Here is a 115343-nt window from a genome sequence, read left to right on the forward strand (position 1 = left end):
GATAGCTAGTGCAATATTTCCATAGAAAATCGCCACAATCAACCCAAGGACTGATCCTGCCCCCAAACCAAGTATCAGACCGACCAATAATTCTTGTCCAACTGTTTTCCAAAATGCTCCTTTGAGCAGATTCCTGCCCGAGGATAGTTTACGGATTGAAACTGCTAAAGATTGGGTTCCGACATTCCCGGCTGAGTTCATGATAATCGGGATAAAAGCTGCCAACAATACAACTTCATTGAGCGTTTCTTCAAAGGAATTGATCAAGGTCGCACTAAACATTCCCATAAATATCAGAATGATGATCCACGGCATCCTTACTCGGGCGATTTTCCATGCCTTTCCTTCGTTAAAATCTTTCTTTGATGATCTCGTGATGGCCGCAAATGTTTCAAAATCTTCAATGACCTCTTCCGTCATGACATCCATCACATCGTCGACCGTAATTATCCCCACCATTTTACCTGTGGCATCCAAGACAGGAACGGCAACTAAATCATATTCCTGCAGTAATTTACCAGCTGCCTCTTGTGCGGTGTCCGTGTGGACGGCCGCGACATTTTTCACCATAATTTCTGCCAATTGCCTCTCCTCAGGTTCAATGATCAAGTCGCGCAAAGAGACTACCCCACGCAAAATCCCATTCCCGTCCAAAACATAGACATAGTAAACCATCTCCACTTTTTGGGCAGATGACCGGAAGCGCTCTGCCACTTGCTTTACCGTTTCGTTCGGTGAAGCAACCACGTAACTCTTGTTCATGATGGAACCAGCCGTTTTTGGTCCGAACTCCAACATTTCTTCTATATGTTTACGTTCGGTTGCATCGACCAGGGAAAGTAGTTCATCGATTTGTCCCGGTTCTAAATAAGACAAAAATTTGATGATATTGTCACTTTCCATCTGCATAAGTAGGCCCGCAATTGCGCGCGTAGAAAAAGCCGCATACACTTCCTTTTGGTTGCGTGGAGTCATCCATTCAAGTATATCTGCAAATTCATCCGGATTCAGGAACGCCGCAATTTCTTGCTTGTTTGTGGGGAAAAGAAGATGGAAGAGTTCCTCTTGGTCTCGAATATGAAGCTTCAAAAAGTATTTCCGGAATGTTTTACGGTCTTTATTTTTAACAGCTTGAAAAATAATTTCGTGCGTTCTCATTATGCTCACTCTTCCCTTCGTACCTGTGTCCCATTAAGCCTTGAAGTTGTAGACAGGTTTCAAGATAGCCTTGACCATGACGGTGGCTGCCGTTTTCGCCAAAATTTCCGCCATCGGTTTGTAAGCATCTGGCATTTCATCCAAAGTAGCTTTACGAACAGAAGTCGTATAAATGCCTTTCATTGCTTGTTGGAAATCGTTCATTTTTAGCATTTTACGGGCTTGTGTGCGCGACAGTAAACGTCCTGCACCATGAGGAGCAGAATAGTTCCAATCTGGGTTTCCTTTTCCAATAGCTAAAATACTGCCATCGCGCATGTTGATTGGGATAATCACTTCTTCACCGTTTTGCGAGGAAATAGCTCCTTTGCGGATAATACGATTGGCGATATCAACGTAATTATGCACCACATCAAACGTCCGGACGGGCTCCCAATCCATGGCGGTGGTAATTTCCTGCATCATCGCTTTTCGGTTTAGGTGAGCGTAATGCTGTGCAATGGCCATATCATTCAAGTAGGTATTCATTTCATCCTTTTCGAGGTAAGCAAAATCCATGTCAAAATCTGGCTTTTTCTGATTCCAATAAGAAACGGCACGCTGCTGGTGGTAGTTGGCAACTTCTTGTCCCAGCGAACGTGATCCGGAATGAATGTCCAAATAATAGGAACCCTTTTCATCTTGGTTGACTTCTATAAAGTGATTCCCACCGCCCAATGTCCCAATGGAGCGTTGGACCCGATCTATGTCAGAGAGCTTAACTGTCAAGGCTTCTAGATTTGCTTCATTAAGAAAAAAATGGGGTTTCTGACGGATACCCGTTCCACTGGGAATAACCTTTCTAATGACGTCATCCAAGGCTTTAAAATCATTCTTTCCCAGTTCGATGTCACCTAATTCCGCAACAAGCATCCCACATCCGATATCCACACCTACTACATTGGGCACAATTTTGTCCGTGAACGTCATAGTGGTCCCAACGACTGCTCCCTTTCCAATATGGGTATCAGGCATAATCCGGATTTGACTGCCTTCGGAATAAGGGTGATCCACCAGTCGTTGAATTTGTCCAATCGTCTCGTCGTCAATGTTCTTGGTGAATACTTTCGCCTGTGAGTACTTCCCGCTTACAAGCATTTCTTCTGGTTGGTTCATGATTCGCCCTCCATTCAAAACTTAATCCAGTATTTTGTCGATGATGGAACGCAAGACCTTTTCCCGCAATTCCACGGTTTTGATTTGATTCTTAATTTCATAACCACGAACCAGCGTCTCGGAAATATACATTTGTGATATTTTTCCTGCCAATGCCCCACCGTCAAAAAATTCCTCATTTGCCGTTTGAAGGACAATATCGCCAAGTTCTGCAATTGGAGATGATTTAAAGTTGGTGATGGCAATAATCGGTGTTTGGTTTTCTTTGGCAATCAGTAGTGAATCATGGATATCTTTGGTCCTGCCACTCAATGAGAAACAAATAACCAAATCTTTTGGCCCCAATAGTGATAACGCTTGAGCCTGGAAATGGGGATCAGAAGTCTGATTTGCATGTACACCCACTCGCAAAAGCATTTGTTCCAGAGCGGCAGCCGCCAGCCCACTCGAACCTACGCCGATGATGTAGATATAGTTTGCTTTGGAAATAGCTTGAACCGCTTGAAGAAGTGTATCGGAATCAAGCAATTTCCGCGTTGATTCCAGGACTTTCACCTGATTTTCCAAAATGCGGTCATAGTACTTGTAATCGGTGTCATCGTCGTATTGGCTTGTGAATTCTTTTTTGGCGATGGCAATTTTCAAGTCGGAAAAACCGCTGTAGCCTAATTTTTGGCAAAATCTTATCAAGGTAGCGTCTCCGACTTTTACCTCTTCCGTTATATCTTTCATCGTTCGATAGACAGCCTGTCCCTTGATTGCAAGTAAATAATCCGCAATCCTTTTTTCGGATTTCGTCAATGTATGGTATTTTTCTTGGATTTGATGCGCGAGTCCCATAATGTCATTCCTTTTCATGTTTATGAATGTATTATACATGAACATTTGCGGTTTCAAATTAACTATTTACTTACTTGGAAGCGTGTGCTATATTGCATTCACGGAGATATACTCCGGAATAAATTAATTAACGGAGGAATAATCCATGGATAAACAAGCCTTCATTGATCACATTCGCGGTGGCATCATCGTATCTTGTCAAGCACAACCAGGAGAACCTTTATATACCGAAGAAGGAGGAATCATGCCTTACTTGGCGCTAGCGGCGGAACAAGCGGGAGCTGTGGGAATTCGCGCAGAATCAGTGAGAGACATCAAACAAATCAAGGAAAAAGTAAATCTCCCTATCATCGGAATCATTAAACGGGACTACCCGCCTCAAGCCCCATTCATCACAGCAACCATGAAAGAAGTGGATGAGCTTGTTGAAACAGGCGTCGAAGTGATTGCCTTGGATTGCACGCTAAGAGAACGTTTTGACGGTAAAACAATCAATGCATTTATTAAAGAAATAAAAGAAAAATATCCGAACCAATTATTCATGGCCGATATTTCTACCTTTGAAGAAGGAATGAATGCCTTTAATGAAGGAATCGACTTTATAGGAACGACTCTTAGTGGCTACACCGAAGAAAGTGTCAAACAAGACGGTCCAGACACTGCGTTGATGAAAAAATTAGTCGCAGCCGGAGCTGATGTAATTGCTGAAGGTAAAATCCATACACCCGAACAAGCCAAACAAATACAGGAAATTGGAGTTGTCGGAATCGTTGTGGGTGGAGCTATCACCAGGCCAAAAGAAATAGCCAAACGTTTTGTTGACAGCTTGAAATAAGGAGTGAAAAATATGTTCAAAAAATTCTCACAAATCGGGAGAGCTATGATGCTCCCCATCGCCATATTACCGGCTGCCGGACTCTTGCTTGGTCTCGGCGGTGCCTTGACCAACCCAAGCACCTTGGCTGCCTATCCATTCCTTGATATTGCTTGGCTACAAACCATTTTAAGTATCATGAGTTTTGCTGGGAATGCTGTCTTTGCGAACTTACCGCTCATCTTTACTATTGGTATCGCTGTTGGCCTTGCCAATGGGGATAAAGGGACTGCCGGTCTAGCTGGTGGTGTTGGTTATGTCGTATTTGCTGCAACCATCAGTGGCTTTTTACAATTATTCTCAGCTGAAGGTGCAACGATTGACACTGGGGTCGTTGGTTCAATAGCAGTCGGTAGTACAGTTGCCATTTTACATAACCGTTATCGGAAAATTCAATTACCGCAATTTTTGGGCTTCTTCGGTGGTTCACGTTTCATTCCAATCGTTGGTTCATTCGCAGCCATTATCCTTGCAACTATTTTTTATTTAATCTGGCCCCCTATCCAGGGAGCATTGACATCCGCTGGTGAAGCCATCGCACAAATGGGAAGTATCGGGACATTCTTGTACGGGTTCTTGTTGCGTTTGACCGGAGCTGTTGGACTACACCATACGATTTATCCATTGTTTTGGTATACATCTTTAGGTGGGACTGAAGTAGTAGCGGGTCAATCTATTGCCGGGGCACAAAATATTTTCTTTGCGCAGTTAGCTGATCCCAACCACACCGGACTATTTACTTACGGAACACGCTTCTTTGCAGGACGTTTCGCAACCATGATGTTTGGTTTGCCAGCTGCCACTATGGCAATGTATCACTCGATTCCAAAACAGAATCGTAAAGAAAATGGTGGTTTGTACTTCAGTAGTGCCCTTACATCATTCTTGACGGGTATTACAGAACCAATTGAATACATGTTCTTGTTTGTGGCACCTTGGTTATATGTCGTTCATGCTTTTCTTGACGGTGTTTCCTTCTTCGTGGCCGACCTACTCAGCATCCGGATCGGAAATACGTTCTCAGGTGGTTTCATCGACTTCTTCCTGTTCGGTCCACTGCAAGGTAACAACAAAACGAATTGGCTTTGGGTTATCCCGGTCGGCATTGTTTGGGCATTGATTTACTACTTCGTGTTCCGTTTCTTAATTACGAAATTCAAAGTGATGGTACCAGGTATGGAAGAAACTGACGTTGATCCAAGCGTCCCAGTTGCTACTACCGGAAAGGCCTCAACCTTGAATGACGAAGCACATATCATCATTGATGCTTTGGGAGACGAAGCTAACATCGAATCAGTTACGGCTTGCGCAACAAGGTTGCGGATTTCCGTTAAGGATGGTTCGATTGTGGACCAAGCTGCTATCAAAAATCTCGGGGCAACCGCTGTCTTCGAGGTACAAGGCGGTATCCAAGCCGTATTCGGCGGTAAAGCGGATTTATTATCACAAGAAATCAATCAGATTATGGGAAATGAAGACTAAAAAAATGACCAAAGGAACGGTAATCGTTCTTTTGGTCATTTTTATTTTGTGGGCTTTTGTGGATATTATTGCCACAAATCCGATAATATGTCTTGGAAGGTTCTAATTACAACGATTATAAGCGGTGCTCAATGTCTGGATCTTATGGACCGTCTTTCAATGTCGAAGCGTTAAAACTGATTTTCATTAGGGTTACTGATGATTACCAACCTTACAAAAATCCACTCATATCTGTTTTTTACTATTGCTTCTCATTCTCCAGCTCTTCAATTAAACGTTCCATTTCCGCGATTTCTTCTTCTTGTGCCTTGATGATTTCTTCTGCCAATTGCTTGACTCTTTTGTCTTCAATCGTTGCTCTTTCACTGGTCAATATGGCAGTGGAATGGTGAGGTATCATTGCCTGCATCCAATCAATCTGATCGACTGTTTTTTGACTGCGTACCAACCACAAGGAGACACCGAAAACCAGGACACTGACAGTGAGGATCGCCATATTCATTTTCTTATTGTCATACATTTTCCACATGAATCCCAGCATCACAATTGCCATGACAGACCCCATAATCAAGGCCATAAAAAGACGGGTTTCGCTGATCAAAACATGAGCCCATTCATAAACATTCAAATACATGAGGAAGTACATGATGATGGTGGATGTCAGGATCATTATTCCAAAACGAACATATTTTTTCATGAAAATTCCTCCTTCTGTTAACTTCATTTTAAGAAGAAAGGATACGAAGGTCAAAAATTTAGTCCTTATTTCAAAGAATCAAGGTTCTTCAATGCTACTAATAATCGTTCCAGATTTTCTGCCAGAGCCGTTGTCGGCAAAGCCAAGTTGATGCGTTCGAAACCATTGCCTTCTGCTCCAAAAATATAACCTTCATCCGTGAAGAACTGGGCCTCCTGGTGCAGGAATGTTTCCAACTCTTCAGTTGTCATCCCCAATCCACGAAAATCCAGCCACTGGACGTAGGTACCTTCCAATTTGGTCACGGTAACTTTAGGATAATGTTCAGCAAAAAATTGCTCAACAAGCTGGGCATTGTGGTGAATAACCTGAATCAATTCATCCAGCCACTCCCGAGATTTTGTATAAGCCAACTCGCAAGCTTTGTAACCCAGAATCCCCACCATGTCAATGCGCACTTCAGCCATCGCCTGGCGAAATTGTTCCCGTAACGCGGGGTCCGCGATAATGATATTGGAGAGCATCATCCCCGCTAGGTTGAATGTTTTTGATGGTGCGGTACAAGTGATCAACCGCTCTTTCAATCTGTCATCAACGGTTGCCAAAACGGTGTGTGTGTAACCAGGCATTACAAAATCGTACCAGATTTCATCACTGATGACATAAAGATTGTGTTCGATGGCAATTTCCGCTATCTTTTCGAGTTCTTCACGGCGCCATACGCGCCCCACTGGATTGTGCGGACTGCAAAAAAGCAGAATTTTATTTTTGGGGTCTGCGGCAGCTTCCTCAAAAGCTTCAAAATCGATCTCATAGGTACCATTTTTGTGAATGAGCGGGACATTGACCTCTGTCCGGTGGTTATCCGCAATTGCTTGGCCAAACGGGTGATAGACCGGTCTAAAGATTATGACGCCGTCATCTTCTTCACTAAAAGTCCGGATTGCCCCATAAAACGCCGTCACGACACCGGGCGTATTCACAAGCCATTCAGGTTGGATTTCCCAATCGTGGCGATCCTTTTGCCATTGTATAACCGCATCCAGGAAAGATGGATATGGAATTGTATACCCCAAAACCGCTTCATCCAGGTACCTCTTTAAGCCCTCCGTAATTTCTGGAGCAGTTTGAAATTCCATGTCCGCAACAGACATCGGTAAAACGCCCGTTTCTACGTTCGGATTCCACTTATACATTTCTTCCCATTTGGCCGAACCTGTACTTTTCCTGTCAACGCGTTTCGTAAAATCATATTTCATCACCTTCGCCTCCTTATTTTCTATTATAGTATATCAATGCCAATGACTAAAAACAGACTTTATGAATTTACTCATAGATTAAAGTGAAGCGAATAAACGAGATTGGGAATAATTCCCAATCTCGTTTACGGTTATGTCTTTGAACCAGACATAACATTTTTCTCTTTTTAAACGCCGGAAAGTTTTCCCGCAGTCACCATATCTTTGTATAACCCACGTCCCAATGTTCCTTCCCCTAAATCATAAGGGCTCGAGAATGGCAGTTTTTCTTCCATTAATTCCGGAATCTCTTCGAGGGTCCCATCCAAATAGGCAGACAAGCGGTCAATTGTTGTCGCAAAGCGCATGAAAATACCGCCATAACGGATATCCAACACTTCCCAGCCAAATGGTTTATTGTAGCGCATCCAGATTCTTTGATGTGTTAAACGCAAATCGTTTATGCTTTTTTTCAATTCTTTGGCTTTATCCAATTCTTTTTCCAAAGCCATTTTATCATCGGCATCGTAGGCCTGTTTCACCAACACACCAAAATCGGCTTTTGTACTCATCACTATCGCCAGTCGGTGATAGAAAGCAAAGATATCCGTAAACTCGCGGGAAACATCCGTAGCTAACGGTGCCAATTTTTCAGCCACTGTTTTATAGTGGGCGCTCAATCCCAATCCTTCCGTGTCCTTGTCGAACAAACCCAGTAAAGGATCGTTCCATAAAAGTACCTTCGAAGTTGCGGAAGTGTTCAAGTTATTTTTCATAACCCCCGGCGTTTCGTCCAGAGCGTTCAATGTGTAAAATTCTGTCATTGTATAGCCCGTGTTATGTAAAAATTCTTCCTCCAGGCGTGCTTCGTCGTAATGATCATGATAAGACATTTCCGCGTATAATTGCATTCCCGGCAAAGCAGAAAGAATAGGTGTTTCGCCACCGTCGTCCCCCCACATCGTGGCAAAGACTTCCTTTATGCCATTGCGTTTACAACTCGCCAAGCCGGATTTAGTTGTTTCAAACGTCTTGCCGTAATTCGGAGCAATCCCGTTCCAGGTCCAAATCCCACCAGCAAAGATGACTTTTTGTTTCATGGCGATATGTTTTTCTAGCAAGATGTCATACGTATTTTGATCTTCATGGTAATAATCCCATAAAACCATGTCCACTTGTGGGATTTCGTCAATCACTTCATTCGGTATTTCGCTATTCAAGTCATAGTAATCCCCTGTTTTAGACCCGAAACGATAATACATGTCGCTCCACATCATCGGTTCCAAGCCATGTTTTTCCGTAATAGCCACGACCTCCTTCAAATGATCGTTCATGATCGAGAAATTGTCGCGAATACCATGACGTGCTTTATACGCGCCTGAACCCAATCCAAACGCCTCGTCCATCCCGATATGAATGCGGTTGGAACGGAAAGGGGCCGAAGCGGTGCGAATCAAATTTTCTAAGAATTCGTATGTTTTTGGTTCCCCCACCAATACGACATCGGACGTATCCCGAATCGCGTTGGCATATTCATATTTCAAGGCCAAGTACAAATGCCCAAGAGTCTGGATACACGGCACCATTTCAATCCCCAAAGCGAACGCATAGTCATCCAATTCCTTCAATTCTTTCTGCGTATAACGACCACGTAGGTAACCGAAATAAGGGTATTCTTTCACTTCATATGTATCTTCCGTGTAAAGCATGGCCAAATTTAGACCCATTTTCGCCATGTGCAACAAGAATTCCTTCATCGTGGATACATTCATGACTGCATTCCGTGAAGCATCAATCATGACACCTGTTTTTTCGAATTGAACTTTTTCTTCTTTTTCAAAGGGTTTGGATTTTTTATATTCCATTATCCATAAATTCAGCAAGCGGAAAAAACTATTTGTACTGGTGTAAGTGATAGTACCTTTCTCACCGTCATAACCATATGTTTGATTTTGACAGGCTATATTTTTTTCTATCATAACTGGAATTCCTTCACTGCTAACCTCAATATCCAAAATAGAAGACACCAAATTTAAACCGCTTTCAATTTCGCTCTTATCGCCTAATATCCTAATTTTTAACATGTAGTTCCTCCTAAGTCTATTTATTGTTTCTAGCATAAAACACTTTGCAAGCATTTACAATCGTGCGTACTCCTATCTTTAAGAATATTGTAGAACATATTAACTTATTTCATTTGTAGAAAAATCGTCCGTTATATGCGCAATAAAAAGAACCCATTATGGGTTCTCCTAAACTTGAGTTAGACAATTCGCGTCCCATGCACCTCGTTAAATTCAAGTACTTTTTCAAGATCCGTCAGGTTGTCTTTCGTAATGCCACCGCCCGGCATAATAGTCATTTCCGGACTGATTTCCGTGAGTTCAGCGATGTGTGCGGCATTCTTGAAAATCGTGTTCTCAGTCGGGCCACCGTGAGTCAAGATTCGTGTAAAACCAATCTCTTGTAGCCAAAGCAGCGCCTCTCTTTGTTTTTCTTCCGGAATTACATCAAAGGCCATATGGAAAACCAGTTCCACATCATTTTTTCTTGCCGTTTCTGCAATTTCTTCCAAAAATGGTTTGTCCAATTCATTTTCCGCAGTTAGTGCACCTACAGCAATTCCATGACAACGCAAAGTACAGATTTCTTCCAAGTCACGCATCATCATCGTTTTTTCCATGAGGGAATAAACAAAGTCACCACCCCGGGGCCTAAGCATTACGATAACGGATACATTTTTTTCGTAGCAGTATTCTGTCGTGATTTTAATAACACCAACACTCGGTGTCGTCCCACCCACAGCCAAGTTATCACACAATTCTATGCGTTTGGCACCACGTTCGATAACTGCAGGAACATTGGTAAAATTTTCTACACAAGCTTCTTTTAACATAATCATCACCTCGCTTTAACTATACCCTTTTACATAATCCAGGTCCATTCTCTCATTGACTTTTAATTTTATTTTTGTTAGATTTTAATTAACTTGAAAAAACAACCTATAAAGACAATGAAAAGAAAAGTACAAATAATCGGAAATCACAGAAAGTCCCCATTGTTGAGAAGGGATATTAGCCATTGTTTGGAAGTGCATCTTGGAGTTGCGCAATTGAGCCGATGAGGTTAGGTTGCGTCGGCCGTCCCCGTTATACAGACACAGTATAGACCGTTTTTCCGGTGTACTGGATAAGAAAAAATTAAGGTGGAACCGTGAAAAGATATTTCGCCCTTAAATCTGTGGCAGTGTGCCCAGATTTAAGGGCTTTTTATTTAGGAGGTGATAACTAAGGTTGTTTAGGTTGGTAAATAAAATTATTAGGAGGTTACTTTAAAAATGAAAAAACGGATTTTAAGTTTGATGGTCTTACTGGCTGCAGGGATTTCTTTGACGGCATGTGGTAATAGCGATGCAGCTGGAAATGCTGAGGAAAAAACAACCATCAAAGTTGGAACCTCACCTGGCCCCTACAGTGAATTATTTTTAGAAGGGATCGCTCCTATACTTGAAGAAGAAGGCTATACAATTGAAGTCACCGATTTTACAGATTTACGATCTGCAGATATGGCTTTACATGAAGGAGCGGTTGATATCAATGTTGATCAACATTTAGCATATATGAACAATTTCAATGCCGAATCTGATGCCCACTTGACCCCTATTACGCCAATTCCGACTGTGCCGACAGGCATGTATTCAGAGAATAAAGATTCCGTTGACGAGGTTGCCAATGGTGACAAAATAGCCATCCCGGATGATGCTTCCAACGCTGCACGTGCCCTCTTGCTTTTGGAAAAAGCGGGTTGGATTAAGTTGGATGAAGAGGTTGAACCGATGCAATCAACACCAACTGATATTATTGATAATCCTCATAAACTAGAAATCATTGAGATGGGCTCTGCCCAAATTCCACGTTCATTAGCCGATGTTGCCTATGGAGTCATACCGGGTAGTATGTTGTATGCTGCAGGGATGAGTTCAAATGATAGCTTATTAAATGAGGATATTCTACCAGATTTAATTCTCCACGCTGTAGTTAATGAAGGACAAGAAGATACCGCTTGGACACAGGCCGTCGTGGATGCATACAAATCAGAGGATTTTAAAGATTATATGGCAGATGTAAATTTTGACAACTATTGGTTCATCCCGGAGGAATTGAAACAATAGGTAAGCCACTACGAAATTCAGAGTTTTTTTATAATATCCCCCAGTACTACCCGGATGAGGCGGAGAACTCAGCGAAATAGTTAAAATTACTTCATAAATGTGAGGAGTGATTTGATGAGTTCACCCCGTTGACAAAAAGTAAGCCAGGTGCTAAACTAAGTACAATATAAACATTTCGAATTAGAGATATTATAAATAGGAGGAATTTGAAATGGGTAAATTAGAAGGTAAAGTAGCAATCATCACTGGAGCAGCACAAGGTATGGGAGCGATGCATGCTCGAAAATTCGTTGAGGAAGGCGCAAAAGTTGCAATTACCGATTTGAACATCGAGGGTGCGCAACAATTAGCCAATGAACTGGGCGAAAATGCTATTGCTTTAAAATTGGATGTTTCCAGTGAAGAAAACTGGATTGAAGTGGTTGCAAAAACGGAGGAAGCTTTCGGAAATATCAATGTTCTGGTCAACAATGCCGGAATCGGAATTTTCAAAACGTTGGAAGAATTGACTGTCAAGGACTTTGAATTGACGTTTAAAGTTGACGAACTGGGTGTTTTCCTAGGCATGCAAAAAACAGTACCTTCCATGAAGAAAGCCGGCGTTGGATCCATCGTCAATATCTCCTCTGTTGACGGTTTGGTGAGTGCCCCTACTGCGATTGCGTACAGTGCTTCCAAACATGCTGTAACCGGCATGACTAAAGGAGCAGCAGCCGAACTGGGCCAATTCAACATTCGCGTCAACTCGGTTCATCCTGGCATTATCAAGACACCGATGGCTGCCCAATCAGATGTGGATGAATATCTAAAACAATTGGAAAAAGATATTCCTTTACGTAGAAGAGCCGAAGTTGAAGAAGTATCAAACTTGGTTATTTATCTGGCTTCCGATGATTCCAGCTATTCAACCGGTTCGCAATTCGTGGTCGATGGCGGGATGATTTCTGACCTATAATAGTGGCGTTTTAAAAAACTCATAAACGAGAAAGCAATCAGGGATGGTAATTTTCCCCTGATTGCTTTTTGTGTTACCGATAATTCATGTCCTCTAACGCTAAACAGACTCTAATAACACTTTCGTGGATGCCTACAAATGATGTAAATTTTGACAACTACTGGTTCGTCCCGGTGGAATTAAAATAATAGATAAGGCAGTGCGGGTTTTGAAGGGTTGTTTTCCTCCGGAACTCGCGCTCTTACTTTTTATGCCTTCATATATTAATATGTGGCTTGCGTTCATTTAGTTTACAGTAATACCAGTTTATGCTAGAATACGTATGAATATAAAATCATATGTATGAAGGAAGGAAGGTGCCTGATCTCATGAACGAATACCATGTACGTGGCTTCCATTGCCAGGAGTGTGCAGAAGATTTAGAAACACGGCTGAATAAAAAACCTGAATTCAGTGGCATAGTTATTGATTATAAACATCGGAATATAAGCATCCCCGAGAAAATCGATATGTCCAAAATGAAACGCGTACTAGCATTTGAAAAAATCGTACTTGAACCCGCAGAGCATGAACATGAACGTCATGAAAACCATCATCATCACGATCATGATCATAACCATGCACACGAAATCGACTTTTCATCCGGCGAGGTCGCTGCTCGAAATATGAAACTTGTTTTCATCATCAATATCATTTTCTCGTTGTTGGAATTTATTTTTGGCGCCCTCTTTAATAGTGCAGCGATTTTATCAGACGCTGTCCATGATTTGGGAGATGCTGTTTCTGTCGGTTTGGCTTGGCTTTTCCAAAAAATTTCCACCCGGGAAGCAAATACAAAATACAGTTTTGGCCATCAACGTTTTTCCTTGTTGGGCGCCCTGATTACGGGTGGTATCCTTTTATTCGGAGCAGCGATTTTAATTATTAATACGCTCCCGCGTCTGCTTAATCCCCAACCCATCAACTACAATGGCATGTTCTGGCTGGCTATTTTCGCGATTGCCGCAAATGGTTACTCAGCGTGGTTAATGAGTCGAGGCTCTTCCGCAAATGAATCCATGTTGAATTTACATCTCCTGGAAGATGTATTAGGCTGGGTAGCGGTATTGATTGTCAGTCTTATCGTAAGATTCACAGATTGGTATATCCTGGATCCAATTTTATCCCTCGCAATCGCTGGTTTTATTTTTTATAATGCATGGCCGATGTTCAAAAAAACAGTGGAAATCTTCCTGGAAGCTGTCCCTACTGGAGTGGAATTGAAAAAAATCGAAAATGAAATTCTAAATCTAGCGGGTGTCTACAGTATTTCCCACCTGCACATCTGGTCCATCGATGGAGAAGAACATGCAATGGCGGTTACTTTAAGCACGGAAATATTGAACCACGAAGAACAAGAAGAACTGAAAGAAGAAATTCGCCAAATTGTTGCACCGCAAAATATTACTCATTCAACGATTGAACTGATGGCAGACCCAGATAGTTTACTCAGATAAACAGTAAGGAAATGAAAATTCCAGTCCCACTAAAAAAGCCGACTCACTTTGCGCGAGTCGGCTTTATAACAACTAATAGCTCACTCAGCGAGATTTTTTCCCGTGAGTGAGCTATTTTTTTGAAAAAGGCTCACTCACTGGGAAATTTTAATCTGAGTGAGCTAAATCCTGGAAAAAAGCTCACTCGCAAAGCTGAGTGTGTACATTTCTTACTGCCTGGGCTAATTATTTCCCAAGTCTTTTTCATCTTTTGTCATCCAAACGCAAGAACATGGCATTAACCGCCACAATTACGGTAGACAACGACATCAAAATCGCCCCTACTGCTGGGGAAAGCGTGAATCCAATGGGTGCCAATAGCCCCGCCGCCAAGGGAATGGCGATAAAGTTGTATCCTGCTCCCCATAGCAAGTTCTCGTTCATTTTACGCGTTGTCTTTTTAGCTAGTTCGATAAATGACGCAATATCTCCTGGGTCAGATTGGGTCAAAACGACATCTGCTGAATCCAGGGCAACCTGTGTGCCAGCACCAACAGCAATGCCGACATCTGCCAGAGCTAACGATGGTGCATCATTGACACCATCCCCAACCATGATGACTGTCTTGCCCTCTTTTTTTAATTTTTCCACCAAATTGTACTTGTCTTGAGGCGATTGATTTGCCAGATAATCGATTCCCAATGCCTCTGCGGTACCTTGCGCTGCTTGTTCATTATCACCTGTTGCCATAATGGGTTGGATACCCTGCGATTTCAAAGTCATGATTAAGTCCTTGCTTGATTCCTTCAATGCATCGCCTAAAGCAACCAATCCAATAGCTTCACCATCCTCAATCAACACACTTATGGTAGCTCCTTTTGTAAACTCAATTGTGATATTTTTTCCATAGGATTTTTGACTGAACAACTGGTAATGATGACCGTTCACATGGCCTTCTACTCCAGCACCGGAAACGACTTCAATATGATCAAATTTGACAGCTTCAACCCCATTTTCATCAGCATACCTTACAATCGATTGGGCAATCGGATGACTAGAGCCACCTTCGATTCCTGCCATCAAAGCAATCACTTGATTTTTGTTATGACCATTTTCTAAAAGTTGGACATCCATTACCTTGAATTCTCCAGTCGTTAACGTCCCCGTCTTATCCAATACCATCACGTCCGCTTTGTTCGCCAGTTCCAGAGCTTCACGGTCCTTAACCAACAAACCGCGACTTGCGCCCAAACTCGTACTGCGAGCCACAACAAGAGGAATCGCTAACCCTAAAGCATGCGGACACGCAATAACCAAGGTCGTAACCGTAAATAAAACCGCGGCTTCAACATCAGCAACAAAAAGCCAAATTAAGAAAGCAATAGCTGCCACAACGACCGCAATATAAAATAACCAACCTGCAACTTTGTTAGCCATATTTTCCGCACGTGAAGGTTGATTCTGCGCTTGAGAGATTAATGTTTGAACTTGAGAAATGAAAGATTGGTCCCCTGTTTCAGTAACTTCGAGGAACAAAATTCCTTCTCCATTCGTCGAACCACCAATAACTTCATCACCAACATGCTTCGTTATCGGTTTCGATTCACCCGTCAGTAATGCTTCATTAACCCGTGACTCTCCACGAATTATTTTGCCATCAGCAGGAATATTTTCACCGGCTTGCACACGAACCAAATCACCTATTTTTATTTCCGCTACTGGCCGTGTTTCAATCGTATCGTCACCCTTTACAATATGCGCGTCTTTGGGTAAGAGTTCAGCTAATGCTTTTTGAGCATCCCCGGCCTCTCCGACTGCCTTCATTTCAATCCAATGCCCCAAAAGCATGATGAGAATTAGGGAGGCAAATTCGAAGAAGAAATCCATGATATGTTCTCCTGTCATGTAACTTGCAACGACCGCATACACACTATACAAATATGAGACTGTTATACCTAGAGTAATCAAAGCCATCATTCCTGGAGATTTCTGCCGAAATTCATGTTTGGCTCCCTGATAAAATGGTTTTCCCCCATAAATAAACAATATTGTCGAGAGGATTGTTACCAAGATATCCGAATAAGGGAAGGTAAATTGAAATGGCAATCTAACCCCCATCATCGGTGAAAGAATCAAAATGATAACTCCCAAAGGTAAAGACCTAAAGAATATCTCCTTAAAGTTCCCATGATGGTGATGACTATGGTCATCATGATTCATGGAATGGTGGTCGTGACTTTCGGTATGATCGTGACCGTGGTCTTCATGATGGTGTTCATGGTTGTGGTTTTGCTCGTCGTGATCGTGATGTTGGTGGTGGTTATGATTATCCATGTCTTTTCTCCTTCCGTTTACAGTTGTAAACAATCATTGGATTTATTTTAACACAAGGTTCTTCCTGATGGATATGAATTCTCCACACCTCCATTATATAAAAAAGAAATACCAACCGTGAGCGATTCACTCCGGCTGGTATCTTTTCTTGTTGTTAATCTTTCTTTTCTCCACTATAAAAATCTTCTGGGGCCATATCCTCATAAATGACACGCACTGATTCAGGTACTGCAAAATTTAATTCATCCATTTTTTCAATGATTGCTTTTGCAAGTTCTGCTTTTTGCTCAGGCGTGCGTCCTTCTTTTAGTTGGATCCGTACAAATGGCATATCGTTTGCCTCCATTCAAATTTAAGATACTCTTGACGTGATTATATCATAGAACCAAATTTCCAATCCATACAAATAGCAACCGTTTGACATCATTATAGTGCTCAGGCATAGTTAAGTAAATAACGTTGGTAGGAGAGTGATTATTGTGGGAAAAGCGTGGACAAATCCAAATCTCTTTCAAGGAAAGCGTAGAAAAAAGAATTACTTTGAGGGTTGGTATTATAAACAAGTTAGTACAGATGGCAAAACGGCCATTAGTTTCATCCCTGGTATTAGTTTGAATGAAAAAGACCCCCATTGTTTCGTGCAATACATTTTAGTCCAGGAAGGTGTAGAGAGTACTGCTACAGGTTACGTTCGCTTCCCTACGGCTTCTTTTATTTGGAATGACGATCCTTTCGCCGTTAAAATTGAAGATAATTTTTTCTCCGAGAGTTTACTTTCAGTGCATCTTGAAACGGAGTCAGACCATATAGAAGGAAATTTGAAAATCGGACCTTTCAGCCCGATTCATTCATCCATTTCGCAGCCTAGTATTATGGGGCCTTATGCTTATGTTCCAAAGATGGAATGCTACCACGGTATCACAAGTATGAATCACGTCTTGGAAGGTTCCCTCCTTATTAATGGTAAATCGGTGGATTTTACGGGTGGTAAAGGTTACATCGAAAAAGACTGGGGAACGAAATTCCCTAAAAATTACGTTTGGCTACAAAGCAATCATTTTGATGAAGATGAAACCAGTCTTTTCTTTTCTATGGCACATGTTCCTTTCTATTTCCGGGACTTGTTGGGTTTCATTTCAAATATCCAGGTAAATGGTAAAGAATACCGTTTTGCCACCTACAATAATAGTAAAATCAAACTATCTTTACCTTCATCTAAAGAGGTGTTGGTAACAATGGAAAACAATCAAGCGAAAGTAAAGATTTACGGAAAAACTGAACATCAAGGCGTTTTGTTAGCCCCTGTTTTAACGGGAATGGATAAAAGCATTAAAGAAGGTGTCTCAGGAACCATTGAGATGGAGCTTTGGGACAAAACGGATGGTTTTCATTATCAGGGAACGGGAACCATGGCGGGAATTGAGATGGTGGATGCTCATGAGTTGGAGACCAAGTGAAAAACGCCATAGCGGGACTTAACCTCCGCTATGGCGTTTTTATTCTTACCTAAAAATCATAATCATCATCTTCCATGGCTTCAACATTCCCCATCAAATAACCAGATCCGACTTGCGAGAAAAAATCATGGTTCGCCGTATCAGTCGAGAGGCCATTCATGACAATCGGATTGACATCTTCTGCATTTGCATCCGTGAAAAATGGTTCAAATCCCAGGTTTTGTAACGCTTTGTTCGCATTATACTTAACGAATGTCTTCACCTCGTTCGTCCAACCGATTTGATCATAAACTTCCTGCGTATAAGCCAATTCATTTTCCATTAAATCGTAAAGCAGTTCATACATCCAATCACGAATTTCAGCTTGTTCACTTTCATTTAACTGGTTGTATCCCAGTTGGAATTTGTAACCAAGATAAGTGCCATGAACAGATTCATCGCGGATAATCAGCTTGATTATTTCCGCTACGTTTGGAAGTAGGTTATTTCCCAGGTACCACAACGGTGTATAAAAACCACTGTAAAACAAGAATGATTCCAAAAACACACTCGCAATTTTTTTCTGCAAGGCTGAACCTGTTTGGTAAATCTCATTAATACGCTTCGCTTTGTATTGCAGAGTCTGATTTGAATTGGTCCATTCGAAAATTTCTTCGATTTTGCGGTTATTATTCAAAGAGATAAAAATTGTACTGTAACTTTTCGCATGGACGGACTCCATAAACAAGATATTATTCAAGACAGCTTCCTCATGCTGGGTTCGGACATCTTCCCGCATGACATTAGCTCCTTCTTCCGATTGCAAGGTATCCAGTAACGTTAGACCGCCAAAGGCTTTATTGACAACTTCGCGCTCTTCTTCCGTCAAACTTCTCCAATCATCCAAATCATTTGAGACCGGAATGCGGGTATCCAGCCAAAACTGGGAAGTCAGTTTTTCCCATGTATGTTTATCCAGTTCGTCTTCTAGTTTATTCCAGTCAATTGCTAAATAATTCATGCCTATTCCCCCTATACCATGCAGCTTTCACAAGAATTTGCACCAATAATATCTCCATCATCCGTATATGTTCGAACGTAGTATAACGATTTAATTCCCTTGCTAAACGCATAATTGCGAAGGCGATTTAAGTCTCGGGTGGTCATGGCAGTCGTTTTACCAACTTTCCATTCGTATAAGCCTTCCGGAATTTGCGAGCGCATGAATAATGTTAAACTCATACCTTGATCAATATGTGGCTGTGCAGCGGCATATACATCAATTATTTTACGTTGATCCATGTCAAAAGCTGATGTGTAATAAGGCATCTTTTCATTGGATAAATAAGGAGCTGGATAGAAAATGGCACCCACTGTTTTTTCTTGACGATGCTCGATTCGTTGCGTAATAGGATGTAAAGAAGCACTTGTTTCATTGATATATGAGATAGATCCATTCGGTGCGATTGCCAGGCGATTACGATGGTAAAGGCCATATTTCTGGACATTTTCTTTCAGCTTTTCCCAATCCGAAACAGTTGGAATTGCGACATTTTTGAAGATAGCCGCCACCTTATCTGATAGAAACTGGAATTCTCCTTTCAAATAAGGCTCAAAATAGCTACCATCTGCATATTTTGATTTTTCAAAATTATGAAAAGCCCTCTTTTTTTCCATGGCTATTTTGTTACTTGCTACCAATGAATAATAATTCAATGCTCGGAAATAGGCATCTGTAAACTCAAGGGACTCCGGTGAACCATATGTCATTTGGTTGAGTGCAAATGCAGTATGCAATCCCATCGCGCCTAAGCCGATAGTGTGATATAGCGCATTTCCTTTTTTAATTGTGGGTACTTCATTGATATCCGTTTGCTCAGTAACAGTTGTTAACGCACGTACGGCTACTTCGATAGATTTGCCAAAATCCGGTGATTCAAGGATATTCGGGATATTTGTCGAACCCAGATTACAGCTGATATCCGTCCCTGTGATTTGATAGGATAAGTCATCATTTAAGATTGAGGGTTCTTGCGGTTGGAAAATTTCACTGCACAAGTTACTCATTATTATTTTTCCATCAACGGGATTTGCCTTGTTGACAGTATCAATATTGATAATATATGGATAGCCCGATTCCTGTTGGAGACGGGAAATTTCTTGTTCCAAATCCCGTGCATTAATTTTGTACTTACGGATTTCATCATTAGCAATCATTTCATCGTATTTTTCAGTTATGTTGATATAAGAAAACGGCACACCATATTCTCTCTCCACATCATAAGGACTGAATAAATACATGGGACGATTTGTTTTTAATAATTCATAATATTTATCAGGAACCACTAAGCCTAGTGACAATGTTTTTACCCGAATTTTTTCGTCTGCGTTTTCTTTTTTGGTAGATAAGAAGGCATAGATATCGGGGTGGAAAACATTCAAATAAACGGCCCCAGCCCCATTCCTTTGCCCGAGCTGATTACTATAGCTGAAGCTGTCTTCCAATAATTTCATCACTGGGACAACACCAGAGGAGGCATTTTCTATTTTTTTGATCGGTGCCCCTGCTTCACGTAAATTTGATAAATTGACGCCCACACCGCCACCTTTTCTGGATAGCTGCAATGCTGAGTTTATGCCGCGACCAATCGAAAGCATCGAATCATCCAAATCAACCAAAAAACATGATACTAGTTCTCCACGACGTTTTTTCCCCGCATTCAAGAACGTCGGTGTTGCGGGTTGGTAACGTTGCGTGATCATTTCTTCTGCTAAACCCCAAGCCAACCTCTCATCACCGTTGGCCAAGAATAAAGCATTAAATGCAATACGGTCTTCATATCGTTCCAAGTATTTAGTACCATCATTCGTTTTCAGGGCATATTGGGTATAGAACTTATAGGCTCCCATGAAGCTCTTGAAACGGAATTTATGGGCATACAGTTTTTGAAAAAGCTCTTTTATGTAGGACATTTCATACTTGTTCAGGATTGTCTCGTCTATATAGTCTTCACGAACCAAATAGGCGAGCTTTTCTTCTAAAGTGTGAAAAAATACCGTATTCATATTTATTTCTTCCAGGAAATAAACGCGTGCGGCCTCTTTGTCTTTCTGTAATGGAATCATCCCATCAACCGGGATATTTACTTCATTATTTAAATTAAAATAACTAACACGTTTCGTTTGTTTACCCAACTCATCCAACTCTCTTTCCAATTTCTGAATGTCTAAATCGTTACCCTGAAATTCAAATTCATGTAACACGGGAATGCCGTATTCCGCTTCAATCTCATGGACAGTGAAGCAAAACAAGGATCCGAAATTCCGGTTTCCACCACCGAAAGTACCTATACACAAGCGTTTATTTTGTCCCGTTTCCAAAAAATCTTTTACTGGTTCAGTGACTTCAGAAACGTATGTGGGAACAATTAAAATAAACGGTTCATCCATTTCAACAAACGGATTCGTTACGGTTATCTCAAGCCCATTGAAATTTGGAATTTTTTCGACGAATCGCCGAGTTTGACCCGTAACGGTGAAATAAGCTATTTTTGCCATCTTAATTTACCAAGGCATCCAGTAGTTGCGGTTGGAAACCATTAAAAGGCGGCTCACCTTCTATTTGAATAACAGGGAGGCTTTGGAAGCCAAGCGCTTTTACCTCTTCCACCCATACAGGATTTTCAGATATATTTTTTTCGAAATAGGATACGTTGCGTTTATCTAAATATTTCTTGGTGAACATACATTGGCCACACCCGACCTTACTGTATATGGTTATTTTTTTTGACATGTCGCTCTCTCCTTTTTTGTTTTTTGGGTACAAAAAAACCGCCCATTTAGAATGAACGGTAAAAAACGATAGAAACCCCTATTGAGAGAGCCCACCGTTTCATCTTTTTCATCCCCGAAAAATAGAAACAACAATCATTGGCAGGTCTCCTGGCTCATGTTTCATCCTACTTTAGCCCTTCCCATATTTCTTATTCAAAAGAAGATACAGTGGTTTGCTATTTCGTCCACATTAACAGTTGCGGGGGCAGCTCCAGTTTTTAACTGGATTCCCTATTATGGCATCAGCTGATGCCACCAAAAATTGCGGTACTATATTTTGTGCTATTTATTTGTTTTGTAGTTCTAACATACTACATATTGAATAATACCATAGAGCCCACAACTAGGCTAGACAAAAGTGCGCATTATTCCTTCATTGCCATTATCTCTTCATAGCGTTCGGTTAGTCTACGCTGATCCATTTCTTCCGGGAAATTCGGGGTCGTTAATTGGTAAACGTGGGTGCTATAGGATTTAATAAACGATAATTTTTCTGGGTGAGCCGCATACGCCACCGTTAATAACGAATCAAATAAAGCGCTGGCTCCCGAGATATCCTGCTTCATGTAATGAATCAATTGCCAATAACTTTCATAAAGATCCTTGGCAAAATTATTGAAGTCATAAAAGACAACACCGGTATAGTCTTCATTATCTTCGTGCTCACCCAAAAGTACGAACCTTCCTGGCAATGCAGCCATCTTCCCGTCCAATAATGCTTTATACTGCAGTATATGAATGGCGCTGTTAGGATCGTTTATACCCGGAGATACTGCTCGCAGTGCAACTTCCACCAGCTTAGTCCGGGCAAATATAGGATCATACATCGTAGATGGGGCTATTTCAAATACAAGAGCGCGATTGAAAGGCTCTGCGATTTTCTCAATCGCGTCTATTTTCTTATTCGTATATAAAATCCCTAAAGGTTTATTGCGTGCTACGAAATCACCTATTCTAACGTATAAAACCAAGCTACCTTCCCATTCCTGGGCTAGCGTGACCATCCGATCGAAGTTGATGTATTCCACATAACCATCTTGAGTAGCTTGAATCGTGTAAACATGAAGACGGTCGAATTCCGGTAGATGTTGAACTGTTGGTTTTTCAGAAAAAAATGCCACTGCCTTGTCAAACGATTCATCTGCTTCGTGATACAAGCGATCCACTAGCTGTTCCATGCGAACGAACATAGCGACTGAATAGACAAAACGCACAAAAAATAGAACGCTGAAAAGCGCATAAATCAAGGCTACCGTGGCTGATAACACCAAATACTCATGTTCTGAATTACGCATAAAGAATAAGGAAGACAAACAGTAAATAAACCCACCCAGGAACACCCCTAGCGCTTGCATAGGTGCCTTATGCAGCAAAAAATTCTCCACTGTTCTCGGACTGAAATTGGATGAATAAAACGATATCACTGCCAACATTGTCCCAAAAGTGAATGTGGCAACTGAAAAGAGTGACCCTGCCAAGAGCGAAAGAATATCCTTTGCCAAGTTGACACTCGTCAAGAAAACAGGAGATATTAGTTCAACTGTCGGGATCAACCGTGTATCCAGCGCTATGATGACTAGTGCCAGCATGAACGCTATCAGGACATTACCGCCTAAGGTTACCCAAATACGCTTTTCTTCATATACTAATTTTAAAGCATCCAGCATATGTGTTTCCCCCTTTTTAAACCTGTTTTCTATATTGTAGCATTTAAATAATGGGACTCCTTTGAAACAAACAAATCCATATATAAAACCGTTCATTGGATTATGAACGGTTTTATATATCATCAGTAATGACTCTACTTCACGTAGGCATTTTTATATAAACTTTTTACAAAAAAGGAAGTCGTTACACTTGTTAAAACTGTCGCTGTTAAAAGTTGGCCAGTCGCACTTGAAACGTACTGTTGAAGCTCAGGATGTGCTACTGCCAATATCCCCAATGTTGATACAGAAATCCCTGCAATTGAAAGCATTGAAACTGCGCCAATGCCATCTTGTTTTAATACTTTTTTGTCAATCAAAAATATAGGACTCATCGCGATATAATAGATGATTACAAGTAGCAAACCCTGCAAGCCTGATTTTGCCACTTCAACAAGATCAATACCTTGTCCGATATTCCAACCGAGAATCGGTAACAAGACACCTGAACCCGGAGCAAATAGTTGTGCAAATTTTACATCTAAATTTCCGATTAACATACCAAGGCCTATTGGGACCAATGTGGAAATAATAGGCATCCAGTCCATTTCAGCTCCAGCCGCCGATGTAATACTGTAAACAATTACTGGTATGATAGGCAGACTGAACACACCAATCAAGCCAAAAGCTGCCGTATCATCATCTGTCCCGTACTCTTTAATTAGTGAGAGATAAATAGCTGGATTCAAACTGCTTATTCCTACTACAAGTGCCATGGTACTAATACCAAAAATTCCTTCTTGCCCAAATAATTGAATAGCTGCCAAGCCAAAACCGACACTCAAAATGAATTTTACTACTAATAAAATACCTTGTCTTTTTAAAACGCGCACGAGTCTTTTTAAGTCAATGGTTGTTCCAGAAAAGAAACATAACACGCCCAAAATAAAGTTCATGCTATCACCAGAAAAAGTCGCTTCAGTTAAACCACCGATCCGAACCAAATCCGGCCATATCGTATAAAATAAAGCACTTAGAAATAATGGCACTAAAAACAAGCCCGCAGGCACTTTCGTAATCTTATCGTACATCGTATGTCTCCTTTTTTTAAACTAATCATCTAAAAAAGTCTATCATATTAGGAGAGTTTTTTAAAGGATTACTTGGAAATGCTAATTCTATATTGCACTTATTGCGCGACTTTTAAATGAAATAATCTTTCCAGAAAAAGGTTAATTAGTCAGTGATACCATCATTTTTTTACTTTATGTATTATAAAGAACAGTGACGGTTCCTTGCAATAAGCATTCACGAAAAGTATGTATATTTAAAAAAACTCTCCCTTTTTAATCGGGAGAGTTACAAAGGATAGTCAAATTTACCCTTTTAATATTTAAATTTTTGCATGCCAAGGGTTAGTTCCTCAGCAAGATGAGCCAAACTGTCACTCGCTTCTGAAATCTGACTCATAGCATTGACTTGTTCATCTACTGTAGCAGATGCTTCTTCTGTACTGGCGGCGTTTTCTTCTGAAATAGCAGCCAGTTGCTCCATAGTATGAATAATTAAATTTTTCTTCTCATCCATAATCGAGCTTGTCACATCCAATTGTTCCATTGCCTTGCCAACCTCATCTAAGGTATGTGCTATTCCGTAAAACTTATTATGCGTTTCGGATAAACTATATAGCTGCAGGTCATTCATGTCCTTCATAACAGCTAATGAATCCTTTGCCGCTTGCGTTTTATAATTTAGTGCATCAATCGTCCCTTTTATTTGATCGGCAAATTCATTTGACTGACTCGCTAATTTTTTAATTTCATCTGCTACTACTGCGAATCCTCTACCCGCTTCACCTGATCGAGCAGCTTCAATCGATGCATTAAGAGCGAGTAAGTTGGTTTGATCCGCAATGGACTTAATCATCGTACTCACTGAACCTATTTGCTCGACACTAGCATTTGTTTCCCCAATAACTTCTCCAACTTCTAACTGGGCTTTACTAGCATCTTTTGTTTTTTCTTGCAAATCTCTAAGCTTCTCCAAGCCTTCCTCTTTGAGCCTGTTAACTTGCACAGAGTAAGTGCTCAATTTTTCAATTATCAGTTTTTCTTGATTAATTAGATTTCCTAATTCCTCTACTTTTAGTGTTCCTGAAGAGGTTTCGGTTGCTTGCTCTGTAGCGCCATGCGCGATTTCAGTAATCACAGCATTCACTTCTATAGCCGATACTGTTGCTTCTTTACTCGTGGCTGTCAATTCTTCAGATGAAGCAGAAACTGTTTCTGCATGTTCCGAAATTTGACGGATAAGTTGAACAAGTTGTTTTTTCATTTGTAGTGTTGCATTCGCCAATTGTCCAATTTCGGAATTGTTTTGTAAGAGTTTTTCATCGTTCTCAAGCTTCTTACTGGTCAAATCATAATTTGCTATCTCGGTAATTTCATTGGACATCATCTTAATCGGTTTTACAAGGTTTCGCAAGAAATACCCAACGATCGTCACTATGGTTGCAACAAAAAGTAATGCAATTAAGCTATTTACCAAGATGAGTTGCTGAATTTGCGCATTCACATCTTTTAGGTCATAGCTAACTTTAAAGGCACCTATAATTGTTGCACCCGTTGGATCTTTAATTGGCAACAATTCATAATATTCATTCTTCGTCTTTTCTTTTAAATTTTTGCCAGTCAAAGTCTGACTTATATTTTCCTGCAAGTTTGAATCTGATTTCAGACTGCTTTCGTCCGTTGTATAAAGCAGTCCTTCTGCTGTATAAATATCAACATTTGTATCGGTTAAATTGGTATAATTTTCAAAAAATGCATCAGTGTAACCTGTTTGGATTGTACCAATCACTTCTTGACCTACGTCAATGGGAGCAAAAGCGCGTATTGCTATTCCTGACTTTCCGGTCTCTGTTCCCATTAAGTGGTTACCTTGCAAGGCAGATGCTATTGATGGATTACCTGACTTAGAGTCACCAAATTCTTCCGGATTGTGCGCACGATATAATACAGTTCCCTCAGCATCGCCAATTTCCAATACCGAAAGACCCGTTTTTTCATTAAAAGTTTCATAATAAGGCTGAATAATGGCTGACATTTCCGTATAATTCTTTTTTTCTAATGCTTGCTTTAATCGTTCATTCCCGGACAATCCTGTTGCCAATGCGCCTGCAAATTCTTCTTGTCTACTCATTAATGCCTCTAGTGTTGCAACTGATGTTTCCAACTCTTCTTCGGCCATTCTTTTATCCGTCCGGATTGTATCAATCGTGATAAAACCCAAACCACAAACCACAACTAGCAGTAAAATGCTAAATGCAGCTAATAATTTTGATGTAATTCCTTTAAACATGAACTTCCCCCTAATGCTGACTGTATTGATATATCATTCCAATCGATGACTTTCTTTATATCGGCACTATTCGTCTTTTTTAAAGGGAGATCATGTTGAATTAAATAAATTTTCAAAAAAATGCCTGCCATAAAGGCAGACATCACCATGCTATTTCAAATTATCTATTGCCGCTTGTTCAATACTTAAAGCTTCGCGGTAAATTTACAAAACTTCTTCCATATTAGGAACTTAAATTTACATCAAGTTCCGGCGGTGGAAGGATAAAAGAATTTACTACCCAAAACAACCGCCTCGATAGCTATTGAGGTGGGTTTACATCTTTTTTGGTATAATAATTTCAAAGAGAATAGTATTAATGCGGTTGAGCGTATGCTTTCAAGGATTTTTCTTCCGGGGTGGGAAGAATTTCTTGAGCATATGCTTTTTATTTATGAGGAGGATTCTTATGGAAACTTTTATATCAAACCAAAGCTGGCCGATTCTGGCCCTCGTGTTCCTCATGTCACTCATCATCTTATCCAAGGCCACAGATACACTGATCGACCACGCTGTTTCCCTTTCCCGGGAATTCGGTATATCCGAATTGATAATTGGAGCGACCATTGTTTCAGTGGGGACGACATTGCCGGAGCTATCCACCGCTATCGCGGCCATTATGCAGGATGCCACTGATTTTGTCTTGGGGAACGCCATCGGTTCGGTTATCACAAACATGACTCTTGTTTTGGGTGTTGGTTCAATTGCTGGTGCCATTCCCGTGATGCGGACAACAGCAAGTAGACTGCCTTTTTTGATTGGTTCGCTGTTGCTCATGGTTTTTGGCAGTGTACGGACATTTGGAGCGGAAATATTTTCTTCCACTGGTAGGATCCATCCGGTTGTGGGTATACTCCTCCTTCTTTCCTTGCCTGTCTATCTACTCACGGCATTCCGGGAACCATCCAAAGAAATACATCCGGAAGCGGACGAAGAACCTCATAAAAAGGGAAATTTGATTAAAGAAACAGGCATCATCTTTTTGAGCGCTGTGGCCGTGGCCTTAAGTGCCAGTGCCTTAGTCACCACCGTTGAGGCCGCAGCTGTGCGCCTGGGAGTTTCAGATGCCATTATTGCCGGGACCATTGTTGCCTTGGGTACAAGTTTGCCCGAGTTGACTACCACTTACGCATCCGCCCGAAAAGGCTTTGGCGGCTTGGCTATCGGGAATATTTTAGGGGCAAGCATCCTCAACATCCTTTTGGTGCTGGGTGTCTCCATCTCTTTGGTTCCCGGAGGCTTGGGAGTTGCTCCGATTTTTTACCAGATTCATTTTCCAATAGTTTTGCTTGTAGTTGGCATGGTCAGCTATTTCATTTTCAACACCAAAAAACTTGAAATCAGCAAAATGGAAGGCGCAGTCCTCTTGGCGATATATGCCGTTTATCTACTCTTGAATATTTTTTTGTAACTAACCCACCAGTATCTGCAACATAGTCAAAATCGATTGAACGGGAAGATAATTTAAATTACACTCTACGTGTGAGGTGTTACCAGGAAGGGAGGTTGTCATGAGAATCAGGATTGAAAAGATGGATGCGGGGGAGAACGAGGTGATTCTGCACATTCGCGAGTTGGATGCCGAAATGCAGGCCACACTCGATTTCCTTCAAGCATCCTCCAGCCAGATTTTTGCCCGAAAGGAAAAAGAAACGGTCCTTATTTCGCCCCACGCTATATATTTCGTGGAGGCCGTCGACAACCGCGTCTTCCTTTACACAAAAGCGGATGTCCTGGAAGTGACAGAGTCCTTGATGAAGCTTGAGGAAAATTATCAGCATGCAGGTTTCGTCCGGATTGGCAAGTCACAGCTGGTCAATTTGCACCATATTCAAAAGCTGCGCAGCCTATTGAACAGTCGTATCGAAATCACTCTGGAAAACGGAGAAAAAATGATTGTTTCCCGGCACTATGCTCCGGCATTCAAACAACGATTGGGTATGGAACTTAAGGAGGGTTAACAATGGAACAAACTAATTGGCAAAAATTTTATTTATTCATGTACGAGGCCAAGTCTGCCGCCGGTATTTATTTTGTGGCATTTGTATTTTTTTATCTGTTTTATGGCATTCTTGAACCAAATCAAGCGAGCTCCCTCGATTTTTGGACTGCTATCCAAATTTTCGCGGCGTGTTTGTTGATTGGACTTGGTCAAAGCTTCCTCTTGACCAACAACGTGACCAATTCCCGAATTACCATTTGGGGGTGCTGGTCACTGTCCGTTACCATTCTCTTTTCGGAACTGTTCCAGTGGTTCCAAAGCTATCCTGATTGGTACCACTATGTATTCTATGCCGCCATCGCCCTTTCCTTGTTTTTCTATTGGCTGGCCCTGGTTTGGGATCTGCAACGGGAAACCAAAACACTGAACCGGGCATTAGAGGATTACCAACAAAAAAATAAAAAATAACAAACACCACCCTCAAAGCACCTGTTCGGTCGCTTTGAGGGTGGTGTTTTAGTTGAAATTCTTATAACTTATCAGTCTTTGTAGAAAGTCTTGAATACAGGCATCTCATGATCCTTCCCATAGTGTTCAATCAGGGGAAGGCCGTTCAAGATTTCCATGTCTTCCGCAGAAATCGTGAAATCGATCGCGGCATTGGCTTTCATGTGCGCTTTCTTGGTGGATTTCGGTAAAGCAACCGTGCCCAGTTGCAAGACATAACGGATGCTCAGTTGCGCAGGAGAAACCGTGTATTTCTCAGCCATTTCCTTCACCTTCGGATGGTCAAGGATAGCACCATGAGCAATCGGGGAATAGGCTTCCACCACGATACCTTGTTCCTGACAGTACTTCATGACGTCGTTGGGGACGTTCGTGATATGCACGAGAATCTGATTCACCATGGGTTTGATTTCACCATTTTCGATAAGGTTCTCCAGATCGATTTGTTCAAAGTTCGAAACGCCAATGGCCCGTATTTTCTTTGCTTTATAAGCTTCTTCCAGAGCACGCCATGCTTCGAGATTCCCTTCGAAATAATGGTTGCTCTCATCACGAAATTCAGCCCAGGGTTGTGGACTATGAATAATCATCAAATCGATATAGTCCATATCCAATCGGGCCAGCGATTTATCAATCGCTTTGACCGCTTCCCCGTAATCTTTGATGTTGCCACTGAGCTTGGTCGTCACGAAAATTTCTTTGCGGTCGACACCTGAGGCTTTGATACCGCGGCCGACTCCTTCTTCATTGCGATAAGATTGGGCGGTGTCGATATGGCGGTACCCCACATCCAGAGCATCTTTCACCACTTGATCAACAACCTCGTCATCAATCATCCATACGCCCGCACCCAGCTTGGGGATTTTTACCCCATTTGATAAGATATACGTTTCATCTAAAATCATGTCTATTTTTCCTTCTTTCTGTTTTTATTTTTTCGAAATTTAAAGCGCCTTCATTTTCTTGCTAACTTCATTTTCCACTTCAAGGTAATGCCGAGTCAAGTTATATCCCTCGATGGGCAGAACAGCAAAGCTTATCAAAAATCTGAAAAAAGTAAATCCTTTTTGGTACATTCCAGACAAATGATGGGGGCATTCTCATATCGCAATACTAAAGAAGGCATCGTCTGTGTCCGTAAGTGACTGGGTGGTAAAGCCCATTTTGTCCAACATTTCTCGCCCGCCTCGATTACCTTATTACAGTTATTGCAATGGAATTTTTTATCCTGTTCACTATACATGGTATTATTTCCTTTCACTTCAATTTGATTGTCTTATTTCTTTATAATACTTAGTGGGAGCTACCCCATAGCGTTTCTTAAAGGCTTTATAAAAGTTACTGTAGTCTTTGAAGCCATTTTCCCGATAAACTTTACTGGCAGGCTTATGAGCAAGGATATCATTTTTGGCTGCCTCCAACCGCAGCTGGATTACATATTGGTAGAAGGATACTCCTATCTGTTCCTTGAATAAATGAGAAAGTGTAGAAGAACCAATGAAAAACTTCTGCGCTGTATCTTCTAGTGTCAACTCATTAAAATAATTGGCATCAAGATAGTTTTTGATGTTCAGCATTAAAACTTCATTTGGTTTACTATCTACTTCCTTATTGGTCAAATAATACACTGTTCGGGAAAGAAGGATTATCAAATTAACGGTTGATGTGTATGCAGCAAATTGATGGCAATACTTGTCGTTGTGGAACTCCTTGTCAATCATTTGAAAAGCACTCAATATGCCATGCCATGTTGGTAAGGGAGTGTGAAAAATATATTGTTTATTATCTAAAGCATACCGGAATGGATAGGCAATCTTTTCTTCCATTTCAGCTAGATTTTGAAGGAACGGCAGCGTGATAAAAATTGCATACCCTGTGTAGGGTGTTGGGCTGGCATCAAGAATGGACTGATGCGGCACATTCGGTGGGATGATAACAAAATCACCTTTTTTAAACTCATATTCTTTTCCATCTATGTAGTACAAAGTCTTACCTGAAACAAAAAAGTAAAGTTCATAATAATCATGGGTATGAAGACGATTAATCAGTGGCGTATTATTGTTTATATAAACCATCTCGAAAAGGTCTTTATAGTTAAACTTATTGAAAATAGAATAGTTTCCAGCCATTTTTTCCTTCCTCCAAAAAATAACGATACAGAAGACAAACTGTCTTTTGTACCGTTATCTTATCATATTATGCAAAAGTTACTTTCTCTTTAATTGGTAGTTTCAACAAATTAATTGCATTGTAGCGCACTATTTTAGCGTAAGCTGTTTGAGATAGTTTCCCAGTATTTACAGCATTGTCCAACCAATCTCCTAGCGGGAAATACATATCGACACTAACCATATCCGTTGCGAACATCAAACGATCCTGAAATTCCTCCAAGAATCGATAGCCGAACTCGGGATCACGCATAATTGCATTTCCTGCGCTATTAGCGGAGAGGTCGGCATATAAGTTAGGGTAGTTACGGAACAATTCAACTAAACGTCCACCCTCTTTCACCAAGCCTTCTGGATAATTATTTCTTGATTCGATGTCATACGCCATATCCCCACCAATTTCATACCAGAATGGTTGAGAATGTCCAATTACTTTCAAATTTGGGAACTTTGCCAAAACGCCTTCGAGTAACGGTAACCCGCCATGATCAGCGACACCATAATTGTACCCTTGTTCAGGTGAAATATGGAAAAGAATTGGCATATCCAGTTCTGAACAAGCTTCAAATAAGGGTTCAAACTTTGAATCATCTAGCCAATAATTTTCTGAATACTCTCCTACCCCTACCGCACCTAATTCCTGATAATGACGCAGGCGTTGCTTTAATGTTTCTGGCTGGTGGACATCCACATAACAAAGGAACGAGAAGGTTTCAGGGTATTTTTTTGCTAAAGCAATATTATCGATATTCGCCCCAAATCCCATACCAGTGGTCGAATACTGTTCAGAACCGGACATCAAAACCCCATGCTCTATCCCATTGTCTTCCATATACTTCTTCATGGCTGCGCCATCCGCAATTTTCATGCCCTGGAATTCAAGTTCCTGACCGTCATAAGCAACGTGTAAATGTATATCTATCTTTTTCAAAAAAATCCATCTCCTTATTATTCAGCAACAGGAACATTAACCATTTCAATTTCAACAGCCATATCTTCATCGTCGCGTCTTTCTTTCAATGTAGCCGCAATATGCTTCACATCTTTATCTTTCAGATTGTAGATTACTCCTACTCCAATCAATTCCATGATTCCACCAATTGCCATAATCAATCCTAAAATCATGTAGATGTTTTTACCAACACCCATTGCTTGTGTTGATAGAGAAGAATCATAACCAGCAAAAACGAGTGCGTAAGAACCGATAGTACCACCTAAAGCACTACCTAGCTTACGTGAGAAGGCATAAACGGAAAATAAGGAAGCATCATTTCTTTCACCAAACTTGTATTCATGGTAGTCGATACAGTCATTGACCATTGCCCATACGAGCATGAAGAATCCAACTGTCCCAACGCATGAAAGATAATACAATCCAATGTAAATATAAGGATTTTGTATGTTACCTATTAACATTGCTGCATAGGCAACGAGAGAAACAATGATAGCGCCTGATAATGTAATACGTTTTCCAAATCGAGCAACTAATTTTGGAACAAAAGGATACATAACCAACACCAAAATCAAACTACTGAATCCTAATGTAGCGGTTAATTTCGGAGCTTTGAAATACTCGATGAATAAATATGCATTTAACTGTGCGAAGCCCATACCCAAGAAAAGGTTTCCAATTGTTGCGAACATCACACCTAATAGAGGGCGATTTTGTGAAACTTGTTTAATGAGGCGTTTGTATTCAAATTTTGGTTTTTCTTCTTGTGTTCTTGTATCTTTGATTCGTTCGGTGGTGAAGCTTACTAAAATAAAGTAAGATATTGCAATAGCTGCAATAGAAAGCGTTGCTAATTTCATAAATGCAGAAGGAATATATTCACCGTTATCATTAAAAAGGATAAGTGGTGCGATCGTCATCAGGATTGGACCACTTATTTGTGCCCCTAATGAACGAGCTTGAGAAAGTTTTGATCTTTCAAGTGGATCCGAAGTAATAACCGACGACATAGCCCCGTAAGGAACGGAAGTTAATGTATAAGCCATCTCATGCAATACGTAGAAAACGGTCACCCAAATATATTTAAACATCATGGACTGACTGCTGATATCTAAAAACATGAATGCTAAAGATAAAGATAATGGGATTAATCCAAGCATTACATAAGGTTTGAATTTATTGCCACTTTTACCTATTTTCCAACGGTCAGGAAAAGAACCAATAATTGGATCATTAATGGCATCCCAGAACTTTGTGAATAAGAACATGGAACCCATAAATGCTGGACTGATTCCTAAAACATACGTACAGAAAACCATTACATAACCAATCATAACTGTATCGACTGTGCCCGCAACATCCCCGAATGCATAGCCGATTTGGTCTTTAACACCAAATTTTCTCATTTCTCTTTCTCCTCTGCTTCTTCGTGCATTTTTTTGATTACACAAATCGCGTTTTTGTGTAATCTTTCACATCAATGATAGCGGTTAACCTCTTATGCTACTCATTTTATTGAATCCGCTATCAAAATAGAATTGCAAAAAATCTGAGGGACTATGCAAAACCTGTTGGTAATTTCTGGTGATTCTCCCAGAATTTGCCTGTTTCTGGAATAACGTGAAAACTGAATGGATTCTTGAGCTGGTTCCAACCCAAGATTCCGAGTAGTAATTTCAATTAATTATTCCCACTCGTGATAATTTTTTATTTGAGCTAGATTTTTTTCGAAAAACTCTTACTCATTATTTCCGAGTTGGTATTGTTAAATTTTAAAGTGTTAGTGTATTTCTATATACGACAAAAAAGCCCACGAAAATTAATCTTCTGACAATTTTCACAGACTTCTAGATAATTAAAAATTATTGATTCGTGCGGTAAACGCAGAAGATCATGAATCGCCTTCGGGACGTTCAATTATTCCCAAATATTCAATCGTGACCTATTTTTTTCCTTCAAAACGTCAAGCTGTCTTTCACTCAACCCTACCCGTTTACCGCTCTCTTCACCAAGGAAGAGAATGTTGCCACCTACTTTAATACATTCAAAAATCCCTTTATTCATGATCCATTGACATTCTGCTTTTCAATCAGTTTAGCCACATCCTGGTCATTTCCGGTGCTAATTGAAACGCGAACGGGATTTTTGGCGATATCCGTCGTGTATTCCAACATAGTTTGCCCTGCTGGCACAACACCTTGTTGCCAGTGAGAAGGCACTTGATAAAGGTTGATGCTTCCGTCACCGTTGCTACTGTAGATGACGCTGCCATCAGCCATTATTTTTCCCGTTAACACCACCACATTTTCGGGATAGGTCGCACTATCTGCCGGCTCATACGCGTTGATGGGTTCACCTTTCGAAATATAGGTCACATTCAGTTCTTCCACATCGACATTCCCGATCACTTCCAGCCAGACCCGGGCATATTCAATTTCCTGAACTGAGTAACTGGAAAGCAAATCTTCATCCGCAGCCGAATTTTCATTTTCTACCGGCTTTAGATCTTCTTTACTGACCGTCACCATATCGGTATTACGGATCGTGCGTTTCGAAATAGGTTTTTCCGGATACGGGGTGTCGACCTCGTAAAACGTGATGGTCGTAAATTCCTCCTCTTTTATAAACGCCACCGGGTTTCTTCCCCCATAACCAATATTTTTGAAAGAAAGAACAATCGTATTGCCCGTATTCTCGATCAACTCCCAAGATTCACGTTCGTAAAACTCGCCGTCCAACTCGATGCTCGCCAAGTCTTCACCCAGGTCCTGGATAATGGCTTCCTCGTAGAAGACGACTGCTTCTTCCATCGATGTCCAGATAGGGGCTGCTTCGGACGTAACTTCGCTAGATAGCGTAGTTTCAGAACTGGTTGGCGGTTCTGTGACTTCGGAGTTGTTACACGCTACGAGAAACATTCCGGCTACAACTGCTAGTAATGCTTTGTTTTTCATAGTTACTCCTTTCTGAAAAAAACAATCAACCACTATATTTTACCAATCGCTTAAAATCAAAACTAATCGGTTTCAACATCTCTACCCCTTCAAACTGAATCGCATACGTCCGGTTATAGGGATCTACTTCTTTAACGATTCCTTTACCAAATACGGGGTGTTCGACGGCTTCATCCACTTGAAAACCATCTGCGGGTGCTTCCCCTAGAACGGTGGAATTAGTTAAAGTGATATACTCCTTACTCTCCTGAATAAACTCTTCCTCAATTACACCGATTCGGTCGAATAAACTTTCCTTTATCTCAAAAATGAACCGCGATGGAATCTTGTTTTTTCCATTCTGGCCAATGCCTTCCGATTCAGTCATATAGAATTCTTTCATCGCACGCGTGATTGCCACGTACATCAACCGACGCTCCTCCTCCAAGGCTCGCTTCTTCCCTTGTTCTAGGGACCGAGCGTTCGGTAAAATTCCATCATTGAAACTAATCAAGAAAACATAGGAAAACTCCAAACCTTTAGCTGTATGAATGGTCATCATTTTGACACTTTGGTGGTTTGGTTCTTTCTCATAATCGGTATAGAGCGCAATACTTTGCAGGTAATCATGTAAGCTTGCTTCCTCTTCGTTGGCTCGCTCGTAAGCAACAACTGAATTCATGAGCTCGGTCAGGTTATCTAAGCGCTCCTGATCCCCGTCCTGGCGTAACGCCGCCATGTATCCCGATTTCTCCAATACTTCCGTCAACAAATCAGAAACGGTATAGTTTATGTAGTGGTCTTGATAATCCAAAATCAATTCGATAAATTTCCGGGCACGATCCGAAAGAAATTCCTGTCCCTGATATTGTTCCACCACTTCCAGATAGGATAGTCCCGATTCACTCGCTACCTTGCGTACCACTTCCAATTTGCGAGGTCCCATTCCTCTTCTGGGGTTATTTATGACACGAAGAAAGGATAAATCGTCCCCAACCGCAATCAAACGCAAATACGCCAGGGCATCCTTTACTTCTCTACGTTGAAAAAACTTGAAACCTCCGTAAATAGTGTAGTCAATTCCTTCGTTAATCAATCCTTGTTCAATATAGCGAGATAAAAAATTAGCCCGATATAAAATGGCGATTTCATTAAGATTGACGCCCTCTTTTTCTAAATAACGTATACGCTCAATAATCCACTTCACTTCTTCGGATTCGTTTTTTCCGTGGAAATGCACGACTTTTACCCCGGAAGGATTACGGGTAAACATGTCCTTGTCCACGCGCAACTTATTTTGCTTGATTAATGCATTCCCCAAGTTGAGTATTTCCGGTGTTGATCGGTAATTTTCGTTCAGGATTATCGTTTTACAGGTTGGGTAATGCAAATTGAAATCAACAAAGTATTCCGGTCTTGCCCCACGCCACTCGTAAATTGTTTGGTCGGGATCCCCTACCACAAAGAGATTCTTGTTTCGTTTCGATACCAAATCAACAATCGCGATTTGTTTGGCGCTGCTATCCTGGAATTCATCGACCTGAATATAGTGCAGTTTCTTCTGCCACTTTTCCAGCACTTCCTCATAGTCCTGGAATAAAACCAAGGTAAAATTAATCAAATCATCGAAATCCAGCCCGAAAATTTTCTTTTGCTTCAACAAATACTTCTTGATGACTTGTTGTTCCACTGTATCAGTTTCCTCAAAGACAATCTTATTTTCTACATCAGCCAACATATAGACATAATCGAGCTCTTCTTTGAATTTCGCGATTTTCAACAATAAACTCCGGAAGGTCCTGTTCTCTAACCGCATTCCTAGTTCTTCATATATTTCACGCAATATAGCTTTTTGATCCTCTTCATCCAGAATAATAAATTGGCGGGGAAACTGGAAGCGGTGGATATCCTCTCGTAACACCCGCACACAAAAACCGTGATAAGTTACAATCAACCCATTGTCATATCCTGAACCAAGCAAGGCAGTCACGCGCCGCTTCATTTCTCCTGCAGCTTTATTGGTGAAGGTCACGCATAATATATGGTCCGGATCAATTCCGAGATACTCCACTATGTAGGCATAACGATGTGCGAGCGCCCTGGTCTTTCCTGACCCGGCCCCCGCTACCACGCGTACATATCCTTCAGTTGTTTTCACTGCTTCAAGTTGTTTGTCGTTTAAACCTGTTAGAATATTATCCTCTGCCATTATCTTCACTCTTTCCGTAAAAGATGAAATAAATACAGTACGAACTTATATTCTTATTTTAACAGAAAGATCACTATTTATACTATGAATCCTCGTATAAAATCCAATTTCGTTTTCAAAAAAATTAGCCAAAGCACTCCTTCGTGACGAAAGATTGTTTTGGCTGTACTTGTTATGCATTAAATACATCAGTTATAAGTGCGAATCCTTTTCCTATTAACCCAGTCAAATTCACTATAAAGTGGTTTATCATCAGTTTGAAATCTTCCGGATTTTGAATGAAATAATAAACCAACCCAACTACAAAGACATAGCGGAGTGATTTTTTGATTAATTTTTCCGTCTTTCTACGAGTCTTTCGCACTGGCTTGCTTGTCCAAACTTTTTTACCTGTTTGGTATTGCACTGGCGTGATTCCCACCCAGCCTAATACAAAAGGAAGTGCAACATTCCAGTATTTTCTATATAAACGCCTTAATTTTCTTTTCACAACAACGGCCCTTCCTACTTCACATCAATGATTTCGTAAAATTTTTGTTTTATATACTTCTCACTCTTTAAGTGATATTTTCATTATACCTCTTTACGAACGTGCGTTCAACACAGCATGAAAATACTACATAAATGAGTACTTTTTACCCCATCACAAGGACCGTTATGTTTTTAAATTCCTCCCAATATAAAACCAATCAAGTAAGCAGCAACTGCTGCTAGACCACCTATGCCCAACATCTCCAGTCCGGATTTTATCCAGTTTGAATGCGTGATACGGGACTTCAACGCTCCTAGAAGAAACAGCGTCATCCCTGTTAAAACCGAAGCAATTGTAAAAGCATTATCATGTATAAATGGCAGGAACATGGAGAAAACATAGGTTAAAAGTGGGATCATTCCAAAAATAAAGAAGGAAGAGAAAGTGACAATAGCATTTTTCAGTGGACCTTCCAGGACCTCGCTATTGCCCTGTTCCCATATAATTTTTTGATCAATAAAAGGCGTTTCATATTTAGCCAGCGTATAGGCAATGGTCTGAGCATCTTCCTTCGAGAGTCCTTTATTTTCATAAGACACTATGAGACTCTCTACTTCATTATCAAAGTTATCGACCAGTTCGCGCCTCTTTTGTTGTTTAAGTCCCATATTATACTCATTCTCTGACTTGCTGGAAAGATAGTCGCCTACAGCCATTGAGAATCCATCGGCTAGCAAGTTAGAAAAACCGAGAATGATCACCACTCGAACAGCCAGAGATGCGCCTGCTACACCAGACACCACCGCAAATGTCGTAACAATCCCGTCCAAACCACCATAAACGATACTCTTGATGTATTTTCCACCTTTAAATTTTTCTTGTCCGTCCTTGGCCTTGGCTTTAATCAATGGATTTTTCATAGCTCATTCATTCTCCTTTATATATCGAGTCTCTATCTCTTTAACTTCTCATTCTCACCTTAACTCTATTATGGATTTTCCTAACCGTAATCTCTACTGATAGCCCTCAGGAAATTTACCTTTTAGGTAGCATAATCACCTCATATCACAAGGTGGAAAAGAATAAATCAGCCGATCAGACACTCAATCAATTTCTTTGACACAGTTCCAGGTTTGCAAAAAGTTATGTCCAATATCCGTCAGAATCGGACATAACTTTCACGCTGCACATTAGTTATGCCTCATTCAAACTAAAAACGGACATAACTTGGGTGGCATTCGAAAGGTACAACCGTTTTTTAAGTTGCCACAACGGCACGTTATCGCAAGTTATTATATAATGAAATCAGAAGGAAACGTCATCTCAAATAGAAAAGAGGAAACATGATGGCTGATTATGGAACTCTACACGAATCAAAGGGTCGGTATTTGTTAAGGTTCGAGCGTTTTTTTCCCTATAGCCCCGAGGAAGTTTTTATGGTCTTGACGAATCCTGATGATTTTAAGGAATGGTATCCCTGTGCTACGGGTGAGATGGAACTCAAGGTGGGTGGCGTTATCCGTTTTGATGACGAGGAAGGAACAGTATCTGAAGCAATTATAACGGAACTGGATGCTCCCCATACTTTTTCATTTCAAGAAGGCGATGAGCTCATCCACATCACGTTGAAAAATCATGACAAAGGCTGTCACATGATTTTTACGCATACCTTTGATGATTTATCTTGGGCTGTAAATACTGCTACCGGATGGCATGGCTGTCTGGAGGTGCTGGAACAAATCGTGAATGGTGAACCAATCAGTTGGCAAAATGACGTAGACAGATTGATGGGAATCTATAGTGAGTCATTTGATAAGACATTTAGATAGCTATTATAAAACGATTACTCAGACATCAAAATGGCTGTTGAGTAATCATTTTTTTTTGAAAAGCGATTACTCAGACGAAAAATATGGTTTGAGTGATCACTTCAGAGTTTCGTCTTATTCCAATCGGGCCAGTTGTTTCAGTTATTATTTACTGTACGTAGCGATGTCTGGTATACTTTACATAAAGTAAGGTATATTTTACAAAACGAGGTTGCGATGATGACTAAAAATATACGTCTAAAGATGGCACGAATGGAAAAAGATATGTCTCAACAAGCACTTGCAGATGCAACGGATGTAACGCGTCAAACAATCAGTGCGATTGAACGCGGTGATTATAATCCGACAATCAATCTCTGCATCAAAATTTGCAAGGCTCTTGGAGTGACACTGAACGATTTATTTTGGGAGGGTTAAAAATGAACAGCTATGATGAATACCAGCGCTTTATCCGGTACCGTACTGGCTATCACAGTTTTTTCTTAGTGGTACTCCTTTTACTGGTGAATCACTTTGTAACGGGTGTCAAGGATTTCCAATGGGCTGAAGACGGTTCAGTAGAACTTCTCTTTATCATATTGATTCCTGGAACATTCATGAATATCGTCAGTACTTGGCAAGGGGCTTATTTCAATCGCAAGGAAAAACCGTTGCGTAGCAACCTAGTCGTCCTAGCTATGGGTGTGATGTATGTTTGGCTTGCTCTATACTCAGGTTCAATAAGTGACAGAGGTTTGGTGATTGACGGAAAACTCACTTTAGCGGCATCTCAGCTCATGTTGGGTCTGACATGGATTTCAATCCCCATCACCTATATTGTTCGAAAATTATGGGACAAACGCATAGCTGATTGAATCCCTTTAAATAGCAAAAAAGCACTCAACCGAGTGCTTTTTTATAACGCTATTTTGCTTCGCTTACGACATCCGTTTTGATAGCTGCTTTGTTATTAACACGTTTCATATACCACAACGTCAATACCATCCCTACAACTGCCATCACAATTGAAATAATAAAAGCTAGCGAGTAAGAACCTGTTGCTTCACGCATCGTTGAAGCAATTGATGGTCCGAATACGGCCGCGATACCATAAGCGGTAAACATCCAACCGTAGTTTGAAGCGGATTTTGAAGCACCCCAGTTTTCTGCGGTAATTCCTGGGAATGATCCTAGGAAACCACCAAAGGAAAGTGCAATCCCAACCAAGCCGATGATGCCGGCTACAGCGCCTAATGTTTGGGTTAGATTCAAGAGGAGTAATCCTGCAGCAGACACGATAAACATTAATGCGACTGTTTTATAGCGTCCGACTTTATCCGATACGGATCCCCAGAAGATGCGACCCATTGTATTCGCCAGGCCTACAATCATCACGATAGCAGCTCCGGCTCCTAGATTATAAGTCGCTGCAATATTGGCTGCGTGACCAATGATCATCATACCGCTTGTTGCCGCAAATGTGTAAATGACCCATAAGATCCAGAAATTTGGCTCGCGCAGCATTTGTTTGTAGTCTTTATCCGTATTTACCGTTGTCACTGCTTTTTCTTGGACGGGTGGATTTTCCATGATGAATGATGAAGCACAGATGACCACCAACAAAATCGCACCTAATACACGGAAAGTTTGGTTGATACCAATGCTACCAATCATGCTTGTAGCGATTGGTGCCAAGATGATTGCACCTGATCCAAAACCAGCTGCCGTAAGTCCTCCTGCCAATCCTTTTTTATCCGGGAACCATTTAACAGTAAGTGCCGTAGCTGTTCCGTACCCCGCTCCAATTCCTAAACCTAAAATAATTCCGTAAGTCAGGTATAGCATAATAATACTGTTGGCATAACTAGTCAAGAACATACCAAGACCGAACAAGATACCTGATACAAGAACGACTTTCTTCCCACCATATTTATCCACGATTGGACCGCAGATAATCATCGCAACGGGAACCATGGCAAAAGAAATACTGAAGGCCAGGGACGTTTCACTCAGTGACCAATCCGTATTTTGTTCTAATAATGCTGTTTGGAACACGGACCACGCATATCCAGCCCCCAAAGCCAAATTTGTTATAATTGCTGCAATCAATATAAGCCAGCGATTTTTCTGTTGTTTCATTTTACTCCTCCTTATTGTAATTCCGAACCTTCTCCTATTAAGCGGTTTCAGTAACAGTTTAGATGGTTTTGAGCGAAGTTACTACCAACAGAATATTATGACGGCTATAATTTGAAGTTATGGATTTAGTTTATTTGGTTATAAAATCAAAGAGAGCGTATAATTAGTTAAATCGCATTCATTGTTGATAAAAAGCTCACTCAGACGAGAAAATCGTTCTGAGTGAGCTTTTTTTCGAAATAGTGGTTACTCAACCCGTCTGACAAGACAGTAAAATGCAATTATGTTAACCTAAAAATATAACAGCACCACAACTTATGACTAAATACATTATTTATAGGAGGCATTTACATGGTAAAAAGAAAACCGAATATAGTATTAATGTTCGCAGATGACTTAGGCTATGGTGACGTATCGAGTTTTAACCCGAATTCTAAAATCCATACCAAAAATATAGATGCTCTAGCAGCAGCTGGCATGCGTTTCAAGGATTCACATGCAACCAGTGCGCTCTGTACCCCTTCTCGTTATGGCTTATTGACCGGCCGCTACAATTGGCGGTCGCGTTTGAAGAGTTTCGTTGTTCGGGGCGATTCCGAGACTTTAATCGAAAAAAACCGCAAAACGCTTGCTCATATGCTGAAAGAAAATGGTTATCGCACTGCCGCAGTCGGGAAATGGCATTTGGGGATGGACTGGGAACTGAAAAAAGAAAATGATTTGGACCGCTTCTCTTTGGATCAAGAGGAGTTCCAGAAGCTTGATGATCAATTCGGACGAAATGGTAACTTTGACCAGAGCTTGCAGACAGCAAAAATTGAAGGCTTGGATATTGATTACACTAAACCAATTAAGTATGGACCGAATGATTTTGGTTTCGATTACTTCTTTGGAACTTCTGCTTCACTAGACCAACCGCCATATGTTTATATCGAAAATAACCGCTTCATGGCTGAACCGACTATTCTCTATGGTTTACCGAACGTGGCACGCCACAATGATTCCCAACAAGAAGCGTGGCAAATGGGGCCGGCTGATCCGAAATTTAATGTGGAGCAGGTTCCAGTGGATATGCAGAATAAAGTATTGGGGCTATTGGATGACATGGGTGACCGGGAACAGCCTTTCTTCTTGTACTATCCCACTCATCTAGTGCACGGTCCACTTATTCCTACTGAGGAATTTAGAGGGAAATCCGGTTTGGGTCTTTACGGGGATTTTGTCTTGCAATTAGATGCTTATGTAGGGCAAATTACAGCTAAATTAAAAGAAAAAGGCATTTTTGAGGATACTATTTTCATCTTTACGAGCGACAATGGCGCCTCTGCCGTGGCCGGGTTCGATGATTTATTAGAACAAGGCCATAACCCCAGCCATATTTTCAGAGGGAAAAAGGCAGACGTATGGGAAGGCGGTCACCGTGAACCAACCATCATTTCTTATCCACGCATCATCGATCCTGGAACAAGTACTTCCCAAATGGTGAGTCACTCGGATTGGTATCGTACGATTGCAGATATTTTAGATGTCACTGTTCCCGACGATGCTGCGGAAGATTCCGTTTCTGCTATACGATTATGGCAAGGAATCGACAAGCCTCTGCGTGAAGATATTGTTCATTCAACCGGTAACGGTGGCTTCTCTATCCGTCGTGGCTTCTGGAAGCTGAACTTAGTGAGTAATGGGGGTGGATTTGCTGCCTTGAACGATAAAAACTTCCAACCACAAGAATTATTCGACTTACGAGACGACATCAGTGAAACAACGAACGTCATTGAAAAACACCCGGATATCGTAAAAGAGCTAACTGAAATACTGGCGGAACAAGTAAAAAATGGTCGTTCCACTGAAGGAAAACCACAAAAAAACGAACCAAACAATCCAACTGGTGAATGGCCACAATTGGAATGGATGGAAGATTACGAAACGTATATCCAAACGTTTAAAAAAACACCTTCACCAAAAGAGGAGCACGGAGGAAAAGATAAAAAAATTGATAAGAAATGAAGATGGAAACACCATGATATTTATTGAAGGAAACACATTCTTGATGGGAACTGATTCTGACGTTGGATTTGTTGATGATTTGGAAGGACCGACTACAAAAGTGACAGTAGAAAGCTTTTATATTGATCGTTACACTGTTACAAATGAAGAATTCTTGGCTTTTTTTCTGGCTACGGGCTATATCACCGATGCCGAAAGATACGGTTCCTCTCACGTTTTTAAATTGTTATTGAACGAAGCTGAACGTGCGATTTACCCCACTTTATCCCAAACAACGTGGTGGCATGAAGTACCTGGTGCAAGCTGGCGTAACCCCGAAGGCAAAGACTCTTCCATTAAGGACCGGATGGATCACCCGGTCGTTCATGTTTCCCGTAATGATGCTTTGGCCTATTGTTTCTGGGCGGGTAAAAGATTGCCAACCGAAGCTGAGTGGGAATACGCTGCAAGAGGCGGATTGATCGGTAAGCAATTTCCTTGGGGAGATGACTTACACCAAGACAGTAAACATCACGCAAATGTCTGGCAAGGTTCCTTCCCTACTAAGAATACACTGGAAGATGGGTACCTTGGCACTGCTCCTGTAGACAAGTATGAACCAAACGGCTACGGTCTTTACCAAACCTCCGGAAATGTTTGGGAGTGGTGTTTAAACCCGGGGAAAATCCCCTTGGCAACTTTCCAGCAAAAAAATGCACACCATTTCTTCCAGGAAAATAGTCATTACAGCGATGGGATTTACGCACTGCGAGGAGGTTCGTTCCTATGCCACTGTTCTTACTGCCAAAGATACCGCGTAGCTGGTCGCAATTCCAATACAGCTCTTTCTTCATCAAGTAATGTCGGATTTCGTTGTGTAAAAGATGTCGAAACGAAGAAGGTGAAAATGAATGAGTGACAATGTCCAAAAAAGTAGTGATGAATTAGCTCAGCATCGTACCGAATTAGCCAAACTTCGGAGTGAATTGGCTCAAAATCGGACTCTGCAAGCAGCGGAACGAACCTATGCAGCTTGGATCCGGACCGGTTTCACGATTGCCGGAGCGGGATGGACACTGGGACAAGCCTTGCATAATACCGAAAACCGTAATACTGCTTTGCTTATTGGCGGTGCCATGATTCTGTTGGGGTTATTGTGTTTTGTCTATGCATGGATAAGTTATAAAGCCGTTTTTGATTACGTCAAACACACATTCTTGGATAGTGATAAGGAAATTTATCCAACCAAAATGAACCTCATCACTGTCACGGTTCTGTCGGGGATGTTGCTTGTTATATTTGTCCTAGCTTTTAGTATGCTTTTATTCTAAATAATGAAAGAGGGATTGGATGACTGAAGCCTTGAATTTTATTGGATCGGTTGGAAACTTCTTCCTTCCTATCTTTGTTTTTTTAACCATGTTCAACGTTGGCTTGACACGGACCTTGGATGATTTTAAGGAGCACCTATCGGAGTGGCGTTTTTACCTGCGTATGTTATTCGTGAATTTCTTGCTTGCACCCCTTATGATGTTGTTGCTGCTTCAAGTATTCACTATTTCTGAGCCACTGGAGGCAGGCTTAATCATCTTCAGCATGGCCGCTGGTGCACCCTTCGTGATTAAGTTGACTCAGTTTTCGGAGCATGATATCGCCTTAGGTGCTACACTATTGGTTGTCTTGGTGCTCGCCACCAGTTTATTTGTTCCGTTTGCCCTTCCGCTTGCGCTACCAGGGGTTTCAATTAATGCATTGGAAATATTCTTTTCCCTAGTGCGGCAGCTCATTTTACCCATTATACTAGGGCTCTTGGCAAATCGTTTCGTTCCCGGTCTCACCAAAAAAATTCAACCTTGGATCGGCAAGCTTGGAACCATCACGCTTTGGATAGTCGTCTTTGGCATTTTGATCGGTGAATTAGAAGGTATTTTCAATATTTTCGGCGAAGGAGCAATCTTGCTAAGTGTCATTTTTATCTTGAGTGTCGCAGTTCTTGGCTATTATATTGCAGGTAAAAATGGGCATGACCACCTACAAGATTTAGGTGCTCTAGGAACAGGTCAACGAAACACCGCTGCTTGCATGATCATTGCTGCCAATAACTTTAGTGATACCCCAGAAGTCTTGTTGATTATTACAATCGCAAACACACTAGGAATCATCATGTTGGTTGCGATTGCGAAATATCTGAGTAGAGATAATGAGCCCCAAACAGAGAACGTTACCTAATACAAAAAGGAGGACTGGTTTTTACCAGCTCTCCTTTTTGTGATTCTATATAAAATGACTTGAATAATTTTGAAGTAAATAACGTGTTTTTTCCTCCAAGGTAATAAAAGCATCCAATTCCCTGGCTAAGTCCAACGCTTTAATTTTACTGTTATGGCTACTCACGTATCCTGCATTCTTTAATTCCCACAATGTTTCATCCTTCAGATAGAACGGTAATTTACGGCTGGCATGCCCAAGCTCTTGGAGCAGCAAACTAACGCGGTAAGAGAAAGTTATTATCTCATCGAATTTCAACTCGTTAAGTTGATGGAGTTCATTGATGGTGAAGTATCCGACCAATTCAACATCAAAATGACCTTTAAGAGACTCGATGAAATATTCTATTTTTTCACTCGCATAATTTGAAATAATAACGATTCGTTTTGTTTTTGTGCCATGAACATGGTTCCTTAACAAGTAACGCTGGAGGATTAAACAAATATCGGTGTATTGATAATCTTGTAAATGAATCATCAACTCATCCTTAATCAGTGGCGCCATTTTCCTCACTATTTGATAAAGATTATGAAATTGCTTTTGAGTATCATGTAGATGTTCATCATAGAAACCATAACCAAGCCTATTTTTGATAAAGCTCTTATAAAGGTACGCATAAAGCATGCGATACGGTCCATAGCGGGAATAAAATGCTGTCTTCGTGCTAAACTCGACTGAATCGATAAACGCAAGAGTAAGTTTATCAATACGAGCATCAAATGGAAAATTCAGTGGTGTTTTATAATTTAGTGACATAACCAGATAATCAAAGTGGGCATTCTCTTCATCACTTGAGAACAATTGGTGGGTAGTCGCTTCAGGAAGTCCCGCTCGATCAAATGTAATCGTCTTCCCCTGAGTAACACGCAACCTACTAATGGCATAATAAAGATAAATTAATTTTTTGGATGGGTAATCCACTGAACGATGCTCATCATGGAAGACATGCGAGCGAATTTTTTCTTTCGTCTCCTCAAAATAGGAGCGAGTGGAAGTAACAAACAGGTCAGCCAATAACCTTTGAATGGGCGTATTGGCTTGCCTATTCTTAAAACGATCATTTTCGTCTAATTCTACAATTGATAATAATTGCATAGCGATTCTAATCCGCAAGAGGCGTTCTTCGCCTTGAATCGTGTTCCCTTTCCGCGGAAGGTAGATGATTTCCATGCCTTCTTGTTTAAGTTTTTGTTGCAACGTTTTCCGGTCATTTTTTCTAGTGGTTTCACTAAGCCCCAGTTTTACATAGAGCTTGGAAAGATTGGTAAATCCATTAAAAAATGCTTCCATAATAATTAGTTGATGACGTTCTTCAGGCGTTGTACTGTATTCATTCAACGAAATCGCACATAATGCGAGATAATCATGGTAATGAATCCGGCTTATTATGAGATTATCATCCAATAAAAACCACTTACCTTGAGGTAAATAATCATTCAAATGATAGAGGGCTCTTTTTATGGTTGATTCACTTTTCCCAAAGAAAGAAGCGCATTTCTGCAAAGAAACACGCTCATTATTATGAATATAGTTAGTTAGCTGTAATTCAAATTGATTAATCGCCATTTGCCTTACCTCCTCTTTACCGCATGGAATCGTTTTACAAAAAATAACATGACGGCACAACAGGTGTCAAATACGCTTTAAATCTGATTGTAATTTATGCGTTCATAGCCATATTCATGTAAAAGTTGACGAAAATCTTCGTCTCTCAATACCATCATCTCTTTCATCCGGGCGAGATTGAAAGAAGAGCCGTACCACACTACTTCATCCAGGTATCCAGGGTGACAACTCGCCTCTACAAGGTCGTATTGCTGATGGTGTTTCGCATCCTCATGAAAGCGGGAAAATAGTATTGTTTTTTCTATAGGATATTCATCAGCCATACTCTTCATTTCTGGAAAGTTAAATATATTCCAAAAGGCATCGGTTGGATATAACTGTGGATTTTCAGATAAACTCTTTGCGTCCAGACAGTTTCGTAAAGGTAGACTATATTTTTTACTTAATCGCTCTGCTACTTCGCGATGATTTGAAAATGCATGGGTATAGTGATGGGAATCAATATGGGTTAAATCTATACCCAAGGATAGAAGGCGTTCGATTTGCGCTTGCCATTCTTGGTAAAGTTGTTCCAAATCGATTTTATTTTCAGTGCCATTATAAAAAGACAAGCGATGAAATATCCCTGTTTGATCGACTAATGTATCGACATCTTCCCTAATTGGCTTACCTGCTGTTAAGGAAAGATGAATACCAATACCCAATTCGGGATTATCTTTGCTTAATTTTGCCGCATGCACCAATCCCGGCATATTTGCCATCATGGTTGTGGATGTCACAACGCCTTCACGATGGGCGTCTACTATCCCATAATTTATCGCATTTGAATAACCATAGTCATCGGCGTTGATGATTAGTTTTGTCATATGTTTACTCCTCCCCTATTTGTAAAAAGCGAGTCGGATTTGAATCCCGAACTCGCTTTTATTTTTAGTTTGAATATTTCAATTTTAATGCTTCAGCTTTTTCGATTGCTTTGTGCGCCATCTGGGAAGCAAGTTCTGGTGCTAACCCAATATAATTACTCGGGTTAATCATCTCTTTTAACTCATCGGAAGTAAAGTTATCGGATAAAACATCATTTTTTGAAAGGTTTGTATAGAAATCTTCCCCATAAGCAGCGGTACGAATCGCCACATCATAAACTAAACTATGGGCTTGATCTTTACCAAGCTTTTCAGCAATTTTCATCATCACATATTCACTGTTATCAAGACCTTTATTAATATTTACATTCTCAAGCATACGCTCTTTGCGGACAGTTAAGGTACGCGTTAATTCTTCAGCTCGCAACAAGAGTTCAGTTGTGAGTTCCAACGCTTCTTCCATAATGCCATCAAACAGCATGTATTGTGAGCTATCCCCTTCGTAAGGACGAACGGCAGAATAAAGACCTACACTTGATAGTGAATAAAGTTTTTGTGAATTTGCGATTATCCCTTTAGCCAGCTTTGGATTTATCTTATGTGGCATCGTGCTACTGCCTATTGTTCCTTCTTTAAATCCTTCTGCAACTTCCGCAATTTCTTCTAAAGAGGTTTGATAAACTTCCTCGGCCATCTTATGGCAAACACTCGCCAACAGCTGTAAAGCCATGATATATTCCAATTTATGACTGTTGATATTGCGACTTGGGACAGCCATTGAAGTCATACCCAGTTGCTCTGCTACGTGATTTTGGACACGGGGTCCAACTTCCGGCATCGAACTGAATGTTCCAACCGCACCGCCCATCATAACTTGGAAGACACGTTTCTCTAACTCTTGCAAACGTTCAACCGAATCAAGCAGCTCACTAATCCAAACAGAAACTTTATAACCATATGTGATAGGTGTCGCATGGCGCCCATGCGTCCGCCCTGCCATTACCGTATTTTTGTTATCTTCTGCTAACTTGGCCAAGTTTTCTAAAATCTCACTGGCTAGACCTAAAAATTTTTCGTGTACTTGCTTCATTATATAGAGTTGTGATGTTTGTTGGACATTCTGAGTGGTAATCCCATAATGCACATACTTCCCACTTTCAGGGGGGCATGCTTTTACGAGTACTTTTAGAAAAGGTACGAAACCATGTCCAACTTTCTCATAAATTCTACCCATTTCTTCAAAATCCAGATTTTCAATTTTTGCGCTTGCAGCTATTTCATCCGCTGCTGATTGAGGTATAAATTTTTCTTTCGCTTGAGCTTTTGCCAACGCAGTTTCGACTGCTAACCACGCATTGTACTTCGCTTCTTCTGTAAAGAGCGCTTTGATCCCACGATCTGGGATTGACCTACTTTTTGAATCATAAAATGCACGCATCATTTCCATCCTCTCATACTGGACACTTCAGTTTTATGCCAGTCCGCCTTTTTGTATATACTCATCCACTTCATTTCGAACAAATTCCACGTGCGGTCCAAATACAACATGGATATGGTTTTTCTTAGGGAAGAAAATGCCGCTCGAACCTGATTTTTTCAAGGCTTCTGCATCAACCTTGCTTTGGTCTTTCAAATCAATACGCAAACGTGACACACAGTTATCCACATTCAAGATATTTTGGCTACCGCCTAATGCTGTAACGACGACACCCGCAATTTCATCATATTTTTTCTCATTTAATAGGGTCGCATCACGGTTTTCATCTTCCCGACCAGGTGTTTTAATATTGAACTTCTGGATTACAAAGCGGAATAAGAAGTAAAAAGTAATAAAGTTTACTGCTCCCCAAAGTACCAAGTTAATCCAGTTGGTGTTCTCATAGAGTAAACCGAAAATACCAAAGTCGAAAATCGTTCCACGAATGTAGCCGATAGACACATTCAGGAATGCTAACGGAATCGTCATAAGTCCACAAACCACAATGTACATGATATAGAGGACCGGTGAAATAAACATGAACGAAAACTCAATCGGTTCAGTGATATTACCAAGGAATGCTGTTAGTACGATTGTCAGGATAATTCCCTTGGCGATTGTTTTATTATCTTTATAAGCAGTATGATACATCGCTAAACCAATAGCCGGGATACGGAATAATGTATTCAACATTTGCCCTGCTGCAAGATACGGTGTCAACGCCGGCATTAAACGATTCCAGCTTTCATGAGACGGTCCTAAATCAAAGAGGATATGGTTAACGGTGTTTAGTATCCCCGTAAATGTTTCACCATCAATCATGTATACCCCGCCAGCTTCGGTAAAGCGGACCATGGATGCCAAAACATGGTGCAAACCTAACGGAATTAAAGCCCGGTTCAAGAACCAATAAAGGCCAGGTCCAAACACACGGTTCATGAGTAGCGGAGAAATAGCCATCAAAATACTGCTGAATCCACCCCAAACAATCGGAATAAGTAGCGCAATAGGAATCATGAACAAGAATGTTAAAATCAATACTGATTTTTTTCCACCAAAGAACGCAAAAGCTAGCGGTAGCTGTAATTTGTAAAAACGATCGGCTACTTTTGCCGCTAACAAACCAGAGATAATCCCACCCGCTACATCAATATTCAATGTTTGTATCCCCAGTACAGTAGCCTGGCCGGCTGGTCCCATTACTTCTGGATCCGCTAGGTTCCCACTGACATTCAGGTAAACGTTCATAACCATCAACATCGTTAAATAACCGATAATTGCAGAAAAAACGGCGATTCCTTTTTCTTTTTTGGACATACCGTATGCAACACCCATCGCGAAAAGAACGGGAATATTAGTAAAAATCACACCAGAAATCTGCTGCACACTTTTCAGAGCGATTTGTAGCGTTTCGTTACCTAAAAATGGAAACTGGTTAATCATGTACGTTTGCGTAAAAGCCCCCATCAAACCCATTAACATCCCTACCGGTGCCATAATCCCGATTGGCAAGAGCAGAGAACGACCAAAAACTTGAATCTCATCTTTCGCTTTCTCCCACATATTTTTTACACTCCTTTTGTTTTCAATTCATATACATCTTAAGGGGAACCACCAAGGTGCACAAGGTCATTATGATAGCGTATTCAAGTTTAAAATGTGCCCCTTTTAGAATGTAGTCAAAAAATAAGAACAAAAAACGGGTCTGGGAAATAACTCCCAGACCCTTATCTATTTACGAATACTTTATCGCAAACGTGCTCAAAAAGGCAGCCCCGACGCCACTTCACGAATAATGCTCAGATGGTCTGCGACCATCCTGTGCTTATTCGTTCCAGTGGTTCGGGGCTAAACGCCTTTTTGAGCACTCTCGTTTTTTTATTATGCGTTTACTGTAACCTCTTTTTTGCTACCTAGGAACAGGCTAGCAATGATTAGAACACCGACAACTGTCATACCAATAAGCATCGAAGTTTGGAAACCATCGCTCAAGGTACCGATTGTTGCAATAACCAAAGATGCAATAAATGGTGTGATTGCACTAATCCAGAAGACATGTTTATAAGCTTGTTTATGTGTTAAGTGTGCTGTGTTTAATTGGTTTACGATTGAACCGCCATGTGGCATTGAATCAAGTCCATAACAGGAAACAGCTGCAACACGGTGGATAACGGATGGATCGATTCCCATTGCCAAGTATTGTGGAGCCAATGTTTCCAAAGCAATTCCCAAACCACCGGAAGCAGAACCTGCAATACCAGCTACAATGTTTGTTGCGATTGCCATTTGTAACAGTGGTGGTCCTGGAATACTGTTCAATCCTGAAATGAGATATTCAAATCCAGGAACTGTTGTTACGACCCCACCAAAACCTACGATTGCAGATACTGCTACCAAGGTCTTCGTTCCGTTTGTGGCACCTGTTCCAATTGAAGCGCCAACATCTTTGAACTTGTTGAAGTATAGAACGACAGTTGCCAAACAACCAATGAACAAGGAAGCTACAGGATCCATATCAAAAACATTCATTGTCACTAACAAGAGGATGATTGGCATGAAAGCCTTAAGCAAGGAACCATGTTTTTTGACTTCAATCGTTTCTGCTTCGATTGTTTTATTAATGGATTCTCCTGTTTCCATAAATCCTTCATTTGCTTTTTCAGAACGATTCAACATCCATTTAATGTAAACCAAGGCTGTTGTGACTGAGAATACAAGAGCGATTAATGCCAATTTCGAAGCTGCCATTGGCGTTGTCCCCAAGTATTCGATTGGAATCAGGTTTTGGATTGCTGGTGAACCAGGAATCATTACTGAAGTAAAGAGGTTCCCACCCAAGGATAGCATCGCCATGAACAAGTGCCATGGAATATTATTCTTTTTAAACAAAACTTTACTGAAGGGCATCATAGTGAAGACTACAACGTAACCCCCTACCCCACCAAAGGTCAGGACTGCAGTAATTGCGGACAGTAAAATGATAATAACAAACTTTTTGTTTTTACCTGTTTTATCAGATAATTTGATGATTGAGTTAGCAATATCATCGGCAGCACCAGAGTCACTGACTACAGATCCAAATACACTCGCCAAAGCAAAAATCAAGAAGTTCTTGCCAACAAAACTACCAAGCGCCTCTGCGTAAGGTCCCACCATACCTTCGACCAAGTTCATACCAGAAAATGACAGAACAATCATACTCAGAATTGGACCGATAATCAGCAGTGACAACCCTTTAAAGGCTAGATACATTAAGACAAACAAGCCAACTATAATACCAACCAAACTAAGAATTCCAAAATCCATTTATTTTGCACCCTTTCGACTTTCAATATTGTAAATATAATCACTTTATTAAATTAGTGTTGTTAACCCTTACAATCAATAGTTTGCTCATACTTTCACTTTGACTATACGACTCATTCTCAAATCCATACATAGGTAAGCGCTTAACTTGTTTATAGTATAGATGATTTTAATTTTCTTTTATATATCTTATAAACCAATTTTAGGTTTTTTTGTTTGCTGTTTCATGGTTCGAAAGACATACTTCCTTCACCGATTGGCGGAGTGGGCAAGTTACCACTGCGCCATCAGTTTAGATTAATCTTGCAAAATAGAAACAGTTTGTTCACGTAATATAAAAGCCCGATAAGCTGTTTCCCCTGCATTTGTTAATAATGTTTCAACTTCTCTAATCGCCTCTGATAACGACATCGGCCGATTGACAATGTCCGTAACCAAATCGATGCCGGTCTCATAAATCGGTCCTAAATTGTCATCACTACTTCCAACAATTGCAATCACGGGTAAATCGTATTTCTTTGCCATCCGCGCAATGCCCACGGGTGCTTTACCATTCAATGATTGTGAATCTAACCGACCTTCACCGGTTATAACCAGATCAGCATCTTTCAATTCTTCTTCAATATTCAATATTTCCAATATTTTTTCGATGCCACTGAATAACTGTGCCTCACAAAAGACCATCAAACCTGCCCCGAGTCCGCCAGCTGCTCCAGAACCCGCTTTTTCCAAAATATTGACACCAAGTAATTCTTCTATTTTTTTCCCGTAATGATGTAGGATTTCATCAAGTCTGATAACATCCTCTTCACTCGCACCTTTTTGTGGACCATATACATAGGATGCACCATTTTTACCACATAGAGGATTTGTTACATCGGATAAAACAGAAATCTTAACACCGTGAATACGCCAGTCGATATTGGAGACATCTATGGAAGTGATAGCTGCCAACCCTTCAGCACCTGGAACGATTTCCTTATCTGATTGATCTTTGAATGATACACCGAGAGCTTGTGCCATTCCGACTCCACCATCGTTAGTTGCACTTCCGCCAATGCCAATATAAATTTCATCGACTCCCAAATCTAGGGCCGCTTTAATCAATTCACCTGTTCCATAAGTCGTGGCTTTAAATACATTACGCTTTTCTTCATCAACAAGCATTATTCCCGATGCTTCCGCCATCTCGATAACCGCAATATGGTTTTTAATAACTCCAAACTTTGCTTGAACTTTTTCTCCGAGCGGTCCTGTTACTTCAACGTATTGATACTCGCCTTGGCAGCCTACGACGAGTGCGTCTACTGTTCCTTCACCGCCATCCGCAACTGGAATTTTGATAATCTCCACGTCTGCATCCACACGGCGAATCCCACGTTCGATAAAATCCTCAACCTCTATCGTTGACGCACTTCCTTTAAAGGAATCCGCTGCTATGATAACTTTTTTTGCCGGGTTCATTCTTTCCCCCCTCACATTTCGTATTTCAATCTTATTTCAGTCTTTCAAGAAACCTTTCTCACGCATGATTGTTTTCATGTTTTCTAAATTGTTACCTTTGGTTGGTGCTGTCGGTAAGATTGGTTGACCAACGTCCAAGCCCAATAAATTAGCCATATCCTTTGTGGCTGCTGGAAAACTACATGGATCTTGTGACAAACGAATCGGATTCAAAGTGAATTGATCTTCCAAGGCTTCTTCAAATTGTCCAGCTACGTACTTGTCGTAGATGCCACTAACCAAACGTGGATACATATTAGCGGTCGAACAGACACTTCCTACAGCCCCGACAGCCATACCTGCATAGATAATGGTGTCTTTACCAGAAAGAACTTTGAAATCAACGTCACGATTACGGCGAATGAATTCGCTCAGTTGTGTTACATCTCCGCTAGAATCTTTCATTCCAACGATGTTATCTACCTCGTGAGCTAATTTTTCTACTAAATCGGCTGACATAGTATACCCTGCCCGGCCGGGGTTGTTGTAAAGTAAAACGGGCATCTCCGGTACTGAATCCGCAATCGCTTTGAAGTGGTTATATAACGCTTCTTCCGTTGGTTTAATGAACATCGGTTGCAGAATGGATATGCCATCGATCGAGAATTCTGCCGCTCTTTTTGCAAGTCGAATGCAGTTTCGCGTACGGATTTCACCTATTCCAAAGAATACGGGAACACGACCATTGACTTCTTCTACAATAATACGCAGGCCATCAATCATCTCATCATCGTCGAACATATAGAATTCACTGTTACTTCCAAAAGCCAAGATTCCATGGACACCGTTATCAATGATGTGATTGACCATGAAGCGTAATTTGACTTCATCGATGTTTTCTTCTTTGTCGACTGGAATCAGAATGGGGACAATTATCCCTTTAATTTTATCTGTGTTCACTATTTCACCCTATTCTATTTAGATATTTATAAAATAAGAGGCCCGATGCTTATACACCCGACCTCTCAAAGGAGAATCACATGTTAATTTAATACTGTTTCTACTTCTTCAATACGAACCATGCATGGAGATTTTGGATCGAATTTCCAGTTTGGAATCAAATATTGCATGGAAATTGCATCATCACGGGCACCTAGTCCTTTTTCAAGGTACAATTGATGCGCTGCTTCCACTTTTTCCATATCAATTTCGATACCAAGTCCTGGCGCGTCAACAGGAACAGCAATTTCACCGTCCACAATTTGTGGGGATTGTTTTGTCAAGCCTTGACCATCTTGCCAGATCCAATGTGTATCGGCTGCATTGATTTCCCCTGGCGCAGCTGCTGCTGTATGGGCAACCATTGCTAAAGAAATGTCAAAGTGGTTATTAGAGTGAACACCCCAAGTTAAGCCTAAGTCATCACATAATTGTGCTACGCGGACAGAACCTTGCATCGTCCAGAAATGAGGATCAGCCAATGGAATTGTAACGCTGTTTAGAGCAAGGGAGTGTTTCATCTGTCTCCAGTCAGTCGCAACCATATTTGTAGCTGTAGGAAGACCCGTTCTTCTAACAAATTCAGCCATTACTTCACGTGATGAGAACTCACCTTCTGCACCACATGGATCTTCCACATATGTTAAAATGCCATGCATGTCTTTACATAATTCGACGGCCTCATCCAATTTCCAACCACCGTTTGGATCCAGCGTAATACGCGCATTCGGGAATTCTTGTTTCAACGCTCTAATTGCTTTGATTTCTTCTTTTCCTTCCAAAACGCCGCCTTTAAGTTTGAAGTCCTGGAAACCATAACGCTCGTGTGCTGCTTTAGCCAACTCGACAATTGCTTCCGGTGTCATAGCTTCTTTACGACGTAATTTACACCAATTATCGGAACTATCATCATTTTCAAGGTATGGTAAATCGGTTACATTTTTGTCTGCAATATAGAATAAATATCCCAGGAATTTTACGGAATCTCTAACTTGTCCATCACCCAACAATGCTGCTACCGGAAGGTTAAAATGTTTACCTAATAAGTCCAATAACGGTGCTTCCACAGCAGTCATAACGTGGACTGTCGTACGCAAGTCAAATGTTTGATTGCCGCGTCCGCCTGCATCCAAGCCGATGAATTTATCTTTAATGTCGCGGAGAATATTTTTGTATTCGCCAATATTACGACCAATTACTAACTCTTTCGCAGCTTCCAGTGTTTCGCGAATTTTTTCACCACCGGGAACTTCTCCAAGCCCTTGTTCGCCGTTGTCGGCTGTTAAAATAACGATGTTACGAGTAAAGTAAGGACCGTGTGCCCCACTCAAGTTCAAAAGCATACTATCATAACCTGCTACTGGAATTACTTGCATATCAACGATTTTTGGTGACATTTTTATATTCTCCTTTTTTATGTAGATAGAGCCTGCCTTCAACAGGCTCTACGTTTGTATTTTTAGTTTTAGTTAGCTGTTTCTGCTGATTTTTGACTTTCAATCGTCAAATTATTGATTGCTTGGTAATAACGTGCTACTGCTGAATGATCGTCTTTTTCATGTCCATGAACTTTCAATGATTGCATAATTTCCATTAATTGCGAAGTTAATGGCACAGACACATGTGATTCATGAGCCGCATCAAGGGCATTTTGCAAATCTTTGATATGTAGTTCGATTCGGAAGCCGGGTGAAAAATCTTGTCCCAAAATTTTTGGTCCTTTTTGATTCAATACGTTACTTCCTGCTAAACCACCCTTGATTGCTTCATAGACCAACTCTGGATCTACACCAGCTTTCGTAGCTAAAGATAATGCTTCGCTGACTGCGGCAATGTTAATGGCCACAATCATTTGGTTCGCTAATTTTGTAACGTTACCAGCCCCTACCTCACCAACATATGTTGCGGAAGATGACATGGACATCAATAAATCGTAGTATTTATCAAATACTTCCTTTTGACCCCCAACCATCACAGCTATGGTTCCAGCGATAGCTCCGGGCTCGCCACCTGATACAGGGGCATCTAGGAAACTGACACCATTTTTTTCAAGTTCGCTTGCAAATTCACGACTTGCCACCGGAGAAATAGAGCTCATGTCAATGACTGTTTTCCCTAACGATAAGCCTTCCGCAATTCCATTTTCAGCAAACAAAGCTGACTTAACATGTGGTGAATTGGGAAGCATCGTAATGACTACGTCTGCAAACTCTGCAACTTCCTTACCGGATAATGCTGGCTGTCCGCCTTCTGCAACGACTTCCTGTACAGAAGCTTCATTAAAGTCATATACTTTCAACTCATAACCAGCTTTTAAGACGTTTTTCGCCATTGGTTTCCCCATGATTCCTAATCCTACAAATCCAACTTTCATTATATATGTTCCCCTCTCTATTCTTTCAGTGTTTGCGAAGTAAGCGTTTCAATACATTTAGTATACGTTGTTCTTTTTTTAAATTATATAGTTCACAAAACAAGTTTATTAGGTATAATGGGCTTGATTCATGTTCCATAAAACATCTTTGGAGGAAATTAGATGAAAATTGAACAAAGTTTGGCTCAAAATATTGTTGTCAGCATGAAGGAAATAATCAATCAAGAATTAAACTTTATCGATATGGATAGCATCATCATCGCCAGTACTGACGAGAGCCGTATAGGAAAATCTCACGGTGGAGCCCAAGAAGTGATGAGAAGCAAAGAAGACCTCATCATTGATTATGAAGGACAGTATGCCGGGACAAAAAAAGGAATTAACGTTCCTGTTTACAGTGATTTAGATATGGTTGGCGTTATAGGGATTACGGGCGATATAAAAGAAGTTGAGAAATATGGCAAAATCATAAAAAACATGACGGAAATTTTGATTAAAGATGCTTGGTTGAAAGATGTTTCTTTTAAAAAGCGGGAAAACTATCGTTTCCTTATAGAGCAGCTGATTTCAGAAACTGGAGAAGTCCAAAATATTCTTCATTTGGCAGGTTTACTTAATGTGGATTTATCTTTGGAACGCATCGCTGCATTTGGGGAGATAACTAATTTTGCAGCATTGAATGATGAAAAAAGCGAAAAACTATCCTTACTGTTAAGAAGAGCGTTGGTTTATGATCCGCAGAACCTCTTTAATGTGAATGGTTCAAAAATAAGGCTTGCATTAAATGCAAACGTTACCATTGAAAGGTATGAATTTATTTTACAGAAAATCGGCAATGATGCTAAGTCCCAATTGGGCTTGCATCTAAAATTTGGTATTGGTACGAAGTGTAACACTATTAAAGATTTTCATAGCAGCTTTGAGCGGGCGCAAATAGCATTGGATTGGGCTTTAATAAATTCTGATGCCGCCATTGAAAATTATAATGACTTGGATTTAGGGATCATTTTAACAACTCTGGATTTAGACGTTGAAACACAATTCGTAAACAAAATCCTAGGAAAGTTATCTGAAGAAGAGAAAGAGGAATTTTCCGAAATCCTTACAATATACGGCAATAATAATGGAAGTAACTACAAGACTGCAGACCAATTGTTCATTCATAAAAATACACTTCAATATAAATTGATAAAGTTGGAAAAACTAACGGGCTATGATCCACGCCAAATTGACGATTACGTGATCCTGTCCTTGGCTTTTAAGTTATACAATGTCATGCGCAAGCAAATCCATTGAAGGTATTTCGGCATAATTACCCAAAAAACCAGGAAGGAACCTCAGTTCCTTCCTGGTTTTTAAACAATACCGATTTCGGCAAGAAATACTGCCAAAACAGAAACAAGAAACGGGATAATCCCCCCTACGATAAATTCATGCATAAAACCTTGCTTATGAGTAAGCTTGGTAAATTCCAAGCGATTGATTAAAGATCCATTGTGCGGCATGGCATCCATACCGCAACCTGAAAGATTGATGAGGCGATGGATGATGTTTGGATCATACCCTGCCTGAATAAATTGACTGGAAAAAGTTTCTAGAGATAACCCTTCTGCCGCAGTTGCGGAACCGGTTATGGCTGCCATAATATTGGTTGCTAATACCAGTTGTAACAAAGGTGGCCCTGGAATAGCTGCAAGACCATTGATTAAATAAGCGAAACCAGGAACAACCTTGATAACACCTGCAAAACCAACGATTGCACAAACATTGATAATGGAATTGGATGCAGATACGGCACCACGAGAAATTGTTTCCGGAAGGTTACTATAGTTCCCCCAGTACAAAACCGCACAGACAAGGATTGCAATGAACAATGTCAATACAGGCGGCAGCTTAAATACATTCAAGGCGACCAAGAGTACAATCGAAGGTGTCAAGGCCTTTAGTATCGAGCCGACCTTCTCGATCTCGATTTCTTTTGACTTCATTGTCTTATCAAACATATACCCTGTTTCCAAAAAAGTTTCTTGTTTACGTTCCGCCCGCATAAGTTCAAATTTGATATAGGCAGCTCCACCTGCAATTGCAGCAATCGAAGTAATTAATCCCATCCACGGAGCAGCAGTGGCTGTGGTTCCTAAATATTCGATTGGAATAAGGTTCATGATTGCTGGTGATCCGGGTGTTGCTTGGGTAAATTGCGATCCGCCCAAAACCAGTACTGCCATCACAAGATGCCAAGGAATATTCATTTTTTTGAATAGTTGTTTACAAATTGGAGCAACAGTAAAGACGATTACAAAACTACTGACCCCACCCATTGTAAGGAGCGCGGTAATGAAAGATAGCCCCATCAAAGTTAAAAATTTGGCATTTTTTCCAGAACGGGAAGTCATTTTGATAATCCCATACGCGATATCATTGGCAGCCCCAGATTCCCCCAACATCGCACCAAGAATACTGGCTGCTAAAAAAATAAGGAAATTATTTTGAATAAATGCGGCAAAAGTTTCGGCATAGGCGCCGTTCATCCCAGCCGTAACTGATTCGCGCGAAAGAAATAACACTGCTGCACTAATTAATGGTCCTAATACTAAAATTGAAACTCCTTTAAAAGAAAGGATAACTAAAATAATTAGTCCTAATATAATACTGATAAGGCTGATTAAACCTAAACTCATTTGACTTTCCCCCAACTATAAATTAGAGAAAACGCTCACTTCATTTAACAATGTACTATACCTTTGCAAAAATAACCACCAAAATAATGGAATCGCAATCGGTTTCTTGACACTCGTGATAAAACCTTCTAGAATCAAGTAGTCAACAAATATTTGAAAATGAGGTATCAATATTGAACAAAAATCAATGGAATCGGATTATGTTTTCTTTGCTGGGTGTCTTTTTAATCGGAATTGCAATCGGGATAGCACGTTTGGCTGATTTGGGAACAGATCCTTTTTCAACTTTCAATCTAGGTATGAGCGCTACTTTTGGACTTTCTTTTGGAACGTATTTACTTTTGGTAAATGCCATCGGTTTGGTGCTGGTATTTATCTTTGGGCGTCACCTGCTGGGAATTGGCACAATTTTCAACATTGCCATTGTTGGTTATGTTTCTGATTTTACCGTCTCAACCATACTGGGCCAGTTTGGTGATTCTTATAGCTTGGCGATGCGCATCCTTTTTGCCGTAATCGGAAGTTTGGTCTTGGCGATTGGTGCAGGTATGTACATCGCAGCTGACCGTGGTGTTGCGCCTTATGATGCGATGCCAATCATTATTGAAGAACGTTCCAACGGCAAAATTTCTTTTCAGGTTGCGCGGATTATATCAGACATTATTTGTATCATCATCGGTTTCTTACTAGGTGCTACAGTTGGTGTTGTGACAGTAGTATCCGGCTTCTTGATGGGGCCTCTGGTTCAGCATTTCCGCAAATATTTTTCTGATATGCTTTTAGAATCGGAACAATTAAACTTAAAGAAAGACGCTGAGTCGGTTTAGGAAAAGTTCTATGCAAAAATGGCTCACGCCATCCCCTATGGATGATGTGAACCATTTTTTGTTTTATATTGTTTCGTAAATTTCAGCTTCAACGTCTTTTAATAAATGTGATTGTTCGTTTGAAGTCACCACGTATAACTGGTGCATTGCCCGGCTGAAGATGGTGTACCAAACTTGTTGGCTACTTGTATCAGTAATTGTATCCAGTATATCATCTGTACCACAAGCCACAACGACATCGAATTCCAGACCTTTTGCCAGTCCAATTGGCATGGCAACGACTTGCTTGTTCATGATGGAGTCATCGTTCATAATGATTTGATGATCCACACCCCAAGATTCAAGGAATGGTTTTATTTTTTCAATAGCTTGGCCAGTTGGAGTCAAGAAAGCAATGCGCTCGCCTTTACCAACATGCTCAGCCAAACGACTTTTCAATGTTTCATCGAAGCTGGATGCTTCCCTATATAACACTTCAGGTTTTCTCCGGCTACGGATTGGTTGGGCTGGATGATCATTCAATAAGGCAAACTGATTCGCGAAAGCCATGATTTCCCGTGTGGAACGATAGCTCGTCAACAACAGGTGGCGACTGATTTCTTCCTCTTCAAAAATAACCTTCAACTCTTTATAGCTCAGGCGATTTTGCCAGATGTTTTGGTTCAAGTCTCCTGCCATGATGTAGCGTGCGCGTGGATACAACTTCTTCAACAAACGCAATTGAAATGGCGTGAAGTCCTGGATTTCATCAATACAAATGTATTGATACGCTTTTTGTGTCAGCATCCCCTTCATTTGCAGAAGAAGCGCATAATAACCCGTCATATCGTACAATGAAAGTTTATTTTCCTTCATTTTTTCCATCACGGCTCCTACATGGGTTGCCCATTCTTCAGCTGTAAGGCCGAATGGTTCCAAATCGATCAATTGCGGAACCGAACGTAGAAAATGCAAGTATTGCGCAGTGTAACGGATATAGCCTTGGCTGTTGACACGGCGTTCGATACTTCTAAAAGCATCTGCCACGATTTGTTTACGAAGGTAGCCTTCCATTTTCACGATATTATGTGTTTGACTTTCGAATTGGTGAATTCTGTCTGTGCCATAATGCTGCAAGGCGTCATCCACCCAGTCAGCTGAAAGATGTTCCAGTTTTAATTCTTCCAAACGTTGCATTAAGCTAACGCGTAAAATATCGAGCTTGGATGCTAAAGAGCCTTTGCTCTCGATCCCTTTATATATGTTCTGAATTTCTTCTTTTGAAATAAGGACTTCATCTTCACGCATGATATCCCGGAAAAGAAGGTATTTCTTTTTCAAAAGACGACTGTAGCGCTCCAACGCTTCATAGAAAGCGGAGCTTCCTTTTACAATCTGGAATTTCGAACTTTCACCGACATCAGAAGGAATCGGATCAAAGTTTGAAACCCGGTGTTGGATAAATTGCGGGAATGTGTTCCCTTCCACATCCCATTCCCCTAGTGATGGTAAAACTTGGGAAATATAGGCCTGAAAAATACGGTTAGGTGAAAACAGCAGGATTTCGTCTGCTTTCAAATGCGTACGAAATGCGTAAAGCAAATAAGCAATTTTTTGCATCATAACGACGGTTTTACCGGATCCAGCAACCCCTTGAATCAAGACATTGCGTGGTAAGTTATCCCGGACAATCCGGTTTTGTTCTTTTTGTAAAGTTGCGACCACAGGACCCATTTGATTGGTTGAACTGCCTTCCAGCACTTCCATCAAATAAGGATCCCCCATAACGTTATCCGTATCAATCATGCCGGTAATTTCACCGTCTTTAACTCGGAATTGACGTTTAAGATCAACTTCGAAAGCCTGGAATTTGTCGCCGATTTTTATTTTTACTTGATCACCGACATTTCCTTCATAGTACAAGGCTGAGATAGGCGCACGCCAGTCCACAACCAGATTATCTTCGTCATCAAATAAAGATCCGATACCGACATAAATTTGCTCATCTTCAGGATCAGCTACATTGTGGTAATCGATGCGACCAAAGTATGGGTCTTCTTGCATTTTTTCAAGGATTGTTCTTCTATTTTGAACCTGAGTCAATTCATTACTTTTTATGGTAAGATTTTGTTCGAATTCACGTAATTCTCCGGAGGATTCCCACATCGCCTCATTGGAACTATTATTGATTCGAATTTCTGAAGATTGTTTCAATAGTTGCTTTTGAATATCCAATTTAGTGGTATATTCCGACTTTAAGCGTTCCGCTTCTTCGGTAATGACAGATATAACATAATCCATCCGTTCCTGTTCTTGTTGCATGGATTCATTGGTCACTTAGGTATCTCCTTTCAAAACCTTAACGTCATTACGTGTAAGGGTAAAAATAACATTACAAATTATATCACGTTCCCCCTTTAAATGCTATTAGTTGCCCAAAACAAATAGAAATATATTGTGCAAAATAAAACATCCCTGCAAAAACAGGGATGTTTCTTTTACTTCATTTCTGTTTCATATTGGTCTTTTTTTCCTTGCCAATAGGCCGTGTCTGCTTCGGTTATCTCTCTTAAGACCCGGCATGGATTACCTACTGCGATGGTGTTACTTGGAATATTTTTGGTAACGACTGAGCCTGAGCCAATCACAACGTTGTCGCCGATGGTAACACCAGGATTAATGGTTACATTCCCGCCTACCCAGACATTATTGCCAATATTGACCGGCAAACCGAATTCCAGGTTTGTGTTACGAATTTCTGCATCAATCGGATGACCAGCCGTAAAAATGTTAACACGCGGTCCGAACATGACGTTGTCGCCAATATGGACCTCTGCTACATCAAGAATCAAACAGTCAAAATTAGCATAGAATTTCTCGCCAATATAAATATTATTGCCATAATCACAGTAGAACGGCGTCTGAATTGTAAACTTCTCTCCCGTTTTACCCAATAAGTCTTTCAATAATTCCTGGCGACGGTCTATTTGAAGATGGTTCGTTTGGTTCAATTCATGTAAAATTGTTCTATTTTTATGACGGTCTTGAAGAAGGACTTCTCCCTCAGCCATGTATAATTCTCCTGACAACATCCGTTCTTTTTGAATCATTAAGCATCCCTCTTTTTCTTTTGTTGATGACCAGCAACCTTAACGACGATGTTGCGTGGTACTATTTTTGCTAAAGTTGTGGCAGCTTTCATGGTGAATCCGGGTACGATGATGGCTTGGCCTCTAAATAAATGACGGATACCGTAACGGGCACAAGCTTCAGCTGTTATGCTTGGAAGCCCAAAGGATACTCCGGCAACTGCGTTAAACTCGGTATCAACCGGTCCTGGGCAAAGTGCGCTGACAATGACCTTACTGTTTTGATCCTTTAATTCCTGGTTGATGGCGTGGGTAAGGCTGGTTACATACGCTTTGGTTGCGTAGTACGTTGCCATATACGGACCCGCTGGCATCAGGCCGGCTGATGAAGAAACGTTCAGGATGTGGCCTTTGTTTTTTTTCATAAAATCACGTAAGAACAGCTTCGTCAAAAGGTGAAGTGCCGTGATGTTCAGGTTGATCATGTTCAGTTCGCGGTCAATGTCGGTGGTGGCCATATCGCCCAAAAGCCCGTATCCCGCTGAGTTAATAAGTACAGTTATATTTTGATCCTTGGTTTTATCGTATAGGGCGCGGGTTTCGTCAAGATTACTTAGGTCCGCGGTAATGATTTGGCAGTTTGTTGTAATTGCTTGTGCAATTTCTTCGAGACGCTCTTTGCGACGCGCCACCAAAATTAGATCGTAACCCCGTTTGCTGAGTTGGATGGCGATTTCACGCCCAATACCGGAACTGGCGCCGGTTACTAAAGCTGTTTCTTTTTGCATAATGTGAGTTCCTTTCCGGATTATTCTTTAATAAGTATACCGAATTGGAATGGGGGTTGCTAGTATAGACGAGTTTAACTATAAAAGCCGCATTTCTTAATGAAATGCGGCCTTGGATATGTCTTTAGTCTAGGTTACGAACTTCAATCGGTTGAAGGCCAGCAGTCAATTCTTCACGGCGTGTTTCATATTGTTCCGGTAATTTGATTGCGGAACCTAATTCTGCAATTGCTTCATCAGCGGTAAAGCCTGGGGTATCGGTTGCGATTTCAAATAGAATTTCACCTTTTTCCCGGTAATAGATGGCATTAAAGTAATTGCGATCCTTCACTTCGGTTACGTGGTGATTATTTTTCCGAACGTGTTCTTGCCACTCGAGCAGATTCTCTCTGTCGTTTGCCCGCCAAGCGATGTGGTGAACCGTTCCGACACCCATTTCCCCTCTTGGTACGGTGGTTTGTTTGATATCTACGATGTTTCCGATATCTGCGCTTGAACGCAGGCGGATGATATCGCCTTCTTCGCCGACTTTTTCCAGACCCATTACATTTTCCACAGTACGAATGGTATCAGCCGGATTGGTGGAGAATAAAATGGCACCACCAAAACCTTTGATGCCGACCTCTGGTGTGACTTCACCATGGGTCCACTCTGTTGGTGCTCCCTCTTCGCGTTCGACGATTTCCAAAATCAGTCCGTGGTAATCTGTGAATTGAAGGTACGTTTCACCAAAGCGTGTTGATTTGTGGAAGGTAATATCAAATTTTCTGAGGCGTCTTTCCCAAAAAGGCAAAGCACCAGTTGGGACTGCATATGTTGTTACGCCGACTTGTCCGCCCCCAATTTTGCCTTTGTGTGCCTTGTTCCAAGGGAAGAAAGTAATCACTGTACCCGGTTTTCCGCCTTGATCACCGAAGTAAAGGTGATACGTTCCTGGATCGTCAAAATTGACTGTTTTTTTGATTAAGCGCAATCCCAAAATACCTGCATAGAAGTCTACGTTTTCTTGCGCATTGCCTACGATAGCTGTGATGTGGTGGATTCCTTGAGTTTTCATATATGTTTGCTCCTTTTTCGGACTATTTATCTTGAATTCGAATTAATTATATCTTGAATTCGAAATATTGTCAAATAAAAACAGGAAATGGTTTGACTATCGAGGTTTAGTGCGCACTTATACCCCAACGCTGCACAAAAAAAATAAGCGGTAGGCATCGCCTACTCGCTTACGGAAAGTCCTTCTTGAATATCAGTGATGGAAATTTGAATATTGCCTGGTTCAGCTGACATCAGTGTTTCTTCCGTTCCTGGTGTTGCTTGTAAGAAGAATGGGAAAGCTGATTCATTTGGAAATTGTCCAAATTCTGATTCCTCCAGGTAAACAAGTTGATTGTCCCAAACTTTGGTTTCATTAACTGTAAAGTCTAATACGAATTGCAAATCTGTTAATGGCTTACCTGTCCGGTTCATTCCGATGAAATAACCTTGCAAGGTGCCATCAGCATTTTCTAAATAATAACCTGTATAAAAAATCGTGAATAGACCTTCTTCGGCCCCTTCTGTGCTTGAAGCGTACTCCTCAGCAATTGCGATGACCTGGTCATAATCTTCGGTACCTTCATCTTGCTTCAACACATCTGGGATATATAGGTCCAAACTCTCGGTTTCTTCACCTTCACTTGCTGTTGTCCCGCCTGTTCCGCGCGATTCTTCTGTTGCAATACTGGATTCATTCGAATCTAAACCCGTATCTTCACTGATCGTTTCTGAAGATATAGATTCCTCACTATCAGTATTCGTACTGCAACCCGCAAGAACGAAAAACGCTGAAAGCCATACCAAATGTTTCAATCTCATTTCTCCAACCCCCAATCACATTTGTACACTTATCGTACCATAGTGTTAAATGGTTCTGAAATGTTACGAAATTGAAACATTTTAGATAAATGTCCGCTTTTGGAATTCCCGTAAAATCTCTGAACCTTGGTAAATAAAGATGAGAATGAGCATCAAGGCACTCAAGCCGATTGAAATTAAACTCGGAATGGGTGTATCGACCCAGTCAAAAATCAAAAAGATTATCGGGATTAAGCCCATTATTTCCGCAGCCACCAAATACAAAATATAATCAGACGTTCGCATTTTCATGAACCGCGAGGCAATAAACATTCCGATAATGGATGCACTACAGATAATTGGAACCGCAAAAGTCGTCGACCACCCCGTCCAACCGATCAAATAGTCTAGATAGGTGCACAATAAAGACAAGGCAATCAACAAATACAAGATACTTTTCGCTATATTACGACGTTTACGCAAAATAATGACCACCACTAGCCAAGTCGTCATGATCCCAAATAAAGCCGCCTGCAGCCACTGGATACGTCCGCGCCAAATCATTCCCAGTCCCAAAATAATAAATATCAGAAGCACGGAAAGCACCAATAGCCATTTGGTGATGCGCTGTTTGTTGTATTTTAAAGGCACATCGGGATAGGAACTCGGTGTTATTTTTTCGTTTAAATCAAGCGGCAACTCACAAAGCGGGCAATGCTCCCAATCACCCTTTATTTCTACTTCGCAATTGACACATTTACGCATCATGCATCCCCTCCCAACTCTTCTTCCGTCACTTTATTAACGGTTACGGTTACTGGAACACCTTCGTTCGTCAAGTACTTGGCGAACTGTTGGAAAATATCCGTTTCTATGTACGGTGAGGTGAAAGATATCGTAAAGCTATCATTATGGCTGATGGCGCAGAATTGTGGTCGAACGGCAATGGTATGAAAGTACACCTGCTTAATCAATGAGTCCACCAGTTCCGGGAAACTCACGCGCCCGAGATTTGAAATCGCCAAGGTCAGTTGACGATTATTATTAAAGTTAACCATTTTTAAAGCAAAGTCTTTTATTGGCCTTGGCACCAGTCGCCCGATTGGGTGATATTCATAATAAATCAGACGCGTCAGCCAGTTTTCAAGGTACTCCTTCTTCAACTGCGGGTCAAATTGTTCTTTTAACTCCTCACAAATTTCGGAAATGGTATTCTCTTTTTCTTTTTTATAGGTATATTCCAAACGCGTCACGGCAAAAAAATTACGGGCTGATTCCGAAGGGAAATATTGCCGTAGGTTGACCGGGACGGAAACTGCCATTGTTTCGTTCCCTCTAAAATCTGGTTCACTTTTGCGAACCGACTCCATAAATAAAGCCGTTAAAAACAATGTTAAAGAGACTTGTTCCTGCTTGGCCAAACGGATAATTTCCTTGACTGGCATTTCCATTTCAACGACTCGGGGACGGTTATCCGGTGTATAGGTTCCCTTGTAGTGATAAACTTTTTTCTGGTCTGATTTATTTTTTGGAAATAAAAGTTCTTGGGTCTTAACCCTGGCTTCTTCGAATTTCTGCAATGCCGACTGGGTCGCTTTCGAGAAACTACGCTGTTCTTTACTGCGGAAATGGCGTGCGAAGCTGTCCTCGCTTGATTTATCGTGGATATATCTGGCAATTTGGAGCGCCTCGGACTCGATTTCAGGATGACGCAAACGTAGATATTCCGTCAATAAATCTTGCAGAAACCACATCGCACCGGTGCCGTCAGACAGTACATGAAAAACTTCGATACTGATCCTTTTCTTCCAATAGACAACGCGGAATAATAATTCTTTGCGATCAAAATGATAAAGAGGCTGACAAGTCGGATTTGTATCCAATTCAACAGTTGGTTTTAAGTCGCTCTCTTCCAAATAATACCAAAAGATACCACGGCGCAAGACACTGTGGTAAAGCTTGTACTGATTATAAACCTTGTTCAACGCTTGTTGTAATAAGTCGGAATCCACGACCTCTGTTACTTCGACACTGAGCCGAAACACTTTGCTGTCCCGATTTGACATGGCAGCCAGAAAGATGTTGGAGGCATTATCCAGCCGTACCCATTTTTTACGATTCGTCATCTTCCTTTTTTCCAAAGGTGTCACTTCCTCTCAGTCGGTTGTCCAAAAATTCTTCCATTAAGTGGTAGGATTTAATTTCAATTTCAGGTGTGAGTGGTCCAAATATATAGTTATGGACCGTGTCATTCGCCCGGAAAATCCGGACATCATTTCCGGCATCTTTCAAGAGATGGCCATAAGCTTCCCCTTCATCACGCAATGGATCAAACTCTGAAGTGATTATCAGGGTTTCAGGTTGATTGGAAAAGTCTCCGGCCATGAGTGGAGCGATATAGGGAGACTGCCGTTTAGTTTCGTCGGGTTCATACATTTCCATATATTCTTGCATCTTTTTGGCAGTCAAGCCGTAATCGTAGCCATTTTCTTCAACACTCGCAAACGGCGAGCGCTCATCGTGATTCCAGTGTGTCACCGGATTGATTAATATTTGTTTATTCGGTAACTGTTTACCTTCATCCCGCAATCGCAAAGAAACCGCCGCCGCCAAATTTCCCCCTGCTGAATTTCCGATGATTGTAAGATCATCTGCACCGGTTATCCCGGTAAGTTCCGGGTGATTGATCAGTAAATCTGCCACCCGATAACAGTCGTCGAATCCTGCCGGAAATGGATTTTCTGGTGCTTTTAAGTAATCAACGGCCAAGATTGTCCTTCCCAGTTCATCTGCCATTTGAATACAATCACGCGTGTAGGAATCAATGCTCCCGATCACCCAACCACCACCGTGAAAAAACAAAAGGAGTTCGTTGCTACGTTTTTCCTTGGGATGGAAAATCCTTACGGGAATCTCATGGGATAAATCTTCAGAATATATTTTCCGGTCCAGAATACGGTAGCGTTCTCTTGCGGGTGTCACAGCTAATTCCTGGAATTTACGGACCCGCATGTAGCTTTCCTGCATGTCAATTTTCGGAGATGAAAATACTTTTAATATAAATTTCGTTAAGGCATTCATAGGGTTCCCTCGTTAATAATCAGATTGGTTTTGTTTCAGTTTGCGTGATGAATGATGGCCTGTCAAGTCGAAAGGAATATTGTGTCGTTTGTTCAAATGAAACGAAGGCCAGGATATTATCCACGGCCTTCGTTTTACTTGTTTTTCCGCCAGGCTTTTTCAGCAATACCCAACGCCCGTAAACGAGCTGATTTTTTGTATTGATGCTCCTGGGAGCGAATCAGTAAATCATCCAGCATTTGCAGACCTTCTTCGATGTAGTCACCTTTATTCAACATGACACATTCAGCACGCCCACCCATTGTGGCATCTGTTATTTCTGCCCGCGTTGGAATTCCTTCTTTGACGAGCGTCTCCAACACTTGCGTTGCCCAAATTACCGGTACATGTGCCGCTTCACAAACCCAGAGGATTTCTTCCTGCAATTCAGACAAGCGCAGGAACCCTGCCTCCACGGCCAAGTCACCTCTGGCAATCATCACACCGAATTTGTTTTTACCTGCCGAATGGATAATGATATCCACCAAGTGATCAATACTTTGGAGCGTTTCAATTTTGACGATGATAGGGATCTCACGTGCCCGTTCTTTACCCAGGCTATTTTCCAGCTCTTGCTGGAGCGCATCCACATCCGTCACGTCTTTGACAAATGAAAAACCAAGAATATCTGCATATTCCTGAATCCCTTCCAAATCCTGCCGGTCTTTATCCGTTATCAACGGAATTTTGGTCGTGGTATCCGGAAAATTGATTCCTTTTTGTGCCTTCAAGCGGACCCCTTTAGCCTTGCTTGCCCGGTCGACCTGAACGATTGCGCCTTCAGGTTTGACACTCACAACCCGCCCTTCCACAACGCCATCATCCAGGGCAATCGTGTCACCTTCCACCAGCTGTTCCAAAATGTCTTTATTCTGACAGCCAACTACGATACTTTGCTCATAGAAAGCACGTACCGATTCTTCTGCCGTTATAAAAAATTGGTCACCTGTTTTTAAGCGGGCGTCCGGTTGCGTTGTAAAAATGCTATCGATGCGAATTTTTGGCCCTGCGATATCAAAATAAATGCGACATTTTTTCTCGGTTTTCTTTTCTGCTGCCTTGATATTCTTGACCATTTTTTGCCACGTTTTAACATCATCATGCCCACAATTGATGCGGGCGATTTCCATTCCTTCTTCCAGTAATTTAACAATAAAAGCTTCGTCTTTACTGGCTTCTGTTGGCATGGTGACCATGATGCGCGTATACCTTTTTTTCGGTTTAGGACCGAAAACTTCGTCGGTATGCTTCTCCAGGTAATCAACACGAAGTTTTGCCATTTCCGAAGAATCGATTTCATGGAGTAGTTTCAAATCCTTATCCAGCAATTTGGATAAAACAACCAGTAACGCATCCAGTTGTGGCAATACTTTAGCTTCCAACCGTCCTAATGAAGAAAGCCCCCACTTCGATAACTTAACCTGCAAAGAACGAATATCACGGCGGCGCAATGCTACATAATAAGCGAGGTTCAGAGCACTCTCGCGGTAATCTTCTCGCTCAATTAACGGTAGCCACTCTTCATACAACTTTTGCCCTTCTTTAAAAACGGCTTCCCGTAGCTCGGTCACTTCCGTATAAATGTTTTCTAACTTTCCAACAGCATTTTTAGTTGCCACAAGGATTCACCTACACTTTCATTAAATTCCCAGCAACCTTTCATTTAATATTATTATAGCATGACCGCCGCCGTGATGAGAACGTTACCAATTGTGGCAAATTAAAAATCCCCACCTTAATCAGTGGGGAGGTTACTTCATTCTGCTAAAATCGTCATGATTTCGTCCTTCGTCAAGCTACTGAAAGATTGCTTTCCTTCCGTAATGACTTGGTCAATCAATTCCCTTTTCTTGCCTTGTAATTCGTTTATACGTTCCTCAATGGTTCCCGCACAAATCATGCGGATAACCTGGACTTTTTTGGTTTGACCGAAGCGATGAACGCGGTCGGTAGCCTGGCTTTCAACGGCAGGGTTCCACCAGCTATCATATAAGATAACCGTATCGCCACCGGTCAAGTTCAGACCCGTTCCACCTGCCCGTAACGAAATCAAGAATAGATCTTTCTCACCTTCGTTGAAACGGGTCGTCAGTTTCAAACGATCAATATTGGCAGTGCGGCCATCCAAATAAAAATAATCACGGTTTTGTTCGGCTAATCGTTTTTGAATCAGTTGCAGCATTTGGGTGAATTGTGAGAACAACACAACGCGTTTACCATTTTCACGGGCATTATCCAAGTATTCCATCAAACGAGTTAGCTTCGCTGACTCGCCTTCATAATCCGGATTAACCAGACGCGGATCGCAACAGATTTGGCGTAATCGGGTTAGCCCTGCCAAAATCTTGATGCGGTTCTCGTCGACCGTCCCTGCATCCAGCAACTCGCTGGTTTCGTTACGCACCAAACGTAATTGGGAGAGATATAACGATTTTTGGCTTTCAGCCAAATCGATATACTCGATTGATTCCACTTTGTCCGGCAACTCTGTTAACACGTCTTTCTTCAAGCGACGTAATACGAATGGACGGATTTTACGATTAATTTGGGCGATGTCCAAATCCTTGAACCCTTTTTGAGTGGGAAACAGACCCGGTACCACAATCGAGAAGATTGAATACAGTTCTCCCAGTTGATTTTCCAAAGGCGTTCCGCTCAGGGCAAATTTGGTGTTCGCCTTGATTTGACGGACGGCTTTGGTCGTTTTGGCAATATTATTTTTTACGATTTGTGCCTCATCCAGAATGACACTACGGAAATGGATGTCTTGATAATATTCCGCATCGCGCAACAATACTGGGTAGGAGGTAATCCAAAGTTTTGTCTGGTCTTGTTTCGCTTTTTTAATCAAAGCTTCGCGTTCTTCTTTGGTGCCGGTAATCAAGACGGGCTCGATGCCCGGAATGAACTGTTTCGCCTCTTTTTGCCAGTTGAAAAGAACACTGGAAGGACAGATCACTAAAATAGGTTCATTCTCTTTTTCAATTGTCGATGCAATGTAAGTGAGAGCTTGAATGGTTTTTCCTAATCCCATGTCATCGGCCAACACACCACCAAAGCCATATTCATCTAATGTTTTTAGCCATTGATAGCCCTCTTCTTGGTAAGGACGTAATTTGGCAGAGAGTGCCTCGGGAAATGGATAGTTTTTTTCTTCCAATGAATCAAGTCGTTTCAAAAATTCTTTAACTGGATTTTTCAAATCGGCTAGCTTCAGCATTTCATCATCTAATGCGAAAATACGATGCAACGGCATTTCCATCTCACTCTTGACTTTACTTGGACTTATATCCAACTTATCCAAGGTATCTTGGTACTGCTGGAAAACTTTATCCTGCAAATTGACCAACTTCCCATTCGACAAACGTCGATAGCGTTTGTTGGCAGCCAAATCCTTCATGATTTTACGCAACTCAGTTTCATTGATGCCTTCAATATCAAATGTCACTTGCAGGAGATTGCTTTTTTCATTCATGTCAATCACCAAACGCGGTGACGTTGGCGCTGTATAAATCAGGTGTTCCACACTCGAGGTCGTATAAACTTCCATCAAGGGACCTAACTCCGGCAATGCATCATAAATGAAACGGAAAATATCATCAGGATCACTTAATGTCAGTTGGTCTTCCTCATAAGTAAATTCAAATTCGAAATCGTAGATAACGTTCAAGATTTTACCCTCCGCCTGCAAATCGTTTAAGACTGTTTCAGGCAAGGTGTTGTGGTCATTGTAAATCATGGGACGGTAGCTTTCTTCTCCGTAGAAAAACTTCAAATCAATCCAAAGTTTACCTTCAAGCATATCCAGGTAAAGTTTGGCTTTCAATGGTTTTCTCTGGAATTCTTCCTGGACTTTTTGAGAAATTTTCAAAGGGAAGCGTTTTTGAACGGTTGGCAAAGAACTTGTCATGAATTCGCGCATCATTGTTTTGGGTATTTTGACGGTTTGAGTTCTGTCATTCCCGGTCGCATTGGCTAAAATCCGAAAAAGGCGATTATCTTCTTCAGATAAAAAGAAAATATCATTTTCGTAAATCATCATTTTTTGATACGGGAAAACTTGTAAATCCTGATCAAATAGGGCATCTGACTGGAACTGGTAGACGCCATCCTGTTCCGGATCTTCCGATATTTCAAACTGCAAAGGCAACAACGTTTCGCCCTCGTCGAATACGACCGGATCTTTTATGACTAAATACTCAGGATCACGGTGGTGGATTTTGACAACGTGATACTTCATTTCCAGAATTTTCTTGAGCACTTCTTTAATCATGACATTGGGAATAATGATTTCGCTCTTGTTCCCGGCTGAAAAATTGTAATAGTTTCGCGATTGATAGCGGTAATCTTTTAAGTTCATCAACAGATGCAGCATGTTTCGGTCGCGGGAATCGATATAATGTTCCGCTGGATCGTATTCAAAATGTTTACCAAAAGCTTGCGGATAATCACCCAACAAATTTTGAGCCGTCTGTTCGATATCCTTCATTTGATAAAGTTTATCCGTTCCGACTTTGATACGTACCGAACACTCTTCATCATCATCCAGTGATTGGATCGCGAATTGATATTCAAACTTCAATTTCTCGCGCCCCCTGAACCCTGTATCGGCATCAAGGAAATCTGCCATGTAAGTCATCATGTATTCTGCTGCTTGATAGGGGTTTTTAGGTGGCTCAACTTTTTTCTGTTTCTGTCCAGTATTATGTTCAGTTGCTAATTCGTTATATTTATATATGACCGCTATAATATGTTCGCAAGGTGTTATATGCGTATCATAGTACTCACACGAGCACTCAGCAGTCAGCTGATGTTTGGAATAATCGAAGACAACCAAAGTAGTATCGCCTTCTTCAAAATCTGCTTTTAAAGTAACTTTATTTTTCTTTTCGGTCGCTTTAACCGAGACAAATTCATTACTTTCATAAATAAGCAAACCCTTCTCAGCAATTTTCACAGGCACGTCATTGGCTAAAAAAGAATCCATGGGTATATGGTCCCATTCCATCTGCAATCCCTCCCAGAAACATTTCATCTTTTCATTATAACATATGCACGATTTAGAATAGCGTCAACTTATCTGGATAGATTACTCAGGAAGTTGTTCGCGTGAATCGGGTTGAGTGCGGCGCTTAAACTTTTACCAGACGTGGAACGCCGCGTTTGGGCTCCAAATGCGACGTTCGGGGATTATTATTTTTCTAATCGCCGCACTTTGCGCCTAAATGCGGCGTTCGGAGCTTACCATTTTTCTAATCGCCGCACTTTGCGCCTAAATGCGGCGTTCGGAGCTTACCATTTTTCTAATCGCCGCACTTTGCTCTTAAATGCGGCGTTCCCAAAATAATTTTCTGCTTAAAGCCGCACTAAGGATAAAAAAAGATAATTGTCCCAAGAACAAAAAGCGGACGCGTGTGCGTCCGTTTACTGCAGGAAATAATACTAGCCATCCGAAGAAATGAAAGCAGATACCCGTATTTTTCAGTCTTTACTGAATCCGATCACACTCAAGTCAAAGGTTTTTCATAGGCAAAACGCAAATCGCCATTCCCCATGAAAACATGTCCACAATATTGATAACCTGCTTTCGTTAATGCCCTCTGCATACTTTGATTATCGGGGTGCGTGTCAATTCGCAAGGATTTGAGTCCTTTCTCACGAGTCATCTGTTCAGATACCTCGAAAATACGACCCATAACGCCACGTCCCAGCTTGTCCTTTTTGACTGCTACACGGTGAATAGCGCTGTAAGGAAAGTCCGTTAACCAGCTGCCTTTTTCAATCACTTTATAATTAGGATCTTCGCCGAAAATCAGGGCCAAAACCGCTACAATTCCATCTTCTTCTTGAACAAGATATAAATCATCGTTCGCAATATCATCGCCTAAGACTTGTTCATTAGGGTATCCTTTTTGCCATTGATCAATGCCATTTGCTTTCAATAGTGCCTTTGCGTCATCTATAATTTCCATGATTGCAGGTAAGTCTTTTGGTGTCGCTTTAATAAACTGCATCATTTATCACCTATCCATTTATCTAGTTTTTCATGCTTTTTAACTATAGCTTAAATGCCCTGTGGTAGTCCAAGAACTTTTTATATTTTCCAGCAAAAAAGACAATATAATACTTTTTTAATGAAAAATAAAACCCCATCATTAAATTAAAGTTAAAAAATGAGTTGACTTTTTTAGGTTACGGCCATTATACTTGATGAAATCAAGAAACGAGAGGAATATGTCCCATGAACCGCACATTCACCCAAGCAATCATTATTATTATTAATAACAGGATTTAGACTCGTAGAAAATTTCTAACGATGTTTAAGTCCTATTCGCGATTGTTTGGTGAATGGGACTTAGGCCACCCATTCAGTTGTATGAATGGGTGGCCTTTTTTTGTTTCTTAGCGAAAGGATGTGACGAGATGGAAAGTGATATTGGCCCTATTAAAAATAATAATTGTAAAAATGGAGGATTTATCATGAAATTATTCAAACAGTTCAATGTTTTCTTTAACAAATATCTTGCCTTTGTTGTCGTGCTTGTTGCGGCAGCAGCGCTATTCGTACCACAAACCTTCTTATGGGCAAGTGGCCATACGACATTCTTTCTTCAAATCGTCATGTTCACAATGGGAATGACAATGAAACCTAGCGATTTTAGTGAAGTATTCCGTAAACCATGGCAAGTACTCTTGGTGGCAACAATGCAATTTGGCGTCATGCCCTTATCAGCATTCTTATTAGCTAAGTTATTCCAATTGCCTTCCGATATCGCTTTAGGCTTAATCTTGGTCGGAAGTGTTCCGGGTGGAACTTCCTCAAATGTTTTGACCTATTTAGCAAATGGCGATGTGCCTCTTTCAGTATCAGCGACTTCTGTTTCAACTTTGCTATCTCCCGTAATGACGCCCTTATTACTTTCTTTCTACGGAGGCGCTTATATAGATATTCCTTTTATGCCAATGTTCCTTTCTATCGTTAAAGTTGTTTTGGTGCCGATTTTGGGTGGGCTGGCCGTTAATCGTTTCTTAGGCAAGTATGTCGAACCTTTCCATACCTTACTGCCTTCCTTATCAGCTATAGCTGTATTACTCGTTTTGGGCGGAACAGTGTCATTGAATTCAGAAACATTATTAGGGACTGGATTGGTGATGTTCTTGATTGTTTGGATGCATAACGTTTTTGGCTTCGTAGCGGGTTACGCTGTTTGTAAATTATTCAAAATCGATCTTCCCGCTACCCGTGCAATGGCAATTGAAATCGGTGTTCAAAATACCGGTTTGGCAGGTAGTCTTGGTTTGACCCATTTCAACCCTGCGGCCGCTTTAGCCGGTGCAGCTGGTACGATTGTCCATACATTGTTTGGGACTTTATATGCTAGCTTCTGTAGCAACAAAGATGCTGCAGAGACAGTGAAAATAGAAAAAGTTGCTGTTGTTGAAGCATAGGAAATAGACATTCAGAAAGAAGGAAACGATTATGCGTTTGAGTCAAGTTGTTCGTCCAGGTCCTGGTCAATTTTTAAGTGGCCAAGGTGTATTGAAATATCTCGATGAAAAATTAGCGACATTCAAAAATCCTGTTGTGGTAACGGGTGAAAAATCTTATGAAGCATTTAAAAAACATTATTCAGGATCCTTGAATTTACCCGTTTATCGCTATGATGGTACTGCTTCTAATGAAGACATGGATCGTTTAGCTGACTTAATCCGGGGAACAGATTGCGTGGTTGGAATCGGTGGTGGCCGTGTTTTGGACACAGCTAAAGGGACTGCGGAAGTGTTGCACGTTGAGTATGTAACCATTCCGACCGTACTGGGAACCTGTGCGGCTTATACCCCTCTTTCCGCTGTTTATCATCCGGATCATACGTTTAAGAATGTGCAATACTATGAGAAAGCGGCTCTGTTGTGCTTGATGGATCTGGACTTACTAGTAGAATCACCCAAGAAATATTTTATGGGCGGCATTGGCGATACGTTGGCCAAATGGTACGAAGCAGAAGGAATCACCCGAAATGTGGTCGGGCCCCTTCCGGCAATGGTCCAGGTGGGTTTGAACACGGCAAAGGTAACCCAAGAGTTACTACTAGCCGAAAGTAAAGAAGCTTTGGCAAGCATGGAGCGCCACGAAGTTACAACTGCTTTTCAAAATGTGGCGGAAGCGGTAGTAGCAATCGCTGGGACTGTTGGGGGGTTTGCTGGTGAATATGGTCGGATGGCTGGTGCGCATGCCATCCATAATGGTATGTCACTTGTGCCGGAAACGCACCTTTACGAGCACGGTGTGAAAGTTGCTTACGGCGTGTTGGTTCAACTGTGGGCTGGCGGGGATGAAGATGAAGTCCGTAAGTTGTTGCCCTTCTTTGCTGAGAACCATTTCCCACATCGTTTTGCTGATTTCGGAGTGTCAGAGGATTTTTATGCCAAAGCTGAAAAAGTTGCCGCCTTTGCTGCTTCAAAAGAAGAGACATTTAACTTGGCAGTACCGCATGTAACAAAAGAAATTGTGTTGAATGCGATGAAAGCTGTGGAATACTTAGAAGATAAAGTGGCCGTTCAAAAATAACAAAGCCAAGCGAGGTTCAAAAACGGTAATAAAGGGAATAATTTGATAGACTGGAATTAACATAATTCTAGGAGGAATGACAAATGTCACAGCAAGATGTACCAGCGATTACATTACGGGATGGTCTTATTGTTCCAGCTATTGGTTTCGGTACGGTTCGCTTGAAAGGTGCCGAAGGAGTGCGCGCCATCGATTCGGCTTTGCAAAATGGTTACCGGTTGCTTGATACGGCTTATAATTACGAAAACGAGGCGACAGTTGGTCGAGCCATTGAACGCAGCAGTGTTCCCCGCGAGGAAATCGTGGTAACCTCCAAGCTTCCCGGCCGCTATCAGGAGTATGATAAGGCGATATACACCATCCAGGAATCGTTATACCGGGCAAATCTGGACTATTATGATTTGTATTTGATTCACTGGCCCAATCCCAAACAAGGTAAATTTGTGGATGCTTGGCGGGCTTTGATCGATGCCCAAAAATGGGGGCTGATTCGCTCCATCGGGGTTTCCAACTTCCTTCCGGAACACATTGAGACCCTGGAGAAAGAAACAGGTGTCCTACCAAGCATGAACCAAATCGAATTACACCCTTATTTTAATAATAAGGAATTATTGGAATATTCACTGGAGCGTGACATTCAAGTTGAGTCCTGGAGTCCAATGGGCCGTAAACTGGCTGGGGATTTATTGGAAAATCCCGTGATTGCCGGAATTGGTGAAAAATACAATAAGTCATTGACCCAAGTCATTTTGCGTTGGCATGTTCAATTGGGAACTATTCCGATACCAAGTTCGCGGAATTTCGCTCACCAGCATGAGAATATTTCCATTTTTGATTTTGCATTAACCGCAGATGAAATGGCTACTATCTCGTCTTTAACGAAACCAGACGGCCGCATCGCCAATCAAGACCCCAATGTTTACGAAGAGTTTTGACAAAAATACCCCGAGACCAATTTGGCTCGGGGTATTTATTATTTGCCTAGTAATTCTTTGACGATTTGGGAAACCATTTTCTTTTCAGCCTTGCCGTCAAGTTCTCCCATAGCTAACTTCATCGCATCTTTCATAGCCATATCCGGGACACCTTTTTCCGTCAAAAATGTTCTGACTTCCTCTTCCGTCATCATTTGGGGGAGATAGCTGGAAATAATCGCCAATTTTGCTTGGTTTTCTTCCACTAAGTCATCGCGGTTTGCTTCTTTGGCAAATGTGATGGCTTCTTCGGTTTGTTTTTGTTCTTTCAAAAGGTAATTGATTTGTTCTTTTTCATCCATGTCGCGGCCTTCATCGATTTTGAAGGCATCGAAATGAGATTTGATGATACGTAAAACGTTTGTCTTCAATGTGTCGCGGTCTTTACGCGCTTGAATGAAATCTTTACTTACTTGTTCTTTGATGGTCATCGTTACCACTCCTTTGTAGTTTATTTTAGCATAAAAATAGAGTGCCAGGAAACCCGGCACTCTTGAAAAATCAGATTAACGAATTGTTTCGAAAGCTTTTGACCATAGCAATAGATCATCCAACATACCGTTAGCATTTACTTCGTTGTATGGGTTTGGTTTGAAGACTGACATGTTTTCGAAGTCTGTCATCAATGAGAAGTTAGTTGTAGTGTGTACAGTCGCAACACTCAACTCACCCAAGATGATACGTAGGTTTTCGTGAGCACGTGCGCCACCCAAGCTACCGTATCCAACCATTGCAGCTGCTTTGTTAGCAACTTCTGGTTTCAAGTAATCGAGAGCATTCTTCAATGCGCCACCTAGAGCATGGTTGTATTCTGGTGTGATGAAGATGTAGCCATCAAATGAAGCCATTTTTTCTGACCAAGCTTTGATTGCTGCGCCAGCTTTTTCTTGGTATTCTACTGGAACTTTAGCGCCCATCAATGGTAGATCGAAATCTGCAAGATGAACTAATTCGTACTCCACGCCTTCGTCGCCACGTTTTGTTGCGAAATCCAATACCCATTCTGATACTGCTGTTGCGTTGTTTCCTTCACGTACACTACCTGAGATAATTCCGATTTTCATAATTTTGTTCTCCTTTTCTACTGTGGGATTATTTACTGCTGCTGATTCGCTACCTTTCAAGAAAGAAGCCAATCGCGAAAAAATACTTTTGTTAGACATTATTGTTCTCCTTATCTTTGAATTCTTTATATCCGAATTCATTTATCTTGATTTCGAAATAAGTATATAACGATACTTATTTTTTGTCAACAGTTTTAATAAAATATTTTAAATTCGAGATTATTACGCTATAATAAATTAAAAAGAAATGAGGAAAATTATGAAAACAAACAAACTTGTGGTCATTGGATCAGGCCATGTGGGTTCTCAAGTCGTGACGTCAGCTGCTCACTTGAATCTCTTTTCTACTATCACTATCATCGATAAAAAAGAAAAGGTAGCTGAAGCAGAAGGCTTGGACAATACCCACGCCCTATCTGCCTTCTATCGGGGAAATACGACCATTCAACATGGTGATTATCGTGCTTGCCAAGATGCAGATATTATTGTTATTGCAGTAGCCGTACCTGAACTTCCAGAAAATGAAAACAGCATTCTTCGTACGGCGTGGGGGAAAGAAAATATCCGTGAAGTACGCGAAGTTATGGCTGGCATTACGCGTTACACGCGCGATGCCATCATCGTCATCATCACCAACCCGGTTGATTCCGTGACGTACATTGCTGAAAATGAATTTGATTATCCAAAGGGCAAGATTTTTGGTACGGGTACGACTCTGGACACGTTCCGCTTACGCCAAATCATTGCACGCATGTTCCAAGTAGACGGGAAAGCGGTCAGTGGACTGGTCATCGGCGAACATGGTACAACGGCACTCCCTTTGTTCGACAGTATCACCATTTCCGGCATTCCTTTTAAAGAAGCACAACAGTTATTGCCGATCCATGAACCTCTTACCCCAGACGCTATTACCCAAGAAGTAGTCCAAACAGCAAATGATGTTTTTATTTGGAAAGGCTGGACAAACACAGCCATAGCCGAGGTAGCTGCAGCCATCTTGCGTGCCATTGCTTTGGATGAAAAAGCCATCTTCCCTGTTTGTGCGACGATTGATGGTTTGTATGGTATGACCGGCGAGGTTGCTTTCAGTACTCCATGCATCATTGGAAAAGACGGCTTGGAACTGCAAATCGCCTTACCCCTTAGTGAAGAAGAAGAGCAAAAGCTCGGCCTTTCCATCGCTGACATAAAAAAAGCCATTGCGAGTTATTAAAAGAACGGACTGGGATTTTTCCCAGTCCGTTCTTTTGATATATGAATAATTGTCACACAAAAATCATTGCCTATTGATAAATCGCCTTAATCGGATCCATGCGTGAAGCACTCAAAGCAGGAATAATGCCAAATACAAGTCCAGTCACGATTGAAACGGACGTAGAAATAATCATGATGGATGGTGTCAAGAAAACAGGGATATTGATGAAGTAACCCACTAAAAGAGCAGCGCCATATCCCAATAACAATCCAATCACACCACCAATAAAAGTGATAAAGGCTGCTTCCAACAAAAACTGCCATAAAATCATCCGAGGTTTGGCACCAATTGCGCGTCGGATGCCGATTTCGCGTTTTCTCTCGGTAACCGAAACGTACATGATATTCATGACACCAATTCCTCCAACAAATAATGAAATCGCCGTAATCGCCACCAAGAACATGACAATGCCATTGATATAAGTATTGATTTCTTCCATCATCTGTTCATTGGAGCGGTCTTCTTCAAAATAGCCTTCATCGTTTGGATAGGCAGTCATTAAGTCATCGATTACCGCCATCGTGACGATTTCACGGTCGCTTGCATCTGCTATTTTGACTTTCAGTTGACGAATTTCCCGTGCCCCAGTCAATTGGTTGTAAGCTGCATGTGGCACAACACTCGTGTAAGCATCTTCCCAAGTATAAGTCGTGTCCGGCACCATGCTTTCATAATCATAGGGCTCTTTAATTCCAATTACCTCATACATAAAGCCGTTCATACTAACAGCTTGTCCAATCAACGTTTCGGGATCATCTACCGCAATGCCGTATTGCAAAACATCACCTGACAATACAATCACATCCCGATCGACATCATGCGGTGTGATATCGCGACCATATTGAATCCGGGTTTCTTGCTTAAACGGTGTGACGGCCGTATACGCCTGCGCCCCAAAGTAATCCAAATTCACATCAAACATATCCGTATTTGAACCCGACCAGGATCCGTAACCCGGCAATACCGAGGCAACCCCTTCGATTCGAGAAATACGCCGCATATCCGCTTTCGAGAAAGTAAACGTATCTTCAATATACATCATGCCTGAATCATCGGTTTGGGCAATTCCATGCTGTACAGTCATAACATTGGCTTGAGTCGTATCCGCCAAATTCAAGCTTTCCCGGCGCACACCTTCCCCTAGTGCCGCAATCGTGACGACCGAGGCAATCCCGATGATAATTCCGACCATCGTCAAGAAAACACGCAGTTTATGGGCACGTAAACTGAGTAACGTACTCATCAAAATATTTCGAATCACCCTGCCGCCTCCTCTTCCACGAAACTACCATCATGCATCCGAATAACCCGGGTGGCATATTGCAATAAATCCTCATCATGCGTTACCATGACGATAGTCTTACCCTCGCGATTTAATCCTTTTAACAACTCCATAATAGCTGTTCCTGTTTCAGAATCCAGCGCCCCAGTCGGCTCATCCGCCATAATCAACAACGGTTCGTTTATTAGCGCCCGCGCAATCGCCACCCGTTGTTGCTGACCACCTGACAATTCCGTCGTCCTTGCTTTCATCTTTTCCGGAATCCCGACCGAATCCAAATATTTTCCCGCCGCATCCCAGCGTTCTTTTTTGCTGGCTTTTCCATTATATACAAGCGGCAATTCGACATTTTGATGAACATTCAAGGATTCAATCAAATGAAACTGTTGAAAAATAAAACCAAAATTCTCATTGCGAATTTCCGATTTGCGGTTCTCAGTCAGATTCGCGACCTCCTCACCCAGGAAATAATAATTACCTTCCGTTAAGCGATCCAAAAAGCCGATAATATTCATTAAAGTCGTTTTACCACTTCCCGATTTACCCAAAATCATTAAAAAATCACCTTCGTAAATCGTTAAATCAACATCTTTTAAAACGGTATTTGCTATTTTTCCCGAAGTAAAAACTTTACGGGCTTCTTTAATTTCCACCAGTTTACGACGTTTCGCTATTTCCATGTGCTACTCCCCCTCTGGCACGTCCATCATACCGGGATCCAGGATATCACCTTCTTGAACGGGAACTTCTGATGAGATGATGATTTCATCCTCCGCTTCCAGACCACTTGTGACGATGGTGTTTCCTCCTGTCTCTTTTCCAAGTTGGATGCTACGTTTCGCTACTGTTCCAAAATCGTTTACCAAAACATAATGGCTATTGCCCTCTGTATGAATCGCTTCGGTGGGAATAACGACTTGATTGTCTTCCAATTGGATTGTTGCCTGCACGTGATACCCATTTACAATTCCTTCCAACGAATCAAAACTTAATTTCACCGGGTAGGAAGACATAGTCGATGCGCCGCCGTAAGGATCACTGTTGGCTTCGGTGGGTGTCGTATCAACGAAAGAAACTTTTCCCTGTGTCGTAAAGTTGTTGGAAACGACGGTAATGTCTGCGGCTTGGTTTATCTTTACATTTTCCAAATCCTTCTCATTCAAGGTACCGGAAACGTAGAAGTTCTCGGAAATGAGCTTCAAGAGTGGTGTATCAGCGGTTTTTTCTTCAGGTATGACCACTTTTCCCTTGAAGGGTGCAAGGACTTCGGTATAAATGTCCTCTTCCATCATCGCGATGTTGGTGTATTGCTCCTGGATTTGAGAATCGAGTTCGGATAGGTTGAACTCCATATAAATTTCCTCCAGGGTTTGTGTCCGCTCTTCTTCAGGCATTTCATACCAGCGATCGATGGCGAGCTGCTGTTTATAGGCAGTATTGGCGCGCTGTGTTTCCAGACGGGCCACTTCATTGGTCAATTGGTTGATTTCTTTTTGAACGTCTTCATTCGTATAGCTGTAAAGCAGCGTATCGGTTTCAACAATTTCACCGTTCGCAACAGCCAAATCACTCATTTCACCAAGCGTTTGGTCCTGATGGAAATCTTGGGATTGTTCCGGCTTTACGACACCATTTACAAAAACTTGTTCCATGGGCGGAACCATATAATATTCAATGCCATATGGGTCTTCATCAACAATCGATTCCACCGGCTGTTCTTTTTGGGTGAATTGTAGAGTAATAAATCCCAGTGTTGCCAGGATAGCTAACGCTAAAATAAAAAACCATTTTTTCTTCTTCATCCGTGCTCCTCCAATGCTTCAATTTTCATGCATAGGTATATTATACCCTTAATACAAATTTTGATAATCGCTTTCTATGCTATAATCAAAATATGACTTTAAAGGAGCTGATTTCGTTTTGCAGATAAATCGTGAAGAAGATGCGTTGCATTTTGCGGCGTTAGTTCGGGATAAAAAAGTTTCACCAACAGAATTGGTGCGACAAACAATAGATAAGATTGAAAAAGAAAATCCTTCCTTAAATGCGGTCATCCATCCCCGTTTTGAGGCGGCTTTGCGTGAAGCAGAGACGCGTGACTTCAGTGGGAAACCATTCGGCGGCGTCCCTATTTTATTGAAAGATATGGGGCAGACCTTGGCGGGTGAGCCGAGTACTTCCGGTTCCGTTTTGTTGAAGGATTATGTGAGTGCGCAGACAAGCCACTATACACAAAAGTTATTGGATGCGGGATTCGTGGTGGTTGGGCAAACGAATGTACCAGAATTTGGCTTCAAGAATATTACGGATGCGCGCATTTATGGTTCTACGCGTAATCCCTGGAATACGGACTATTCACCAGGTGGTTCCAGTGGCGGTGCCGGCGCAGCGGTTGCGGCGGGCATGGTACCAGTAGCCGGTGCGAGTGATGGTGGTGGTTCCATTCGGATTCCTGCCTCGTTTACAGGATTGGTCGGACTAAAACCCACACGCGGACGCATGCCAGTCGGACCTGGTTCGGGGCGGAATTGGCAAGGAGCCTCGATTGATTTTGCATTAACGAAATCGATTCGTGATACGGTGGCCATGGTTGAGGCGATGCAGACGGTTCAATTAGCTGCGGCATTTCAGGCACCTTTATTACCAAATGGCTTCATTGCAAATGGACGCCGGAAGTTTAAGGTAGCTTATTCATTGAAATCCCCTATTTTGTCTGTTGTGAGTCAGGAAGCAAAAGATGCGGTCATGAAAATGGTGGACTGGTTGGAAGCGAATGGCCATGAAGTGGTGGAAAAGGATCCCGATTATGACGGTGTGGCCTTGATGAAGAGTTATTACATCATGAACTGCGGGGAAACGACTTCCATGCTGCAAGGCATGGAACAGAGCTTGGGCCGAGCATTTACGCTAGATGATATGGAACTGGTGAGTTGGGTATTGTATCAAGCTGGTAAAAAGGTAACGGCTGCGGAATATTCGAACACTTTGAAACGTTGGGACGCCGCAGCTGAAGCGATGGCCATTTTCCATGAAGATTTTGATTTGTTGTTGACGCCAACGACAGCGGATGCGGCACCGCGGATTGATACCGCGTGGCAGTCGGCGGAATTGATGGAAAAGATGGCGAATGTTCAGGAGTTTGGTGCTTCAGAGCAGCAACAAATTGTCTGGGACATGTTTGATTTGAGCTTGCCGATTACACCATTCGGGATGCAAGCGAATTTGACGGGTGCGCCGGCTTTAAGTTTACCGGTTCATTTAACCGAGAACGGTTTGCCATTGGGCGTTCAGTTCACGGCTCCGAAAGGCCGAGAAGATTGGTTGCTTGCATTGGGCGAAGCAATTGAGGCTGATGGGTTGTTTATTTAAAAAGAAAAAGCGTGGAGTCGCCCTCCACGCTTTTTGTTATCTGTATAATTCTTCTGCTTCTTGGCGAGCTGCTACAGCTTCCTCAAGTGTATCGAATGTTCCAAGATGCTTGTTCTTACCGTCGACACTGATGTTCGCTTTGTAGCGTGTGCCACTTTTTAGTTCTACTTTCGAAACGCCAACGTATCCGGTGCTGTTTGAAGTTTTTTGAGCGGGAGCTTTAGCTTTTTTAGGAGCTGCTGCTTTTTTCGGTGCCGCTGGTTTAGCTTGTTTTGTTGCTTCTGTTACTTCGTGACCACAGCTTGTGATAACTTGGTTTTTCAAATCAGATTGCTTAACAACTAATTCATTACCACAGACACATTTTACTTTCCAGAAACGGCCTTTTTGGTTAGATTCTGCTTTACCTAGAACCGTCAAATCGCCAAATTGTCTGCCTGTTAAGTCAATTCTCTTCTTCATTATTAATTACCTCTTTCTATCCATAGCATAGAGTCCATTCACGGACCAACGTTTTACATTATACTGAAAACCGCGCTATTTGGCAAATTGGATAGGATTTAGAGGTGATCACGTTCTTGATAACGCCGCACTTCGAAGACAGATTTAAAAACAACCGCTACGATTGCGCCAAGTACAGCTCCGAGTGGTCCAAAAATCATGATGCAAACAATGGAGGCAAGGAATGTATAAATAGGATGTACACCGATTGCGCGACCCGTCAATACTGGCTCAGCAATCTGCCTCACCACTGCTAAAATGATATATAAAATCCCAATTTGCCAGGCGAGGGTTGTGTTCCCCATGAAAAAATGGATGAGCGCCCAGGGAATCATGACAATCCCACTCCCTACAACGGGGATGATGTCAACAACTGCAATTAACAATGCCTTGATGAACCAGAAATCAACCCGGAAGAACCATAATCCAATACTCAATATCAAAAATCCCAAAAGAGCTAGTTTCAATGTTGCTTTCAAATAACCAATGATACCAGTGGAAACAGATTTAGAGATTTCTTGCAAATAATAAGTGAATTTATTCATGGCTGAACCACCTTTCTTGTATTATATTATACTACTACATGGCAATAGCTGGGGCATCAGTCTTGAGAATGAAAAAACGCCGATTAGCTCAAATAACGAATCTTAATAGTCACCTTTTCCAGATAGAAAAAAGAGGCTGCATCAGCCTCTTTCTAATTTATTCTTTTTGGAAACAACAGGTACTGGGATACTTTTTCTTGCGTACAGATATACCGGTACACCCATTAGGGTTAACCCTATTCCCAGTAAAGCATTCAAGGGCTGCGTGAGGAGCGTGCTCACCAATATAAACAAACCGCCTGCAATTGCCAATAACGGAATAAAAGGATACAGCGGAACCTTGTAGGCACGTTCGATTTCTGGCGCACGCTTACGCATGATCATGACGGCCAGGAATGTCAGTGTTGTAAAGATCCAAATTACAAAAACGATTAAATCCGTTAATTGGTTAAACGAGCCCGTCAACATCATCAAAATTGAAATGACCAGCATGACTACCCCACCGTTTACCGGAACATTGGATTTTTTCTGCAGGGTTTTGAACCAATTGGAAAAAGGCAACATGCCTTTTTGGGCCAATACGTAAGGGATACGAATCCCGGACATATAATAGCCGTTCATGGCTCCAAAAACAGATATCAAAATTCCCATTGTTATTAAGTCACCGCCGATACCTGGAAACAGCCTTGATGCTACAATTGCGGCTGGTGTTTCGGTCGCTGCCAAAGTCGCACTGTCGGCCACAAATAGATAAGCCACGTTAATAGCCAAGTAAATCGCCATGACGATGGACAAGCCACCAACGATAACCCGTGGCAGGGTTTTACCAGGATTTTTCATTTCTCCGGCTAATGTGCTAACGTTCATCCACCCATCATAGGCGAATAAAACCGAAACCAAAGCAGAACTAAAAGCTGTGAAAAAAGGACGGTCACTCGCCGCGAACGGTAACAGCTGCGCGGTACCTTCTCCTTGGTAAAGGAAACCGGCGATGATGATGGCAACCAGCGGCACTAATTTCAAAAAGGTGGCAATATTCTGGATAGCCCCCCCGTACTTTGTACCCAGTGAGTTCATGGCCGCAATAAAGAGTGAAACACCGATTGCAATCGGAACCGTCAACACGGCATCCAATCCCGTTAAACTAATGGCTTGCGTTGCAAAAATGATGGCCAACGCAGCGAAATTAGCTGGGAAGTACACAACCATCTGCGCCCAACCGGCCAAAAATCCCCAGAATTCACCGTATACTTTTTCCATGTAAACCATTAAACCGCCTGTTTGGGGAAAAATCGTCCCAATTTCGGCGACGGTCAGGCCACCGGTAATCGTGATAAATCCAGCCACCAACCATGCCAGGAGTCCTACTCCCGGAGCACCACTTGCAGAATAAACAGCAGTGGGTTTGAAAAAGACCCCTGCACCAATAACCGTACCAACGAGAACAGTCAGCGCAGTGAGACTACTTATATTTTTATTTAAGTGTGGTTCGTTCATATTTTACGACCTTTGCTTATGTATTTTTAAAATTGCTTCCCTCGATTTTAATTGCCTGCCTAGTCAATGTCAAGCATTGCTTTTCGCATAAAAAAAAGAGTATGCCACAGCATACTCTCATGCACGTCAATTATTTAGATTCGAACGCTTCAGACCACGTGACCAACTGAATATCTTCTTCGGTGATGACTCTTAAAAAATCATCGTCCATCAAAAATTCATACTCCCATACACGTTTCTGCCATTCAGGTTTTTGTTCGAAAAAGATACTATCGGAGGTTGAGGGATGTAAATAGACTTCGGTGATTCCTTCAGGAAGGTTGCGCAACGCATCCAGGTAAAATTTTTTCAAATCTTCGTACGACTGTATATCCTCAATCGGAAGTAAGTTGGAAAATACTTGATCCGGTAAAGGAACACCCTTTTTCTCGGCAAACTCTGCGACTTCACACTGTGCGTCCTCCACTCGCTTGGTTAAAGGATGTGGTGTAACGTCGACCAGGGCATTTTCATTTTTGGGATAGCGGAAAGGTAATTTATGGGTTGCACAAAAATGAAGACAAACCGGTAAACATTCCACCTGGCTTTCTTGATGAAGACTTCCACCATGGCTGTCCAGATGATCAAACGCAATACCATAGGCTCGACCCTTTTCAAATTGCGCGGCGATCTCTTTCATGGCCGTAATACTTTTGGTTTCTTCGTACATGTTTTGGGGTTCATCGCTTAACCAACGAGTGGTTTCTTCATCTGGCCTCAACGTTACGTGTAGGCCGATACCGATTAGGTGTTTAAATTTAGCAATACGGCGGACGGCATCTTGCACACTATCACCAAGGATCATCAAAGATGCGGCTGTAATTCTTCCAGCTAAAGCCAGTTCCTCAATTGCGGCATTGGTCGCGTTGCAGATTCCCATGTCATCTGCGTTAACAATTAGATACTTCGCCATATTGACACCTCCCTCTTATACACCTATTGTAAGCAATTTTGCGTTGAAATCCAAAAGTTATTGTTTATCTTTAAAATCATTGATAAAATGAGCTATCAAAATGAGAAAGAGGTTAACAAAAATGGACTTAGAAGAACTGTTAAAACAATTTGAGACCTTTAAATCAGAAAATAGTGAGAGTAAGTTGGATATCGTCGTTGAACAAATCAAGGATTTGGATGATGTCTTTGGGGATATGTATATTATGGCTTATGACGAAGAGGACAACGTGGTCAATGATACGTTATTGATGACCATTGAAGAGCCAACTAAAGAAGACATGCAGCATTTGCGCGGCATCGCGGATGCTTTGCGGGCAAAATTATAATAATTATGAGGTGAAAAGATGATTTTAACGGGTGCTCTGGTTAATGGCGTTGCCATTATTATAGGCGGCATAATTGGACTGGCTTTGAAGAGCGGTTTGCCTGAGCGACTCGGTAATACTTTGATGAGTGCGCTAGGATTATGTGTTTTATATATCGGCATCAGCGGTTTGTTGAGTGGCGATGATATGATGGTCATCATTCTCTCCATGGTTTTCGGAACCTTGATTGGTGAAGGCTTTGATTTGAATCAAAAGATAAATGCTTTTGGCAATCGACTCGAACTGAAATTTGCGGCAAATTCGAAGGATAAGACGATTCCGATCGCGCAGGGATTTGTGACCGCCAGTTTGATTGTTTGTGTAGGGGCAATGGGAATAGTTGGTTCCATGCAGAGTGGTTTAGCCAACGATCACAGTACCCTATTTGCCAAAGCTTTGATTGATGGAATTGTTTGTATTGTCTTGGCTTCAACTCTGGGAATTGGCGTTGCCCTGTCCGGTTTTGTCATTATAGCTTATGAAGGCAGCTTGGCAGTTTTCGCTTCATTCTTGGCTCCACTCTTGACAGAGGGCGTGATTAATAATTTGACCAGCGTTGGTTCGCTATTGATTATTGCCTTAAGTTTGAATATGTTGAAAATCACTGATTTAAAAGTGATGAACTTTGCACCGGCCGTTTTCATGCCGATTCTTTTAAGTTTATTCATGTAGAAAACCGCTCAATCCATTGTGATTGGGCGGTTTTCTTGTTGGGGTGATTACTCAGGCGCGATTTTTTGTTTGAGTAATCACTTTTGTGTTTAAACTGATTACTCAAGTGGGATTTTGCGTTTGAGTAATCAGTTTTACCCATTAAGTGATTACTCAAAGTCATTTTTCCATCTGAGTAATCACTTTTTGCGAAAAACAATAATCATATCGTCAGAATCATTAGTCAACGCTTCGCCGGTCCAATCCCCCCACTTATAGGCGACTTCCAAGCCTGCCAAACGACCCATTAATTCCAGTTCTGATGGCCATACGTAACGATGTTCAGTTTGGTGGGATGCAACCTGGCCTTCTGACAAATCAAATTGCTTTGAAATCAATTTTTGGTTAACACGATCATACTCATCATAGCCAATAAAATCTTCTTCCAAAGCAAATGGTGCACGGTTATCCCCCACAATTTCATGAACCCGCGGGACGAACGTTTCGATGACCAGCACCCCACCCGGTCGCAGGTGACGCGCGGCATTCTGGATAGTCGCCACTTGGTCGTCCAACGTCAATGCGTACGTGATGCCATTAAAAATTAAATACACCAAGTCAAACTGCGCATCCACAGCTCCATTGCGCATGTCTCCAACCAGTGTTTTAACCCGGTCACTTTTCTTGTGGAGTTCCTGAAGCATCCCCTCCGAAATATCCATACCGGTCACCTGGAACCCACGTTCCGCTAATGGAATGGCAATCCGTCCGGTCCCTACCGCCAGTTCCAGAACATCATTTCCGGGCGCCAACTCTGCCAGTTTTTCAACCGTTGGCGTCACAAATTCCTTTTCATTTAAAGGGTAAATATCTTCATCATAATCTCCGGCAATTTCATCAAATCTGTTCATCCTGCACCTCTTATCTCAAAATCCAAAAATTTGAATCCGAATCTTCTCTTTGCTATATTCATTATACAAACCATTTAGGAGGAAGTCATTTGAAAATAGAAATTTGGTCCGACTTCGTATGTCCCTTTTGCTATATCGGCAATAAGCGCCTCGAAGACGCATTGGCAAAATTCGACCATGCAGAAGACGTTGAAATTGAATACAAAAGCTACCAATTAGATCCAACCGCCAAACACATTCCAGGTAAAACCATGAATGAAACGTTGGCAGAACTCAAAGGCATGCCTTTGCCGCAAGTCGAACAAATGAATAAACAAGTTGCGGAAATGGCAGACACTGTCGGGTTAACCTTCAATAACGATACTGCCCAATATGCGAACACGTTTGATGCTCACCGTTTATTCCATTACGCGAAGGAAGTTGGAAAAGGGAACGAATATGACGAACGTTTGAAAAAAGCCTATTTCACTGATTCATTATTAATTAGTGATTTTAATACATTGGTGGATTTGGCGGCTGAAATAGGTCTGGACCGCGAAGAAGCACGGGTAGTTTTGGAATCGGAGCGCTATGCTTCAAACGTGCGCGCGGAAATTAACGAAGCGAAGCAAATCGGAGTCCAAGGCGTTCCTTTCTTTGTTTTCGACAGAAAATATGCAGTGTCGGGTGCACAGCCAGAAGAAGTATTTGCGAAGACTTTGGCGACAGTTTGGTCTGATAAGTAAGCGGTTTTGTGGTACGATAGTCTCAAATGAAGTCGAGGTGACAGAATGGGATTATTTGATTTTTTCAAGGGAAATAAAAAACCGGTCGCTCCAACTGCTACCAAAGCGCCTGAACAGTCATTGGGTTCGGATGTGAAGTTTGAAACCCGGATGACGGACCGTCAGATGGTTGCAGATAAAGCGGTTGTTCAGGAAATTGCGAAAAAAATTATTGCCGAGGATCCGTTCGTTAAGCCATATCAAGGACGAGTGGACGCTGATTTCCGCGATGGCGAACGCCGAATTTTCGAGTTTGAGGAAGTAACCACGATGAATGTGGCGATTGAACCGGATTTCACCTTGGTTATTGAAGGAATCGCGCTCGGAAAAATTCCGGCTGATAAGGTGGAGGCAATCAAGCCTTACTTCGGGTCAACGATGCTGACTGCTTTTGTGTACGTGATTGGCGGTCGAAGCAAACAGATTGTTGAAGGTGAACTCGTTATGAGCGAAATTCCCTACGGATTGGATATTTATCTTCAATTTAATTAAAAACAGGAGGTCCGGCATAGCGCCGAACCTCCTGTTTTCTATTTTATAGCAACGTTGTAATTTCTGCGTACTCTTTACCAAGTGAGTCAGCAACGTCAGCGTTGGTAACTTTACCTTTAAATACGTTGAAGCCAGTTAAGATAGTACCGTCTTCTTTAGCTGCTTCAATGTGTCCAAGTTTTGCAATTTTAGCTGCAAATGGCAAAGTTGCATTCGTTAAAGCAATTGTTGATGTACGTGCAACCGCACCTGGCATATTTGGAACAGCGTAATGAAGAACACCATGTTTAACGTAAACGGGATCATCATGTGTTGTGGTGCGATCTTCAGTTTCGAAGATACCACCTTGGTCAACAGCGATATCCACAATCACTGAACCTGGTTGCATTTGAGAAACCATTTTCTCAGTAACCAAGGTTGGTGCTTTACGTCCTGGAATCAAGACTGCCCCAATCACGATGTCTGCATCTTTAAGTGCTTCTTCAATATTTACAGCGTTGGACATAAGTGTCACAACTTCTGTTCCGTATAAAGCTTCGATTTCAGTTAATACTTCCGGTCTCACATCTAAAACAGTACAATGAGCACCCATACCCAAAGCGATTTGCAAGGCATTACGTCCGGTAACCCCGCCACCGATGATGACAACTTTACCGTTTTGAACACCCGGTACGCCACCGATCAATACTCCTTTTCCACCGTTATGGCTTTCCAGGAAGTGTGATCCGATTTGAACAGCCAAACGTCCTGCAATAACTGACATCGGGTTCAGTAGTGGTAGTGTACCTGTCTCGCTAAGCATTGTTTCATAACCAATTGCAGTCACACCAGATTCTTCTAAAGCAGTTGTTAATTCAGGTTCATTTGCAAGATGTAGGTAAGTGAATAGAATTAGGTCTTTACGGAAATATTTATATTCTGTTTGTTGTGGCTCTTTAACTTTGATGACCATTTCAGCTGACCATACTTTATCAGCAGACGGCTCAAGTGTTGCCCCAGCTTCAGTATACTGCTCATCAGTAAATCCTGATCCAACTCCCGCCCCCGCTTGCACCATGACTTTGTGTCCTTGTTTAACAAGTAGCTCAGTACCACCTGGCGTAAGTCCTACGCGGTTTTCGTTGTTTTTGATTTCTGTCGGTATCCCGATTAGCATATGATTATTTCCTCCATGTTTCTAGATTTAATATTTACTGTTACCATCATACCATGAAATCAAGAGGTTATAAAAAATTATGCGTTTTACCTAAGGATATTGACTCAATTAATGATTGAAAAAGTTAATTAATAATGTTCACCAACCGCCATGTGAAGCTAAAATCAGTGGTTTTAAAAACTTGTGATTTTTTTGGTTAATTGTCAACTTAAAAACAATCCCCACAATAATTCTCATATTATCAGTCCGGCGTTACGCTGTTTCAAGCGATATTGAATCTCTGGAATGTGCCGGATGGCTTCCGAAGCGACGCGCTCGGCTGACACTGGTTTCCCTTCTTCGTCCACCACCCAGACGCCACCATGATAAGGTTTTGTACGCCACTTTGTGACGTATTCAAATTCATCTTTTTCTGCCCAAATATACGGTGTTGGCATAAAGCCAGCAGCGAAAATAGTATAGAATCCTTCGGGAGAATAGGGATCTGTAACATGTTCTTCGATGGCATCCACCATCGTCCCCACCCGCTTCAGCAATGTTTCGGTGCGCGCTAACACATCTTCATTCTTGCTCATGTCCGGTACCAAGCCACAACGACGTTGACGCCGGTATTCCTGGATTGCGGTTTGCGTGATCTGAACACTCTCGTTTATAACAGTAGGTGTTGCCAAATGATCCGCTTCTGAATAGCTCACGACATGAAGGACAGGTGGACTTTGATCGTTTTGTGGTTCGATATCATCAATTAAAGCCGAAACCGCGGCCAATTGAATGCGGGCCTGATCTAAATCCGGTGAGAAATAGTCCAAACCAGCCCGGGGTTGTAAAATAACCCGGAAATTCTCATCTTCCAAATTACGAACCAGGTTCAAAGCCGCACGCGCTTTGGCCAAGTCCTGCACACCCCATGTATAACGGGGCGTGTTCAACATGATTTGTAGAACAAACGTCTTAATGCCCACTTTTTTAGCCAGTTTGGCTGCCAAGTAAGCGGACAGTACATATGTCGTATCATCCGCCCCGCGGAAAGCGAAATGGTGCGGTGTATTAGGTTCGAACGGTTTATCGGTTGTCGCAATGTATTTCATGGTCTTAACATGTTCGACCAAGTTCTTATAAACATCATACGGTCCGCGCCCATCCATCTTATTGAACCACCATAACGACAAAGCATGCCAGGCTGTATTCAAATGGTCTTCATAAACCTTGGCCATTTCCGGAATGCGTTGGGTTCCGGAATAAGTCCGGACCAACATCGGGCTCGCTGCTGCGGCGATTTGCTCAAATTCTTCCGGTTTATTAACCGGTACACCTCCGCCATTGGGTCGGTCGCCCCAGTCTTCCCCGAAATTGGATTGCGAAAGTTGCGAACTACCGATCGAAACGATATCCAAATAGCCCGTGTCCGAGAGATGCTTACACCAATTCAAGAACTCTTCGACATTCTCTTCGCGTGTCGCGGTCGAAGAAAATGGTCCAACGTGTGCTCGCAACAAAGGGGCGTAGTTGTCGGTCATGGTGGCGTTCAACCTTTTTACCAGCGTATCTTTCATTGTCCCTTTATCTTGGTAGCTCGCACGTGCGATCGGTTTCATATCCAGGTAGGCTTTTTTACGAATGATGGCCTCCCCGAATTTCAGGAGTGTTTCATCGTATTTACTGCCTTCCTTCATTTCAGCGGGAATGCGTTCTTCGGGCACACCGTATTTCCCTAACGTTTCCTGTGGCGATTCACTCCCTTGAAAAGTCAGAATGACATCGTTGAATTGCTCCTTGATCATTTTGCAAGCTTTCGGCAAGCCGGCAAAAGAAATACCATTAATCGGCCCACCTTGCGTTGCCAACATGTTATTGGCCCGTAAAGCATACAGGACATACCCCACCATATTAACGGCTACTCCCTCATCCAACCGATAACTCAGGCCCACATGGGTAATTTTATTTTCCCGTAACCAAGCCACCAATTTCTCTTGATTGGATTGATAACGAATGTCATTCAAGATACTGGAAATCTGCGTATCTCCCGTGATGACCTCGTAACCACAGCTCCGTAGTAGTTCAGCCGCCGCATTCACACCTAATGTATGGGCATCAAGTGACGGTTTTAAATAAGCAAAAACTTCATTATCTTTAACTGGCATGCAGCAACCTCCTCTAATTAAGAATCATTCGTGCCGATATTCCATTTTCTTCTATTAATTCATGCAAATTACGTCCTTCTTTGCGGAAATCAATTTCCAGGAGAGTAGAGGCCAAATCAATAACCAGGCCAATCGTCTTCATCTCCAGTCCAAGTTCTTTCCCGACCGCTTCCAGCGGTACCAGTCCGGTTGGAATATCCTCCATGACATAACGATGTTCCAAAGAACGCGGTGCTTGGATGGTGGCATACGCTTCATTGCTTTGGATCACACTGTATAAATCATCACCTTCCAATTCATACGTGCGTTTCATCCATTCAACCGCCGTTTCAATCGGATGACCCAGTTTCTTAGCCACTTCTACCCGCTCTTTGTCCATTTTTTCGATAAAACCAGCGATTGTTCGACTGATTCCGGTGCGATAGTAATTGAAATCATCCTGCTCGCTTTCCACCCAGCCTGTGTTCAATAAAATGGGAGCACAGTGCATAATCATGCCAACGTTTCCGATGGACGTTTCAATCATCGAGTTGGCTGGAATGAATTTGTCCCGCAAACCCGTCGGCAAATTGTTAACCAAAGTCTGGTTGTCATCCCCAGCAATCGTCGAAACCAAAACGTCGTGTTTCAACGCATAAATTTCCACCTGATTCTGAGTTACTTTACGACAGGTATAAAGAATCGTTTGTGTTTCCGCAATAATCGGTTCTACAAAGGGATTTACTTTATGGAAATTGTATTGGAATTCCAAAGCCCCAAAAGTACGGCCTGGATTTAAGATAATCGTCGTTGGTTTCGTGATGAAGGATGCAAATTGTGTCGCCAATCCTGCGTGAGAAAATGCCGGTGTGGTCACAAAAATCATTTCCGGATCCAGAAGCGCATCTTTCAGATTATTGGTAACATGTGCAATACGTGCATCCCCATTAATGACACCCGAGCAATGAATAATTGGGTTCTCCAAAAGGTCCTGGATATTCTTCTCAGTTCGGTTCCACAAGGTCACCTCATGCCCTTCGATTGTGAGATGTGCCGCCATCGCCAAACCTGAATTTCCTGCCCCGATAACCGTAACCTTCATTTCCTCACCCTACTTTCTACATTTATGTCAGCGCTATCATTGTTTGTATAACTAAGTTATATCACAGTAATGGCCTAGCGTCCAACATGAATGTGATACAATTAAAAATGAAGGAGAGGATTTTTATGAAAGATTTTCAAACAGTGTTAGACTTCTGGTTTGACCCGGAAAATGTTCCTTTTTGGTTTGAAAAAAATGAAGATTTTGATAAGAAAATTTACAACCAATTCTATGTAACTTGGCAGTCTGCCATCAAGGGTGAATACTGGCATTGGCGTGAAACCATTAAAGGACGGTTGGCAGAAATCATTGTCCTCGATCAATTCTCAAGAAACCTATGTCGTGACGATGCCAAAGCTTACGCGCAAGACACCATGGCCCTGGTTCTTTCTCAAGAAGCCATTAAGCTCCCTGATTTCAATGAACTAACCATCGATGAAAAAAGATTTCTCTTGATGCCGTTCATGCACTCAGAATCCAGTGCCATCCATAAATTGGCTGTGCCCTTATTCAAGGAACATACCGATGACCTTTCCTATGAAATCGAATTGCAACACCAAGCGATTATCGAGCGCTTTGGCTATTACCCACACCGGAATGAAGCACGCAACCAGACTTCCACCCCGGAAGAGATTGCGTTTATGGAAAAACCCGGGAATACTTTTTAACCGGTAAAAAATCACGACGATTAGCTGTTTCGAATATTGCTAATCGTCGTGATTTGGCGATTTTGCGCCTATTAGCTAGTCGCCCACTTCTTAATCGTCGCCATTTTGGAAAATCACGACGATTAACCCGAACAACAAAACTTAATCGTCGTCCTTACCAAACAAAAAATCGGCAAAGGTTCTCTCACCCTTGCCGATTCACTATTCAACTTAGTCTATTTCCAAAACTTCGCCTGTTTCAGCGTCAACCCTTACATCGCGGTCATGACCTTGGAACTCAATATCATATTTCGCACGATTATTATGGTCATCGTCCGCATCCAATTCCCAACCTTCTAACTCTGAATCGTCAGCCAAAGCAGTTTTAGCAATCTCTACTGCTTCTGTTGGGGTGATCAGATTGTCAAAATTCAAGTATTCATCGTCATTATGTTCATTATCGTCATGGTCATCTTCATCAACTTTAATGATGTCTCCGGAAACGGCATCGATTTCTGCATCGTATTCGCGGTTCTCGAATACACCCTCAATTTCATATGACCATTTACCAGAGTCTTCATCGAAATCAACCTTATGTATCTGTGCATCCGGATATTCACGCATGTAAATATCAACAGCGTCTTGTAAACTTAGCGTTTCACCTGTTTCGGAATTGGAATCATCCATAACCCCTGTATCATCCGGTACAGAACTTGTCTCGGTTGTTGTATCGGTTGTCGTATCATCTGTCGGCGGCGTCTCTGTTGTCTCGGTATTGTCACCACAAGCGGCCAATACCAATCCAGATAAACCAACTAAACTAAGCATTTTCCATTTCTTCATGACAAATTTTCTCCCCTCAAATCAGATTGCCTTAATATCCTCCGTCATCATCTTCCATGCCATCCGTTTCCATTCCCGATTCATCAATCGAATTTTCAACGTCTGGATCATCTACGGGATCCTCCGTGCCAGTATCAGTCGAACATGCAACCAAAGCAAGTGACGCAACTGCGGCTAACATGAGTTTCTTCCACTTTTCCATCGAATTTCCCACCTTTCCTATGTGACGTCTTTCTTTACACATATGCTAAAGGAAATAAAATCCAAACTCAAACGATATGGTTTATTTGGCTCAAGTTTTGGATAAAAGTCGCTCAAACCAACGCGTCACCAAAGCCGCACTTTCCAAATCCGCCGGGCTATTGCCCTTGCCATTCAATTCATCCACGACACTTTGAATAAACGCCAACCCAACATGCTCCGGTTCCTCCAAATCAATCGCTTCCCCATTCACTACCAAATCCGTTACACCCGTTCCCGAGAACACCATTTTTCCGGCAGTACCCGTAATCGTTACCTCATCCAACTCATAACCAGCCACATAGCACCACGCGGCCGTCCCAATAATTTCTTGGGAAAAAATGAAGTTCGCAACCGTCGTATCCTCAACCGTATACAAGCCACCTTTGTTCATGGCGCAACCATCCATCCAGGTCAAATGACCAAAAAAGTAGCTCAAGTAATCCATGACATGCACTTGTGTATCCAATGCCTTGCCGCCACCTGCTTCCGGGCGCAAACGCCAAGGTAACGGATTTTCATAATCTGAAGGATGTGGCTTTTGGAAATGACGAATTTCCACTGTTAAAGGCTTGCCGATTTCACCCTGGTCCAATTTTTCTTTAATCATTTGTATTTTTGGCAATCCGCGGCGATAAAAGTTGACGAAAACCGATACCCCGGCCTTCTCTGCTGCGGTGATAATTTCCTGGCATTCATACTCATGAATGGCCATTGGTTTTTCCATCAATACTGCTTTACCAGCCGCTATGGCTTGCATGGCATATGCGTAATGGCTATCTGGTGGGGTTGCAATATAAACGGCCGTAATTTCTGCGTCTGCCAACATTTCTTCTACAGTCAAATAGGCAGTCCCATGCCCATGACGGTTCACCCAGTCTTCCGCTCTGGCTTGCGTCCGGCTGAAGACACCTTTCAAGCGGCTTCCCTTTGCTTTATACAAACCCGGTCCGGTTTTCTTTTCCGTAACATCGCCACACCCGATCATTCCCCATACAACTTCATTCATTACTTATTACCTCCTTATTTTCCTTTTATTATAACGTTCTTGGAGGGTGTATCCTATTCAAAAATTTGTTATACTTTGGTAAAGAGAAATGAAAGAAGGATGATTGTCATGACGCAAGCATTAATCGTTTATGCGAGCCTAACAGGAAACACGGAAGAAATTGCGGATATCACCGCCGAAATATTTGAAGAACACGGGGTCGATGTTGACGTTGTTGAATGCGTACAGGCTGATCCTGCTGATTATGAAGACTACGATTACTGTATCGTTGCCAGCTATACTTACGGCGTGGACGGCGATTTGCCAGATGAAATTATTGATTTCTATGAAGAACTGGAAGAGATTGATTTGACCGGAAAAATATATGGTGTGGTAGGTTCTGGCGATACCTTTTATGAACAGTTCTGTACAGCCGTTGATGATTTCGAACAACAATTTGCCAAAACGGGGGCAACCAAAGGAGCAACCGGCGTTAAAGTGGATTTGAATGCCGAAGAGGAAGATGTGGCAAACTTACAAGCGTTTGTTAAAGGGATGGTTGAGACTTACGAGTCAACTGTCGGATAGGTTGGTGGATATGTGGAACTGAGGGGATTACCTATGGATGTGGGTATGGAATATGAAATTCTACTGTTGCAGCTCGGCTCGTTGTCACGCAAACATTATGTCGCAGAGGAATCACTTCGGGAACAGGAAGAGAGATTACAAGCTGTCGTAAAACAGATGTCAAAAAAAAATGCGAATCTGGAGAAATTGCAACAGGAGTCTCTATCCAACGCCATTTTGAAGATTATTGGTTCCTATAAACGCCAAATCGATCAAGAAACAAGCGATATCATCAGCGCTAAAATTGAATTCGACAAGGCGTATTCGCTGAAGATAGCTGCTCACCGGCGTCTGATGGCATTGCAAAATGAAATACTCGAGAAAAAAAACCGGATTCGTGAAGTGAGAGAAAATCTGATCCGCCATAATGGCGTCGTCGAAAATACGATTACCGATAAAGACCAACAAATCATCCGTCTCCGTTATGAATATGTGCAGACTTTGGAGGCTGAAGAAGCCTGTTATCAACTATTGGAAATTATTACGGATATCATGACCAATCTGGATAGTTCTGAAACGATTTCCAATTGGGATTTGATTACTGAAATTGATTTCCTCTTGAACCATGTGAAACCAGAACAACTGGACGTGGCCGAAGCGATGTTATTGGATCTGGAACGTAAAACCCAAAATTTGGAACGTGAGCTGCATGACTTAAATTATATTTATGCCAGTGAATACCAGACTTTGACTGAAGCAGGACCTGCCATTGATAAATTTTTTGATGACCTTTTTTCCGACTGGTCAACGAAAGATGCGGTGGAAAAAAGCCTTGTTCAATTGAAACAATTGGAAGACAACGTTACCCATCTATTGACGAAAATCGCGACCGAAAAAGGCCGCCTGGAACAGGAATACATAAAATTATTGGACAAAAACTGAAAGGCTTTGATTATATGCAAGTCGTCCCTGTCACGACAACGGAACAATTTCGACAAATAGAAATGTTATACCTTACCGCTTTCCCTGAAAATGAACGTAAATCATTTTCGATGATGAAAGACTTGATGGCGGATGGTTCGGTGGAAATGGTTATTTTTTCAACGAACGAATTCCCCTTCGTGGGTTTCGCGATTTCCGCTATCCACGACCAAACAGTGCTTGTTGATTACTTGGCTATTCACCCGGACTATCGTGGTATGGGCTTTGGGAGCATGGCTTTAAAATGGTTACTAAACCACTATCAGGCATTTAAAGTGTGCCTCGAGATTGAATCAACGAAAGTCGATGCTGAAAATAAGCGCGAACGGCAACTACGTAAAGGTTTTTATTTAAAAAATGCTTTAGAGCTGTTGGCGTACGAGGCCGAAGTGTTTGGCGTGCGTTTTGAGATACTGGCGAATGATAAGTCGTTGGTTGCCGATGAATATGTAGCGGTGTACCATAACGTTTATGGCGAACGTTCTTCACGGAATGTGGCGATTTTGACTTCTTAAAAAAATGTTCCTTTTTTGGGGAACCGTGGTATAATGATAACGATTACTTTTCAAAGTGATCTTTAATTAAATCCCCCCAAGATTTAATTGACCTAGGCATGAGTGGGTTTATCCCACTTTTGCTATTTTTTTGCCACAAAACGCATTAAAAAGTGATTTTATCACATAAAAAATAACCCACCCTCGATTAAGAGAGTGGGTGTTTTTGTGCCTATTTCAATTGTCCCCAAACTTCACCAAGTGGCGCAATCGGGATGAAACCTTTACCGCCATTCCCACGCTTGTACTCTAACCACACATAGTTGTTGACAAAATGCGCGCGATCATACTTCAATTGTTCGCCAGGATAGTAAGTCGCAATGTGTTTTGCTCCGACAAAAGGACTGTTACGCACCAAGATTTGTTCTTTCGCTACAAATGTACCGTTCATATTCAAGATACCTCCTTCTTTGACAACCGGTTTTACAGTGGGTTTTGCGATAACCGGCTTTTTAGCGACGACTTGTGCGCCTGCAACGATTGGTTTTTCTACGCTCAAAATCTTATTGACCTCTTGGGCGATATACTCGAACTTGCCACCAAGATACGGACCTGGACAATTAGTCTTTACGAACCAATCGTGTCGCCACAACGTACCAGTAGTATCACCGGTGTACGTCGCTTTCTCCAAGCCATAACGTTTGTGTTGCTCTGCAAGCATGACAATTAATTTGTCGATGGTTACATCCGAGACTTCCCAAGGGTCTCCTGTTTTTGAGTTTGCCAACTCATAAGTAATAGCCCGTTGGTCAGCCCATTCGCTGGAACTGGTCCACGCTCTATTTTCCTCTTCCACGTTCAGCGCTACATCTCCATCATATCCAATACAATAGTTTGCGCTTGCTTGTCGGCTAGGCGTATCTCTGAAGTATTCTGCACAACGTTTCCCTGTCCACTTTGCAGCCATGTGATGAATGACAAAAGCCTGTACCTTGTGTTTACGTTTGCCGGAGTGTTTATTTGTCAGTACGACGTTGTCGATATATGGACTTCTACTCATATTTTATTTCCCTCCTAAACTCTTACTAGCCAAGTCATAAACACCACTTGCAGTTGCCCCGCCGATGAAACCCGCAGCAATGAATGTGGGCACGTCTTGGTAAAAACCAAGCGCCAAGATATAACCCACAACCATACCCAATCCGACAGATACCAACGGTAAATAGCGTTTGTTGACCAGTTCCGCATTCTTGATAACCTGTACCACGATGCCGGAGAACACACCTACAAAAGCGACTGCCGATAAAATATTATTCAGTAATTCGTTCATTTCCCTCTCCTCCAATCTTCCAAAACAGAGATACGGACATCGTGAATATCGAGACGGTCGTCCACTTTATCGACCCGACCATGTAACTTTATCCGGTCGCTTTTCGACTCCGTCAGACTTTCTGACAACCGCATGATTTCATAGTTGAGTTTGAGTAATGTTTCATTCAGTGTCTTTCCCATCTTGTACAGTCCGCCCAGCGCACTGATCGAGAACGCGATGATGAACCACCATTCTTTTATGAACTCCATTTTTCAGCTCCTTTCTAATTTTTGACAATGCAAAAAGGATAGCCAAATTGACTATCCTTCCATGTAACTATTTAATTTTCATTTACCACGCAGTAGGGGTCTACTAACACTAAAATTTTATTGCGATTTGCTCGGCTGATGAAATGATTTTCATTTACCGCGCAGTTTCTTAAAACTTTGTAAACGTTACTTCGCAGTTTGGTTCAATTCCCCAATAATTAATCCCAAATTGATTTTTCTTAGTAGGTTTGTTATCACCAGCGACCCAGTAGTACTTAAAGTAAAACAAATTACAACCATTAACCAAGGATTAATTAGTGTATTTGCTAAGTAAAAATAAATTAAATATATGATTGGTTCATGGAATAAATATAATCCAAAATTATTCTTATCTATTTCTTTTGTTATTATTTTATCAAAATAAAAGTCGAATGTACCTTTACTAAACAATCCGTACAAAACAATTATCGCGCTACAAGATGAAATAAGAAATAAAATATGTTTAATTATTATCACAGTATACGTTGTATTTGTTGATAATAGATAATAAGCTACCCACGTTATAAAGTTAACTGAAAATAAAAAGGCGATAACTTTATGTGACAACATACGATTCAAATGTTCTTTATATTCATTAAATAGATAACCCAGGTAAAAGAAAATTAAATAAAAAAACGAACTTTTAATTTGAAATATACTAGGAAATAAAATACTAAACATGTAAAAAGATGTAAATATTATTAAATTAAAAATCGTTCCTTTTCCTAAATTAATCACGCTGAAAAATATTATAAATACTAAAAAAAGCATTACCAAAAACCATGTGTGGCCTACATCTATACTTGTTAATAAATTTTTTATAGCAATAAGCAAACTCCCTTTGTAGTTTTTATAACCTACAAATAACCTAATGGGTATAACCCAAGATAATGTTACAAAAAAGTATGGTACGAGTAATCTTATAGCTTTATCTTTGATTAAAAGAATAATGCTCAAATACTTTCCTCTACTATGGCTATTAAAAAACAAATACCCCGAAATCATAACGAAAAGCGGCATTTGAAAAATGTTAATATAATTTTTAGCCATATTAATAGTTTCTGACGGAACTTTAGGTATGAAAACGTTCCAATTAGTTTGATACAAAATCATACTATGTCCTAAGATAACTATTAGAACCCCAAAAACTTTTAGTAAACTCACAAATTTAATTTTTCTCGATTTGCTCATGTCCTTCCCCCTATTATAAAGATTACTGACTTTATAAATATATTACACGGAGAAGGGATAAGCAAACGATTATTTCAAGTATCTGGAAAATGAATGTTAAAAATTATATTAAGACTCAATCAACGAACGGAGCCTAGCCACTTCTGTTGCCAAATCTTCCAGTGTCATACCACTATTCAATAAAACTTTATTGCTGTCGATGCTTTTCACTGTATGGAAATCGTCAAAACTATTTGCGATCAAAAGACCAATGCCCCGATTGCCGTTTGTGTTAAAAGAAAAATAAATTCTTATCTTATTGTTTTCGTCCAATATACTAACCGAACGGTAAAGCATGCCTGAATACAACGGATGCCCTGTTCCTGTTACAATAAGCTCTTTTTTCTTTGCGAAATTCATTCCGTCAGTGCTAGTGAAATGCGTAATATTTTGAGGCGTACCGGCATGATATCCAATAAAATGATATTCCCCATTAAAATAATTCACATCAATATGGTGGTAGATAAGCGAACTATCGAACGCTACCTTCTCTTGGTTGGTCGGCGTGTAAGTCCCGCCGTCTAGCATTTCGTTGTAATACACTCCGTCCTTTGAATTGTAATACCAAAGACGATAAACTTTCCGAACGTTGTCCCAGAGTATCGCCGGACTTTGAACAATGTGACCACTAGAACGAACCGTTTCGGGTATCATCGTTTCTCTCGCACTCCACGTTGCGCCGTCAGTCGTCGTTTTCCTGAAGACCGTGGTGGGTTCGTCAGTAGCGCGTCTTGTAAGGCGATACCAAACCTCTAAAGTCGAAGTGTCTGGGCGGTAAACAAGATGTGGATCGGACATGTAATCGGTATTCGCGATTTCTGCTGCTGTTAAGTCATCGAGTGGGTTTGCACTTGTGACAACCTCCCAATTGATGCCATCATTTGACTTGTGAACAACCGGAACTTCATAACGTTCGGGATAAGGTTGTGCAACTGTCGGTAATGGAGAGGATGCCATCCAGTATTTATACCCATTAAAGCCACCCGCAATATACAATACGGACGGATGGTACGGCTGATTGTATCCACTGAAATCTTTCAGGTCTAATCGAATTGGCTCTACATATTTAGCAGAATATGCTGTTTCAAGTTGAACAGTTTTTTCTGTAACTTGTTTTACTTTCGGTGATAGCTCAATGCTATCTGATGTCCCCCACTCCGTACTGAACACGTAACGCTTATGAGGGATATAGTAGTCTGGATATTCTTTTTCAAGCGTCAACATAAAGACGTCAAGGACACTTAACGGCACAGCCGCTTTCACAAAAGCCGTACCTTTTGGAGTAGGAACAATGTTTGTGTTGTAGCTTCCACCGATGAAGTTTTTATTTACGTCCCAAAATGTTGTTGCATATGTGTCAGACCGTTTATAAACTTTCCCTTCAACTACTGGTATAAAATCACTACTACACCACCCACCAAAGGTTCTCCACGAACCGTCCGATTCATAATAGCCTCCAGTTTTTACCGCGCTTTTATCAAAAAGGTTCTGCGTGGTAATCAGCTCTACTCCGCCGATGTTTTGCCCATTGATTTTAACTCCTTCTAAGACTTCGAAATCAGCACCAAATGCATAACGGTCAAACGGCACGTATTGAGATGGGTATTGAGACGACAGTGTTACCATAATTAAATCTAGGTTCGTCACCTGTGCCGCAACCCTTATATAAGCTGTTCCTTCCGGTATTGTAAAGGTTGTTCCGCTTAAACTGCCAGCGAACGCTTTATTCGTATCCCATTGAGTGATATTGCTTCCGAGGTTTGTTGTATATGTGCTTCCGGCAACAACCGGAATAAAATCACTACTGAGCCATGCTCCATTCACTAACCAAGCACCGTTGCTACCTTGATAAAAACCACCTTTTATAACAGTGTTTTTGTTAAACAAATTTACGCTTTTTGTTTTTTTAATGCCTTGTAGAACAGAAGGAGATAGTTTGTCGGGTGAAATCTTATCAGTAGTGATTGCTCCGTTAGCGAGTTTATTCGTTGTAATGCTATTATCGGCTGGCACGGCATTAATAGCGGCTGTTCCAGCAATCATTTCCCTCAAGGAATCAGAAATCCACGTTTGGTCGAATTGTGTTTTATTTTTATCGAAATCAGCAAGACCTATTTCACCTTTAGTAGCTTTTTGCTGCAACTGCGCGGTAAGGTCATTCAATCTGGGAGCGTAATTTGTCTCTAAATTGCTTGCGTCAATCAACGCTTGCGTCAATGCGGTGAAGCTATTTTCAGACTCTATCGCCGCATCATCAATTCCGCGTGTAACGGTAATCTCGAACAAATCACTCACCACACGCCCAACGCTATCAACCAGAACCAATGCAGCGTTCAACTTGCCGACGTTGGACAACATACCTGTCGTGTAGTAAATCTCGAACTCGCCCTTGCTTGCATCGATTGCCGTGAATGCGTCCAGCCCGTCATGCGACTTGTCGCGTGTTTCCCAATACAACGATAAGGTCACACCGGATAAGTTTTCCACTACCCCATCATTGACGATTTGTACCGCCAGTTTACGCCCGTTCTGGTCGCTTGCGTTTGCTTTCAGTTTCTCGTATATGTTCTTTGTTGCCTTGTCCCAAGTAAGTTGGGTCGTTCTAAAATTGTTCAGCAAATTATATCAGCCCCTTTTCATTAAGCAGTGTTTTCAAATCTGCCAATTCTTGCTTCAATGTATCGTTCTCTTTAACCAGTTGGTGCGTTGCTATCCATGCACGCCTGTTCATCTGCGTTTCATTGATTGCCCATGCTACGTCATCAGGTACGTCTTCATCCGGTGTTTGCGTAACGAGTTCGGGGTCAAGCGCCGATAAGTCCTGGGCGATGAAACCAAGTTCCGTCTGCGAACCGAAACGATCTGTATTCTTCCATGTAAAGTTCTTCGGTTGAATGCTACGGAATAACGATAGACCGTCATATTCAGCATCCACGATGTTTTCTTTCAATCTTTCGTCCGATTGGTTGGTGATGTCGTTGCCTTCCATGGAGAGCGTTTTATAGATGTATGCGCGTGTGCTGTCCACCATTAGGATAGGCGTAAAGCCTCCGCCCGTTTGATCCCCAACACCCAACTTAGCGCCAGATGTCCCTTTGACGGCAATTCGGTTGTCCGTGTCGTTTAGGATGGAGCCGATATTTCCGGTTTCCAGAATGCCTGTTCGCAATTTTTGCACTTCGGTAATTTGTTTCTGATTCATGTTCAGATTGCCGTTAATTGCGACATCATCTTGAAACGTTGCTTTTTTACCGAAATACAACCGGTCCAAATAACTTAAATATTCAATCAGCGGCGAAAAAGTATCATCGCCATTTGAATAACGTAATTGCAATGACCGACCATTTGCAGTTGTTAGCGTAAAATTGTTGTTTGCCCCGTCTTGTGAGAATCCAATGTACCCAACAGATTGTCCCGGGGAATCACCTCCGGGCGCTCGAACAAGTAATACGCCATTTTGAAGGAGTGTTTGAGAACCATTTATAGCATCCGAAACAATATTTCCCGTATCCAAATCCATTCTTAGTCTTGTTCCGGTCAGAACACCGCTCTTCAAGTCCATAACGCCATTTTCTAAGTCCCAATAGCTGCCATCAATCGGCGATAAAATACGACCAGCTGTCAATACGCCAGTATTAACCGCATCTAGTGTGATACCGTCTCCTGTCATAGCTGTACGCCAATCCCACGTGCCATCTGGATTCTTAGAATTTGCAATTAATATCTTGCCCGCTCCCATGTAAACCACTTTGCTTGGATTTTGGTCTATCGGCCTATCAAATGAGTAATAACCGCCCGGAAGTCCATATTCATTGTTGGCATCTAAATCATAGTTGTATCCATCCTCATTGAAATAGCTGTCTACAATCGCCTGTCTTAACATTTCCAGCCAATAAACAGTTTGTTCTTCTTGCTTCTTAATCGCTGTTGCTGTCTTTTTCGTCCGTTGCGCAGCGGATTGAACCAACTGTTCGCCGAATTGAATTGTTTTGATAGAAACGTTTAAAAAGTTACGCTTCAAATTAAATACACGTGTTTTATAACGGATGCCCATGTCAGGGCGCAAAATGGTAACAATCTCGCCTACGTCTGCCCGACCACTTTCCAGCACGTTAGATTTAAACTGCACTTTCGGACGGCATTCTGTTAATGCGTATTCGTAAGTGGAATCAAGCAACTCCGATTCATCTTCAATGTCTGGAAAGTCGATAACCGTCATGCGTGGCGTACCGTCTTCATAGCCGTACAAATCAGTCGCCCAAGGTATTTCTACATAATCTTGCCCGATTGGCTTGTCAACTGGATTACCGCTTGCTACAGACCAATTTACAGCGCTAAAATCAATCTTACGCCCAAAACCATCGCCGACTTCTTCTCCTTTACCACGTCCGATAAATGCGGTAAACACACTCTCTCGCATTTCTTCCGCTACCACTGTGAGTAAGCTATCGCCATATTCGTACCACTTGCCGTAATCGTCTGATAAGCGGTCATAGATATCAATATACTTACCTGTTACTTTACCGTTCGAAAATGTCATGCGTGGCTTAAATTCTACTCGCCATTTTTCGATAAAGTCCCAAAAGGCTTCTAATTTAGACACGTAATAATAATTTGACGTGCCTCTGTGTGTAGAATGCACTTGCCCTAGCTGCCAACCTGTATCCTCTAGTATGTATTCCATAACAGTTGGTATTGTTGCATTCCGTGGTCTCCTGTCACGTATGACGCCACGCCCAGCCAAATCATCAAACAGTACGTAAATACCCTCAAATGTAAATTGTCCGTTTTCTTTGGTGTAGTTGACAATCTTGTATTGCCAAAAAACGTTTGGGTCATCAATATCACGCGTGCCATAAAATTGGGCTTGCTCGATGGATTCAGTATAGATGCCCGTTACTGTTCCTTTAATCAGTCCGTTTAATGCCCAGTCTTGACTATTGGCCGTTAAATTTTCAAAGGGAACGATGTCTATAAGCTCCTTGTTTTTATCAAATAAATAAATAGGCTCTATTTCCATCTCCCCCTCGTCTGGATTGTAACGGTTGTGTCTGTAGGTGTTACCCTGATAACGTCATTTCGCTTAATTTTGAAGTCGTGAAAGTCTGTTTCCGCATAATCCAAATTATTCATGATGTTCTGTCCGTTTTTAGTTAATTTTCTGTCCTGATTCGTTTCAGTCAATCGGATAATGATTTCATCGCCTGTTTTGTAATCGCCATTCAATATGATATGCCGTCCCGTATTCACGTTATCCACTGTTATTTTTGTAGCGTTTTGCGCCATTCCAAGGCGTATTACATCCGGTTTAATCGCATAAGGTGTGGGTAGATAAACAGTTAACGGATTGCCCGCCTGCTCCGCTTCCTTTTCATATTTAAACGGATCACTACAATAAATTTCAAATGTGCCGATAACCGTGTTTCTGTCTGCCGGTATCTCGCTCATTGAGCTTAATTCACCGTAATATGTAATTTCTAAATCATCGCGAAATCGCACCGGAACCTCTCCGTTTGTTTCTAGCAACCAGTTTAACTTTCTGAATGAACGTTGAAAATCCTCGTTATCACACGCTTCCAGTCGGTACTGTATGCGCAATATTCTCGGTGGTAATGTTTTGCCAAATGTTACCGCTCCATGCCGTCCTGAGATGTTACCGGATGTTTCTAGGTCATAGCCAATTGTTTCCCTACCTTCGACGTTAAGAGTCTGGTAGCCCTGTATCTCGTCCTCTAATAAGATGTTATTAAAAAGCATAGCTACAGAGGGTAGCCATGCCGATGATTCACGATTCGTTAATTCTTTATATTCGTACATGATTCCCCTCCTATAGATATGCTAAATCTAGCTGTACGCTTGCATTTTGCTTATTGGATATATCATCCACAAAACCGCTGTAAGCTTGATTACCGAGATTTAATGTGATATATGCTGGTTGCTGATTGATAGTCAATTGACCGTTTGCTGTCATGGCGTAGCCACCGGATACAGATGCAGCAAGTGCGTTGTTAAGTTGTCCGGTCATGCTTTCGGCTTGTGTAATCGCACCGCCTACCATGTCCCCCATGGAATTCTTAACACCAGTAGCGCCTGTTTTGATACCTTCGATAAACCCTTCGTCTGTCCACAAACCAAATTGTTTGAAAAGCTTAGAGGGAGAGTTGATACCTAGCAAGTTTTTAGCCCAGTCAATCGAGCCGCCAATTGCGCCGCCAACAGCGTCAACCAAGCCTTTCGCTTTCTCTGTCACGCCACTCACGAAACCAGCGATTAAATCCCGTCCGGCTTGTACCGCTTGTTCACCAAACGATTTCGCTTCTGTAATCGCATCCTCAAACCCTTGCTTCACTTTAGCAGGTAGCTCGCTAATCCACGTGCCGACACTGTCAATCATTTCAGTAATTTTAGCGATAACATCATCTTTCAACTGGATAGCCTTAGCAATCGCTTCATCTTTCATTTCGTTAAACTTGTTAACCGCATTTGTTTTCATGGTTTCGATTTTTTGCGGTACTTCTGTTTTTACACGTTCAAACCACGCTAAAACATTATCACGTAAATTAGCAACGGCCGTTTCAACGTTTGCCTTTACTTCATTAAATTTATTTGTAACGTTTGTTTTAAGTTCTTCTATTTTTTCAGCAACGGCCATTTTGATGTTCTCCCAAATCTGGATTAAGTTATCTTTGATGTTGTTCCAAATTGTAGACGTGTTCTCTTTGATGATGTCCCACGCTTTACTGATCGCTTCTTTTACTAAATCTAAATCGCCTGTAAACAATCCAACAATCGTTAATAATAATGCTGCAAAGAACGCCTTAATACTTTCCCACACAAGTTCTGTTGTTGTTTTGATTCCGTCCCAAGCGGTTGAAATGAGCGTTGTCAAAGGCTCGAAAAACTCCGCTATACTTGTGCCGATTTCAGTCAGTTTCGTTGTAATCGCTTCTTTAATTTCGGTCCACTTGTCGGATATGCCTTGCTTGATTGCTTCGAATTTTTCAACGATTGCTGTTTTCATATTCTCGATTGCGGTTGCGACGCTCTCTTTGATGTTGTTCCAACCGTCAATCAAGTTTTGTTTCGTCGTTTCAATCCATTCAAGAAACTTCGCCTTCGTTTCTTCCACGAATGTCGCAACGCCCTCTTTGATGTTGCCCCATGCTTCAATCAGTTTGTCTTTCAGTTCCAGAGCCTTCGCTTTCACTTCGTCCCAGTTCTTCCATAGCCAAATTCCGGCAGCGATCAATGCGACAATTGCCAACGTAACCCAGCCAACCGGACCCATCAACGCTGCAAATCCTGCTTTTAGTGCTGCAAAACCTGTCGCCCCTGTCGCAATAGCCCCAGAGAACGCTGCAAATGCCCCGGCCACTGCACTAAAAACGCCTAAAACAACCCCAACAACTTTTGCAATAACGCCGACAACTGCTATAAATGGTCCTGCTGCTACAACTGCCAAACCTAGTTGCTTCTGCCAATCTTCAAACGGTAGGTTATCCCAAATTGTTTCTAATACGCGTTTTACGTTACTTGCAAATGTTTCTACTGTTTCGCCTAGTACTTGAAACATGACCTCTACATCGGCGTTCGAGTCGCCTAGTCCGGCTACCAAGTTTTGAGCCGCAGCGACCATCGTATCGAATGACCCACTGACCGTTTCGGAAGCTTCTTTCGCGGTCGTTCCGGTAATTCCCATATTCTCTTGCGTGACGTGGATTGCTTCAATCAACTGGTCAAACGGTATTTCCTTGACGTTTTCAGCCGTTGCTTCAAAGCTATCTCCCATGACACCTGACTCATTTACTAACCTAGCCATTTCTCCGGCTGTACCACCAAACCCTAATTTGAGGTTGTCGAGCATGGTGTAATTATCCTTACTAAATCCCTGATATGCGTTTTGTATGTCGCCAATACTTGTACCAAACGTGTTCGCATTATCGGCCATGTCCACAATTGCCTTGTCTGCGTATTCCGCAGCCTTAACGGTGTCGCCATCTAGCCCAGCGAGCAAAGTAGCCGAGAATGACGTGACTTGCTCCATATAGTCCACTCCGGACACACCGGCACGCCTATAGGCACTTTCTGAATTCTTGATAACCGCATCAGCCGAATCGCCAAACAGTTTTTCAATCCCGCCGACAATCTGTTCCAAGTCCGCGTACGACTTGACCGCAGCCGTCACCCCAGCGATAGCCGGAGCGGTGATCGCTGCACTCATTGCTTTGCCGGCTCCGATGAAGTTTTCACCCACTTGACTCATGGTGTCGCTTGACTCACTCAAGAAACTGCTTAGTGATTTGCTCGATTTGCTTGTGAAATCGCCGAGTGCCTTCTTCGCTTCCGCCATGCCGTTCTGGAATTCCTTGACGTTCGCGCCGATTATTGCCGTAATATTAAAATCTGCCATCGTTAACCTCCTTTGCTGTTTAGTCGTCTATTCATTTCCGCAATGGTTAACTTCCTGACGTTTGTTTTTTCCTTTGGCGCAAAAATACGATTGTATTCTTTCGCGTTGTCATAGAAATCATCGAACGACTTGTACGCCGACCGGATTTCCTTACCGACCTTCTTTGTCGCCTTTGCCAACTGGTTGAACCATGCCTGTTTCGCGCTCAATAACTCCGCCTCTTGCGTTTTAATCTGGTGTGCAAGCAAATACATGTGGAACTCGTATTGTGTCATCCTGAGCGTTTCGAGTGGCGTTAAATTGAACCGTGCGATGGCAATGGCTCTTATTTCGTCGGACGTGTAGTCGATGTCGCTTGTTACGCTTTTTTGTTTTTGGTAATGCCCATTTCTCTCCGGTTGGCGGGTAGCTTTTTTATTTCGGTTTCGATTTCCTCGAACAGGATTTCGTATTCGTCATCATCTTCCTGATCCAACAGGCCGTTTATGTAGTCTTCCAGGTCTTTGTTTGACGGCTTACTTGCCAACGTGTTTGTTGCACCCTTCAAAATTAAGCGCAGTGTGGACGGTGACTTCATCGACAGTCCCGCATTCAGCATTAACATGCCACCAACGTTCGTTTTGACGCCTTCGACAACCATGCCATTAGCGTTGTTGATGTAGTCCACAAAGTCCGTTCCAAAATACAAACGGTAATCTTTCTCGTTAATTGTCAGTTCCATTGTTATTCTCCTTTTTGATAAAAAAATAAAGCGGTAGAAATGACTCTACCGCCGTTTGTTATACGCCTGTCTTAGCGATTGTTTCATATTCGTATTGTGCGGATTGTACAGTTGCTAACTGCTCTGGTGTCAGTGTATCAACACCTTCAGCACCGTTTCCGTTAATCGCATAACTCATAGATAACTCCACGTTGCCATCAGCCGGTGCGGAAATATCAAAGGATGTAATGTATCCTTGGTAATACTCTGCGTCATACGTTCCCAATTCGCTGGAACTAATGTCCACTTGCCACATTTCGATTAACTCGTTTGCTTTGAACCATGAACGCAATTGTTTCCAAACCTCGACTGTTTGCGTGTCGTCAGCGTAAGCCAGTGACGTGATGTCGGCCGTGTTCTCTCCGTCTGAAATAGTGTTCACAACACCGTCTTTCGTTGTGGTCGCTTCTGTTTCTTTTCCAAAAGACATTGAGTGCTCTGTTTGGAATTTTAGTTTTGCACCGTCACTTGTTGCGTGGTCGGCGCGTTTACGGAAGAATAAAATGAAATTCTTTCCTGATAAT

Annotated in this window: 103 protein-coding genes, 1 riboswitch and 2 other annotated features (2 of these 106 running past the window's edge); of the genes, 31 read left to right on the forward strand and 72 right to left on the reverse strand. The window is 41.7% G+C overall.

What is annotated here, in order from left to right; translation table 11 throughout:
* The 3 genes in view from mgtE to ACTVAI_RS04850 are tightly spaced (at most 33 nt apart) and all read right to left on the reverse strand, a layout consistent with a single transcriptional unit that may run on beyond the window.
* A protein-coding gene (gene mgtE / locus ACTVAI_RS04840) for a magnesium transporter (protein WP_443486036.1) crosses the window boundary here: on the reverse strand, positions 1-1158 show its 5' portion. The gene continues 189 nt to the left of window position 1, outside the view; the window shows 1158 of its 1347 coding nt (coding positions 1-1158); its start codon is at positions 1156-1158; the stop codon falls past the left edge of the window.
* Between the two features lie 33 nt (positions 1159-1191).
* The gene (locus tag ACTVAI_RS04845) at positions 1192-2313 is read right to left on the reverse strand and encodes an RtcB family protein (protein ID WP_443486037.1); all 1122 of its coding nucleotides are present in this window, start codon (positions 2311-2313) and stop codon (positions 1192-1194) included.
* Positions 2314-2334: 21 nt separating this feature from the next.
* Positions 2335-3153 carry a MurR/RpiR family transcriptional regulator gene (locus ACTVAI_RS04850; RefSeq protein WP_443486038.1) on the reverse strand — a complete coding sequence of 273 codons (819 nt, stop codon included), beginning with the start codon at positions 3151-3153 and terminating at the stop codon, positions 2335-2337.
* A gap of 145 nt (positions 3154-3298) precedes the next feature.
* On the opposite strand from ACTVAI_RS04850, the gene ACTVAI_RS04855 reads away from it, so the two are divergent.
* Together ACTVAI_RS04855 and ACTVAI_RS04860 are read left to right on the forward strand one after the other, a co-directional pair.
* A complete protein-coding gene (locus ACTVAI_RS04855; protein WP_443486039.1) occupies positions 3299-3988 on the forward strand; it encodes an N-acetylmannosamine-6-phosphate 2-epimerase in 690 nt (229 codons plus the stop codon).
* Positions 3989-4000: 12 nt separating this feature from the next.
* A complete protein-coding gene (locus tag ACTVAI_RS04860; RefSeq protein WP_443473893.1) occupies positions 4001-5509 on the forward strand; it encodes a PTS transporter subunit EIIC in 1509 nt (502 codons plus the stop codon).
* Positions 5510-5750: 241 nt separating this feature from the next.
* On the opposite strand, the gene ACTVAI_RS04865 is transcribed toward ACTVAI_RS04860, so the two are convergent.
* From ACTVAI_RS04865 to ACTVAI_RS04880, 4 genes are all read right to left on the reverse strand, one after another.
* Positions 5751-6206, reverse strand: coding sequence for a DUF305 domain-containing protein (locus tag ACTVAI_RS04865; protein ID WP_443473892.1), 456 nt, complete (start codon positions 6204-6206; stop codon positions 5751-5753).
* A 65-nt stretch (positions 6207-6271) separates the two neighbouring features.
* Positions 6272-7465 (reverse strand): MalY/PatB family protein, encoded by a 1194-nt coding sequence (locus ACTVAI_RS04870; protein WP_443473891.1) that lies wholly within the window; start codon positions 7463-7465, stop codon positions 6272-6274.
* Between the two features lie 167 nt (positions 7466-7632).
* A complete protein-coding gene (locus tag ACTVAI_RS04875) occupies positions 7633-9528 on the reverse strand; it encodes a beta-N-acetylhexosaminidase (protein ID WP_443486040.1) in 1896 nt (631 codons plus the stop codon).
* 179 nt (positions 9529-9707) lie between these two features.
* Complete coding sequence (locus tag ACTVAI_RS04880) at positions 9708-10340, reverse strand: copper homeostasis protein CutC (protein ID WP_443473889.1); 633 nt, start codon at positions 10338-10340, stop codon at positions 9708-9710.
* A gap of 108 nt (positions 10341-10448) precedes the next feature.
* Positions 10449-10681: a binding site (T-box leader), on the forward strand.
* Between the two features lie 100 nt (positions 10682-10781).
* Between ACTVAI_RS04880 and ACTVAI_RS04885 the strand changes: the two genes are divergently transcribed.
* The 3 genes from ACTVAI_RS04885 to ACTVAI_RS04895 all read left to right on the forward strand — a co-directional run bounded on the left by ACTVAI_RS04885 (position 10782) and on the right by ACTVAI_RS04895 (position 14066).
* Complete coding sequence (locus tag ACTVAI_RS04885; protein ID WP_443473888.1) at positions 10782-11615, forward strand: MetQ/NlpA family ABC transporter substrate-binding protein; 834 nt, start codon at positions 10782-10784, stop codon at positions 11613-11615.
* A 211-nt stretch (positions 11616-11826) separates the two neighbouring features.
* On the forward strand, positions 11827-12570 hold the full coding sequence (locus ACTVAI_RS04890; RefSeq protein ID WP_443473887.1) for an SDR family NAD(P)-dependent oxidoreductase: 744 nt from the start codon (positions 11827-11829) through the stop codon (positions 12568-12570).
* Positions 12571-12938: 368 nt separating this feature from the next.
* On the forward strand, positions 12939-14066 hold the full coding sequence (locus tag ACTVAI_RS04895; protein WP_443486041.1) for a cation diffusion facilitator family transporter: 1128 nt from the start codon (positions 12939-12941) through the stop codon (positions 14064-14066).
* A 243-nt stretch (positions 14067-14309) separates the two neighbouring features.
* On the opposite strand, the gene ACTVAI_RS04900 is transcribed toward ACTVAI_RS04895, so the two are convergent.
* Together ACTVAI_RS04900 and ACTVAI_RS04905 are read right to left on the reverse strand one after the other, a co-directional pair.
* Entirely contained in the window at positions 14310-16379 is a 2070-nt protein-coding gene (locus tag ACTVAI_RS04900; RefSeq protein WP_443473885.1) for a heavy metal translocating P-type ATPase, read from the reverse strand.
* A 154-nt stretch (positions 16380-16533) separates the two neighbouring features.
* Complete coding sequence (locus tag ACTVAI_RS04905) at positions 16534-16710, reverse strand: tautomerase family protein (RefSeq protein WP_443473884.1); 177 nt, start codon at positions 16708-16710, stop codon at positions 16534-16536.
* A 148-nt stretch (positions 16711-16858) separates the two neighbouring features.
* Here ACTVAI_RS04905 and ACTVAI_RS04910 point away from each other — a divergent pair, with 148 nt between their 5' ends.
* A complete protein-coding gene (locus ACTVAI_RS04910) occupies positions 16859-17836 on the forward strand; it encodes a tocopherol cyclase family protein (protein WP_443473883.1) in 978 nt (325 codons plus the stop codon).
* A 49-nt stretch (positions 17837-17885) separates the two neighbouring features.
* On the opposite strand, the gene nrdF is transcribed toward ACTVAI_RS04910, so the two are convergent.
* The 6 genes from nrdF to ACTVAI_RS04940 all read right to left on the reverse strand — a co-directional run bounded on the left by nrdF (position 17886) and on the right by ACTVAI_RS04940 (position 26655).
* Positions 17886-18836: a class 1b ribonucleoside-diphosphate reductase subunit beta gene (gene nrdF / locus ACTVAI_RS04915; RefSeq protein WP_443473882.1), complete on the reverse strand. Its 951-nt coding sequence runs from the start codon at positions 18834-18836 to the stop codon at positions 17886-17888.
* An 11-nt stretch (positions 18837-18847) separates the two neighbouring features.
* A complete protein-coding gene (gene nrdE, locus ACTVAI_RS04920; RefSeq protein WP_443486042.1) occupies positions 18848-21373 on the reverse strand; it encodes a class 1b ribonucleoside-diphosphate reductase subunit alpha in 2526 nt (841 codons plus the stop codon).
* Between the two features lies 1 nt (position 21374).
* The gene (locus ACTVAI_RS04925; protein ID WP_443473880.1) at positions 21375-21608 is read right to left on the reverse strand and encodes a glutaredoxin domain-containing protein; all 234 of its coding nucleotides are present in this window, start codon (positions 21606-21608) and stop codon (positions 21375-21377) included.
* A gap of 122 nt (positions 21609-21730) precedes the next feature.
* A riboswitch (cobalamin riboswitch) is annotated at positions 21731-21924 on the reverse strand.
* A gap of 90 nt (positions 21925-22014) precedes the next feature.
* Entirely contained in the window at positions 22015-23316 is a 1302-nt protein-coding gene (locus ACTVAI_RS04930; protein WP_443473879.1) for a DUF2254 domain-containing protein, read from the reverse strand.
* A 134-nt stretch (positions 23317-23450) separates the two neighbouring features.
* Positions 23451-24386, reverse strand: coding sequence for a 2-keto-3-deoxygluconate permease (locus ACTVAI_RS04935; RefSeq protein WP_443473878.1), 936 nt, complete (start codon positions 24384-24386; stop codon positions 23451-23453).
* 295 nt (positions 24387-24681) lie between these two features.
* Complete coding sequence (locus ACTVAI_RS04940) at positions 24682-26655, reverse strand: methyl-accepting chemotaxis protein (RefSeq protein WP_443486043.1); 1974 nt, start codon at positions 26653-26655, stop codon at positions 24682-24684.
* Positions 26656-27017: 362 nt separating this feature from the next.
* Positions 27018-27063: a sequence feature (sodium ion sensor (DUF1646 type); this cis-regulatory element may regulate processes involved in with the transportation of sodium ions), on the forward strand.
* Between the two features lie 40 nt (positions 27064-27103).
* Here ACTVAI_RS04940 and ACTVAI_RS04945 point away from each other — a divergent pair.
* The 3 genes from ACTVAI_RS04945 to ACTVAI_RS04955 all read left to right on the forward strand — a co-directional run bounded on the left by ACTVAI_RS04945 (position 27104) and on the right by ACTVAI_RS04955 (position 29104).
* On the forward strand, positions 27104-28105 hold the full coding sequence (locus ACTVAI_RS04945) for a sodium:calcium antiporter (protein WP_443473876.1): 1002 nt from the start codon (positions 27104-27106) through the stop codon (positions 28103-28105).
* 100 nt (positions 28106-28205) lie between these two features.
* The gene (locus tag ACTVAI_RS04950; RefSeq protein WP_443473875.1) at positions 28206-28655 is read left to right on the forward strand and encodes a LytTR family DNA-binding domain-containing protein; all 450 of its coding nucleotides are present in this window, start codon (positions 28206-28208) and stop codon (positions 28653-28655) included.
* Between the two features lie 2 nt (positions 28656-28657).
* Positions 28658-29104, forward strand: a complete 447-nt coding sequence (locus ACTVAI_RS04955) for a hypothetical protein (RefSeq protein ID WP_443486044.1) — start codon at positions 28658-28660, stop codon at positions 29102-29104.
* Positions 29105-29175: 71 nt separating this feature from the next.
* Here the strand turns inward: ACTVAI_RS04955 and ACTVAI_RS04960 are convergent, their stop codons facing one another.
* The 8 genes from ACTVAI_RS04960 to ACTVAI_RS04995 form a co-directional block, all read right to left on the reverse strand.
* A complete protein-coding gene (locus ACTVAI_RS04960) occupies positions 29176-30048 on the reverse strand; it encodes an aldo/keto reductase (protein WP_443486045.1) in 873 nt (290 codons plus the stop codon).
* Between the two features lie 357 nt (positions 30049-30405).
* A complete protein-coding gene (locus tag ACTVAI_RS04965) occupies positions 30406-31272 on the reverse strand; it encodes an AraC family transcriptional regulator (protein WP_443473871.1) in 867 nt (288 codons plus the stop codon).
* Positions 31273-31339: 67 nt separating this feature from the next.
* Entirely contained in the window at positions 31340-32242 is a 903-nt protein-coding gene (locus ACTVAI_RS04970; protein ID WP_443473870.1) for an amidohydrolase family protein, read from the reverse strand.
* Positions 32243-32259: 17 nt separating this feature from the next.
* Positions 32260-33669 (reverse strand): MFS transporter, encoded by a 1410-nt coding sequence (locus tag ACTVAI_RS04975; RefSeq protein WP_443473869.1) that lies wholly within the window; start codon positions 33667-33669, stop codon positions 32260-32262.
* A gap of 654 nt (positions 33670-34323) precedes the next feature.
* On the reverse strand, positions 34324-35217 hold the full coding sequence (locus tag ACTVAI_RS04980; RefSeq protein WP_443473868.1) for a hypothetical protein: 894 nt from the start codon (positions 35215-35217) through the stop codon (positions 34324-34326).
* Between the two features lie 25 nt (positions 35218-35242).
* The gene (locus ACTVAI_RS04985) at positions 35243-37405 is read right to left on the reverse strand and encodes an ATP-dependent helicase (RefSeq protein WP_443473867.1); all 2163 of its coding nucleotides are present in this window, start codon (positions 37403-37405) and stop codon (positions 35243-35245) included.
* Positions 37406-37577: 172 nt separating this feature from the next.
* Positions 37578-37895, reverse strand: a complete 318-nt coding sequence (locus ACTVAI_RS04990; protein WP_443473866.1) for a hypothetical protein — start codon at positions 37893-37895, stop codon at positions 37578-37580.
* Between the two features lie 173 nt (positions 37896-38068).
* Positions 38069-38797, reverse strand: a complete 729-nt coding sequence (locus ACTVAI_RS04995) for a VIT1/CCC1 transporter family protein (RefSeq protein ID WP_443473865.1) — start codon at positions 38795-38797, stop codon at positions 38069-38071.
* A 426-nt stretch (positions 38798-39223) separates the two neighbouring features.
* Between ACTVAI_RS04995 and ACTVAI_RS05000 the strand changes: the two genes are divergently transcribed.
* From ACTVAI_RS05000 to ACTVAI_RS05010, 3 genes are all read left to right on the forward strand, one after another.
* On the forward strand, positions 39224-39706 hold the full coding sequence (locus ACTVAI_RS05000) for an SRPBCC family protein (RefSeq protein ID WP_443486046.1): 483 nt from the start codon (positions 39224-39226) through the stop codon (positions 39704-39706).
* 219 nt (positions 39707-39925) lie between these two features.
* A complete protein-coding gene (locus ACTVAI_RS05005; protein WP_443473863.1) occupies positions 39926-40123 on the forward strand; it encodes a helix-turn-helix transcriptional regulator in 198 nt (65 codons plus the stop codon).
* A gap of 2 nt (positions 40124-40125) precedes the next feature.
* Entirely contained in the window at positions 40126-40560 is a 435-nt protein-coding gene (locus ACTVAI_RS05010; RefSeq protein ID WP_443486047.1) for a hypothetical protein, read from the forward strand.
* Positions 40561-40609: 49 nt separating this feature from the next.
* On the opposite strand, the gene ACTVAI_RS05015 is transcribed toward ACTVAI_RS05010, so the two are convergent.
* Positions 40610-41824, reverse strand: a complete 1215-nt coding sequence (locus ACTVAI_RS05015) for an L-lactate MFS transporter (protein ID WP_443486048.1) — start codon at positions 41822-41824, stop codon at positions 40610-40612.
* A gap of 351 nt (positions 41825-42175) precedes the next feature.
* On the opposite strand from ACTVAI_RS05015, the gene ACTVAI_RS05020 reads away from it, so the two are divergent.
* Genes ACTVAI_RS05020 through ACTVAI_RS05035 form a run of 4 tightly spaced genes read left to right on the forward strand, consistent with a single transcriptional unit; the run spans position 42176 to position 46039 of the window.
* Positions 42176-43831: a sulfatase family protein gene (locus ACTVAI_RS05020; RefSeq protein WP_443486049.1), complete on the forward strand. Its 1656-nt coding sequence runs from the start codon at positions 42176-42178 to the stop codon at positions 43829-43831.
* A 13-nt stretch (positions 43832-43844) separates the two neighbouring features.
* Positions 43845-44729, forward strand: coding sequence for a formylglycine-generating enzyme family protein (locus ACTVAI_RS05025; protein WP_443486050.1), 885 nt, complete (start codon positions 43845-43847; stop codon positions 44727-44729).
* Positions 44722-45141: a YidH family protein gene (locus ACTVAI_RS05030; protein ID WP_443486051.1), complete on the forward strand. Its 420-nt coding sequence runs from the start codon at positions 44722-44724 to the stop codon at positions 45139-45141. Before ACTVAI_RS05025 ends, ACTVAI_RS05030 begins: the two co-directional genes overlap by 8 nt.
* Positions 45142-45160: 19 nt before the next feature.
* Positions 45161-46039, forward strand: a complete 879-nt coding sequence (locus ACTVAI_RS05035) for a bile acid:sodium symporter family protein (RefSeq protein WP_443486052.1) — start codon at positions 45161-45163, stop codon at positions 46037-46039.
* 45 nt (positions 46040-46084) lie between these two features.
* Here ACTVAI_RS05035 and ACTVAI_RS05040 read toward each other — a convergent pair whose 3' ends face one another.
* From ACTVAI_RS05040 to garR, 9 genes are all read right to left on the reverse strand, one after another.
* A complete protein-coding gene (locus ACTVAI_RS05040; protein WP_443486053.1) occupies positions 46085-47644 on the reverse strand; it encodes a helix-turn-helix domain-containing protein in 1560 nt (519 codons plus the stop codon).
* Between the two features lie 77 nt (positions 47645-47721).
* Entirely contained in the window at positions 47722-48510 is a 789-nt protein-coding gene (locus tag ACTVAI_RS05045) for a carbohydrate deacetylase (RefSeq protein WP_443473854.1), read from the reverse strand.
* A gap of 64 nt (positions 48511-48574) precedes the next feature.
* On the reverse strand, positions 48575-49951 hold the full coding sequence (locus tag ACTVAI_RS05050) for a class-II fumarase/aspartase family protein (RefSeq protein WP_443473853.1): 1377 nt from the start codon (positions 49949-49951) through the stop codon (positions 48575-48577).
* A 30-nt stretch (positions 49952-49981) separates the two neighbouring features.
* Entirely contained in the window at positions 49982-51550 is a 1569-nt protein-coding gene (locus tag ACTVAI_RS05055; RefSeq protein WP_443473852.1) for a PTS transporter subunit EIIC, read from the reverse strand.
* Positions 51551-51868: 318 nt separating this feature from the next.
* Positions 51869-53293 (reverse strand): GntP family permease, encoded by a 1425-nt coding sequence (locus ACTVAI_RS05060; protein WP_443473851.1) that lies wholly within the window; start codon positions 53291-53293, stop codon positions 51869-51871.
* A 297-nt stretch (positions 53294-53590) separates the two neighbouring features.
* Positions 53591-54757: a glycerate kinase gene (locus ACTVAI_RS05065; protein WP_443473850.1), complete on the reverse strand. Its 1167-nt coding sequence runs from the start codon at positions 54755-54757 to the stop codon at positions 53591-53593.
* A gap of 36 nt (positions 54758-54793) precedes the next feature.
* Entirely contained in the window at positions 54794-55696 is a 903-nt protein-coding gene (locus ACTVAI_RS05070) for a dihydrodipicolinate synthase family protein (RefSeq protein WP_443473849.1), read from the reverse strand.
* 83 nt (positions 55697-55779) lie between these two features.
* Positions 55780-57132 carry an enolase C-terminal domain-like protein gene (locus ACTVAI_RS05075; RefSeq protein ID WP_443473848.1) on the reverse strand — a complete coding sequence of 451 codons (1353 nt, stop codon included), beginning with the start codon at positions 57130-57132 and terminating at the stop codon, positions 55780-55782.
* A 68-nt stretch (positions 57133-57200) separates the two neighbouring features.
* A complete protein-coding gene (garR, locus tag ACTVAI_RS05080) occupies positions 57201-58109 on the reverse strand; it encodes a 2-hydroxy-3-oxopropionate reductase (protein ID WP_443473847.1) in 909 nt (302 codons plus the stop codon).
* 162 nt (positions 58110-58271) lie between these two features.
* Here garR and ACTVAI_RS05085 point away from each other — a divergent pair, with 162 nt between their 5' ends.
* Positions 58272-59405, forward strand: coding sequence for a CdaR family transcriptional regulator (locus tag ACTVAI_RS05085; RefSeq protein ID WP_443486054.1), 1134 nt, complete (start codon positions 58272-58274; stop codon positions 59403-59405).
* Positions 59406-59464: 59 nt separating this feature from the next.
* Here ACTVAI_RS05085 and ACTVAI_RS05090 read toward each other — a convergent pair whose 3' ends face one another.
* Positions 59465-60790, reverse strand: a complete 1326-nt coding sequence (locus ACTVAI_RS05090; protein WP_443473845.1) for a GntP family permease — start codon at positions 60788-60790, stop codon at positions 59465-59467.
* 173 nt (positions 60791-60963) lie between these two features.
* Here ACTVAI_RS05090 and ACTVAI_RS05095 point away from each other — a divergent pair, with 173 nt between their 5' ends.
* The gene (locus ACTVAI_RS05095) at positions 60964-61617 is read left to right on the forward strand and encodes a YczE/YyaS/YitT family protein (protein WP_443473844.1); all 654 of its coding nucleotides are present in this window, start codon (positions 60964-60966) and stop codon (positions 61615-61617) included.
* Between the two features lie 63 nt (positions 61618-61680).
* On the opposite strand, the gene helD is transcribed toward ACTVAI_RS05095, so the two are convergent.
* The 11 genes from helD to ACTVAI_RS05150 form a co-directional block, all read right to left on the reverse strand.
* Positions 61681-63933 carry an RNA polymerase recycling motor HelD gene (gene helD, locus ACTVAI_RS05100; RefSeq protein ID WP_443486055.1) on the reverse strand — a complete coding sequence of 751 codons (2253 nt, stop codon included), beginning with the start codon at positions 63931-63933 and terminating at the stop codon, positions 61681-61683.
* 161 nt (positions 63934-64094) lie between these two features.
* Positions 64095-64706 (reverse strand): sugar O-acetyltransferase, encoded by a 612-nt coding sequence (locus ACTVAI_RS05105; protein WP_443486056.1) that lies wholly within the window; start codon positions 64704-64706, stop codon positions 64095-64097.
* The gene (locus ACTVAI_RS05110) at positions 64706-65473 is read right to left on the reverse strand and encodes an SDR family NAD(P)-dependent oxidoreductase (RefSeq protein WP_443473841.1); all 768 of its coding nucleotides are present in this window, start codon (positions 65471-65473) and stop codon (positions 64706-64708) included. Before ACTVAI_RS05110 ends, ACTVAI_RS05105 begins: the two co-directional genes overlap by 1 nt.
* A 124-nt stretch (positions 65474-65597) precedes the next feature.
* Positions 65598-66530, reverse strand: coding sequence for a ring-cleaving dioxygenase (locus ACTVAI_RS05115; protein ID WP_443473840.1), 933 nt, complete (start codon positions 66528-66530; stop codon positions 65598-65600).
* A gap of 161 nt (positions 66531-66691) precedes the next feature.
* Positions 66692-67330, reverse strand: a complete 639-nt coding sequence (locus tag ACTVAI_RS05120) for a hypothetical protein (protein WP_443473839.1) — start codon at positions 67328-67330, stop codon at positions 66692-66694.
* Positions 67331-67411: 81 nt separating this feature from the next.
* Complete coding sequence (locus ACTVAI_RS05125) at positions 67412-68077, reverse strand: DUF6320 domain-containing protein (RefSeq protein WP_443473838.1); 666 nt, start codon at positions 68075-68077, stop codon at positions 67412-67414.
* A complete protein-coding gene (locus ACTVAI_RS05130; protein WP_443473837.1) occupies positions 68074-69450 on the reverse strand; it encodes an alcohol acetyltransferase in 1377 nt (458 codons plus the stop codon). Before ACTVAI_RS05130 ends, ACTVAI_RS05125 begins: the two co-directional genes overlap by 4 nt.
* Positions 69422-70390, reverse strand: a complete 969-nt coding sequence (locus ACTVAI_RS05135; protein WP_443473836.1) for an alpha/beta hydrolase — start codon at positions 70388-70390, stop codon at positions 69422-69424. Before ACTVAI_RS05135 ends, ACTVAI_RS05130 begins: the two co-directional genes overlap by 29 nt.
* 134 nt (positions 70391-70524) lie before the next feature.
* On the reverse strand, positions 70525-72048 hold the full coding sequence (locus ACTVAI_RS05140) for a pyruvate kinase (protein ID WP_443486057.1): 1524 nt from the start codon (positions 72046-72048) through the stop codon (positions 70525-70527).
* 137 nt (positions 72049-72185) lie between these two features.
* Positions 72186-75437, reverse strand: a complete 3252-nt coding sequence (locus tag ACTVAI_RS05145) for a DEAD/DEAH box helicase (RefSeq protein ID WP_443486058.1) — start codon at positions 75435-75437, stop codon at positions 72186-72188.
* A 499-nt stretch (positions 75438-75936) separates the two neighbouring features.
* Complete coding sequence (locus ACTVAI_RS05150) at positions 75937-76446, reverse strand: GNAT family N-acetyltransferase (RefSeq protein WP_443486059.1); 510 nt, start codon at positions 76444-76446, stop codon at positions 75937-75939.
* Positions 76447-76909: 463 nt separating this feature from the next.
* Between ACTVAI_RS05150 and ACTVAI_RS05155 the strand changes: the two genes are divergently transcribed.
* The 3 genes from ACTVAI_RS05155 (at position 76910) to ACTVAI_RS05165 (ending at position 79933) form a co-directional block, all read left to right on the forward strand.
* Complete coding sequence (locus tag ACTVAI_RS05155; protein WP_443486060.1) at positions 76910-77878, forward strand: bile acid:sodium symporter family protein; 969 nt, start codon at positions 76910-76912, stop codon at positions 77876-77878.
* A gap of 31 nt (positions 77879-77909) precedes the next feature.
* Positions 77910-78998 carry an iron-containing alcohol dehydrogenase family protein gene (locus ACTVAI_RS05160; RefSeq protein WP_443473831.1) on the forward strand — a complete coding sequence of 363 codons (1089 nt, stop codon included), beginning with the start codon at positions 77910-77912 and terminating at the stop codon, positions 78996-78998.
* 83 nt (positions 78999-79081) lie between these two features.
* Complete coding sequence (locus tag ACTVAI_RS05165) at positions 79082-79933, forward strand: aldo/keto reductase (RefSeq protein ID WP_443473830.1); 852 nt, start codon at positions 79082-79084, stop codon at positions 79931-79933.
* A gap of 38 nt (positions 79934-79971) precedes the next feature.
* On the opposite strand, the gene ACTVAI_RS05170 is transcribed toward ACTVAI_RS05165, so the two are convergent.
* Both ACTVAI_RS05170 and ACTVAI_RS05175 read right to left on the reverse strand, forming a co-directional pair.
* Positions 79972-80403 carry a GatB/YqeY domain-containing protein gene (locus tag ACTVAI_RS05170; protein ID WP_443473829.1) on the reverse strand — a complete coding sequence of 144 codons (432 nt, stop codon included), beginning with the start codon at positions 80401-80403 and terminating at the stop codon, positions 79972-79974.
* Positions 80404-80478: 75 nt separating this feature from the next.
* Positions 80479-81135 carry an NADPH-dependent FMN reductase gene (locus ACTVAI_RS05175; RefSeq protein WP_443473828.1) on the reverse strand — a complete coding sequence of 219 codons (657 nt, stop codon included), beginning with the start codon at positions 81133-81135 and terminating at the stop codon, positions 80479-80481.
* Between the two features lie 160 nt (positions 81136-81295).
* Here ACTVAI_RS05175 and ACTVAI_RS05180 point away from each other — a divergent pair, with 160 nt between their 5' ends.
* The gene (locus ACTVAI_RS05180; protein WP_443473827.1) at positions 81296-82249 is read left to right on the forward strand and encodes a lactate/malate family dehydrogenase; all 954 of its coding nucleotides are present in this window, start codon (positions 81296-81298) and stop codon (positions 82247-82249) included.
* 70 nt (positions 82250-82319) lie between these two features.
* Here the strand turns inward: ACTVAI_RS05180 and ACTVAI_RS05185 are convergent, their stop codons facing one another.
* From ACTVAI_RS05185 to ACTVAI_RS05195, 3 genes are read right to left on the reverse strand one after another with little or no spacing between them, the layout of a single operon-like run.
* Complete coding sequence (locus tag ACTVAI_RS05185) at positions 82320-83552, reverse strand: ABC transporter permease (protein WP_443486061.1); 1233 nt, start codon at positions 83550-83552, stop codon at positions 82320-82322.
* On the reverse strand, positions 83549-84253 hold the full coding sequence (locus tag ACTVAI_RS05190; protein ID WP_443473825.1) for an ABC transporter ATP-binding protein: 705 nt from the start codon (positions 84251-84253) through the stop codon (positions 83549-83551). Before ACTVAI_RS05190 ends, ACTVAI_RS05185 begins: the two co-directional genes overlap by 4 nt.
* A gap of 3 nt (positions 84254-84256) precedes the next feature.
* Positions 84257-85375, reverse strand: a complete 1119-nt coding sequence (locus ACTVAI_RS05195; RefSeq protein WP_443473824.1) for an efflux RND transporter periplasmic adaptor subunit — start codon at positions 85373-85375, stop codon at positions 84257-84259.
* 118 nt (positions 85376-85493) lie between these two features.
* On the opposite strand from ACTVAI_RS05195, the gene ACTVAI_RS05200 reads away from it, so the two are divergent.
* Positions 85494-86942, forward strand: coding sequence for an amidase (locus ACTVAI_RS05200; RefSeq protein WP_443486062.1), 1449 nt, complete (start codon positions 85494-85496; stop codon positions 86940-86942).
* A 36-nt stretch (positions 86943-86978) separates the two neighbouring features.
* Here ACTVAI_RS05200 and ACTVAI_RS05205 read toward each other — a convergent pair whose 3' ends face one another.
* The 4 genes from ACTVAI_RS05205 to ACTVAI_RS05220 all read right to left on the reverse strand — a co-directional run bounded on the left by ACTVAI_RS05205 (position 86979) and on the right by ACTVAI_RS05220 (position 90437).
* On the reverse strand, positions 86979-87404 hold the full coding sequence (locus ACTVAI_RS05205; RefSeq protein WP_443486063.1) for a hypothetical protein: 426 nt from the start codon (positions 87402-87404) through the stop codon (positions 86979-86981).
* A gap of 98 nt (positions 87405-87502) precedes the next feature.
* Complete coding sequence (locus tag ACTVAI_RS05210; protein WP_443486064.1) at positions 87503-87988, reverse strand: AI-2E family transporter; 486 nt, start codon at positions 87986-87988, stop codon at positions 87503-87505.
* Positions 87989-88129: 141 nt separating this feature from the next.
* Entirely contained in the window at positions 88130-89485 is a 1356-nt protein-coding gene (locus tag ACTVAI_RS05215) for an APC family permease (protein ID WP_443473820.1), read from the reverse strand.
* Between the two features lie 130 nt (positions 89486-89615).
* Positions 89616-90437, reverse strand: a complete 822-nt coding sequence (locus ACTVAI_RS05220) for a carbohydrate deacetylase (RefSeq protein ID WP_443473819.1) — start codon at positions 90435-90437, stop codon at positions 89616-89618.
* Positions 90438-90558: 121 nt separating this feature from the next.
* Between ACTVAI_RS05220 and ACTVAI_RS05225 the strand changes: the two genes are divergently transcribed.
* Both ACTVAI_RS05225 and ACTVAI_RS05230 read left to right on the forward strand, forming a co-directional pair.
* Positions 90559-90804 carry a hypothetical protein gene (locus ACTVAI_RS05225; RefSeq protein ID WP_443473818.1) on the forward strand — a complete coding sequence of 82 codons (246 nt, stop codon included), beginning with the start codon at positions 90559-90561 and terminating at the stop codon, positions 90802-90804.
* Positions 90805-90822: 18 nt separating this feature from the next.
* Positions 90823-91515 carry a DUF554 domain-containing protein gene (locus ACTVAI_RS05230; RefSeq protein WP_443486065.1) on the forward strand — a complete coding sequence of 231 codons (693 nt, stop codon included), beginning with the start codon at positions 90823-90825 and terminating at the stop codon, positions 91513-91515.
* Between the two features lie 179 nt (positions 91516-91694).
* Here ACTVAI_RS05230 and ACTVAI_RS05235 read toward each other — a convergent pair whose 3' ends face one another.
* Positions 91695-92405 (reverse strand): class I SAM-dependent methyltransferase, encoded by a 711-nt coding sequence (locus ACTVAI_RS05235; RefSeq protein ID WP_443486066.1) that lies wholly within the window; start codon positions 92403-92405, stop codon positions 91695-91697.
* Positions 92406-92494: 89 nt separating this feature from the next.
* On the opposite strand from ACTVAI_RS05235, the gene ACTVAI_RS05240 reads away from it, so the two are divergent.
* Positions 92495-93130 carry a DsbA family oxidoreductase gene (locus ACTVAI_RS05240; RefSeq protein ID WP_443473815.1) on the forward strand — a complete coding sequence of 212 codons (636 nt, stop codon included), beginning with the start codon at positions 92495-92497 and terminating at the stop codon, positions 93128-93130.
* A 45-nt stretch (positions 93131-93175) separates the two neighbouring features.
* Entirely contained in the window at positions 93176-93661 is a 486-nt protein-coding gene (locus ACTVAI_RS05245; protein ID WP_443473814.1) for a hypothetical protein, read from the forward strand.
* 43 nt (positions 93662-93704) lie between these two features.
* On the opposite strand, the gene ald is transcribed toward ACTVAI_RS05245, so the two are convergent.
* The 3 genes from ald to ACTVAI_RS05260 all read right to left on the reverse strand — a co-directional run bounded on the left by ald (position 93705) and on the right by ACTVAI_RS05260 (position 98039).
* Positions 93705-94817 (reverse strand): alanine dehydrogenase, encoded by a 1113-nt coding sequence (ald, locus tag ACTVAI_RS05250; RefSeq protein WP_443486067.1) that lies wholly within the window; start codon positions 94815-94817, stop codon positions 93705-93707.
* A gap of 233 nt (positions 94818-95050) precedes the next feature.
* Positions 95051-96958, reverse strand: coding sequence for a hypothetical protein (locus ACTVAI_RS05255; protein WP_443486068.1), 1908 nt, complete (start codon positions 96956-96958; stop codon positions 95051-95053).
* Positions 96959-96971: 13 nt separating this feature from the next.
* A complete protein-coding gene (locus tag ACTVAI_RS05260; RefSeq protein WP_443486069.1) occupies positions 96972-98039 on the reverse strand; it encodes an NAD/NADP octopine/nopaline dehydrogenase family protein in 1068 nt (355 codons plus the stop codon).
* Positions 98040-98164: 125 nt separating this feature from the next.
* Between ACTVAI_RS05260 and ACTVAI_RS05265 the strand changes: the two genes are divergently transcribed.
* Positions 98165-98707: a DUF924 family protein gene (locus ACTVAI_RS05265; protein WP_443473810.1), complete on the forward strand. Its 543-nt coding sequence runs from the start codon at positions 98165-98167 to the stop codon at positions 98705-98707.
* A 210-nt stretch (positions 98708-98917) separates the two neighbouring features.
* On the opposite strand, the gene ACTVAI_RS05270 is transcribed toward ACTVAI_RS05265, so the two are convergent.
* The 3 genes from ACTVAI_RS05270 to ACTVAI_RS05280 all read right to left on the reverse strand — a co-directional run bounded on the left by ACTVAI_RS05270 (position 98918) and on the right by ACTVAI_RS05280 (position 100778).
* Positions 98918-99529: a PepSY domain-containing protein gene (locus ACTVAI_RS05270; protein WP_443486070.1), complete on the reverse strand. Its 612-nt coding sequence runs from the start codon at positions 99527-99529 to the stop codon at positions 98918-98920.
* Between the two features lie 31 nt (positions 99530-99560).
* Positions 99561-99731, reverse strand: a complete 171-nt coding sequence (locus ACTVAI_RS05275; protein WP_443473808.1) for a hypothetical protein — start codon at positions 99729-99731, stop codon at positions 99561-99563.
* Between the two features lie 90 nt (positions 99732-99821).
* Positions 99822-100778, reverse strand: coding sequence for a Gfo/Idh/MocA family protein (locus ACTVAI_RS05280; RefSeq protein WP_443486071.1), 957 nt, complete (start codon positions 100776-100778; stop codon positions 99822-99824).
* Positions 100779-100886: 108 nt separating this feature from the next.
* On the opposite strand from ACTVAI_RS05280, the gene ACTVAI_RS05285 reads away from it, so the two are divergent.
* Genes ACTVAI_RS05285 through ACTVAI_RS05295 form a run of 3 tightly spaced genes read left to right on the forward strand, consistent with a single transcriptional unit; the run spans position 100887 to position 102820 of the window.
* On the forward strand, positions 100887-101345 hold the full coding sequence (locus ACTVAI_RS05285) for a flavodoxin (protein ID WP_443473806.1): 459 nt from the start codon (positions 100887-100889) through the stop codon (positions 101343-101345).
* Between the two features lie 33 nt (positions 101346-101378).
* Entirely contained in the window at positions 101379-102266 is an 888-nt protein-coding gene (locus ACTVAI_RS05290; RefSeq protein WP_443473805.1) for a hypothetical protein, read from the forward strand.
* Between the two features lie 14 nt (positions 102267-102280).
* Positions 102281-102820: a GNAT family N-acetyltransferase gene (locus tag ACTVAI_RS05295; protein WP_443486072.1), complete on the forward strand. Its 540-nt coding sequence runs from the start codon at positions 102281-102283 to the stop codon at positions 102818-102820.
* Positions 102821-103031: 211 nt separating this feature from the next.
* On the opposite strand, the gene ACTVAI_RS05300 is transcribed toward ACTVAI_RS05295, so the two are convergent.
* The 11 genes from ACTVAI_RS05300 to ACTVAI_RS05350 all read right to left on the reverse strand — a co-directional run.
* Positions 103032-103859, reverse strand: a complete 828-nt coding sequence (locus tag ACTVAI_RS05300) for an N-acetylmuramoyl-L-alanine amidase (RefSeq protein ID WP_443486073.1) — start codon at positions 103857-103859, stop codon at positions 103032-103034.
* Between the two features lie 3 nt (positions 103860-103862).
* Complete coding sequence (locus ACTVAI_RS05305) at positions 103863-104129, reverse strand: holin (RefSeq protein WP_443486074.1); 267 nt, start codon at positions 104127-104129, stop codon at positions 103863-103865.
* Positions 104126-104380 (reverse strand): hypothetical protein, encoded by a 255-nt coding sequence (locus ACTVAI_RS05310; RefSeq protein ID WP_443486075.1) that lies wholly within the window; start codon positions 104378-104380, stop codon positions 104126-104128. Before ACTVAI_RS05310 ends, ACTVAI_RS05305 begins: the two co-directional genes overlap by 4 nt.
* Before the next feature lie 186 nt (positions 104381-104566).
* Positions 104567-105610, reverse strand: coding sequence for an acyltransferase family protein (locus tag ACTVAI_RS05315; RefSeq protein WP_443486076.1), 1044 nt, complete (start codon positions 105608-105610; stop codon positions 104567-104569).
* Positions 105611-105718: 108 nt separating this feature from the next.
* Entirely contained in the window at positions 105719-108268 is a 2550-nt protein-coding gene (locus ACTVAI_RS05320; RefSeq protein WP_443486077.1) for a BppU family phage baseplate upper protein, read from the reverse strand.
* A 1-nt stretch (position 108269) separates the two neighbouring features.
* Entirely contained in the window at positions 108270-110669 is a 2400-nt protein-coding gene (locus ACTVAI_RS05325) for a phage tail spike protein (protein ID WP_443486078.1), read from the reverse strand.
* Entirely contained in the window at positions 110660-111466 is an 807-nt protein-coding gene (locus ACTVAI_RS05330) for a distal tail protein Dit (RefSeq protein WP_443486079.1), read from the reverse strand. The genes ACTVAI_RS05325 and ACTVAI_RS05330 overlap by 10 nt, the downstream gene beginning before the upstream one ends.
* Before the next feature lie 10 nt (positions 111467-111476).
* Positions 111477-114059, reverse strand: coding sequence for a hypothetical protein (locus tag ACTVAI_RS05335; protein ID WP_443486080.1), 2583 nt, complete (start codon positions 114057-114059; stop codon positions 111477-111479).
* Between the two features lie 2 nt (positions 114060-114061).
* Positions 114062-114268: a hypothetical protein gene (locus ACTVAI_RS05340; protein WP_443486081.1), complete on the reverse strand. Its 207-nt coding sequence runs from the start codon at positions 114266-114268 to the stop codon at positions 114062-114064.
* A gap of 149 nt (positions 114269-114417) precedes the next feature.
* On the reverse strand, positions 114418-114780 hold the full coding sequence (locus ACTVAI_RS05345) for a tail assembly chaperone (RefSeq protein ID WP_443486082.1): 363 nt from the start codon (positions 114778-114780) through the stop codon (positions 114418-114420).
* 58 nt (positions 114781-114838) lie between these two features.
* Positions 114839-115343, reverse strand: the 3' portion of a protein-coding gene (locus tag ACTVAI_RS05350) for a phage major tail protein, TP901-1 family (RefSeq protein ID WP_443486083.1). The gene runs 11 nt beyond the window's last position; the window shows 505 of its 516 coding nt (coding positions 12-516); its start codon lies beyond the right edge, outside the window — the gene reads right to left on this strand; its stop codon occupies positions 114839-114841.

The organism is Jeotgalibaca sp. A127, assembly GCF_052266745.1.
Lineage (GTDB): Bacteria > Bacillota > Bacilli > Lactobacillales > Aerococcaceae > Jeotgalibaca.

Excerpts from the sequence above, each read along its gene's own strand:
- ACTVAI_RS04845 (WP_443486037.1), bottom strand. The coding sequence starts at position 2,313 with ATGAACCAACCAGAAGAAATGCTTGTAAGCGGGAAGTACTCACAGGCG.
- ACTVAI_RS04850 (WP_443486038.1), bottom strand. The coding sequence starts at position 3,153 with ATGGGACTCGCGCATCAAATCCAAGAAAAATACCATACATTGACGAAA.
- ACTVAI_RS04855 (WP_443486039.1), top strand. The coding sequence starts at position 3,299 with ATGGATAAACAAGCCTTCATTGATCACATTCGCGGTGGCATCATCGTA.
- ACTVAI_RS04860 (WP_443473893.1), top strand. The coding sequence starts at position 4,001 with ATGTTCAAAAAATTCTCACAAATCGGGAGAGCTATGATGCTCCCCATC.
- ACTVAI_RS04865 (WP_443473892.1), bottom strand. The coding sequence starts at position 6,206 with ATGAAAAAATATGTTCGTTTTGGAATAATGATCCTGACATCCACCATC.
- ACTVAI_RS04870 (WP_443473891.1), bottom strand. The coding sequence starts at position 7,465 with ATGAAATATGATTTTACGAAACGCGTTGACAGGAAAAGTACAGGTTCG.
- ACTVAI_RS04875 (WP_443486040.1), bottom strand. The coding sequence starts at position 9,528 with ATGTTAAAAATTAGGATATTAGGCGATAAGAGCGAAATTGAAAGCGGT.
- ACTVAI_RS04880 (WP_443473889.1), bottom strand. The coding sequence starts at position 10,340 with ATGTTAAAAGAAGCTTGTGTAGAAAATTTTACCAATGTTCCTGCAGTT.
- ACTVAI_RS04885 (WP_443473888.1), top strand. The coding sequence starts at position 10,782 with ATGAAAAAACGGATTTTAAGTTTGATGGTCTTACTGGCTGCAGGGATT.
- ACTVAI_RS04890 (WP_443473887.1), top strand. The coding sequence starts at position 11,827 with ATGGGTAAATTAGAAGGTAAAGTAGCAATCATCACTGGAGCAGCACAA.
- ACTVAI_RS04895 (WP_443486041.1), top strand. The coding sequence starts at position 12,939 with ATGAACGAATACCATGTACGTGGCTTCCATTGCCAGGAGTGTGCAGAA.
- ACTVAI_RS04900 (WP_443473885.1), bottom strand. The coding sequence starts at position 16,379 with ATGGATAATCATAACCACCACCAACATCACGATCACGACGAGCAAAAC.
- ACTVAI_RS04905 (WP_443473884.1), bottom strand. The coding sequence starts at position 16,710 with ATGCCATTTGTACGGATCCAACTAAAAGAAGGACGCACGCCTGAGCAA.
- nrdF (WP_443473882.1), bottom strand. The coding sequence starts at position 18,836 with ATGAATTATTTAGCAATTGACTGGAATAAACTAGAAGACGAACTGGAT.
- nrdE (WP_443486042.1), bottom strand. The coding sequence starts at position 21,373 with ATGGCAAAAATAGCTTATTTCACCGTTACGGGTCAAACTCGGCGATTC.
- ACTVAI_RS04925 (WP_443473880.1), bottom strand. The coding sequence starts at position 21,608 with ATGTCAAAAAAAATAACCATATACAGTAAGGTCGGGTGTGGCCAATGT.
- ACTVAI_RS04930 (WP_443473879.1), bottom strand. The coding sequence starts at position 23,316 with ATGCTGGATGCTTTAAAATTAGTATATGAAGAAAAGCGTATTTGGGTA.
- ACTVAI_RS04935 (WP_443473878.1), bottom strand. The coding sequence starts at position 24,386 with ATGTACGATAAGATTACGAAAGTGCCTGCGGGCTTGTTTTTAGTGCCA.
- ACTVAI_RS04940 (WP_443486043.1), bottom strand. The coding sequence starts at position 26,655 with ATGTTTAAAGGAATTACATCAAAATTATTAGCTGCATTTAGCATTTTA.
- ACTVAI_RS04945 (WP_443473876.1), top strand. The coding sequence starts at position 27,104 with ATGGAAACTTTTATATCAAACCAAAGCTGGCCGATTCTGGCCCTCGTG.
- ACTVAI_RS04950 (WP_443473875.1), top strand. The coding sequence starts at position 28,206 with ATGAGAATCAGGATTGAAAAGATGGATGCGGGGGAGAACGAGGTGATT.
- ACTVAI_RS04955 (WP_443486044.1), top strand. The coding sequence starts at position 28,658 with ATGGAACAAACTAATTGGCAAAAATTTTATTTATTCATGTACGAGGCC.
- ACTVAI_RS04960 (WP_443486045.1), bottom strand. The coding sequence starts at position 30,048 with ATGATTTTAGATGAAACGTATATCTTATCAAATGGGGTAAAAATCCCC.
- ACTVAI_RS04965 (WP_443473871.1), bottom strand. The coding sequence starts at position 31,272 with ATGGCTGGAAACTATTCTATTTTCAATAAGTTTAACTATAAAGACCTT.
- ACTVAI_RS04975 (WP_443473869.1), bottom strand. The coding sequence starts at position 33,669 with ATGAGAAAATTTGGTGTTAAAGACCAAATCGGCTATGCATTCGGGGAT.
- ACTVAI_RS04980 (WP_443473868.1), bottom strand. The coding sequence starts at position 35,217 with ATGAAAAACAAAGCATTACTAGCAGTTGTAGCCGGAATGTTTCTCGTA.
- ACTVAI_RS04985 (WP_443473867.1), bottom strand. The coding sequence starts at position 37,405 with ATGGCAGAGGATAATATTCTAACAGGTTTAAACGACAAACAACTTGAA.
- ACTVAI_RS04995 (WP_443473865.1), bottom strand. The coding sequence starts at position 38,797 with ATGAAAAATCCATTGATTAAAGCCAAGGCCAAGGACGGACAAGAAAAA.
- ACTVAI_RS05000 (WP_443486046.1), top strand. The coding sequence starts at position 39,224 with ATGGCTGATTATGGAACTCTACACGAATCAAAGGGTCGGTATTTGTTA.
- ACTVAI_RS05005 (WP_443473863.1), top strand. The coding sequence starts at position 39,926 with ATGACTAAAAATATACGTCTAAAGATGGCACGAATGGAAAAAGATATG.
- ACTVAI_RS05010 (WP_443486047.1), top strand. The coding sequence starts at position 40,126 with ATGAACAGCTATGATGAATACCAGCGCTTTATCCGGTACCGTACTGGC.
- ACTVAI_RS05015 (WP_443486048.1), bottom strand. The coding sequence starts at position 41,824 with ATGAAACAACAGAAAAATCGCTGGCTTATATTGATTGCAGCAATTATA.
- ACTVAI_RS05020 (WP_443486049.1), top strand. The coding sequence starts at position 42,176 with ATGGTAAAAAGAAAACCGAATATAGTATTAATGTTCGCAGATGACTTA.
- ACTVAI_RS05025 (WP_443486050.1), top strand. The coding sequence starts at position 43,845 with ATGATATTTATTGAAGGAAACACATTCTTGATGGGAACTGATTCTGAC.
- ACTVAI_RS05030 (WP_443486051.1), top strand. The coding sequence starts at position 44,722 with ATGAGTGACAATGTCCAAAAAAGTAGTGATGAATTAGCTCAGCATCGT.
- ACTVAI_RS05035 (WP_443486052.1), top strand. The coding sequence starts at position 45,161 with ATGACTGAAGCCTTGAATTTTATTGGATCGGTTGGAAACTTCTTCCTT.
- ACTVAI_RS05040 (WP_443486053.1), bottom strand. The coding sequence starts at position 47,644 with ATGGCGATTAATCAATTTGAATTACAGCTAACTAACTATATTCATAAT.
- ACTVAI_RS05045 (WP_443473854.1), bottom strand. The coding sequence starts at position 48,510 with ATGACAAAACTAATCATCAACGCCGATGACTATGGTTATTCAAATGCG.
- ACTVAI_RS05050 (WP_443473853.1), bottom strand. The coding sequence starts at position 49,951 with ATGATGCGTGCATTTTATGATTCAAAAAGTAGGTCAATCCCAGATCGT.
- ACTVAI_RS05055 (WP_443473852.1), bottom strand. The coding sequence starts at position 51,550 with ATGTGGGAGAAAGCGAAAGATGAGATTCAAGTTTTTGGTCGTTCTCTG.
- ACTVAI_RS05060 (WP_443473851.1), bottom strand. The coding sequence starts at position 53,293 with ATGGATTTTGGAATTCTTAGTTTGGTTGGTATTATAGTTGGCTTGTTT.
- ACTVAI_RS05065 (WP_443473850.1), bottom strand. The coding sequence starts at position 54,757 with ATGAACCCGGCAAAAAAAGTTATCATAGCAGCGGATTCCTTTAAAGGA.
- ACTVAI_RS05075 (WP_443473848.1), bottom strand. The coding sequence starts at position 57,132 with ATGTCACCAAAAATCGTTGATATGCAAGTAATTCCAGTAGCAGGTTAT.
- garR (WP_443473847.1), bottom strand. The coding sequence starts at position 58,109 with ATGAAAGTTGGATTTGTAGGATTAGGAATCATGGGGAAACCAATGGCG.
- ACTVAI_RS05085 (WP_443486054.1), top strand. The coding sequence starts at position 58,272 with ATGAAAATTGAACAAAGTTTGGCTCAAAATATTGTTGTCAGCATGAAG.
- ACTVAI_RS05090 (WP_443473845.1), bottom strand. The coding sequence starts at position 60,790 with ATGAGTTTAGGTTTAATCAGCCTTATCAGTATTATATTAGGACTAATT.
- ACTVAI_RS05105 (WP_443486056.1), bottom strand. The coding sequence starts at position 64,706 with ATGATTCAAAAAGAACGGATGTTGTCAGGAGAATTATACATGGCTGAG.
- ACTVAI_RS05110 (WP_443473841.1), bottom strand. The coding sequence starts at position 65,473 with ATGCAAAAAGAAACAGCTTTAGTAACCGGCGCCAGTTCCGGTATTGGG.
- ACTVAI_RS05115 (WP_443473840.1), bottom strand. The coding sequence starts at position 66,530 with ATGAAAACTCAAGGAATCCACCACATCACAGCTATCGTAGGCAATGCG.
- ACTVAI_RS05120 (WP_443473839.1), bottom strand. The coding sequence starts at position 67,330 with ATGAGATTGAAACATTTGGTATGGCTTTCAGCGTTTTTCGTTCTTGCG.
- ACTVAI_RS05125 (WP_443473838.1), bottom strand. The coding sequence starts at position 68,077 with ATGATGCGTAAATGTGTCAATTGCGAAGTAGAAATAAAGGGTGATTGG.
- ACTVAI_RS05135 (WP_443473836.1), bottom strand. The coding sequence starts at position 70,390 with ATGAATGCCTTAACGAAATTTATATTAAAAGTATTTTCATCTCCGAAA.
- ACTVAI_RS05145 (WP_443486058.1), bottom strand. The coding sequence starts at position 75,437 with ATGGAATGGGACCATATACCCATGGATTCTTTTTTAGCCAATGACGTG.
- ACTVAI_RS05150 (WP_443486059.1), bottom strand. The coding sequence starts at position 76,446 with ATGATGCAGTTTATTAAAGCGACACCAAAAGACTTACCTGCAATCATG.
- ACTVAI_RS05155 (WP_443486060.1), top strand. The coding sequence starts at position 76,910 with ATGAAATTATTCAAACAGTTCAATGTTTTCTTTAACAAATATCTTGCC.
- ACTVAI_RS05160 (WP_443473831.1), top strand. The coding sequence starts at position 77,910 with ATGCGTTTGAGTCAAGTTGTTCGTCCAGGTCCTGGTCAATTTTTAAGT.
- ACTVAI_RS05165 (WP_443473830.1), top strand. The coding sequence starts at position 79,082 with ATGTCACAGCAAGATGTACCAGCGATTACATTACGGGATGGTCTTATT.
- ACTVAI_RS05170 (WP_443473829.1), bottom strand. The coding sequence starts at position 80,403 with ATGACCATCAAAGAACAAGTAAGTAAAGATTTCATTCAAGCGCGTAAA.
- ACTVAI_RS05175 (WP_443473828.1), bottom strand. The coding sequence starts at position 81,135 with ATGTCTAACAAAAGTATTTTTTCGCGATTGGCTTCTTTCTTGAAAGGT.
- ACTVAI_RS05180 (WP_443473827.1), top strand. The coding sequence starts at position 81,296 with ATGAAAACAAACAAACTTGTGGTCATTGGATCAGGCCATGTGGGTTCT.
- ACTVAI_RS05190 (WP_443473825.1), bottom strand. The coding sequence starts at position 84,253 with ATGGAAATAGCGAAACGTCGTAAACTGGTGGAAATTAAAGAAGCCCGT.
- ACTVAI_RS05195 (WP_443473824.1), bottom strand. The coding sequence starts at position 85,375 with ATGAAGAAGAAAAAATGGTTTTTTATTTTAGCGTTAGCTATCCTGGCA.
- ACTVAI_RS05205 (WP_443486063.1), bottom strand. The coding sequence starts at position 87,404 with ATGAAGAAGAGAATTGACTTAACAGGCAGACAATTTGGCGATTTGACG.
- ACTVAI_RS05210 (WP_443486064.1), bottom strand. The coding sequence starts at position 87,988 with ATGAATAAATTCACTTATTATTTGCAAGAAATCTCTAAATCTGTTTCC.
- ACTVAI_RS05215 (WP_443473820.1), bottom strand. The coding sequence starts at position 89,485 with ATGAACGAACCACACTTAAATAAAAATATAAGTAGTCTCACTGCGCTG.
- ACTVAI_RS05220 (WP_443473819.1), bottom strand. The coding sequence starts at position 90,437 with ATGGCGAAGTATCTAATTGTTAACGCAGATGACATGGGAATCTGCAAC.
- ACTVAI_RS05225 (WP_443473818.1), top strand. The coding sequence starts at position 90,559 with ATGGACTTAGAAGAACTGTTAAAACAATTTGAGACCTTTAAATCAGAA.
- ACTVAI_RS05230 (WP_443486065.1), top strand. The coding sequence starts at position 90,823 with ATGATTTTAACGGGTGCTCTGGTTAATGGCGTTGCCATTATTATAGGC.
- ACTVAI_RS05235 (WP_443486066.1), bottom strand. The coding sequence starts at position 92,405 with ATGAACAGATTTGATGAAATTGCCGGAGATTATGATGAAGATATTTAC.
- ACTVAI_RS05245 (WP_443473814.1), top strand. The coding sequence starts at position 93,176 with ATGGGATTATTTGATTTTTTCAAGGGAAATAAAAAACCGGTCGCTCCA.
- ald (WP_443486067.1), bottom strand. The coding sequence starts at position 94,817 with ATGCTAATCGGGATACCGACAGAAATCAAAAACAACGAAAACCGCGTA.
- ACTVAI_RS05255 (WP_443486068.1), bottom strand. The coding sequence starts at position 96,958 with ATGCCAGTTAAAGATAATGAAGTTTTTGCTTATTTAAAACCGTCACTT.
- ACTVAI_RS05260 (WP_443486069.1), bottom strand. The coding sequence starts at position 98,039 with ATGAAGGTTACGGTTATCGGGGCAGGAAATTCAGGTTTGGCGATGGCG.
- ACTVAI_RS05265 (WP_443473810.1), top strand. The coding sequence starts at position 98,165 with ATGAAAGATTTTCAAACAGTGTTAGACTTCTGGTTTGACCCGGAAAAT.
- ACTVAI_RS05270 (WP_443486070.1), bottom strand. The coding sequence starts at position 99,529 with ATGAAGAAATGGAAAATGCTTAGTTTAGTTGGTTTATCTGGATTGGTA.
- ACTVAI_RS05275 (WP_443473808.1), bottom strand. The coding sequence starts at position 99,731 with ATGGAAAAGTGGAAGAAACTCATGTTAGCCGCAGTTGCGTCACTTGCT.
- ACTVAI_RS05280 (WP_443486071.1), bottom strand. The coding sequence starts at position 100,778 with ATGAATGAAGTTGTATGGGGAATGATCGGGTGTGGCGATGTTACGGAA.
- ACTVAI_RS05285 (WP_443473806.1), top strand. The coding sequence starts at position 100,887 with ATGACGCAAGCATTAATCGTTTATGCGAGCCTAACAGGAAACACGGAA.
- ACTVAI_RS05290 (WP_443473805.1), top strand. The coding sequence starts at position 101,379 with ATGGATGTGGGTATGGAATATGAAATTCTACTGTTGCAGCTCGGCTCG.
- ACTVAI_RS05295 (WP_443486072.1), top strand. The coding sequence starts at position 102,281 with ATGCAAGTCGTCCCTGTCACGACAACGGAACAATTTCGACAAATAGAA.
- ACTVAI_RS05300 (WP_443486073.1), bottom strand. The coding sequence starts at position 103,859 with ATGAGTAGAAGTCCATATATCGACAACGTCGTACTGACAAATAAACAC.
- ACTVAI_RS05305 (WP_443486074.1), bottom strand. The coding sequence starts at position 104,129 with ATGAACGAATTACTGAATAATATTTTATCGGCAGTCGCTTTTGTAGGT.
- ACTVAI_RS05310 (WP_443486075.1), bottom strand. The coding sequence starts at position 104,380 with ATGGAGTTCATAAAAGAATGGTGGTTCATCATCGCGTTCTCGATCAGT.
- ACTVAI_RS05315 (WP_443486076.1), bottom strand. The coding sequence starts at position 105,610 with ATGAGCAAATCGAGAAAAATTAAATTTGTGAGTTTACTAAAAGTTTTT.
- ACTVAI_RS05325 (WP_443486078.1), bottom strand. The coding sequence starts at position 110,669 with ATGGAAATAGAGCCTATTTATTTATTTGATAAAAACAAGGAGCTTATA.
- ACTVAI_RS05330 (WP_443486079.1), bottom strand. The coding sequence starts at position 111,466 with ATGTACGAATATAAAGAATTAACGAATCGTGAATCATCGGCATGGCTA.
- ACTVAI_RS05335 (WP_443486080.1), bottom strand. The coding sequence starts at position 114,059 with ATGGCAGATTTTAATATTACGGCAATAATCGGCGCGAACGTCAAGGAA.
- ACTVAI_RS05345 (WP_443486082.1), bottom strand. The coding sequence starts at position 114,780 with ATGGAACTGACAATTAACGAGAAAGATTACCGTTTGTATTTTGGAACG.